This is a genomic window from Serratia sp. BNK-10, from assembly GCF_047456065.1.
In the GTDB taxonomy this organism is placed as follows: Bacteria; Pseudomonadota; Gammaproteobacteria; order Enterobacterales; family Enterobacteriaceae; genus Serratia; species Serratia ureilytica.
The window spans coordinates 5111251-5222032 of record NZ_CP179894.1; the positions used below are offsets into that span (position 1 = coordinate 5111251).

A 110782-nucleotide genomic window follows, 5' to 3' on the forward strand; every position below is an offset into this window, starting at 1 on the left:
TGACCCACAGCCGCGAGCGCTACCGGCGCAGCCTGCGTTATTACGCCGACTATCCCGAGCTGCAGGTGGGCGGGCCGACTTACCATTGGGTGCGTGAGAGCATCCGCGCCGGCCGGCAGATCATCGCGCAGGCCGGGAAAATCACAACGCCGCTGTTGCTTTTGCAGGCCGGTGAAGAACGGGTGGTCGACAACCGTTCGCACCAGGCTTTTTGTCAGGCTCTGTCAGACGCGGGGCGCCCTTGCGAAGGGGGGCTGCCGTGGGTTATCAACGGCGCACGCCATGAGATCCTGTTCGAGCGGGACGCGATGCGCGCCGAAGCACTGAACGCAATCCTGCGCTTCTTTGCTCAACACTTAGGCGGCGCGCTGCCGCCGACAACTCCATCAGAGGTTAGAACATAACGCTATGTATCACGTCGTCGCTTCCGATTTAGATGGCACGCTGCTGTCTCCCGACCATACCCTGTCGCCGTACGCCAAAGAAACGCTGAAGTTGCTGACCCAGCGCGGCGTGCATTTCGTGTTCGCCACCGGCCGCCACCACATCGACGTGGCGCAGATCCGCGACAGCCTGGAAATCAGCGCCTTTATGATCACCTCCAACGGCGCGCGGGTGCACAACACGGCCGGCGAGCTGATCTTCAGCCATAACCTGGACGGGGATATCGCCCGCGATCTGTACGGCATGCTGCACGACGATCCGCAGATCACCACTAACGTCTACCGCAACGACGATTGGTTTACCAACCGCGAAAGCCCGGAGCAGGAAGAGTTCTTCCAGGAGTCGGTGTTCAAATATCAGCTGTTCGAGCCGGGCCTGCTGGAAACCGACGGCGTCTGCAAGGTTTACTTCACCTGTGAAGACCACGAGCGATTGCTGCAGGTGGAAGACGCCATCAACGCCCGCTGGGGCGATCGGGTCAACGTCAGCTTCTCGTTCCCGACCTGCCTGGAAGTGATGGCGGGCGGCGTGTCGAAAGGGCATGCGCTGGAAGAAGTGGCCAAGATCATCGGTTATACGCTGCAAGAGTGCATCGCCTTCGGCGACGGCATGAACGATCTGGAGATGCTGTCGATGGCCGGCAAGGGCTGCATCATGCGCGATGCGCATCAGCGCCTGAAGGATATGCTGCCGGAGCTGGAGGTGATCGGTTCCAATGCCGATAACGCGGTGCCGCACTACCTGCGCAAGATGTTCCTCTGAAATAACCTTTAAATAATCAGGGCGCCTTGCGGCGCCCTTGTTATTACTTGTGCTGGCCCTGCTTCTGCAGGAACTGCACGCCCTTGTCCGGGAAGTCGGTGAACACGCCGTCGACGCCGGCCTGGTTGTAAATCACGTCATACAGCTGGTTTACGTCGGTCACGTACTTCGGCAGCGCATCGGCGCGGATGGTGAACGGGTGCACCGCCAGCTTGCTGGCGTGCGCTTCTTTCACCATGTCGGTCAGCACGATGTGGCCCGGTTTGGATTGATCCGCCACCACCAGCATGTGGTAGTCCGGCCCGATGCCGTCGGCATACTGAGCGATTTTCTTCATCGCGCCCGGTTTGAACATCCAGTCATAGTCGTATTCCACCCACTTGCCGTCGGCTTTCTGCTCGTAGGTTTCCTGCCAGTCGTTGTAGGCGATCAGCTGCACCAGCTTCAGATCCATGCCCAGCTTCGGCTCCAGCTCGTTCTTGATGCGTTTGAGCTCGTTGGCGTCGAAGCACTGCAGGTAGACGTTGTCGTTCTTGCCGGTGTAGCCGTACTGCTTGAGCACCGCCAGCACTTTGCTGGAGATGTCTTTGCCTTCCTGCTTGTGGAACCAAGGCGCTTTGATTTCAGGATAGATGCCGATGTTTTTGCCGGTCGAATGGTTCAGACCCTGTACGAATTCGATCTCTTCCTGGAAGGTGTGGACGCGGAAGTCGGATTTGCCCATCGGGAAGCGGCCAGGGTAGCCCTGTACCTTCTTGCCGTTTTCGATGTCAAAGCCTTCGGTGAACTTCAGCGATTTGATCTCCGCCAGCGTAAAGTCGATGGCGTAATAACGGCCGTCTTTGCGTGCGCGGTTCGGGAAACGTTCGGCGACGTCGGTGACGCGATCGAGGTAATGGTCGTGCAGCACCACCAGCTCGTTGTCCTTGGTCATCACCAGATCTTGCTCGAGGTAATCGGCGCCTTGCGCGTAGGCCATCGCCTTCGCCGGCAGGGTGTGTTCCGGCAGGTAGCCGCTGGCACCGCGGTGGGCGATCACCACTTTGTCCGCCGCCTGCGCGGCGCTGACCATTGAGGTGGCGAGAATGATCCCTGTCAGCAGGGCTTTGACTTGAGTCCGCATTCCGTTTTCTCCGTGTTGTTGGGGGCAGGGTAGTAAAAAGGCCGCAGGGCGGCCTTTAAATCATGCAAAAGTCGTGTGACGGTTAGCCGCGCTTGCCGGCAGCGATTTCCGCGTGGTGTTTCTTCTCGTTCAGCATGGTCAGCAGCAGCAGGATAACCGCCAGCACGCCGCCGCCGATCATCACCATGAAGCCGCCGTCCCAACCGAAGAAGTCTACGGTGTAACCGACGATGGCGCTGGCCGCAACCGAGCCGCCCAGGTAGCCGAACAGGCCGGTGAAGCCCGCGGCGGTGCCGGCGGCTTTCTTCGGCGCCAGCTCCAGCGCGTGCAGGCCGATCAGCATCACCGGACCGTAGATCAGGAAGCCGATGACCAGCATACAGATCATATCCACGGTCGGGTTACCGGCCGGGTTCATCCAGAACACCACGGTGGCGATGGTCACCAGCGTCATGAAGAACACGCCGGTGGCGCCGCGGTTGCCTTTGAACACTTTGTCCGACATCCAGCCGCACAGCAGGGTGCCCGGGATACCGGCGTATTCATACAGGAAGTAGGCCCAGGAAGACTTGTCCAGCGCGAAGTGCTTCACTTCTTTCAGGTAGGTCGGCGACCAGTCCAGAATGCCGTAACGCAGCAGGTAGACGAACACGTTGGCGACCGCGATGTACCACAGCAGCTTGTTCGGCAGGATGTACTGCATGAAGATCTGCTTGGCGGTCAGCTCTTCTTCGTCTTTTTCGCTGTAGTCGTCCGGGTAGTCGTTTTTGTACTCTTCAATCGGCGGCAGGCCGCAGGATTGCGGGGTGTCGCGCATCAGGCCGAAGGCGATCAGGGCCACCAGGATGGCGCCGAAGGCCGGCATGTACAGCGCCGCGTGCCAGTCGTTGAACCAGGCCATGCCCAGCAGGAACAGCAGCGGCGGCAGGCCGCCGCCCACGTTGTGGGCGCAGTTCCAGATGGAGACGATGCCGCCGCGTTCTTTCTGCGACCACCAGTGCACCATGGTGCGGCCGCACGGCGGCCAGCCCATGCCCTGGAACCAGCCGCACAGGAACAGCAGGACGAACATGATGGCGATGCTGGAGGTTGCCCACGGCACGAAGCCCATGAACAACATCACCGCCGCCGCCAGGATCAGGCCGGCAGGCAGGAACACTCGCGGGTTGGAACGGTCGGAGACCGAACCCATGATGAATTTGGAGAAGCCGTAGGCGATGGAGATGCCCGACAGCGCGAAGCCGAGGTCACCGCGGCTGAAGCCTTGTTCGATCAGGTAAGGCATGGCCAGGGTGAAGTTCTTACGCACCAGATAGTAGGCGGCGTAACCGAAGAAGATCCCCAGGAAAATTTGCCAGCGCAGCTTACGGTAGAGCGGGTCTACCTTATCGCTCGGCACACGGGCGATGTGTGCGGCCGGCTTAAAAATACTCAACATGAGCGCCTCCGATGGCTTTATCTGTTATCACATCAATATGACCTTTTACGTTCATTTGATGATTGAGCGGATATCGAATGTGGTGTTTTTGTGTTCCATAACGAGCGCCATTGTCATCAAATACGCCTGGTGTCGCTGTGACGAATGGCGCAATTGTTACACTTTCATGAAACCACGGCGGATTTTGAGCGATTCGTTAACGTTATGAAATAGAAAAACGTCCAAAAATCGTGATTATGATCACATTGATGGTTTTTTGTGGACATTTTTATTTCGTTTCATGTTCGTTATTGTTCCTTATCAAACAAAGACCCCAATAACCGTGGCTCAATAGGCTCATAACTACCGATCCTGAGGGAGCGACATGAGCAGCTATTTTGACGGCGGCGAAACGGATGTGATCATCATCGGCGGCGGCGCCACCGGCGCAGGCATTGCCCGCGACTGTGCGCGGCGCGGCTTGCGATGCATTTTGCTGGAGCGCCACGACATCGCCACCGGTGCCACCGGCCGCAACCACGGTTTGCTGCACAGCGGCGCGCGCTATGCGGTGACCGACGGCGAGTCGGCGCGCGAATGCATAGAAGAGAACCGCATCCTGAAACGCATCGCGCATCACTGTATCGAGCGCACCGACGGGCTGTTCATCACCTTGCCGCAAGACTCGCTGGACTATCAGCAGCAGTTTATCGCCGCCTGTCGCCAGGCCGACATCGACGCCGAAGCGATCGACCCGCAGCTGGCGCTGCGGCTGGAGCCGGCGGCTAACCCGGCGCTGATCGGCGCGGTGCGGGTGCCGGACGGCACCGTCGATCCCTTCCGGCTGACCGCCGCCAATATGCTGGACGCGCGCGAGCACGGCGCGCAGATCCTGACCTACCATCAGGTGGTGGGGTTGCTGCGCAGCGGCGATCGGGTGACGGGCGTGCGCGTTTACGACCATCAGAATCAGCGGCGCTATGAGCTGCACGCGCCGGTGGTGGTCAACGCCGCCGGTATCTGGGGCCAGCAGATCGCCGAATACGCCGATTTGCGCATCCGCATGTTCCCGGCCAAGGGAGCGCTGCTGATCCTCGGCCATCGCATCAACAACATGGTGATCAACCGCTGCCGCAAACCGGCGGACGCCGACATCCTGGTGCCGGGCGACACCATCTCGCTGATCGGCACGACCTCGACCCATATCGACTACGACCAAATTGACAACATGCTGGTGACCCCGCAGGAGGTGGACATTCTGATCCGCGAAGGGGCGCTGTTGGCGCCAACCCTGGCGCAGACCCGCATTTTGCGCGCCTATGCCGGGGTGCGGCCGCTGGTGGCCAGCGACGACGATCCCAGCGGGCGCAACGTCAGCCGCGGCATCGTGCTGCTCGATCACGCCGCCCGCGACGGGCTGGAAGGGTTTATCACCATTACCGGCGGCAAGCTGATGACCTACCGCCTGATGGCGGAGTGGGCCACCGACAAGGTATGCGAAAAGCTCGGCGTAAATAGTCCGTGCACCACCGCGCAGGACGCGCTGCCCGGATCCCGTCAGTCGGCGGAGGAAACGGTACGCAGCGTGGTTTCTCTGCCCGCCAGCATTCGCGGCTCGGCAATTTACCGCCACGGCGATCGCGCCAGCCAGGTGCCGGCGGCCGATCGGCTCGACACCAGCCTGGTGTGCGAATGCGAGGCGGTGACCGCCGGGGAAGTGCGCTATGCGGTCAACTCGCTGACCGTCAATAACCTGGTGGATCTGCGCCGCCGCACCCGCGTCGGCATGGGCACCTGCCAGGGCGAACTCTGCGCCTGCCGCGCCGCCGGGCTGTTGACGCGCTTTAACGTCAGCACGCCGCAGCAATCCATCGCGCAGCTGTCGCAGTTCCTCAACGAACGCTGGAAAGGCGTACGGCCGATCGCCTGGGGCGATGCGCTGCGCGAGAGCGAATTCACCAGCTGGGTTTACCAGGGATTATGCGGGCTTGAAGCCCAGGCTGACCAGGAGCAGGAGGCGGATGATGCGATTTGACGTCGTGGTGATTGGCGGTGGTCTGGCGGGCCTGAGCTGCGCCATTGCCGTGGCCGAACAGGGCAAGCGCTGCGCGGTGGTCAGTTCTGGCCAGAGCGCGCTCTACTTCTCCTCCGGCTCGCTCGATCTGCTGGCGAGATTGCCGGACGGCACGCCGGTCGAGATGCCGCTGGCGGCGTTGCCGCAGCTGGCGCAACAGGCGCCGCAGCATCCGTACGCCCTGATCGGACCCGGCCGGGTGGCGGCGCTGTCCGCCGCCGCGCAGCGGCTGCTGGAACGCTGCGGGTTGAATCTGCAGGGCGAGGGGGTGAACAACCATCTGCGCATCACGCCGCTCGGCACGCGCCGCGCCACCTGGCTCAGCCCGCAAGCGATCCCGACGCTGCCGCTGACCGGCCAACTGCCGTGGCGGCGTATTGCGGTGATCGGCATCGAAGGGTTCCTCGACTTCCAACCGCAGATGGCCGCCGACGCCCTGAGCCGCGAGCTCGGCGTGCAGACGGACGTGGCCTATCTGCACATGCCGGCGCTGGACAGATTGCGCAATAACCCCAGCGAGTTCCGCGCGGTGAACATCGCCCGGGTACTGGATTTGATGGAAAGCCTGCCGCCGATGGCCGAAGAGCTGCGGCGGCTGGCGGGCGAGGCCGAGGCGCTCTTCCTGCCGGCCTGTCTGGGTCTGGAGGACGACGCGTCGCTGGCGGTGCTGCAGGATGCGGTCGGCAAGCCGATCCGACTGCTGCCGACGCTGCCACCTTCGGTGCCCGGCATGCGCTTGCATCAGGCACTGCGGCGGCGTTTCCAGCAGTTGGGCGGCGTTTTCATGCCGGGCGACAGCGTGCTGCGCGCCGAGAGCGAGGCCAGCCGCGTCACCGGTTTGTACACCCGCAACCACGGCGATATTCCGCTGCGGGCGCAGCAGGTGGTGCTGGCCAGCGGCAGCTTCTTCAGCAATGGGCTGGTGGCCGATTTCGACGGGGTGCGTGAGCCGATCTTCGGGCTGGACGTACACAGCCGGGCGGATCGCGCCGACTGGAGCCGACGCGAGCTGTTCGCGCCGCAGCCTTACCTGCAGTTCGGCGTGCGTACCGACGGCAGGTTGCGGGCGATGAAGCAGGGAGTGCCGTTCGACAACCTGTACGCCATCGGCGCGGTCGCCGGCGGCTACGATCCGCTGCAGCAGGGCTGCGGCGCCGGCGTGTCATTGATCGGCGCGCTGCACGTCGCGCAGCAGATCGCCGCGGAGGAGAACGTATGAGCCTGCATCGGGATCACAGCTTTGAAAGCTGCATCAAATGCACCGTCTGCACCACTTACTGCCCGGTCGCCAAAGTGAACCCGCTCTACCCGGGGCCGAAACAGGCGGGGCCGGACGGCGAGCGGCTGCGGCTGAAAGACCCGGCGCTGTACGACGAAGCGCTGAAATACTGCACCAACTGCAAGCGTTGTGAAGTGGCCTGCCCGTCCGACGTCAAAATCGGCGACATCATTCAGCGCGCCCGCGCCGACTTCGCCCAGAGCAAGCCGACGCTGCGCGATGCCATCCTCAGCCATACCGATATCATGGGATCGCTGTCGACGCCGTTTGCGCCGATCGTCAACGCCGCCACCGGGTTGAAACCGGTGCGCAAGCTGCTGGACAAGGCGCTGAAGATCGACCACCGGCGCGAACTGCCGAAATATTCCTTCGGCACCTTCCGCCGCTGGTACCGGCAACAGGCGCAGGCTCAGCAGCGTTACGCCGAGCAGGTGGCATTTTTCCACGGTTGCTTCGTCAACTATAACCACCCGCAGCTGGGCAAGGATTTGGTCCGGGTGTTCAACGCGCTGGATATCGGCGTGCAACTGCTGAAACGCGAGAAATGCTGCGGCGTGCCGCTGATCGCCAACGGGTTTATCGACCAGGCTAAAAAGCAGGCCAGGGTCAATGCCGAAGCGCTGCAGGAAACGGTGCTGGAGCGCGGCATTCCGGTGGTGGCGACCTCATCGAGCTGCACCTTCACCCTGCGTGACGAATACCCTCATCTGCTGGACGTAGACACCACTGCGGTGCGCGATCGGGTGGAGCTGGCGACGCGCTATCTCTATCGCCTGATCAATCAGGGGCGCAGCCTGCCGCTCAAGCGCACGCCGCTGCGGGTGGCTTATCACACGCCTTGCCATATGGAGAAGATGGGCTGGACCGCCTACACCCTGGAGCTGCTGCGGCAGATACCGGGGCTGGAGCTGGTGGTGCTGGATTCGCAGTGCTGCGGCATCGCCGGCACTTACGGGTTCAAATCGGAGAACTACGCCACGTCGCAAGGCATTGGCGCGCCGCTGTTCCGGCAGATAGAAGAGAGCGGAGTGGATCTGGTGGTGACCGACTGCGAGACCTGCAAGTGGCAGATCGAAATGTCCACCAGCAAACGCTGCGAACATCCGATCACCCTGCTGGCGCAGGCGTTGGCATAAAGACTCAGGGGCCGGCGAACCGGCCCCTGCGGGATTACTGCTTCAGCTTCAGGGTGGAGATGATGCCTTCGGCTTCAGTCTGCGCCTGCTGCTGGTTGTCCGCCGGCAGCGTCACCTGAATGGTCAGCATGTTGTTGTTCAGCGAACCGATCAGGACGGAAGAATAGGCTTTCTCGCCGCCGCTGGTGATGATGCTGTCCAGCTGACGCAGTGGCACGCCGTTGACGTCGAGCGCTTTGTTGGTGATCACCTGCAGGTTGGCGTCACGCGCGCGCTGGGTGTTCTCCAGGCGCTTGGCCAGGGTCTCCAGGCTGTCGGCGGTCTTGTCGCCCAAGATGACGATCACTGCGCGCTGGCCGGTGCTGTCTGCGTAAACATGCATGTTGTTGGCCTGGTTGCCCAGCTTGCCGCTCTGATCCGCCATGCCGACCGGCAGGGTGAACGCCAGTTTACCGTCCAGCAGGCTCACCTGCTGCCCGGCCGGCGCGCTGGCCGCCGCGCCGTCTGGCGCTGCCTTGGTGTCTTTGGTGTTGCCGTCGCAGGCCGCGAGGCCAAGCGCCAGCAGGCTGATACCCATCAATTTCGCTACTTTACGCATCGGGCTTCCTTCTTCCTTTCCGGTAGGGATTCACTGTCGTATCGCAACCTATTCCAGGTTGAAATGCAAGGCAGATGTTGTCACAAGTTTTTTTCCAGTAATAGCCGATAATCAGCCACTTCGCCTTTCTTTTCCAGATGAACAATCTGATAGTGATGGGCGAGCAGCATCGTCAGCATGGCGAGGAACCGGTTACGGGTTTTGACCGTCAGTTGGCGATAGCCTTGCGCCCGCGCCCAGCGCTCTTGTTCGGCCAACAAGGCCTGCGCCACGCCGTGGCGACGGAATGCCGGCAGCACGCCGCCCAGCCAGCTGTAAAACACCGTTTCCTGCCGTTGATAACCGAGTTTGAAACCGGCCGGCTGTCCGTCTATCTCGGCGATCAACAGGCTGGCGGGGGCGGCGCCGATACGTTGCTGCAGAACGGCCAGGCTGTGCAGGCCGCCGAATTCGGGGATGCGTTGGTAAAGGCGGTGGATTTCTTCGAGCGTGGCGGTGCGGACGATTGGGGTCATGAGCGGCCTCCAAAGGATAAGGCCGCCCAGAATAACACGACTCAGCCCGGCTGCAGGCTGCCGCTGCGCGCCGCGATGCGTTTGAGCAGCATGTTCAGCAACACGCCGTACATCGGCAGGAAGAACAGCAGGCAGATCATCACCTTGAAGCTGTAATCCACCAGCGCGATCTCCACCCAGTTGTTGGCCATGAAGGGATCGCTGCTCTTATAGAAGGCGATGAAGAAGAACGCCAGCGTATCGCTGATGTTGCCGAGGAACATCGCCGCCGCCGGCGCCACCCACCAGGCGCTGCGTTGACGCAGGCGGTTGAAGACGTGTACGTCGAGGATCTGGCCGAGCACATAGGCCATAAAGCTGGCCACCGCGATGCGCGCCACGAACAGGTTAAAACTGCTCAGCGCGGCGAAGCCCTGCCATTCTCCCTGATAGGTGACGGTGGAGATCACGTAGGAGATGAACAGCGCCGGCACCATCACCGCCAGGATGATGCGCCGCGCCAGCGGCGCGCCGAAGATGCGCACGGTCAGATCGGTCGCCAGGAAGATAAACGGGAAGGTAAAGGCGCCCCAGGTGGTATGGAAGCCGAAAACGCTGATCGGCAGCTGCACCAGGTAGTTGCTGGAGGTAATGATGGCGATATGAAACAGCGAAAGCCAGACCAACGCCGTGAAGCGCTGCTGTGCGGTAAACGAATACATACTTGTAGCCTTTTTAGCAGTGGGGTGAGGGAACCCAGTGTGTCTTGTCAAAACAGCAAAAAACGCTGCGCGGCGGCATGATACGCGTTTGCGCAACCAATGCAATGGTTAAATTTAACGCAAACGTTAACGCATCTTGCGCAGAAAAACTACCGGCGTAAACTAGGCGCTAATGAGATGCGGCGAGCGTTCGCCGATCGTTTTTGAACGAGAAAAATTGCATGACTGACTTATTTGCCCAGGCAGACCAGACGCTCGACGCGCTGGGGCTGCGTTGCCCGGAACCGGTGATGATGGTGCGCAAAACCGTGCGCCATATGGACAACGGTGAAACGCTGCTGATTATCGCCGACGATCCGGCCACTACCCGCGATATCCCGGGGTTCTGCCGCTTTATGGAGCACACGCTGGTGGCGCAGGAGACCGAGCAGGCGCCATACCGTTATCTGTTACGTAAAGGCGTCTAACGGCGGCGCGGCCGAGTTAAAAGTTCCCTCCCCCAAATGACAACGGGCGCGGTATGCCGCGCCCGTGTTTGTTTCAGAGCTTAGGTGCGCTTTCTCAACAGCCGCAGCGCGTTGGCGGTGACCAGCGCGGTGGCGCCGGAGTCCGCCAGCACTGCCAGCCACAGCCCGGTTAACCCCAGCAGGCTGGTGATCAGAAAGACCCCTTTCAATCCCAGCGCGATGGTGATGTTTTGCCGGATATTGGCGTGTGTGGCGCGCGAGATGCGGATCATTTCCGCGACGCCCACCAGCCGGTTGTGGGTCAGGGCGGCGTCGGCGGTCTCCAGCGCCACGTCGGTGCCGCTGCCCATGGCGATGCCGATGTTGGAGGCTTTCATCGCCGGGGCGTCGTTGATGCCGTCGCCGATCATCGCCGTCGGGCGCAGTTCGTTCAGCTCGGTAACCGCAGCGACCTTATCTTCCGGCAACAGACCGGCGCGATAGTCGAGGCCCAGCTCGCCGGCGATCGCAGCGGCGGCGCGCGGGTTGTCCCCGGTCAGCATCACGCCGCGAATACCCAGCGCGTTCAGTTCGGCTATCGCCTGTTTGGCGTCGCTGCGCAGCGTATCGCGCAGCGCCAGCAAGCCGATGGGCGCGCCGTCGGCCAGCACCACCACCGCCGTTTTACCGGCGTTTTCCAGCTTGTCTACCTGGCTCTGCCATTGGGTGGCGAGCAGGCCCGGCGCCAGCTTGCCCGGCGCGCTGATCAGCACGGTCTTGCCGTCCACGATCCCTTCCACACCGACGCCGGCCAGCGCGCGGCGCGCCTGCGCCAGCGGCAGCTCGGCCCCGCTGGCGGCGGCGCGGCTAATGATCGCTTGCGCCAGCGGGTGATGTGAACCGGCCTCTACCGCGGCGGCAAGCTGCAACAGCCGTTGTTCGGTGAGCGCGCCGATGGGCAGCACGTCGGTGACCGTCGGCTTGCCTTCGGTCAGGGTGCCGGTTTTATCGAAGGCGATGGTTTGAATCTGGCCCAGTTGCTCCAGCGCCGCACCGCCTTTAATCAGCGCGCCGCGCCGCGTGGCGGCCGCCAGCCCAGATGTGATGGCCGCCGGCGTCGAGATCACCAGCGCGCATGGACAGCCGATCAGCAGCAGCGTCAGGCCGCGATAGATCCAGGTCTCCCACGGCTGCGAGAACAGCAGCGGCGGCACCAGGATCACCGCGACGGCCAGCAGCATGATGGCCGGGGTGTAGTAGCGGCTGAAGCGATCGAGGAAGCGTTCGATCGGTGCGCGGCGCTCTTCGGCCTCTTCAATCAATTGCAGAATGCGGTCGATGGCGTTTTTGCCGGGCTCTGAGATCACCTTCATCTGTGCCGCCTGATCGACGGACAGGCTGCCGGCGGCCACTTTTTCCCCCTGTTGACGCTCGACCGGCACCGATTCGCCGGTCAGGGCGCTTTCGTCGAAGCTGGCGAACGGATTGAGCAGCTCGGCGTCGGCCGGCAGACGCCCGCCGGGCGCGATTTCAATCACGTCGCCGGGGCGCAGGCTGGCGACCGGCACGCGTTTGCGTTCCGTGCCTTGCAGCAGCAGAGCATCTTCCGGCACCAGCTCCATCAGCGCCTTCACCCCGCGCCGCGCACGGTTGGCGGCGTAGGATTCCAGCAGCTCGCCAACCATAAACAGCAGCAGCACCATCGCCGCCTCGGCGGTGGCGCCAATGAACAGCGCGCCGATGGCCGCCACGCTCATCAGCGTTTCGATGGCGAACGGCGTGCCGGAGCGAATCAGACGCAGCGCCTTGGCGGCGACCGGCGCCAACCCGACCAGCGTGGTGGCGATAAAGGCGATGCGACCCAGCTCCGGGTTAATCCGATCCAGCACCCAGCTGACCACCATCAGGGTGGTTAACAACAGCAGCGGCGCAAATTCGCCGAAGCGCGAGGCTTTTGGCGCGGCATCTTTGGCGGTCTGAGCGCCGAGCAGGGTAAAACCGGCCTGGGCGACCGCGTCCTGGATCCGCAGGCTGATATCGGACTGTGCGTCGACCACCAGTTTTTCGGTGGCGAACAATACGCGTGCGCTGTCAACGCCGGGGAGCGCGGTGACGGCATTTTCGATTTTCTTGGCGCAGCTGGGGCAGTCCATACCGGTGACTTTCCAGCTGAAACGTTGGCTGCCGGAAGGGGGAGCGGCGGCCAGCCTGTCGCTTTCCTCGTCCGGATCGTCGTGGGCGGCGGCGCAGCAGCCGCTCTCGCCATGATCGTGATGGTGATGGGCGTGTTCGGTCTGCGCAGCGGCGTTTTTCGGCTCGCTGCTGCAGCCATGCTGGGTTTTGCTGTGGCTGTGGTTGCAGCCGCATCCGCCTTCGGCGTGGTGATGTTCCTGATGATTATGATTTTGCTGATTGTGCATAACGTCCCCCTTCGGGCAGTTAACCGGGTTTGCTCAGCTGACTCTACACCCTGGAGTCCACTCCAGAGTCAAGCGCCGGATGAGAATTATTGCTAACGGCGTTCGGGCGTTATGGGGGGATTCATTCAATAATGAATAATGCGAATTTCAATCTATTGCTTTTTCTTATTACCTATTTCGAGAAAAAGTCTCGCCGCCGTTAGTTTAAATAAGAAAATAATATTCCTATAGAAACTAAAAAGTCGCCCGGTCTAATAATAAAGAGTTATTTATCTATAACGCGTTAGCGAAATTTATCTTTTGGCGCCTAATTAGCCAGCATGATTCGCTTGTGTCTGCAAGCCGCATTGCTATTGAAGTTTGGTGCCAACTTCTCATCTCTAAGTTTCATTTGTTTTGTAAATAAGCGAAAAAAGTAGCATAACAAACTTTCGTTGCGATAATAAATGGTTGATTATTTTATGTGCAGTTTTGCGGTCCTGCCTATAATTGGAATCGATTACCATTTTTAATGGTGATCTTATTTGCTGATATATATGCATTAATTCTACCAAACACACTGCCGGCAACGGCGCATAAGCCCCTTCCAGCAAGCTTAAGGTTCATTAATCGTGGCTTACGGGGAGGTTATGTTTATCTGTCTGATTGATATCAATCAGGTAATGAGTGGAATCGAACCAATGCAATCTACTAAAAAGGCAATTGAAATTACTGAATCCAACTTCGCGGCCGCCACAACCGGCTACGATGCTGTAGACGACCTGTTGCATTATCATGAGCGGGGCAACGGGATTCAGATTAATGGCAAGGATTCATTTTCTAACGAGCAAGCTGGGCTGTTTATTACCCGTGAGAACCAAACCTGGAACGGTTACAAGGTATTTGGCCAGCCGGTCAAATTAACCTTCTCCTTCCCGGACTATAAGTTCTCTTCCACCAACGTCGCCGGCGACACCGGGCTGAGCAAGTTCAGCGCGGAACAGCAGCAGCAGGCTAAGCTGTCGCTGCAGTCCTGGGCCGACGTCGCCAATATCACCTTTACCGAAGTGGCGGCCGGACAAAAGGCCAACATCACCTTCGGTAACTACAGCCAGGATCGTCCCGGCCACTATGATTACGGCACCCAGGCCTACGCCTTCCTGCCGAACACCATTTGGCAGGGGCAGGATCTGGGGGGCCAGACCTGGTACAACGTCAACCAGTCCAACGTGAAGCATCCGGCGACCGAAGACTACGGCCGCCAGACGTTCACCCATGAGATTGGCCATGCGCTGGGTCTGAGCCACCCGGGCGATTACAACGCCGGTGAAGGCAACCCGACCTATCGCGACGTCACTTATGCGGAAGACACCCGCCAGTTCAGCCTGATGAGCTACTGGAGCGAAACCAACACCGGTGGTGATAACGGCGGTCATTACGCCGCAGCTCCGCTGCTGGATGACATTGCCGCCATTCAACATCTGTATGGCGCCAACCTGTCGACCCGCACCGGCGACACCGTGTACGGTTTTAACTCCAACACCGGTCGTGACTTCCTCAGCACCACCAGCAACGCGCAAAAACTGATCTTTGCGGTGTGGGATGCGGGCGGCAACGATACCTTCGACTTCTCCGGTTATACCGCTAACCAGCGCATCAACCTGAACGAGAAGTCGTTCTCCGACGTGGGCGGCCTGAAAGGCAACGTCTCGATCGCCGCCGGTGTGACCATCGAGAACGCCATTGGCGGTTCCGGCAACGACGTGATCGTCGGCAACGCGGCCAATAACGTGCTGAAAGGCGGCGCGGGTAACGACGTGCTGTTCGGCGGCGGCGGGGCGGATGAGCTGTGGGGCGGTGCCGGTAAAGACATCTTCGTGTTCTCTGCCGCCAGCGATTCCGCGCCGGGCGCTTCAGACTGGATCCGCGACTTCCAGAAAGGGATCGACAAGATTGATCTGTCGTTCTTCAACAAAGAGGCGCAGAGCAGCGATTTCATTCACTTCGTCGATCACTTCAGCGGCGCGGCGGGTGAAGCGCTGCTGAGCTACAACGCGTCCAACAACGTGACCGATTTGTCGGTGAACATCGGTGGTCATCAGGCGCCGGACTTCCTGGTGAAAATCGTCGGTCAGGTAGACGTCGCCACTGACTTTATCGTGTAACGCAGCAACGGAGCGCCCGGCGCAGTCTCGGCCGGGCGTGATGTGGGAGCCGGTATGAAAGGTACTTTAACGCGCGCCGCCCTGGCGGCGGGAGGCATGATGGTGACGAGTGCGGTGATGGCCGGCAGCCTGGCGCTGCCGACCGCGCAGTCGCTGGCGGGGCAATGGCAGGTAGCCGACAGCGAACGGCAATGCCAAATCGAGTTTCTGGCCAATGAGCAAAGCGAGACCAACGGCTACCAACTGGTGGATCGGCAGCGTTGTCTGCAAAGCGTATTTGCGGCCGAGGTGGTGGGCTGGCGCCCGGCGCCGGACGGCATCGCCCTGCTGCAGGCGGATGGCAGCACGCTGGCGTTCTTCTCGCGCGACGGCGATCTGTACCGCAATCAACTGGGTGCGGGTGATGCCCTGACGTTGAAAGCGCTGGCTTGATGAAGAAACGGGTTCGGCGCGCCGAACCCGCGGCAGGTCTCTACAGGTAGAGCGAACGCACGATCAGGAAGTGGCCGGAAAAGTAACAGAAAGCGACGATGGCGTCCGCTGCGCGGAAGGTGAAGCGGTAGCGGTTGATCAGCCAAACCACGTTGGCCAGCAGCAATAGCGAGGTGCCGGTCAGCAGCGAGAAGCCGAAATCGGTGCTGCGCAGGAAATATTGCTCGCCCGCCAGCCAGACCATCAGCAGCGTCATCGCCACGTAGGTGACGATCGGCCAGCGCATCTCTTCCAGCCGAGTCCAAAGGGCGGCCAGCAGCAATGCGCCGATCGCCAGCAGCGCCAGCGGCAGCGGCCAGAACAGACTGAACGTCATCTGGCTGGCGAAACTCAGGGTGTACAGCAAGTGGGACAGGAAAAAGGCGCCGATGGCGTACAGCACCCGCTCGCGCGGCAACAGAAGCAGCGCATCGCCGATCAGCGTTGCCAGCAGGCCGAGTACGATCAGATAACCCGCGGCGCTGAGCACCGGTGCCTGCCAGGCCAACAGCAACAGCAGCAGCAGCGTGACGGGTTTGAACACCCAACGCTGCCAGCGCGGCCCACGGTAAGAGGCGTCGACGAACAGCCAACCGGAAAAGAATACGGCAAGGAACGGCCAACTCATTTATGTCTTCCTTATGTAGGAGGGAGCCGCAACCACCGGCTCCAAACTGTCACCCATGTCACTTCTTCATTTCAGTGTAGGTAGCCTGCCGACGATCGACAATGCTTTCTTGAGAATGCTATGTTTACGCCGATTTGACCGTGAAGGAAATGGGAAACCGATGAGTAAGCCACCGTTATTTTTTGTCGCCGTCATTGCGTTGATCGCCGTGCTGGCCACGCAACGTTACTTCAAACAGCGCCAACAGGAGGCGGAAAACGATCGCGCGCCGATGCGCAGTCTGCAGGTGACGGTGAGCGACAAACGCGTGGTGCCGGTCGCCAAGACCCGTGCGCCGCAGCGCGAGCCGTTGGTCAATGAACCGATGTATTACGAGGTGGTGTTCAGCCCTAACCAGGGCGGTGAAAACATTACGCTGCGGCTGAAGCAATGGCAGTACAACCCGATAGAAAAAGGCGCGCAGGGCACGTTAAACATGCAGGGCACGCGCTTCGTCTCGTTCACCGTTCAGCCGTAGCGGTCACTTTTTCTTGATGGGCGGCTGTTTCTTTTGCCAGGCCAGCAGCTCGAACACGCCAAAGATAAAGATCTTGGCCTCTTGCCAGTAGCTGATCGGCTGATCCTTCGGCTGGGTGGATTTCAACAGCACCAGCTGCAGGCCGTGCATCACCACCATAAAGAACAGCGCCACGTCGATGAAATACTTCAGCGGCTTGGGAAACGGATGGAACAGGTTAGAGAGCAGGAAGCCCCATACGCACAGCATCAGCAGGCGGCCCAGATTAATCAGCATGGTCGGTTTTCTCTTGCGAACGAAGATAAAGGCGATAAGCCACCTGGCCGGCGACCTTCTCCCGGTGCAACTGCCAGCTGGCAGGCACGTCCGCCGCGGCGCTTTCCGCCTCGGCTTCTACATAGATCCAGGCCTCGTCGGCCAGCCAGCCCCGCTGCTCCAGCAACAAGACGGTCTCCGCCAGCAGGCCTTTGCGAAACGGCGGATCGAGGAACACCACGTCGAACGGTTGACCGTCGCCCGCCAGCCAGCTCAGCGCGTTGGTGTTGATAACCACCCCTTTGCCCTGCAGCAGCGCCAGATTTTTTTCCAGCTGCTGCGCCACCGGCCGCTCGAATTCCAACAGCGTGGCGCTGCCGGCATAGCGCGACAGCGCTTCCAGCCCTAATGCGCCGCTGCCGGCGAAGCAGTCCAGGCAGCGCGCGCCCTGAATCACCGGCGCCAGCCAGTTGAACAGGGTTTCGCGTACCCGATCGGTCGTGGGGCGCAGCCCCGGGCTGTTCGGCACCGGGAGCTTACGGCCGCGCCATTGGCCGCCGATGATGCGGATCTGTCCGGCTGCGGCCTGGGGCGGTTTTTTGGCCGCCGCCCGTGGCGAGAGTCTTGTCATAAGCGTTGTTTGATTTCTTTTGCGGCGCGGGGCCGCAGAGGTTAATGAAAAGTTGTCCCTATTCTACCGGTGACGGGCGTCGGGGGGAACGGTAAAACTTTGTTGTCTGATTTCACACCGGAAAGCATGCCGGATGCGTGTTGCTGCGCGAGGGAAAGTGATAGACTCGGCGGATTATTGTCAGCATATATCCTTCAGGTATGTAGGGTAAGCGAGCCTTCGGTACGGAGTAGAGTCATAACATGGCAAAAGATAAGAAACGTGGGTTTTTCTCCTGGCTGGGCTTTGGCCAGAAGGAAAAGGAAGAAGAGCAACAGCAACCTGAGCAGCCGGTAGAGCAGGCGGAAGCTCAGGCCGCGGAGACGCCGGCTGCACCGGCCGCCGCCAAGCTGGACGACAAGCTCCCCGCCCAGGAATCTGAACCTGCCGCCTCCGTCGACACCCCGGGAGAGTGGGATAACGGTCAGGCCGGCGAGCAAATCGCGGAAAATTTGCCGGCGGCGGCTGAACAGCCGGCGGCGCAAGCGCTGGCCGAAGAGATCGTCAGCGTCACCGAACAGGCGGCGGCGCAACAGCAACCGGTCGTTGAACCTGAGCCGGTCGTCGAGCCTGAGCCGGTCGTTGAGCCTGAGCCGGTCGTTGAGCCTGAGCCGGTCGTTGAACCTGAGCCGGTCGTCGAGCCTGAGCCGGTCGTTGAGCCTGAGCCGGTCGTCGAGCCTGAGCCGGTGGTTGAACCCGAGCCGGTCGTCGAGCCTGAGCCGGTCGTTGAACCTGAGCCGGTCGTCGAGCCTGTGTCGGTCGTTGAACCTGAATCCGTGCCGGAAGTGGAAGAAGAACCGCTTGAGCCGGTGGTGCCGGCCGCGGCGCAAGAACAGGAAAGACCGACCAAAGAAGGCTTCTTCGCCCGCCTGAAGCGCAGCCTGCTGAAGACCAAACAAAACCTCGGCTCCGGCTTTATGGGGCTGTTCCGCGGTAAAAAGATCGACGACGATCTGTTCGACGAGCTGGAAGAACAGTTGCTGATCGCTGACGTCGGCGTGGATACCACGCGCAAAATCATCACCTCCCTAACCCAGCACGCCAGCCGCAAGCAGCTGAAAGACGCCGAAGCGCTGTACGGCAAGCTGAAGGAGGAAATGTCCGAAATTCTGGCCAAGGTCGATCAGCCGCTGGATGTCAGCGGGAAAACCCCGTATGTCATCTTGATGGTCGGCGTGAACGGTGTGGGTAAAACCACCACCATCGGCAAGCTGGCGCGTCAATTCCAGGCGGAAGGCAAGTCGGTGATGCTGGCGGCGGGGGATACCTTCCGCGCTGCCGCGGTGGAGCAGCTGCAGGTGTGGGGTGAACGCAACCGCATTCCGGTGGTGGCGCAGCATACCGGCGCGGATTCCGCTTCGGTGATCTTCGATGCGGTGCAGGCCGCCAAGGCGCGCGGCATTGATGTGTTGATCGCCGATACCGCCGGCCGTCTGCAGAACAAATCGCACCTGATGGAAGAGCTGAAGAAGATCGTCCGCGTCATGAAAAAACTGGACGACCAGGCCCCCCATGAGGTTATGCTGACGCTCGATGCCAGCACCGGCCAGAATGCGGTCAGTCAGGCGAAATTATTTAATGAGGCCGTGGGCTTAACCGGCATCACGCTGACTAAACTGGACGGTACCGCCAAGGGCGGGGTGATCTTCGCCATCGCCGATCAGTTCGGTATCCCGATCCGCTATATCGGCGTCGGGGAAGGCATCGAAGATTTGCGGCCCTTTAAGGCTGACGATTTTATTGAGGCACTTTTTGCCCGAGAGGATTAATACGGATGATTCGCTTTGAACAGGTCAGTAAAGCTTATCTGGGCGGACGGCAAGCGCTGCAGGGGGTTGATTTCCATCTGCGCCCGGCGGAGATGGCGTTTCTGACCGGCCATTCCGGCGCGGGGAAAAGTACCCTGCTGAAACTGATTTGCGGTATCGAACGGCCCAGCGCCGGCCACATCTGGTTTGGCGGTCACGACATCAGTCGCTTGAAAAACCGCGAGGTGCCGTTCCTGCGTCGGCAGATCGGCATGATCTTCCAGGATCACCACCTGCTGCTGGATCGCACGGTGTATGACAACGTGGCGATGCCGCTGATCATCGCCGGCGCCAGCACCGAAGATATCCGCCGCCGCGTTTCCGCCGCGCTGGACAAGGTCGGTTTGCTGGATAAAGCGAAAAACTTCCCGATTCAGCTGTCCGGCGGTGAGCAGCAGCGCGTGGGCATCGCCCGTGCGGTGGTGAACAAGCCGGCGGTGCTGCTGGCGGATGAACCGACCGGTAACCTGGATGATGCGCTGTCAGAAGGCATTCTGCGCCTGTTTGAAGAATTCAACCGCGTCGGCGTGACCGTACTGATGGCGACGCACGACACCGGGCTTATCGCCCGCCGCAATTACCGCATCCTGACGCTGAGCCAGGGCCGCATGCAAGGGGGCGCTCACCATGGCCAATAACGCAAAAACCGCCAAGAGCAAGGCGCTGCGCGGCGGCTGGCGCGAGCAGTGGCGTTACGCCTGGATGAACGCCATCAAAGACATGCTGCGTCAGCCGTTGGCGACGCTGCTGACGGTGATGGTGATCGCCATTTCCCTGACGCTGCCGAGCGTGTGCTACATCGTGTGGAAAAACGTCAGCACCGCGGCTAGCCAGTGGTACCCGACGCCGCAGCTGACCGTTTATCTGGATAAATCGCTCGATGACGACGCCGCGCTGAAAGTGCTCGACGCCATCAAGGCGGAAGCCGGCGTGGAGAAGGTCAATTACCTGTCGCGTGAAGAAGCGCGCGGCGAGTTCCGCAACTGGTCGGGCTTTGGCGGCGCGCTGGACATGCTGGAAGAGAACCCGCTGCCGGCGGTGGCGATCGTCACGCCGAAGATGAGCTTCCAGAGTTCGGATACCCTCAACACCCTGCGCGATCGCGTAGCGGCGGTGCAGGGCGTGGAAGAAGTGCGTATGGATGACAGCTGGTTTGCCCGCCTGGCGGCGCTGACCGGGCTGGCGGGTCAGATCGCGGCGATCATCGGCGTGCTGATGATCGTGGCGGTGTTCCTGGTGATCGGCAACAGTGTGCGTCTGAGCATCTTCAGCCGCCGCGACACCATTAACGTGATGAAGCTGATCGGTGCCACCGACGGCTTTATTCTGCGGCCGTTCCTCAACGGCGGGGCGATGCTGGGTTTTGCCGGCGCGCTGCTGTCGCTGGTGTTGTCCGGTGCGCTGGTGTGGCAGCTGGAGTCGGTGGTCGCCGGGGTGGCCAAGGTATTCGGCACCACCTTCACCTTGCACGGGCTGGGCTGGGATGAGGCGCTGCTGCTGCTGATCATCTCCGCGATGATCGGCTGGATCGCCGCCTGGCTGGCGACGGTGCAACATTTACGCCGATTTACACCACAGTAAGATTTTTTTGGTATACTCTTCTCCTGCTGCTTTTGATCGCGTTGCGGGAGAAGAGTGACCTCAAGCGAAGTCAGCACCATCCCTCTCTTCTTAGCGCACAAATTCCCTATCGGCCTGCACCCTCGTCACGTATTGTCAGCAACAATGCTTGCAAAAAAGGGTGAACTTTTAGGGCGGAGTACGGTCAAAAATTGCAGCAAATGTTAAGGTGCCCGGCGTGTGGAACCGCTTTTGCTTCAGCAACTGCCGTAGAATCAATCATTTCCCCGCTGTAATAATCACCTGCATGATTTTGTATTCTCATAGAGAGGGTTTGAATGACCAAAGAAATGCAAACTTTAGCCTTAGTACCCCAAGGTAGCTTGGAAGCCTATATCCGGGCAGCCAACGCCTATCCGATGCTGACGGCAGAGGAAGAGCGGGAGCTGGCTGAACGGCTGCATTATCAGGGCGATCTGGATGCCGCTAAGCAGCTCATCCTGTCTCACCTGCGCTTTGTCGCTCATATTGCCCGCAACTATTCAGGCTATGGTCTGCCGCAGGCGGATCTGATTCAGGAAGGCAACATCGGCCTGATGAAAGCCGTTCGCCGCTTCAACCCGGAAGTCGGCGTGCGTCTGGTTTCCTTTGCGGTGCATTGGATTAAGGCGGAAATCCACGAGTACGTATTGCGCAACTGGCGCATCGTGAAAGTGGCGACCACCAAAGCGCAGCGCAAGCTGTTCTTTAACCTGCGCAAAACCAAACAGCGTTTGGGCTGGTTCAACCAGGACGAAGTGGAACTGGTGGCCCGTGAGCTGGGCGTCACCAGCAAAGACGTGCGCGAGATGGAATCGCGCATGGCGGCGCAGGACATGACGTTCGATCCGACTCCGGACGACGAGGCCCGCGATGGCCAGTCGATGGCGCCGGTGCTGTACCTGCAGGACAAGAGCTCGGACTTCGCCGAAGGCATCGAGGAAGATAACTGGGAAAGCAACGCCGCAGACAAACTGGCCTATGCGCTGGAAGGTCTCGACGAACGCAGCCAGCATATCATCCGCGCCCGTTGGCTGGATGACGACAATAAGTCGACACTGCAGGAGCTGGCCGATCAGTACGGCGTTTCCGCCGAACGCGTGCGCCAGCTGGAAAAGAACGCCATGAAGAAACTGAAAATGGCGATCGAAGCCTGAGTCGATGCGAGATTCGATAAAAAAAGCCCGGCAAGCCGGGCTTTTTAGTGCCTGAAATTCGGCGTTATGGCGCCACGGTGGCGAAGTCCGGCGCCGGGCAGTCGTAGCCGAATTTCGCCGCCCACGGATAACGGGTGCCGGTGTTGATATAGCGCTGATAAAGCGCCCGGCCGGTTTTGGCATCGCGTTTGATAACCCAGCTGGCGGCGTTACACAGCACGGCGGCATAGGCCTGGCTCTTCGGCGGCAGCAGATCGGCCGCCTGTTGCGCCAGCCCCACCGCCTGCCAGCGATAGTGCAGGAAACGGTTGTCTTCCTCCGGTAGCGCCGCCTTGGCGCGCGCCGCTTCGGCGCTGTCGATCCAGCTTTTATGCTTCAGTTCGCGGGTATCGAACGCATCCCCCAGATAGGAATAGCCGGCGCCATAGATGGCGTAATCCGGCGTCATCTCATAGCCGGTGAACTCCAGCCCCTGGGCGCGCAGCAGGTTGGCGGCGCGATAGTAAGCCTGCGCGCGCGCCAGCGGCGCAGCGGATTTGTCCTTGGCGGCCTTCAGCTCGTCGGCGAACTGCTGCGCCGCTTGCCGGTAGTTGGGGATATCGAAGTAGGCCAGCGCCTCCGGCGCTCGCCCGGCGCGCATCAGCCGCCGCGCCAGCAGTTCGCGCAGCTGCACCTCCGGCGTGATCTGCTGGCCGCCGTAATCGTCCGGATTAACCGGCTTGAGCGGCGTCGTCGGCGCCGGGGCGTGCTTATCGACAAAGCCTTTCAACTCATCGACGGTCAGCACCCGTTCCGCCACGTCGGCCACGTCGGCCCAGTAGAGCGCTTTGCCGCGATACAGCAGGTCCATCGCCTGCAGATAGTCGCCTCGGTTCAGCGCCAGGATGGCCTGTTCGCCGGCCACCCGGCACTCGGGCACGATGGTTTCCGCGACGAAGTCGGCGTTGCGCTGTTCACCCCAGCTTTCGTCGGCGGGGAACGCGCTTGCCGCCTTGGCGTAGGCGGCGGTGGCGGCTTTCACGTCACCGTCGCGCAGCGCCATTTTGGCGCGCAGCCACCACGCCAGGCCGCTGTCGCCGGCGTTTTTCAGCAGGCTGGCCGCCATCGGGTACTGCCCCGAACGGTAAGCCAGCGCCGCCAGCCGATCGCTGCCGGCGAAGCCGCTTTTCACTGAGCCGTCCAGCAGCGTCAGGATCTGGTTGATGATTTGCGCGGAGCGGCCGTTGCCGTCGGTATCCGCCATTTGCAGGTTGCCGCTGCGGGCGAACAGTTCAATGGTCACCAGCTGCTGGATCAACGGATCGCCGATAATCTGTTTCAGCGTGTCCAAATGGTCGGGGTTGACCAGGAAGCTGGAGACGTACTGCAGCGACTGCCCGCCGCTCGGATCGCCCTGCGCCGCCTGTTGCGCGTACAGATGGGCGGCGGGGGCGACGTCACCCAGCCACAGGTGGATGCGCGCCTGCTGCCCAAGGCTGCTCAACGCCAACTGATCGGGATCGGCGGCGCCGCTTTTCACCCGGTCGATCACCTGCTGGAATGCCGTCAGCGCCTGTTCAAGCGCGGCTTTTGGCGGGTGCTCGGCGGCGGGGGCCGCTTCACCGGATTCGTTCACCGGCGTCCCGTGGTCAGCCATCAGTACGCGGCCAAGCGAATACTGCGCCCGCAGTCCCCAGTCGCCCTGCTCGGCGGCCGGTAGCTTCAGCACCTGCTGAAAATAGTCTGCGGCGCGCGGATCGTGGCTGGCGAAAGCCACGGCGCCCAGTTGATAGAGACGCGCGGCGTTGGACAACCCCTGCGTATTGACGGCGTCAGCCTCTTCCACCGTTTTGGCGGCGCGCATTTTGCCTATCGCTATCGTTTCCGGCGATTGCGGCATCGGTTTCGGCGGCATCGGCGGCGGCGGGGCTTGCCAGTGCGGCAACTGTTTATCCATCGGCACCAGCCGGCCGGCTTCGAAGGCGAAATTGCCTTCCGGCATATACAGCAGGGTGCCGTTGCGATCGATCAGCAGCCGGTTAGGAAAATCCGGGCCGCAGGCATAGCCGCCCAGCGGCAGTGCGGCGCCGATCAGTATGGCCAGCGGAAGAAGGCGGCGGGTGTTCCGTGCCGCGCGCGAATCAAGGTGTGACAAGGGTGCCTCCTGGCGTCAGTTGTTGGCAGCGCAGCCAGCCCAGTGGCCGGGATTGCCCGGCTCGCAGCTGGTCGCTGCTGATGCGAATAAAGCGTTGCCGTTGCGGTGCGGATTCCAGCCGGTAGTTGCCGACCGCGTCCGCCGCCAGGCAGTCGTCGGCGCGGATGACCACCTCTTGCGGCAGCGGGGCGTCCACCGGCCCGTTGTTGTGAATTATCAGATCATACAGCCCGTTTTGCTGCGGCTGAGGCCTAAATTTTACCTGCCAGTCTACATTCAGCGGCCGCCGTTCGATCACCGCTCGCAGCGTGGCGAGCGACCAGGCGCGCCGATCGTCCGCCAGCGGCAGTCGGAACCAAATCACGCCGCGCAGCCGGGGCGGCGTTTGCTGCGCCAGCGTTTGCAGAAAATCGGCGATCTGCTGCGGCGCGACCGTCAGTTCTCGGCCGTTGCCGGCCACGCGCAGTGAGGATTCGCTCTCCACCTGCGCGCCCTGCACATCAAACCCCAGCAGCGCCATGCCATAGGCCGGCAGCGCGACGCGAAACGGTTTCGGTGTGACGGCGGCGTACTGCCGCACCCAGCGCAGCGCCAGCGGGCCGTCAAACAGCCCCTGCTGCGGTGAGAGCACCGCATGCACTTGCAGAACGGAACTGTCGGCCTGTTGCAGTACGCCGGGCAAGTTGGGCGAGCCGATCCAGGCCGGCAGGGCGGTGATGCCGAGTTGCAAAGCGGCGGGCAGCCGTTGGCGCAGCCGCTGCAGAAAACGTTGGTAATCCGGCAGGCGAGCCGTGGCGGCGTCATGATCGATCTCGACGCCGGTGACGGGCAGCCCGGCCGCCTGCCAGCGCTGGGTGATCGCCAGCAGACGCTGGATAATGGCTTCTTGGTCCAGCTGCGGCAGCTGGCCGTCGAGGCGCGCTACCAGCCAGAGCGGGCGGCCGTCCCGCTTCAGCAGGCTGAGATCGGCCGGGATTTCCCGCCAGCCTTCACGCGGATGCACCTGCAACGCCAGCACCCGCAGCCCGGCGAACAGATCGCGGCTGCGCGCCAGCGCATCGGCGTGCTGCGGCGTCCAAACCCGCTGCCAGACATAAACCTGCTGATCCCAGCCTGAGGCCAGGCGCAGCGCCTGCTGGCGCCCGGCGAACCAAGCCGCCAACCCCAGCGCAATCAAGACCAGCGCCGCCAGCCGGCGTTTCATTTTTGCCAGAGATCGCCCTGCGGCGCGAAGCCGCAGGCGCGCATGAAGTTATCGACTTCCCCACGTTCGCGCGGCGCCAGACCGGCGGTCGACAGCTGCCAATGGGCGACCTGCGGCAGCTGACGCTGTGCATCTTGCACCAGGTAAAGACCGACGCCGCGGCGGCGCGTCACTTCGCGTACCAGCAGATCCTGCAGTTCGGCGCGGTCGTCCTGCAGCGCAATTTTCACCGCGCCCAGCAGACGCTCGTTGAAGCGGGCGGCGAACAGCGCCTTGCCGCCGCTCAGCCAGCTCTGCCACTGTTCCGGCTGCTGGTGCGGCCAAATTTTACCGAGGTCGATAAGGTCTTGCGGGGACAGCGCGGTCAGGCGCTCGATGGTCAGTTTCATGCAGAATTTCCGCGCAGCTAAATGATGCCGACAGTGTAATAGATCTTGTGCAGAGCGTTGTGTAAGTTTTTCTGTACGATTAATGTGCAATATGTTTTTTGCACGGGGCATTTTCCGAGTAAATAGTTAGTAAACGGATTGTTAACCAGCACAACGCGCTACGCCTCAAGGTAAACAGCGCAGATTTAATTCGAATTTTATCCTGTTTACACCGCTTGTTTCTGCCGGATGAAGTTGATTTGCAGCAGAAAATTCCTGTTTAATGGTATGAAAAATAAAGTCTTATTAGAAAATAATGCCAACAAAGAGCCTAAATCATTATTACTTATAACAAAAGCGGTCAATAACGATCGGGCGCAGGCAAACACAACAGGTACGTTCACAACGACAGATGGGGATTTGCGGATGAAATTAACAACAGGTAAGGCACTGCTGGCGGGTTGTATTGCGATGGCCATGAGCCAGGCGGCCATGGCGAAAGACATCAAGGTGGCGATCGTCGGGGCAATGTCCGGCCCGGTCGCGCAGTATGGCGACATGGAATTTACCGGCGCGCGCCAGGCGATTGCCGACATTAATGCCAAGGGCGGCATCAAGGGCGACAAGCTGGTCGGCGTGGAATACGACGACGCCTGCGACCCGAAACAGGCGGTTGCGGTCGCCAACAAGGTGATCAACGACGGCATTCGCTACGTGATCGGCCACCTGTGCTCCTCATCCACCCAGCCGGCGTCCGATATCTATGAAGACGAAGGCGTGATCATGATTACCCCGGCGGCCACCAACGCCGATCTGACCACCCGCGGCTACAAGATGATCCTGCGCACCACCGGCCTGGATTCGGATCAGGGCCCGACCGCCGCCAAATACATCCTCAGCGACATCAAGCCGAAGCGCATCGCCGTGGTGCACGACAAGCAACAATACGGCGAAGGCCTGGCGCGCTCGGTGCGCGACAGCCTGAAAAAACAGGGCACCGAAGTGGCGATGTTCGAAGGCATCACCGCCGGCGACAAAGACTTCTCCACCCTGGTGGCGCGCCTGAAGAAAGAGAATATCGACTTCGTGTACTTCGGCGGTTACTACCCGGAAATGGGCCAGATCCTGCGTCAGGCCAAACAGGCCGGGTTGACTACCCGCTTCATGGGGCCGGAAGGCGTGGGCAACTCCTCACTGTCCAACATCGCCGGCGCCGCTTCGGAAGGCATGCTGGTGACGCTGCCGAAACGCTACGATCAGGTGCCTGCCAACCAGCCGATCGTCGATGCGTTGAAAGCCAAGAAGCTGGATCCGACCGGCCCGTTCGTCTGGACCACCTATGCCGCGCTGCAGTCGCTGACCACCGGCATGGAGCGCAGCGGCAGCCAGGAGCCGGCGGACATCGTCAAGGATCTGAAAACCGGCAAGCCGGTGGAGACCGTGATGGGGCCGCTGACCTGGGATGACAAGGGCGATCTGAAAGGCTTCGAGTTCGGCGTGTTCGAATGGCATGCCAACGGCACGTCCACACCGATCAAATAAGCCATAATGATTAGGGTGGGGCGCAGTTTGCTGCGCCCAGCGGGTCGGCTTGCCGGCCCCGTCTCCCTTTACCCGCCGGTTCTCCGCCGGCGGGTTTCGCAGCCAAGGGTTCAGAGTATGTCAGAGCAGCTCCTCTATTTTCTGCAGCAGATGTTCAACGGCTTAACGTTGGGCAGCACCTATGCATTGATCGCCATCGGTTACACCATGGTTTACGGCATCATCGGCATGATCAACTTCGCCCACGGCGAGGTGTACATGATCGGCAGCTATGTCTCCTTTATCGTTATCGCCGCCCTGATGATGCTCGGCATCGACGTCGGCTGGCTGCTGATCGGCGCCGCGTTCCTGGTCTCGATCGTCATCGCCAGCGCCTACGGCTGGAGCATCGAGCGGGTGGCCTACAAGCCGGTGCGCAACTCCAAGCGCCTGATTGCGCTGATCTCGGCCATCGGCATGTCGATATTCCTGCAAAACTACGTCAGCCTGACGCAGGGCTCACGCGATCTGGCGCTGCCCAGCCTGGTCACCGGCCAGTGGGTGCTGGGGGAAAGCAACGGCTTCGCCGCCACCATCAGCACCATGCAGCTGACCATCTGGCTCGTGACCTTCCTGGCGATGCTGGCGCTGACGCTGTTTATCCGCTATTCGCGCATGGGCCGTGCCTGCCGCGCCTGTGCGGAAGATCTGAAGATGGCCAGCCTGCTGGGCATCAACACGGACCGGGTGATCTCGCTGACCTTCGTCATCGGTGCGGTGATGGCGGCGGTGGCCGGGGTGTTGCTCGGCCAGTTCTACGGCGTCATCAACCCTTACATCGGGTTTATGGCCGGTATGAAAGCCTTCACCGCCGCGGTTCTGGGCGGCATCGGCAGCATTCCGGGCGCGATGATCGGCGGCCTGGTGCTGGGCGTGGCGGAAGCGCTGACCTCCGCCTACCTGAGCACCGAATACAAAGACGTGGTGTCGTTCGCGCTGCTGATCGTGGTGCTGCTGATCATGCCGACCGGCATCCTCGGGCGTCCGGAGGTTGAGAAAGTATGAAACTCAATCTGCTCAATGCGCTGATCGCCACGTCGGTGCTGTTCGTGATGGCGTCGTTCCTGATGGGCATGCAGCTCAGCCTGGACGGCACCAAACTGGTGGTGCACGGCGCGGCGGAAGTGCGCTGGATGTGGATCGGCATCGGCTGCGTCATCGTCTTTTTCTTCCAGCTGTTGCGCCCGCTGCTGCAGCAGGGCCTGAAAAAGGTCTCCGGCCCGGCGTTCGTGCTGCCTAGCTTCGACGGCACCACGCTGCGGCAAAAGCTGCTGGCGGCTCTGCTGCTCGTCGCGGCGGTCGCCTGGCCGTTCCTGGTGTCGCGCGGCACGGTGGATATCGCCACCCTGACGCTGATCTACGTGATGCTGGGCCTCGGCCTCAACGTGGTGGTGGGCCTGTCCGGTCTGCTGGTGCTCGGCTACGGCGGTTTCTACGCCATCGGCGCCTACACCTATGCGCTGCTGAATCATTATTACGGCCTCGGCTTTTGGGAGAGCCTGCCGCTGGCGGGGATCGTCACCGCCGCCTTCGGCTTCCTGCTCGGTTTCCCGGTGCTGCGGCTGCGCGGCGACTATCTGGCGATCGTGACGCTCGGCTTCGGTGAGATCGTGCGCATCCTGCTGCTGAACAATACCGAGATCACCGGCGGGCCGAACGGCATCAGCCAGATCCCGAAACCGACCTTCTTCGGCCTGGAGTTTAACCGCAGTGTGCGCGACGGCGGCTGGGATACCTTCCATAACGTCTTCGGCCTGAAATACGATCCGAGCGATCGCATCGTATTTCTGTACCTGGTGGCGTTGCTGCTGGTGGTGCTGACGCTGTTCGTCATCAACCGCCTGCTGCGCATGCCGCTCGGGCGCGCCTGGGAAGCGCTGCGCGAAGACGAGATCGCCTGCCGCTCGCTGGGCCTCAGCCCGACGCGCATCAAGCTGACCGCCTTTACCATCAGCGCCGCATTCGCCGGGTTTGCCGGCACGCTGTTCGCCGCGCGCCAGGGGTTCGTCAGCCCGGAATCCTTCACTTTCGTCGAGTCGGCCTTCGTGTTGGCGATCGTCGTACTGGGGGGCATGGGATCGCAGTTCGCGGTCATTCTGGCGGCGATCCTGTTGGTGGTGTCGCGCGAGCTGATGCGCGATCTGAATGAATACAGCATGCTGCTGCTGGGGGCGCTGATGGTGCTGATGATGATTTGGCGGCCGCAGGGGCTGTTGCCGATGAAGCGGCCGCAGCTGAAGCTGCAGGCGGCGGACATTCACGCGGGCAAGGGGGAACAGGCATGAGCGTTCAACCTTTACTGCAGGTGGAAGGCCTGTCGATGCGTTTTGGCGGGCTGCTGGCGGTCAACAATGTCGCGTTGACGCTCAATGAAGGCGAAATCGTGTCGCTGATCGGCCCCAACGGCGCCGGTAAAACCACGGTGTTTAACTGCCTGACCGGTTTCTACCGCCCGAGCGGCGGCACCATCAAATTGCGCGATCGCCATCTGGAAGGGCTGGCGGGGCAGGCCATCGCCCGTATGGGCGTAGTGCGCACCTTCCAGCATGTGCGGCTGTTCCGTGAAATGACGGTGATTGAGAACCTGTTGGTGGCGCAGCATCAGCACCTGAAAAGCGGCGTGTTCGCCGGGCTGCTGAAAACCCCGGCCTTCCGCCGTGCCGAAGCCGAGGCGCTGGCGCGCGCAGCGGAGTGGCTGGAGCGCGTCGGCCTGCTATCGATGGCCAACCGTTCGGCGGGCAACCTGGCCTACGGGCAGCAGCGGCGGCTGGAGATCGCCCGCTGCATGGTGACCCGGCCGGAGCTGCTGATGCTGGACGAACCGGCCGCCGGTCTGAACCCGAAAGAGACCGACGAGCTGGATCATCTGATCGTCGAGCTGCGCGATCGGCATAAGGTCTCGGTGTTGCTGATCGAGCACGACATGAAGCTGGTGATGGGCATCTCCGATCGCATTTACGTGGTGAATCAGGGCACGCCGCTGGCGCAGGGCACACCGGCGGAGATCCGCAACAACCCGGACGTGATCCGGGCTTATTTGGGCGAATAATAATATGTTGTCATTCAATCAGGTATCCGCCCATTACGGCAAAATTCAGGCGCTGCATCAGGTCAGTCTCACGATTAGTCAGGGCGAAATCGTGACGTTAATCGGCGCCAACGGCGCCGGTAAAACCACGCTGCTCGGCACCCTGTGCGGCGAACCGCGCGCCAGCGAAGGCAGCATCGTCTTCCAGGGGCAGGACATCACCCAGTGGCAAACCTCGCGCATCATGCGCGAAGCGGTGGCGATCGTGCCGGAAGGGCGGCGCGTCTTCTCGCGCATGACGGTGGAAGAAAATCTGGCGATGGGCGGCTTCTTCGCCGATCGTCACCAATATCAGCAGCGCATCGAACGGGTGTTCACGCTGTTCCCGCGCCTGCTGGAGCGCCGAAGCCAGCGTGCCGGCACCATGTCCGGCGGCGAACAGCAGATGTTGGCCATCGGCCGCGCGCTGATGAGCCAGCCGAAGCTGCTGCTGCTCGACGAACCTTCGCTTGGGCTGGCGCCCATCATCATCCAGCAGATTTTCGACATCATTCAGCAGCTGCGGGAAGAGGGCATGACCATCTTTCTGGTGGAGCAAAACGCCAATCAGGCGCTGAAATTGGCGGACCGCGGTTATGTGCTGGAAAACGGCCGCGTGGTGTTGGAAGATACGGGGGCTGCATTGTTAGCCAACGAAGCAGTGAGGTCGGCGTATCTGGGCGGTTAATCCGCCCCCCTACGAATTAAAATAATCAGGTACGAGAAGAAGAAATGAAGACAGAAGGGTTACTCGCGCAGCGTATCGTTAACGTAAAAAGTTCGGCCATCCGTGAATTGCTTAAGCACAGCAAGATGGAACACGTCATTTCGCTGGCGGGCGGCATCCCCTCTGATGCGCTGTTCGATTTCGAAGGATTGAGCATCGCCACCCAGCAGGCGATCACCGAACAGCCGAAAAGCGCATTCCAGTACGGCCTGACCGAGGGCAGCCCGCTGCTGCGTGAGCGCATTTGCGCGCTGTGCGCCGAGCGCGGCGTCACCGCGCGCGCAGAAGAGGTGATGGTCACCGCCGGCTCTCAGCAGGCCCTGGATTTGGTGATGCGCGCCATCGTCAACCCGGGCGACGTGTTCGTGGTGGAGCGCCCGACCTACCTGGCGGCGCTGCAAACGCTGGAACTGGCGGAGGCCAACATCATGTCGGTCTCGTCCGACAGCGACGGCATGGTGGTGGAAGAGCTGGCCGAGCTGCTGAAAACCCAGCGCATCAAGGGCGTGTACGTGGTGCCGAACTTCGGCAACCCCAGCGGCATCACTCTCAGCGCCGAGCGCCGCGAACTGCTGGTGAAGCTGGCCGCCGAACATAACTTCCTGATCATCGAAGACGATCCGTACGGCGAGCTGCGTTTCACCGAAGAGCGCCACCCGACGCTGCATCAGGTGTCGCAGCAGGTGCTGGGCAACACCGACCACATCATCTATACCTCGACCTTTTCCAAGATCCTGGCGCCGGGTCTGCGCCTGGGCTGGGCGATCCTGCCGCCGTTCCTGCTGCATAAAGTGGCGATCATCAAACAGGCGGCGGATCTGCACGCCAGCGCCCTGTCGCAGAGCATCGTCGAATGCTACCTTGGCCTGGATCGCCTGCCGGCGCAGATCGACAAGATCCGCGCCGCCTACAAACACAAGGGCGAGATCCTGGCCGGTTTGGTGGAGCAGGAGCTGGGCGACTACATCACCTTCGATAAACCGAAGGGCGGTATGTTCCTGTGGGCGCGTTTCCGCCAGCCGTTCAACGCCACCGCATGGCTGAACACCACGCTGCAGCAGGGCGTGGTGTTCGTGCCGGGGGAATACTTCTTCTCCGACAACCCGGATCGTTCGACCTTCCGCCTGTCGTTCGCCACCGCCACCGAGCAGCAGATGCAAGAAGCGGTCGCGCGCCTGCGCCGTTCGCTGTAATCCTCGCGGCGGCGGAGCCCATGCCCGCCGCCGACATCAAACCGCCATCTTCACTTCACCTTGCCGTCATGTGGCTGTCATCTAACGGTTATTTTTCTGTCATCCGCGCATGGCATGTTAGCTTCCGAACAAAAAACTGATTCTTTTCGCTCACGCGCTTTTACACCAGCTTTTTCAGGAGTTAGGCATGCTCACCTACGCTATTCGCAAAACCACGCTGTGCGTCGCATTGACCCTGGCGGTCAGCGCACAGGCGCTGGCGGCGACAGAAATTCCGTTCTGGCATTCGATGGAAGGCGAACTGGGTAAAGAAGTGGACTCTCTGGCGGATCGCTTCAACCAGTCGCACAGCGACGTCAAGATTGTGCCGGTTTATAAAGGCAACTACGAACAGAGCCTGGCGGCGGGCATCGCCGCTTACCGCTCCGGGAAGGCGCCGGCGATCCTGCAGGTTTACGAGGTGGGCACCGCCACCATGATGGCCAGCAAAGCCATCAAACCGGTCTATGAAGTGTTTAAAGGGGCCGGCATCAACTTCGACGAGTCGGTGTTCGTGCCGACGGTGGCCGGCTATTACACCGACAACAAGAGCGGCCATCTGCTGTCGCAGCCGTTCAACAGCTCCACGCCGGTGCTGTACTACAACAAAGACGCCTTCAAAAAGGCCGGCCTGAACCCGGATCAACCGCCGAAAACCTGGCAGGAACTGGCGGCGGATACCGCCAAACTGCGCGAAGCCGGCATGAAGTGCGGTTACGCCAGCGGCTGGCAGGGCTGGATCCAACTGGAGAACTTCAGCGCCTGGCACGGCGTGCCGTTCGCCAGTGAAAACAACGGCTTTGGCGGCACCAGCGCCAAGCTGGAGTTCAACCAACCGCTGCAGGTCAAACATATTGCGCTGCTCGAAGCGATGAACAAGAAGGGCGACTTCACCTATTTCGGCCGCAAAGACGAATCCACCGAGAAGTTTTATAACGGCGACTGCGCCATCACCACCGCCTCATCCGGTTCGTTGGCGGACATCAAGCACTACGCCAAATTCAACTACGGCGTCGGCATGATGCCGTACGACGCCGACGCGAAAAATGCGCCGCAAAACGCCATCATCGGCGGGGCCAGCCTGTGGGTGATGAACGGCAAAGACGCCGCCACCTACAAGGGCGTGGCCGAATTCCTGCAGTACCTGGCGCAGCCGGAAATCGCCGCCGAATGGCACCAGAAGACCGGCTATCTGCCGATCACCACCGCGGCTTACGATCTGACCAAGCAGCAGGGCTTCTACGACAAGAACCCGGGTGCCGACGTCGCCACTCGCCAGATGCTGAACAAGCCGCCGTTGCCGTTCACCAAGGGCCTGCGCCTGGGCAACATGCCGCAGATCCGCAGCGTGGTGGATGAGGAACTGGAAGGCGTGTGGACCGGCAAGAAAACGCCTCAGCAGGCGTTGGACGCCGCCGTGCAGCGCGGTGACGTGCTGCTGCGCCGTTTCGAAGCATCGACCAAGTAATCCCGCGTCGCGGGCCCGTCTGATCGGGCTCGCGTCTTCACGCCGATCCTTCCGTACCCGATTAATGGTTTAACTGCTATGTCATCTTCCCGTTCCGGTTTCGGCTGCAGCTGGTTGCCCTATGCGCTGGTGCTGCCGCAGCTGCTGATTACCGCCGTCTTCTTTTTATGGCCCGCCGGCGAAGCGCTGTGGTATTCGGTGCAGAGCCTCGATCCGTTCGGCCTGTCCAGCCAGTTTGTCGGGCTGGATAACTTTAAACAGCTGTTCCAGGATCCTTACTATCTCGACTCGTTCTACACCACGCTGATCTTCAGCTTCCTGGTGGCGGGCATCGGGCTGGCGGTTTCGCTGTTCTTCGCTGCGCTGGTGGACTACGTGCTGCGCGGCAGCCGCCTCTATCGCACGCTGATGATCCTGCCCTACGCGGTGGCGCCGGCGGTGGCGGCGGTGCTGTGGATCTTTCTGTTCAACCCCGGTCTGGGGTTGATCACCCATTTCCTCAATGGTCTGGGCTATAACTGGAACCATGCGCAAAACAGCGGCCAGGCGATGTTCCTGGTGGTGCTGGCCTCGGTATGGCAGCAGATAAGCTATAACTTCCTGTTTTTCCTCGCGGCGCTGCAGTCGATCCCGCGTTCGCTGGTGGAAGCGGCGGCCATCGACGGCGCCGGCCCGGTGCGGCGTTTCTTCCATCTGGTGCTGCCGCTGATCGCGCCGGTGAGCTTCTTCCTGCTGGTGGTCAATCTGGTGTACGCCTTCTTCGATACTTTCCCGGTGATCGACGCCGCCACCGGCGGCGGGCCGGTGCAGTCCACCACCACGTTGATCTACAAGATCTACCGCGAAGGCTTCGCAGGGTTGGATCTCTCCAGTTCCGCCGCGCAGTCGGTGATCCTGATGTTGCTGGTGATCGGCCTGACGGTGATCCAGTTCCGCTTCGTTGAACGTAAGGTGCGCTACCAATGATTGAGAATCGACGCGGGCTGGATGTCTTCAGCCATGTGATGCTGATTATCGGCGTGCTGGTGGTGCTGTTCCCGCTGTACGTGGCCTTTGTCGCCGCCACGCTGGACGACAAGCAGGTGTTTCAGGTGCCGATGACGCTGGTGCCCGGCGGGCACCTGTGGGAGAACATCCGCAATATCTGGCAGGGCGGAGTGGGCAACCTCAAGGTGCCGTTCTCGCTGCTGCTGCTCAACAGCGTGATCATGGCGCTGGCGATCACCTGCGGCAAGATCGCGGTGTCGGTGCTGTCGGCTTACGCCATCGTGTATTTCCGTTTCCCGCTGCGCAGCCTGTTTTTTTGGCTGATTTTCCTCACCCTGATGCTGCCGGTGGAAGTGCGTATTTTCCCAACGGTGGAGGTGATCTCCAACCTCAACCTGCTGGACAGCTATACCGGCCTGACGCTGCCGCTGATGGCCTCGGCCACCGCCACCTTCCTGCTGCGCCAGTTCTTCATGACGTTGCCGGATGAGCTGCTGGAGGCGGCGCGCATCGACGGCGCCGGGCCGATGCGTTTCTTCTGGGACATCGTGCTGCCGCTGTCGAAAACCAATCTGGCGGCGCTGTTCGTCATCACCTTTATTTACGGCTGGAACCAATATCTGTGGCCGATCCTGATCACCAGCGACGCTTCGATGGGCACCGCGGTGGCGGGCATCAAGAGCATGATCTCCACTTCCGGCGCGCCGACCCAGTGGAACCAGGTGATGGCGGCGATGATTCTGACTTTATTGCCACCGCTGGCGGTGGTGCTTCTGATGCAGCGCTGGTTTGTGCGCGGTCTGGTTGATAGCGAGAAATAACGACGATGGCAGGATTAAAACTACAGGCGGTCACCAAGTCTTACGACGGTAAAACGCCGGTGATCAAACAGATCGACCTCGACGTGGCGGACGGTGAATTCATCGTGATGGTCGGCCCGTCCGGCTGCGGCAAATCCACGCTGCTGCGCATGGTGGCCGGGCTGGAGCGCACCACCAGCGGCGATATTTATATCGATACCCGGCGCGTGACCGATCTGGAGCCCAAGGATCGCGGCATCGCGATGGTGTTCCAGAACTACGCGCTCTATCCGCACATGAGCGTGTACGACAACATGGCCTACGGCCTCAAGATCCGCGGTTTCGGCAAGGATCATATCCGCCAGCGGGTGGAGGAGGCGGCGCGCATTCTGGAGCTGGAGCCGCTGCTCAAGCGCAAGCCGCGCGAACTTTCCGGCGGCCAGCGCCAGCGGGTGGCGATGGGGCGCGCCATCGTGCGCGAACCGGCGGTGTTCCTGTTCGATGAGCCGCTGTCCAACCTGGACGCCAAGCTGCGGGTTCAGATGCGCCTGGAGCTGCAGCAGCTGCACCGACGCCTGAAAACCACCAGCCTGTACGTGACCCACGACCAGGTGGAGGCGATGACGCTGGCGCAGCGGGTGATCGTGATGAACAAGGGCGTGGCGGAGCAGATCGGCACCCCGAGCGAGGTATATCAGCGGCCGGCTTCGCTGTTCGTCGCCGGCTTTATCGGCTCGCCGGCGATGAACCTGCTGCCCGGCACCCTGAGCGCCGACGGCGGCCAGCTGCTGCTGGCGGACGGCATGGCGCTGCCGTTGCCGGCGGCCAAGCCGCAGTGGGCGGGACGGCAGTTGACGCTGGGCATTCGGCCGGAGCATATTCAGCTGGTGGCGCAAGGCCAGGGCGTGCCGCTGCAGCTGCAGACGCTGGAACTGCTGGGAGCCGATAATCTGGCGCACGGCCAGTGGGGCGGTCACGGGGTGATCGCGCGGCTGTCGCATGAAACCTTGCCGGCGGCGGGCAGTACGCTATATTTGCAGCTGCCTGCTCAGGCGCTGCACTTCTTTGACACCCACAGCGGATTACGGATGGATTGATGACGAGACCCTGGCCTTACCCACATATTGTCGCCCACCGCGGCGGCGGTTCTCTGGCGCCGGAAAACACCCTGGCGGCGATCGACGTCGGCGCGCGCCACGGCCACAAGATGATCGAGTTCGACGCCAAACTGGCGCAGGACGGACAAATTTTCCTGCTGCATGACGATACGCTGGATCGCACCAGCAACGGCTGGGGCGTGGCGGGCGAACTGCCGTGGGATAAACTGGTGCAGCTGGACGCCGGCAACTGGTACAGCTCGGCCTTCAAGGGCGAGCGGCTGCCGCTGCTGTCGGAGGTGGCGGAACGCTGCCGGGAACACGGCCTGATGGCCAATATCGAGATCAAACCGACCACCGGCAGCGACGATGAAACCGGGCGGGTGGTGGCGCTGGCGGCGCGGTTGCTGTGGCAAGGGCAGACCGACCCGCTGCTCTCCTCCTTCTCGGTGGAAGCGTTGGCGGCGGCGCAACGCACCGTGCCGGACTTGCCGCGCGGCCTGCTGCTGGAGGCCTGGGACGACAACTGGCGCGAGCTGACGGAGCGTCTGGACTGCGTCTCGCTGCATATCGACCACAAAGCGCTGACCGCCGAGCGGGTGAAAGCGTTGAAAGACGCCGGTCTACGCATTCTGGTGTATACCGTCAACCAACCGGATCGCGCGCGTCTGCTGCTCGACTGGGGCGTTGACTGCATTTGCACCGACCGGATAGATTTGATTGGCCCGGATTTTTAATCCGGCGCCGATGAATCCCGCGACGACAAGCCTTGCCGCCGCGCCACCGGAAGGAATGCGATGCCAGGCTTTATGATGTCACTGTGGCACCAGATCGTGCTGTCTTTACCGCTGTTCGTCCTGATCGCGTTGGGTTATGGGCTGATTCGCTGGGGGAAATGGCCTTCCAGCATCACCGATGGCCTGACGCGCTTCGTGTTTTCCCTCGCTTTGCCCGCCATGCTGTTTCGCATGATGTGCGATTTCTCGCAGCGCCCGGCGGTCGACGCCCGGCTGCTGATCGCGTTCTTCGGCAGTTGCCTGCTGGTGTTCGTGCTCGGCCGCCTGGTCGCCCGGCACCTCTTCCGGCTGGATGGGGTCGCTGGTTCGGTGTTTGCGCTGGGCGGTATTTTCTCCAATAACGTGATGCTCGGTTTACCGATCGCCAGCGTGATGCTGGGGCAGGCGGCGATCCCGTCGGTAGCGCTGGTGCTGGTGTTCAACGGCCTGATCCTGTGGACGCTGGTGACGGTGTCGATCGAATGGGCGCGCAACGGCTCGCCGACGCTGAGCGGCTTTGCCAAAACCGCCCGCAGCGTGCTGACCAACCCGTTGATCGTCGGCATCCTGTCCGGCACCCTGTTCAGCCTGACCGGCCTGCCGCTGCCGGCCTTCGTCGATCGGCCGGTCAGCATGCTCGGCCAGGTGGCGGCACCGCTGTCGCTGGTGGTGCTCGGCATGGGCCTGGCGGAGTATCGCATCAGCGAAGGCTGGCAGCTGAGCAGCGCCATCTGCGTGCTGAAGTTGCTGGTGCAGCCGTTGGTGATTTGGCTGCTGGCCTGGATGATGGATCTGCCGCCGATGGAGACCCGCGTGGTGGTGCTGTTGGGCTCAATGGCTGTGGGGGTGAACGTCTACCTGATGTCGCGCCAGTTCAATACGCTCACCGGCCCGGCCGCCACCAGCCTGGTGATGTCCACCGTGCTGGCGGCGATCACCACGCCGCTGATCCTCACCGTTATGGGCGTGCGGGCGTAGCCGGCATCGGCGCCTGCGGCACCGCCGGCGCGGTGCGATTGAACGGATCGCGCGGCTGGTTGCCGTTAGGCAGCAGTTGCCCGCCGTTCGGCGCGGTTTGCAACAGCTGTTGCCGTTGATTGTCGAACTGTCGCTGCTGCTGGAGGCGGCGTTGATCCATCTGCCGGTTGTTCAACAAGCGCTGTTGTTGCGCCTGCTGGCTGTTTTGGTTGAGTAACTGCTGCTGTGAGCGCAGGTCGGTTACGCCGTTGGCCGCCGCCGCCAACCCAGGCAGCAACAGTAGAGCGAACAGAATGTGAGAAGTTTTCATGATGGTTACCTCGCCTTTTTATTAAGCCTAACTCAGCGGTGAAATTTTGCCGGTAGTTTGTATTTTGTTCAGATGTAAACCGCCTTTCATCCCCTTATGCGTCCATCTTCCGTTACAATCGCGGTTTATGAATTGCTAGGATGAACCCATCGTGCTGCTCTTGGTTATCACCACCATTCTGTGGGCGTTCTCTTTCAGCCTGATCGGCGAATATTTGGCGGGCCATGTCGACAGCTGGTTCTCGGTGCTGATGCGCATCGGGCTGGCGGCGCTGGTGTTCCTGCCGTTCCTGCGCTGGCGCAACATCAAACTCAAGGTGATCCTGCTGTATATGCTGGTGGGTGCCTTCCAGCTGGGCATCATGTACCTCATCAGCTTCCGCGCCTATCTCTATCTGACGGTGCCGGAGTTCCTGTTGTTCACCGTGCTGACGCCATTGTACATCACGCTGATCTACGACTTGCTGAGCGGCCGGCGCCTGCGCTGGGGCTACGCCTTCAGCGCGCTGCTGGCGGTGCTGGGCGCGGCCATCATTCGCTATCACCAACTGAGCGAACACTTCTGGTGGGGGCTGTTGCTGGTGCAGGCGGCGAACATCAGCTTCGCCATCGGCATGGTCGGCTATAAGCGCCTGATGGAAGTGCACCCCTTGCCGCAGCACACCGCCTTTTCCTGGTTCTACCTGGGGGCGGCGGCGGTGGCGGTGGTGGCCTGGTTCCTGTGGGGCAACCCGCAGCAGCTGCCAACCACCAATCTGCAGTGGGGCGTGCTGATCTGGCTGGGCGTGGTGGCGTCGGGGCTGGGCTATTTCATGTGGAACTACGGCGCGACGCAGGTCGATGCCGGCACGCTCGGCATCATGAACAACATGCATGTGCCGGCCGGCTTGTTGGTCAACCTGGCCATTTGGCAGCAGCAGCCGCACTGGCCGAGCTTTATCCTCGGTGGGGCGGTGATCGTCGCTTCACTGTGGGTGCACCGCCGCTGGGTGGCGCCGAAACAGCTCGGCTAAACGGGGGCAGGCAGTTTATACGCCGGCCGCCAACGCTTTGGCGCCGGTCGCGCCAGGGCGTGCGGCGTCGCGCACGAACGGAAGATGATCGCAGGCGTGCTGGCGGGCCGAGCGGATAAAGGCTTCGGTCACCGCCTGGCGCTGTTCACCGTCGCGCACGGCGGCGTACAGGCGGCTCCACAGGCCGTCACCCAGGGTTTTGGTCACCACCAGCCCCTGCCGTTCGAAACTTTCCACCACCCAATGCGGCAGCGCCGCAATCCCCATCCGCGCCGAGACCATCTGGATCAGCAGCAGCGTGTTATCGACGTTCTTCAACGCCGGGTTGACGCCCGCCGGCTGCAGGAAATGCCGCCAGATATCCAGCCGCTGGCGCTGCACCGGGTAAATCAACAGCGTTTCATCGCTCAAGTCTTCCGGCTCGATGTGCAGCTTGCCGGCGAGCGGATGATCCGGCGCCAGCACCAGACGCACCTCAAAATCGAACATCGGCGAATAGTGCAGGCCGCTGCGCGGCAGGATATCCGACGTCATCACCAGATCCAGCTCGCCTTGTTGCAGGGCCGGCTGCGGATCGAAAGTGACGCCGGAGGTGAAGTCCATCACCACCTGCGGGAAACGCTGGCGGAAGTTGTCCAGCGCCGGCGTCAACCACTGAATGCAGCTGTGGCATTCGATGGCGATGCGCAGCGTGGTTTGATGCGGCTCGTGGCAGGCCTGCAGCGCCTGCTGGATCTGCGGCAGCACCTGTTCCGCCAGCTGCAGCAGGATCTCGCCCTGGGCGGTGAAGCGTAGGGGCTGGCTCTTGCGCACGAACAGCTTGAAGCCCAGACGTTGCTCAAGATCGCTGAACTGGTGCGACAGGGCAGACTGCGTCTGATGAAGTTGGGCCGCCGCCCCCGCCAACGAACCGCTGTTGCGCAGAGCCTGCAGCGTCCGTAAATGTTTCAGTTCGATCATGAGAGTCCTTCACATTGACAGTGAATAAATTGCGCTTGTGGTTAATACAGTACCTGCTGATTATGGATGTGTAAACATCTGGACGGCTAAATGGGGAATATGACGATGGCAATTTTGAATCACACACTGGGTTTTCCTCGCGTTGGGCTACGACGTGAGCTGAAAAAAGCTCAGGAAAGCTACTGGGCCGGCAACTCAACGCAGGAAGAGCTGTTGGCGGTTGGCCGCGAGCTGCGCGCTCGTCATTGGCAGCAGCAACGGCAGGCCGGGGTGGATTTGGTGCCGGTCGGCGATTTCGCCTGGTACGATCATGTGTTGACCACCAGCCTGCTGCTGGGCAACGTGCCGGCGCGCCATCAGAATGCGGATGGCTCTATTGATCTGGACACGCTGTTCCGCATCGGCCGTGGCCGCGCACCGACCGGCGAGCCGGCGGCCGCGGCGGAAATGACCAAATGGTTTAACACCAACTATCACTACATGGTGCCCGAATTCCAGCAAGGCCAGCAGTTCAAGCTGGGCTGGACCCAACTGCTGGACGAAGTGGACGAAGCGCTGGCGCTGGGGCATCACATCAAGCCGGTGTTGCTTGGCCCAGTGACTTATCTGTGGTTGGGTAAAGTGAAGGGCGAGCCGTTCGACCGCCTGTCGCTGCTGAAAGAGATCCTGCCGGTTTACCAGCAGGTGCTGGCGGAGCTGGCGAAGCGCGGCGTCGAGTGGGTGCAAATCGACGAACCTGCGCTGGTGCTGGAGCTGCCGCAAGCCTGGCTGGACGCCTTCAAACCGGCGTATGACGCGTTGCAGGGGCAGGTTAAGTTGCTGTTGACCACGTATTTCGACAGCGTCGGCCACAACCTCGACACCATTCGCACGCTGCCGGTGCAGGGGCTGCACGTCGATCTGGTCGCCGGCCATGACGATATCGCCGCGCTGAGCGCCGCATTGCCGCAAGACTGGCTGCTGTCGCTGGGCGTGATCAACGGCCGCAACGTTTGGCGCGCCGATCTGAGCCGCTGGTTCGAACGTCTGCAGCCGCTGGTGGGACAGCGCCCGCTGTGGATCGGCACCTCCTGTTCACTGCTGCACAGCCCGATCGATCTGAGCGTGGAAAGCCGTCTGGACGAAGAAGTGAAAAGCTGGTTCGCCTTCGCCCTGCAAAAATGCGCCGAGCTGGCGCTGTTGAGCTCGGCGCTGAACGCGCCTGACGCGACGAAACAGGCCGAGCTGGACGCCTACAGCGCGCCGATCCGCGCCCGTCGCCAGTCGAACCGCGTGCATAACCCACAGGTTGAGCGCCGTCTGGCCGCGATCACCGCGCAGGACTGCGAACGCCGCAGCGCGTACGCCGAGCGCGCCAGGGCGCAGCGCGAGCGTTTCAAGCTGCCGGCCTGGCCGACGACGACCATCGGTTCGTTTCCACAGACCACCGAAATCCGCGGCCTGCGTCTGGACTTCAAACAGGGCCGTTTGGACGGCAGCAACTACCGCACCAGCATCGGTGAGCACATCAAACAGGCGATCGTCGAGCAGGAGCGCCTCGGGTTGGACGTACTGGTGCACGGTGAAGCCGAGCGCAACGACATGGTGGAATATTTCGGTGAGAACCTCGACGGCTTCGTGTTTACCCAGAATGGTTGGGTGCAGAGCTACGGTTCCCGCTGCGTGAAGCCGCCGGTGATCATCGGTGACGTCAGCCGCCCGGAAGCCATTACCGTCGAATGGGCCAAATTCGCCCAGTCGTTGACCGACAAGCCGGTGAAAGGCATGTTGACCGGGCCTGTGACCATCCTGTGCTGGTCGTTCCCGCGTGAAGACGTGACCCGCGAAGTGATCGCCAAGCAGATTGCGCTGGCGCTGCGCGACGAGGTGGAAGATTTGGAAAAAGCCGGCATCGGCATCATTCAGATCGACGAACCTGCGCTGCGCGAAGGGCTGCCGCTGCGACAATCCGACTGGGCCGCCTACCTGAACTGGGCGGTGGACGCCTTCAAATTGAACGCCGCCGTGGCGCAGGATGACACCCAGATCCACACCCACATGTGTTACTGCGAGTTCAACGACATCATGGACTCCATCGCCGCGCTGGACGCCGACGTGATCACCATCGAGACCTCGCGTTCCGATATGGATCTGCTGGAAGCCTTCAAAGAGTTCGAATACCCGAACGAAATCGGGCCGGGCGTCTACGATATCCACTCGCCGAACGTGCCGAGCGTGGAATGGATCGAAGCGCTGCTGCGTAAAGCGGCGCAGAACATCCCGGCGGAACGCCTGTGGGTCAACCCCGATTGCGGCCTGAAAACTCGCGGTTGGCCGGAAACCCGGCAGTCGCTGGCCAACATGGTATTGGCGGCGCAGCGCCTGCGCGAGCACGCGTGATGCCGTGCGGCGGGTAAACCGCCGCAGATAGATTTACTGGTGTGATGATTGGGCGCTTCGGCGCCCTTTTTTATGCGAGGAGGATTACTTGACGCCGTGCTGGGCGAACCACGCCAGCATGCGCTGCCAGCCGTCTTCCGCCGCTTCGGCGTTGTAGCTGGGGCGATAGTCGGCGTTGAATGCGTGCCCGACGCCAGGATACACCACGATTTCGGCATCGGCGTTGGCGGCGCGGATCGCCTGACGCATGTTTTCCACCGTATCCAGCGGAATGCCGCTGTCCTGCCCGCCATACAGCCCCAGCACCGGCGTTGACAAGTGCGTGGCGACATCGACCGGATGCTTCGGCGAATTCAGCGTTTTTTCACCCACCAGTTTGCCGTACCAGGCGACGGCCGCTTTTAACTGCGGGTTGTGCGCCGCGTACAGCCAGGTAATGCGGCCGCCCCAGCAAAAACCGGTGATCGCCAGCTTGCCGGCGTCGCCGCCGTGGCGGATAGCCCAGTGCGCGGCGTGATCCAGATCCGACAGCACCTGACGATCCGGCACCTTGGTCACCAGCTGCTGGAACAGCTCGCCGATATCGGTGTAGTCGTTGGCGTCGCCCTGGCGGAAATAGAGCTCGGGGGCAATCGCCAGATAGCCCTGTTTGGCCAGACGACGGCACAGATCCTGAATATGTTCATGGACGCCGAAGATTTCCTGCACCACCAGCACGATGGGGAAGGGGCCGTTGTGGTCGGCGGGTTTGGCGACGTAGGCCGGCAGCGCGTCTCCCTGGGAAGGAATAGTCGTTTGCCCGGCGTGAATGCCCTGTTCATCGGTGATAATCGCGGAGGCGGCTACCGGCGCGGCGGCCGGGGCGAATCCTCCCTGAGCCTGTTCTAATGTCATCACATGTTCGGTTTTCATTGCGGTCTCCGTGCAATAGAAAAAAGCGCTGAGATTAACTATAGGAAAGATTACCCATTATTGGCGCTGCGTGGCGCACTTTCGGACAAGTCGATAAAAAACGGCTAATTATCTGGCTTTACGGCATTTTTAAGCGCTTTTTATCATGTTATTACGCGTTTTGGCCCGCGTAAGTGCCATAAGGTGCGTTAGAGGGCTTTTTTGTCCCTAAGCAACCGATAAGATGGGGGTATTTCGAATTGATGAGCTAAATAGTTTCAGCCGGCAATCAACGGGCAGGGAGCGGCAAGGTTTGTCGGCTAGACTGAGGTTTAGCGGTGCGTTCTGGATGCCTTATAGTGCTTTTTTTGTGATAAAAATCACAAAAAATATGTAGCATGTAATTTGTTTCTCTTTTCATAGTGACTATCGTCACGAAATTAAGCGGCGATTTTCAGTAGAGTGCTTTTTTGTTCCTCCCAATAAACATGATCCATGAGGAGTCTCGTATGTCTCAGTCTGATGTTTTTCATCTCGGCCTCACCAAGAACGATTTACAAGGGGCCCAGCTTGCCATCGTGCCGGGCGATCCGCAGCGCGTAGAGAAAATTGCCAAGCTGATGGAAAATCCGGTGCATCTGGCCTCCCATCGTGAATTCACTACCTGGCGCGCAGAGCTGGACGGCAAGGCGGTGATCGTCTGCTCCACCGGCATCGGCGGCCCGTCTACCTCTATCGCGGTGGAAGAGTTGGCGCAGCTGGGCATCCGCACCTTCCTGCGCATCGGCACCACCGGCGCCATTCAGGCGAACATCAACGTCGGCGACGTGCTGGTGACTACGGCAGCGGTACGCCTCGACGGCGCCAGCCTGCACTTTGCGCCGATGGAGTTCCCGGCGGTCGCGGACTTCGCCTGCACCACCGCGCTGGTGGAAGCGGCCAAAGCCAGCGGCGCCACCACCCACATTGGCGTGACGGCTTCTTCCGATACCTTCTATCCGGGCCAGGAACGTTACGATACCTACTCTGGCCGCGTGGTCAGCCGTTTCAAAGGCTCGATGGAAGAATGGCAGGCGATGGGCGTGATGAACTATGAAATGGAATCCGCCACGCTGCTGACCATGTGCGCCAGCCAGGGCCTGCGCGCTGGCATGGTGGCCGGGGTGATCGTTAACCGCACCCAGCAAGAGATTCCGAACGCCGAGACCATGAAAAACACCGAAAGCAAAGCGGTGCAGATCGTGGTGGACGCCGCCCGCCGTCTGCTGTAATCGCCTTACCCCCAGCGGGCCGCCGACGCGGTCCGTTTTTCCATTCGCGGCTAATCTGTTACGGTGATACTCCTCAGCGCTGCGCCGATGGCTGCCGCGCGTTGTCAGAACAAAAACAACGAGGACGTTTATGACCGCCCAGATCCTGCTTCATCCTTCGCTTGCGCCGCTCGACGGCGGCATTAACTTCCGTGACTTCGGCGGCAACGGCGTGGCCGACGGGCGCCGCATCAAACGCGGCCTGCTGTTCCGCTCCGGATCTCTCGAGCGGCTGACGGAAAACGACTGCACTTTCCTCGCTGGAGTGCCGGTGCGTTCGGTGCTGGACTACCGCGATGCCGACGAAGTGCAGGCCAAACCGGATATTCTGTGGAATGGCGCTGACTATCACCACGTGCCGGCCAACCCGCTGAGCAGCGAAGTCAACGCCAACCTGGAAAAGCTCACCAACGAAACGCTGGCCGCTTTCGACGCCCGGGCGTTCATGCTGGAGCTGTATCGCCGCCTGCCGTTCGGCAATGCGGCCTATCAGCGGTTGGCGCAGCTGTTGAGCAACCCCGGCGGCGGCGCGATCGTGCAACACTGCGCGGTCGGCAAGGATCGCACCGGGGTCGGTTCGGCGCTGGTGCTGTTCGCGCTGGGGGCCGACGAAGCGACGGTGCTGGAAGACTATCTGCTGACCGAAACCACGCTGGCCGCTTTCCGCGAGCAGATGCTGGATCAGCTGTCTATCAAGTTGAATGCGGCGGCGCTCGAGCAATTCGCCTACGTGCTCAGCGCGCGCGAGGAGTTCCTGATGACGGCGCTGGGCTGCATCCGCCAACAATACGGCTCCACCGACCGCTGGCTGGAAGCGGAATACGGCCTGGGCGCGGCCCAGCGCGAAGCGCTGCGGGCGTTCTACCTCGAGTAAATTACCGCGTGTTTAGCCGGGGTTTAACTCGCCCCGGCTTATCCTAGGCGGCGAACCATCGCGTATCAGGAGCCCCGCATTGAGCCTCAATGACGTTATCAACTGGGTCAGCGACGTCGTGCGTCAGCACGAAGGCTGGGCCATTCCCATCATCTTCTTCCTGGCGTTCGGCGAGTCGCTGGCGTTTTTGTCGCTGCTGCTGCCGGCCACGGTGATCCTGCTGGCGCTGGGCGCGCTGATCGGCGAAAGCGGCATCGCCTTTTGGCCGATTTGGGCCGCCGCCGCCGCCGGGGCGTTTTTCGGCGACTGGCTCTCGTACTGGATCGGCTACCACTATCAGGATCGGGTGGCCCATATGTGGCCGCTGTCGCGCAATCCGCAGCTGCTGGCGCGCGGCCACGCCTTCTTTGAGCGCTGGGGCGTGCTGGGCATTTTCATTGGCCGCTTCTTCGGCCCGCTGCGCGCCGTGGTGCCGCTGGTGGGGGGCATTTGCGGCATGCCGCAGCGCTACTTCCAGTTGGCCAACGTCACGTCGGCGATGATCTGGGCGTTCGGCATTCTGGCGCCGGGGGCGTTCGGCATCAAGTGGCTCAGCCAGTGGCTGGGCTGATTTCTCGCTAAATTGCGCAGCGCCGCGCAATATTGTGCGCGGCGGGCAAAATCAGGCTGGACATCCATACAGCCTCCCCTTAACGTGACGGGCAATGGGCGTGCGAAACGCCGGAACGGCAAGGTGCAACAGGAGGCAGGGTGGATACCAGTCTGATTTATGGGATTGGCGGCGTCGCGATCGGCATGCTGTTGGGGTGGCTGATCGCCAGTCTGCGAGTGCAGCAGACGAACGCGCAACATGAAACCGAACTGCGGTTGCTGGAGCAAGCGTTGCAGCAGGCGCAGCAGGAGACGGCCGTGCGGCAGGAGGCCCTGCAGCGCCACGAACAGCAGTCGCGCCAGAACGAGCTGGAGCTGCGCAACCTGCACAGCCAGCTGGCGGCCGGGCATGAAAAACTGCAACAGCTCAACCATTGGCGCAACGAATGCGAGCTGCTCAACCAAGAGCTGCGCGCCCAGCGCGAGGTGAACAGCGCGCAGGAGGCCGAGCTGCGCGAAGTCACCATCCGTCTGGAAGAGACGCGCATGGCGGCGGAGGAGAAGCAGCGTCTGCTGATCAACAGCGAACAGCGCCTCACCACCCAGTTTGAAAACCTCGCCAACCGCATTTTTGAACACAGCGGCCGCAAGGTGGACGAGCAAAATAAGCAAAGTTTGGATCGGTTACTGCTGCCGCTGCGCGAACAACTGGACGGTTTCCGCCGGCAGGTGCAGGACAGCTTTGGCCAGGAGGCGCGTGAGCGCCATACGCTGACGCACGAGATACGCAATCTGCAGCAGTTGAATGCGCAAATGGCGCGCGAGGCCATCAACCTCACCAAGGCGCTGAAAGGCGACAACAAGACCCAGGGCAACTGGGGTGAAGTGGTGCTGAGCCGGGTGCTGGAGGCCTCCGGCCTGCGCGAAGGGCACGAGTATGAAACGCAGGTCAACGTGCGGGTAGATCATCAGAGTCGCATGCAGCCCGATGTGATCGTGCGCCTGCCGCAGGGCAAGGATGTCGTGATCGACGCCAAGATGTCGCTGATCGCCTACGAGCGCTATTTCAACGGTGAAGACGAGGCGGAGCGCGAAGCGGCGCTGAGCGAACATATCGCTTCGCTGCGCGGCCACATTCGCATGCTGGGCCGCAAGGACTACCAGCAGCTGCCGGGGCTGCGTTCGCTGGACTATGTGCTGATGTTCATTCCGGTCGAGCCGGCCTTCCTGCTGGCTATCGATCGCGAGCCGGAGCTGATCAGCGAAGCGCTCAAGCACAACATCATGCTGGTCAGCCCGACCACGTTGCTGGTGGCGCTGCGTACCATCACCAACCTGTGGCGCTATGAGCATCAGAGCCAGAATGCCCAGCGCATCGCCGAGCGCGCGGCGAAACTGTATGACAAGATGCGGCTGTTCGTGGACGATATGTCTGCGCTGGGACAGAGCCTGGACAAGGCGCAGGGCAGTTATCGTCAGGCGATGAACAAACTGAGCGAAGGCCGTGGTAATCTTATCGGCCAAATTGAAGGTTTCCGCGCGCTGGGGGTTGAGGTCAAGCGGCCGATAAACCCGCTGCTGGCGCAGCAAGCCGGCGCGCAACACGATGAAGCGGAAGAGGCGAACGACGACGAGGTCGCCGCGCTGCCGCAGACGAACGACGATGATGATACCACCGGGGAACCGGGCTTCGTTTCGCACGGCTGAGGCCGTGGCGAGGTGGGGTATTCCTCGGGCTTCTGGTACACTCATCCACACAAAATTGACTGAATAGCAGGCAGGACAATGGCAGATCAATCGCAGGAAACCACCGATTTCGGTTTTCGCACCGTCGCTAGAGACGAAAAACAGGCCATGGTGGCGGACGTTTTTCATTCGGTAGCGGCAAAGTATGACGTGATGAACGACCTGATGTCGTTCGGCATCCACCGTATCTGGAAGCGTTTCACCATTGACTGCAGCGGCGTGCGCCGCGGGCAGCGCGTGCTGGATCTGGCCGGTGGTACCGGCGACCTGGCCGCCAAGTTCTCCCGCATGGTTGGCGAGCAGGGGCAGGTGGTGCTGGCGGACATCAACGATTCGATGCTGAAGATGGGGCGCGAGAAGCTGCGCGATCGCGGCATCGTCGGCAACATCAATTACGTGCAGGCCAACGCCGAGGCGCTGCCGTTCCCGGATAACTACTTCGATTGCATCACCATCTCCTTTGGCCTGCGCAACGTCACCGACAAAGACAAAGCGCTGCGTTCGATGTTCCGCGTGCTGAAGCCGGGCGGCCGCCTGTTGGTGCTGGAGTTCTCCAAACCGCTGCTGGCGCCGCTGAGCAAAGCTTACGACGCATACTCTTTCCACGTGCTGCCGAAGATCGGCGAGCTGGTAGTGAAAGATCCGGACAGCTATCGCTATCTGGCGGAATCGATCCGTATGCACCCCGATCAGGAAACCCTGAAGGGCATGATGGGCAACGCCGGTTTTGAAAACGTCACCTATTTCAACCTGACCGGTGGGATTGTCGCCCTGCATCGCGGCTTCAAGTTCTGAGAGGGAGATGCCGATGCTGTTTACCCCTCTGCTGACCGGTGCGCTGGAAACCTCGCTGAATAACCTGCTGTTTCGCGATCGCAGCATGAAAGCCGCTCGCCAACGCCTGGTGGGCAAGGTGCTGCGCATCGAACTGGAAGAGTTGGCTTCACCGCTGGTGCTGGTGTTCAGCGAACTGCGCGTGGATGTGCTGGGGCAGTCTGAAGACAGCGCCGATTGCACGGTGCGCAGCCGCATTCCCTCCTTACTGAAGCTGCGCGATCGCCAGCAGTTGCCGGTGCTGATGCGCAGCGGCGAATTGACGGTGGAAGGGGATATTCAGGTGGTGCAACAGCTGGTTGGCCTGCTCGATCTGGCGGAGTGGGATCCGGCGGAATGGCTGGCGCCCTATATCGGCGATATCGCCGCTCAAGGCATTACGCAGGCGCTGGGCAAAGGTGCTTCGTTACTCAAGGCCGGATTGATGCGTCGGCAGCAAGACATGGCTGAGGCGCTGACGGAAGAGTGGCGTCTGGCGCCGGGGCCGCTGGAAGTGGTGTGGTTCAATGAAGAAGTGGATGCGCTCGCCCGCAGCGCGGAAGCGCTGATTGCCCGCATGGATAAGTTGGAGGGCAAGCGATGACCCCAGGCGAACTGCGTCGTTTGTATTTTATCGTCCGCGTTTTTCTCAGCTATGGGCTGGACGAGCTGATCCCGACAATGCGTTTGACGCTGCCGCTGCGCTTCGGCCGCCGGCTGCTGTTCTGGATGCCTAATCGGCACAAGGACAAACCGCTGGGCGAACGTCTGCGGCTGGCGCTGCAGGAATTGGGGCCGGTCTGGATCAAGTTCGGCCAGATGATGTCGACCCGCCGCGATCTGTTCCCGCCGCACATTGCCGATCAGCTGACGCTGCTGCAGGATCGGGTGGCGCCTTTCGACGGTGCGCTGGCGCGCAAGCATATCGAGCTGGCGATGGGCGGCCCGCTGGAAACCTGGTTCGACGACTTCGAGCAGCAGCCGCTGGCGTCCGCCTCGATCGCGCAGGTGCATACCGCGCGGCTGAAAACCACCGGCCAGGAAGTGGTGCTGAAGGTGATCCGGCCGGATATCGGGCCGATTATCAAAGCCGACGTGCGCTTGATGTACCGGCTGGCAGGCTGGGTGCCGAAGCTGTTGCCGGACGGCCGCCGCCTGCGTCCGCGCGAAGTGGTGCGCGAGTACGAAAAAACCCTGCTGGACGAATTGAACCTGCTGCGCGAAGCGGCCAACGCCATTCAGCTGCGTCGCAATTTCGACGGCAGCCCGATGCTGTACGTGCCGGAAGTCTACTCCGACTACTGCCGCGAAAGCGTGTTGGTGATGGAGCGTATCTACGGCATTCCGGTCTCGGACATCGCCACGCTGGAGCAGCAGGGCACCAACATGAAACTGTTGGCGGAACGCGGCGTTCAGGTGTTCTTTACCCAGGTATTCCGCGACAGCTTCTTCCATGCGGACATGCATCCCGGTAATATTTTCGTCAGCTACGAACATCCGGAAGATCCTTGCTACATCGGCATCGACTGCGGCATCGTCGGTTCGTTGAACAAGGATGACAAACGCTATCTGGCGGAAAACTTCATCGCCTTTTTCAACCGCGATTACCGCAAGGTGGCGGAACTGCACGTCGACTCCGGCTGGGTGCCGCGCGACACCAACGTGGAAGACTTCGAATTCGCCATCCGTACCGTGTGCGAACCGATTTTCGAGAAGCCGCTGGCGGAGATCTCCTTCGGCAACGTGCTGCTGAACCTGTTCAACACCGCGCGCCGCTTCAATATGGAAGTGCAGCCGCAGCTGGTGTTATTGCAGAAGACCTTGCTGTATGTTGAAGGGCTGGGGCGTCAGCTTTACCCGCAGTTGGATCTGTGGACCACCGCCAAGCCATTCCTCGAGAGTTGGCTGCGCGATCAGGTCGGCATTCCCGCCGTGGTGCGCGCGCTAAAAGAGAAAGCGCCGTTCTGGGCGGAGAAACTGCCCGAGCTGCCCGAACTGTTTTACGACAGCCTGCAGCAGCATAAACTGTTGCAACAAAGCGTTGATAAGCTGACCAACCAGATGCAGGCTCAGCGGGTTCGTCAGGGGCAGTCACGTTATTTGTTCGGCGTTGGCGCTACACTGTTGGTAAGCGGCACGCTGTTGTTGCTGGGGCAAATCGAGGTGTTCCCTGCCTGGATGATGGCCGCCGGCATCGTATGCTGGGTGATTGGCTGGAAGCGAACCACCTGAATTAATTCGTTACTCTGGTAAAGTCGGCTCTATAATGCGGGCTGGCTTTAAAAGACCCCTTAAAATTAGAGGTAATTAAAATGGGCGGTATTAGTATTACGCAATTGTTGATCATCGCAGTGATCGTGGTGCTGCTGTTCGGTACCAAAAAACTGCGCACGCTGGGTTCCGATCTCGGCGCCTCGATCAAGGGCTTCAAAAAAGCGATCGGCGACGATACGCCGTCGACCCCCAACACGGCAGAAAAAAGCAGCCTGGATGACGCTGATTTCTCGGCCAAGCCTATTACCGATAAGCAGCCGGAAGTGAAACCGGAAGAGTCGAAGAACAAAGAGCAGGTATAAACCGTGTTTGACATTGGGTTTAGTGAGCTGCTGCTGGTGCTGGTGATCGGCCTGGTTGTTCTGGGGCCGGAACGCTTGCCGGTTGCGGTCAGAACGGTATCGGGCTGGATCCGCGCGCTGCGCTCGCTGGCGGCCTCGGTGCAGCACGAACTGTCTCAGGAGCTGAAGCTGCAGGAGCTGCAGGACAGCCTGAAGAAAGCCGAACAGGCCGGCCTGCAGAACCTGACGCCGGAGTTGAAGGCGTCGATGGATGAGCTGAAAGACGCGGCGGAATCCTTGAAACGCACCTACCGGGGCGAGAAAGAAGAGCTGGCGAACACCATCCATAACCCGCAGGCCATCGATCCGGAAGCCTTGCACGACGGCGTGACGCCGGCGGAAGCGGCAACCAGCGCCAGCGCGCCCGCCGCCGTGCCAAAACCGGCAGTGGAACCTGAAGCCGTCGTGGCTGCGCCAGTGGCGGTGCAACCGGCTAAAGCGCCGGTGGAAACCGCGCCTGCTCCTGCCGAACCTGTTGCGGATAAAACCCCAGCGTCTCACCAACCTAGTGGCGATCGTTAATACATGGCTGTTGAAGATACCCAACCCCTTATCAGTCATCTGATAGAGCTGCGCAAGCGGCTGTTGAACTCGATTATTTGCGTACTGGCGGTGTTCGTGGTGCTGGTGTTTTTCGCCAACGACATCTACCAGCTGGTTTCTGCGCCGCTGCTCAAGCAGTTGCCGGCCGGCGCGAGCATGATCGCCACCGACGTGGCGTCACCGTTTTTCACCCCGATCAAGCTAACCATGATCGTTTCGGTGTTCGTCTCCGCGCCGATGATCCTGTATCAGGTATGGGCGTTCATCGCGCCTGCGCTGTACAAGCATGAACGCCGCCTGATGATGCCGTTGCTGGTGTCCAGCAGCCTGTTGTTTTACCTCGGCATGGCTTTCGCCTACTTCATCGTGTTCCCGCTGGCCTTCGGCTTCTTCGCCAAGACCGCGCCGATGGGGGTGACCATTGCGACCGACATTAAAAACTACCTCGATTTCGTCATGGCGCTGTTTATGGCGTTTGGCGTCGCCTTCGAAGTGCCGGTCGCCATCATTCTGCTGTGCTGGAGCGGCGTCACTTCGCCGGAAGACCTGAAGAAGAAACGGCCGTATGTGTTGGTCGGCGCGTTTGTGGTCGGCATGTTGTTGACGCCGCCGGACGTGTTCTCGCAAACCCTGCTGGCGATACCGATGTATCTGCTGTTTGAAGTGGGGGTATTCTTCGCTCGCTTCTATACCGGCAAACGCCGTCCGCAGGCGGAAGACGACGACGAGGGTGACGAACCCCCAGCGCCCTGATCCACATTGATTGCGAAGCCGCCCATAGGGCGGCTTTTGCTTTGGAAAAAACCATGTTTGATATCGGCGTTAACCTCACCAGCAGCCAATTCGCCAAAGACCGCGAGACCGTGGTGGAGCGCGCCCGCGCGGCGGGCGTTACCGGGATGTTGATTACCGGCACCGATCTGCCTGAGAGCCGCGAGGCCGCCAAACTGGCGCAGCTGCATGCGGGCTATTGCTGGTCCACCGCCGGTGTGCATCCGCATAACGCCGGCAGCTGGGATGAACGCAGCGCCGAGCAGATTTATGCCCTGGCCGCCGGCCCAGAAGTGGTGGCGATCGGTGAATGCGGTCTGGATTTCAACCGCAACTTCTCGACGCCGGAGCAGCAGGAAGCGGCGTTCAGCGCGCAACTGGCGCTGGCGGCGGAGTTGGCGCTGCCGGTGTTTCTTCACTGTCGCGACGCACACGCACGTTTTGCCGAGCTACTGACGCCGTGGTTGGATAAACTGCCCGCGGCCGTGGTGCACTGCTTCACCGGCACCGCCGAAGAATTAGCAAGCTGCCTGTCGCTGGGCCTGTCGATCGGGATTACCGGTTGGGTATGCGACGAGCGGCGCGGTCTGGAATTGCGCGCCCTGCTGCCGCAGATCCCGGCCGAGCGTCTGCTGCTGGAAACTGACGCCCCTTATCTGTTGCCCCGGGATTTACAGCCTAAACCCGCATCTCGCCGCAACGAACCCTGTTTCCTGCCCCACATCGTGCATCAGGTCGCCGTCTGGCGGCAGGAAGAGCCGCAATGGCTGGGGCAAAAAACCGATGAGAACGCCCGCCGGCTATTCCGGCTGGTTTGAGCTAGGAGAAAACTATGAGCTATGCATTTCCGGGCACCTTTCCTGGTCGCCGTATGCGCCGCGTGCGCCGTCATGACTTCAGCCGCCGTCTGGTCGCCGAAAACCAACTGACGGTCAATGACCTGATTTATCCGGTGTTCGTCATGGAAGGCAGCAACCGTCAGGAAGAAGTGGCCTCGATGCCGGGCGTATCGCGCATGACGATCGATCTGCTGGTCAAGGAAGCGGAAACCATCGCCAAACTCGGCGTGCCGGTGATCTCCCTGTTCCCGGTGATTGAACCGGGCTTGAAGTCGCTGCATGCGGAAGAAGCCTACAACCCGGAAGGGCTGGTGCAGCGCACGGTGCGCGCGCTGAAAGACGCGGTGCCTGAGTTGGGCATTCTGACCGACGTAGCGCTCGATCCCTACACCACCCACGGTCAGGACGGGGTGATCGATGAGCAGGGCTACGTGATTAACGACGTGACCAAAGACATTCTGGTGCGTCAGGCGCTGTCTCATGCCGAAGCGGGCGCGGAAATCGTGGCGCCGAGCGACATGATGGACGGCCGTATCGGGGCGATCCGCGATCGTCTGGAACTGCAGGGCCTGGTGAACACCCAGATCATGGCCTACTCCGCCAAGTACGCTTCCTGCTATTACGGTCCGTTCCGCGATGCGCTGGGTTCCAGCGGCAACCTGAAAGGCGGCAACAAAAAGACCTATCAGATGGATCCGGCCAACAGCGATGAAGCGCTGCAAGAGATTGCGCAGGATCTGCAGGAAGGCGCGGACATGGTGATGGTGAAACCGGGCATGCCTTATCTGGATGTGGTGCGCCGGGTGAAGGATACCTTCGGCGTGCCGACTTTCGCTTATCAGGTGTCCGGTGAGTACGCCATGCACATGGCGGCGATTCAGAACGGCTGGCTGCAGGAGCAGCCTGCGGTGATGGAGTCGTTGATGTGCTTTAAACGCGCCGGCGCCGACGGCGTGCTGACCTACTTCGCCAAGCGTGTCGCCCAATGGCTGCATGAAGAAGCGCTGCGCCGCTAAGCGCGATACCGTAAAAAAGGCGCCTGAGGGCGCCTTTTTGCATTACATTTTCTGGAATTGCCGATTGTCGATGCTTTGACTGACCTGTTTGTTGATCAGGTTGAGCAACAGCATCGAGCGGGCCTCGCCGTCCGGCTCGGTGTAGATCGCCTGCAGCCCTTCGAATACGCCATCGACGATCAGAACGGTATCGCCCGGCTGCGGGGTTTCCGGATCGACATAGGTCTCGCTGGTGTGCGTGCGCAGCTCATCGATCACCTTGCTCGGGATGACGCTCGGCAGCGCGCCGAAACGCACGAAGTGGCTGACGCCGCGGGTGGCGCTGATGGTGGTGGTGTGAATGCGCTCCGGGTCGAATTCCACAAACAGATAATTGGGAAACAGGGGTTCGCTGACCGCGATGCGCTTGCCACGCACGATTTTTTCCAGCGTGATGATCGGGCTGAGGCAGTTTACCTGCTGCCGCTCCAGATGTTCCTGCGCTCGCAACAGCTGACCGCGTTTGCAATAAAGTAGATACCAGGATTCCATAATTTCACATGCCTTTCTGCCAGCCGGTAAGCATATCAAAAGCTATTCCGGATACATAGTGATGCAAGTTTCAGCATGTAACATCGCCTATCTTTCTGAATCTACGGCTATTAGCGAGGGGTCACACACTTATCGATACGGCGCTGGTATAACAGAGGGCTAAAAATTTGTTACCGTCACAGTATGGCAAGGCGTTGCGCCGCCGGCTGTGACGCTATTCATCGTTTTTGACCGAGGGGAGAAAAATGGAGCTGTTTCTGTTGAGCAACGGCAAGCTGTCTGGCGAAGCCGAGCTGCTGGGGTACGCCAAAAGCCAACTGCTGGCGATGATTGCGCGCCGCGGCATCAAATCCGCCGTCTTTATCCCTTACGCGCTGATCCGTTACGACTACGATCGGCGCGCGCAGGAGCTGGCGCAAACATTGGGCATTGAAGTCACCAGCATTCACCACGCCGCTTCACCGGCGGCGGCGATCGCGCAGGCCGAATGCATTTTGGTCAGCGGCGGCAACACCTGGTTGCTGAACCAGATGTTGCACGAACAAAGCCTGATCGTGCCTATCCAGCGCGCGGTGCGCGAGCGTGAAGTGCCCTACGTCGGCTGGAGCGCAGGTTGCAACGTGGCGACGCCGAGCATTCGCACCACCAATGACATGCCGGTGCGCTGCAGCGTGGTGTTGCCGGCGCTGGGGTTGTTCCCGGTGCAGATTAACCCGCATTACATCGATGCGCACATCAGCGGCCACATGGGCGAAACCCGTGACGAGCGTCTCGCGGAGTTCTGCGCGATCAACCCGAGCGAATCGGTAGTGGCGTTGCGTGAAGGCAGTCTGTTGCACGTTGAAGGCAATGCGCTGCGTTATTTCAGCGCCAACGGGCAGGGCTTTAAGGTGTTCCGCCACGGCGAAGAGACGCGCGAGTATCAGGATACGCGCGCACTGGCTGCGCTGGTGCCGTTCAACTGCGGCTGAGAGCCACCCGACAGCGGGCGGCGTTAACAAAATTGCAGCAACAACCTTGAAGAGGGCTTATAATGCCCTCCCCACTGGCCGCTATAATGATCAGCATGAAATACCGTGACTTACGCGATTTCCTCTCGTTGCTGGAGAAGAGAGGGGAACTAAAACGCATCAGCCAGCCGATCGATCCTTACCTGGAAATGACGGAAATTGCCGATCGCACCCTGCGGGCGGGCGGCCCGGCACTGCTGTTTGAAAACCCGAAAGGGTACGACATGCCGGTGCTGTGCAACCTGTTCGGCACCGCCAATCGCGTGGCGATGGGCATGGGGCAGGAAGACATCAGCGCGCTGCGCGAAGTCGGCAAACTGCTGGCTTTCCTCAAAGAGCCGGAGCCGCCGAAAGGTTTCCGCGATCTGTTCGACAAAATACCGAAGTTCAAGCAGGTGCTGAACATGCCGACCAAGGTGCTGGGATCCGCGCCTTGTCAGGAGCAGGTATGGCAGGGCGATGATGTCGATCTGGGCCGCATTCCGGTGATGCACTGCTGGCCGGAAGACGCCGCGCCGCTGATCACCTGGGGGCTGACGGTGACCCGCGGCCCGCATAAGGAACGGCAAAACCTCGGTATCTATCGTCAGCAGGTGCTGGACAAGAATAAAGTGATTATGCGCTGGCTGTCGCACCGCGGCGGCGCGCTGGATTACCAGGAGTGGTGCCAGGCGCACCCCGGCGAGCGTTTCCCGGTTGCGGTGGCGCTGGGCGCCGACCCCGCCACTATCCTCGGCGCGGTGACGCCGGTGCCGGATACCCTGTCTGAATACGCCTTTGCCGGGCTGCTGCGCGGCAATAAAACCGAAGTGGTCAAGTGCCTTTCCAACGATCTGGAAGTGCCCGCCAGTGCCGAAATCGTGCTGGAAGGCTATATCGAGCCGGGTGAAATGGCGCCGGAAGGCCCCTACGGTGACCACACCGGTTACTACAATGAAATCGACCAGTTCCCGGTATTCACCGTCACGCACATCACCCAGCGTCGCAACGCGATTTACCACTCGACCTACACCGGTCGGCCGCCGGATGAACCGGCGATCCTGGGCGTGGCGCTGAATGAAGTGTTCGTGCCGATCCTGCAAAAACAGTTCCCGGAAATCGTTGATTTTTATCTGCCGCCGGAAGGGTGCTCGTATCGCCTGGCGGTGGTGACCATGAAAAAACAGTACGCCGGCCACGCGAAACGCGTGATGATGGGCGTCTGGTCGTTCCTGCGGCAGTTTATGTACACCAAATTTGTTATCGTCTGTGACGATGACGTCAATGCGCGCGACTGGAATGACGTGATTTGGGCGATCACCACACGAATGGATCCGGCAAGGGATACGGTTCTGGTGGAGAATACGCCGATCGACTATCTGGACTTCGCCTCGCCGGTTTCCGGACTGGGTTCGAAGATGGGGCTGGACGCCACCAACAAATGGCCGGGTGAAACCGATCGCGAATGGGGCCGTCCGATTCAGATGGATGAAAAGGTACGTGCGCGCGTCGACGAAATCTGGGATGAGCTCGCAATTTTCAGTGACAGGGAACCGACGTTATAGCGTCAGGCCCTGTTCTCAGCTTTGCATTGATGACCCGACAGAGGGAACGCATGACAATATTGAGCTGTAAAGTGACCTCGGTAGAGGCCATTACCGATACGGTTTATCGGGTACGTCTGGTGCCCGAGCAGCCGTTTTCTTTCAAGGCAGGGCAATATCTGATGGTGGTGATGGACGAGCGCGACAAACGTCCGTTCTCGCTGGCATCAACCCCGACGCAGCAAGATTACATCGAGCTGCATATCGGTGCTTCGGAGCTGAATCTGTACGCCATGGCGGTGATGGATCGCATTCTGAAAGAGCAGGCGATCACCGTCGATATGCCGCACGGCGACGCCTGGCTGCGGGAAGAGGGCAGCCGTCCGCTGGTGCTGATCGCCGGCGGCACCGGCTTCTCCTATGCGCGCTCAATCCTGTTGACCGCGTTGGAGCAGCAGCCCGATCGCGATATTTCCATCTACTGGGGCGGGCGTGAGCTGAAGCACCTGTACGATCTGAGCGAGCTGGAAGCGCTGTCGGTGCAACACCCGAACCTGAAGGTGATCCCGGTGGTCGAGCAGCCGGAGGCGGAATGGCGTGGCCGCAGCGGCACCGTGCTCAGCGCGGTGTTGCAGGATTTCGGCACGTTGGCGGAGCATGACATCTACATCGCCGGGCGTTTCGAGATGGCGAAAATCGCCCGCGAGCGTTTCTGCGCCGAGCGCGGCGCGCAGGAAGCGCATATGTTTGGCGACGCGTTTTCGTTTATCTGACAGAGGCGATGCGCAGTGAACGGGGTGGCCGAGGGGCGCCCCGTTTTTATTTGGGCGTCGGCAAATTTCAGGCATAAAAAACCCGCCCCTGACAGGCGGGAAGAACGGCAACTAAACTTGGCGGGATGCCGCGATTTGAAGTGGTGACGCGGTCATCCCAAGATAGACACAGCTAAACGCGTTCAAACACGGTGGCGATACCCTGGCCCAGGCCGATGCACATGGTCGCCAGGCCGAACTGCGCGTCGCGACGTTCCATGTTGTTCAACAAGGTGGTCGAGATGCGGGAGCCGGAACAGCCCAGCGGGTGGCCGAGCGCGATGGCGCCGCCGTTCAGGTTAATCTTGTCGTCGATGCTGTCCATCAGCCCCAGATCCTTGATGCACGGCAGCGACTGGGCGGCGAACGCTTCGTTCAGCTCGAACAGATCGATGTCCTGCACGCTCAGACCGGCGCGTTTCAGCGCCAGCTTGCTGGCCGGCACCGGGCCGTAGCCCATGATGGAAGGATCGCAGCCGACGACCGCCATCGAGCGGATGCGGGCGCGGGCTTTCAAACCGAGCGCTTTGGCGCGTGATTCGCTCATCAGCAGCATGGCGGAAGCGCCGTCCGACAGGGCGGAAGAACTGCCGGCGGTGACGGTGCCGTTGACCGGATCGAACGCCGGACGCAGGGCCGACAGGCTTTCGACGGTGGTTTCCGGGCGGATGACTTCATCAAAATCGTAACGAGTCAGCACGCCGTCGGCGTCATGGCCGTTGGTCGGAATGATCTCGTTTTTGAAGTAACCCGCCAGCGTCGCCGCATGTGCGCGTTGGTGGGAGCGCGCGGCGAACTCATCCTGCATCTGGCGGCTGATGTTGTGCATCTTGGCCAGCATTTCAGCGGTCAGCCCCATCATCCCGGCGGCCTTGGCTACGCTGCGGCTCAGGCCCGGATGGAAATCCACGCCGTGGTTCATCGGCACGTGGCCCATGTGTTCCACGCCGCCGATCAGGCTGATGTGCGCGTCGCCAACCATGATGGCGCGCGCCGCGTCGTGCAGCGCCTGCATCGAAGAGCCGCACAGGCGGTTGACGGTCACCGCCGGCACACGGTGCGGGATCTCGGCCAGCAACGCGGCGTTGCGGGCGATGTTGAAGCCTTGTTCCAGCGTCTGCTGCACGCAGCCCCAGTAAATGTCATCGATCTCGTCGGCGTTCAGCGCCGGGTTGCGGCTCAGCACTTCACGCATCAGATGAGCGGAGAGATCTTCGGCGCGCACCTGGCGGAAGGCGCCGCCCTTGGAGCGGCCCATCGGCGTGCGTACGGCATCAACAATAACTACGTTTTCCATCTTTATGACCTCATGCCGGTTGGCGGGTTGCGACGTCGGACAGCGGTGTCGCCACCGGGTAGTAGCTTTCATTGCGTTCGGCCTTGGCGCGCAGACCGGCCGGCACCTGATACAGGGCGCCGAGGTGTGCGTAACGCTGGGCCAGCTCAACGTAGTTGGCGGTGCCGAGCGTATCCAGGTAGCGGAACGCGCCGCCGTGGAACGGAGGGAAACCGATGCCGTAGACCAACGCCATATCGGCTTCGGCCGGGCTGGCGACGATCTTCTCTTCCAGGCAACGCACCACTTCGTTGATCATCGGGATCATCATGCGCGCAACGATCTCTTCGTCGCTGATGGTCTGGCGCGGTTGGCTCACTTCTGCCAGCAGCGCATCGGTCTGCTCGTCGTTGTCCTTGCGCGGCTTACCTTTGTTGTCCTGGCTGTAGCGGTAGAAGCCCAGCTGGTTTTTCTGACCGAAGCGCTGGTTGTCGAACATCACGTCAATGGCGTCGCGATAGTCTTTGCTCATGCGCTCCGGGAAGCCGGCCGCCATTACCGCTTGTGCGTGGTGTGCGGTGTCGATGCCCACCACGTCGAGCAGGTAGGCCGGGCCCATCGGCCAACCAAACTGTTTTTCCATCACTTTATCGATCTGACGGAAGTCGGCGCCGTCGCGCAGCAGCAGGCTGAAGCCGGCGAAGTATGGGAACAGCACGCGGTTGACGAAGAAGCCCGGGCAGTCGTTCACCACGATCGGCGTTTTGCCCATGCGGCTGGCGTAGGCCACCACTTTGGCGATGGTCTCGTCGCTGGTTTGTTCGCCGCGGATGATTTCGACCAGCGGCATACGGTGTACCGGGTTAAAGAAGTGCATGCCGCAGAAGTTTTGCGGACGCTTCAACGATTTTGCCAGATGATTAATCGGAATGGTCGAGGTGTTCGACGCCAGAACGGTGTCTTCGCCGATCAGGTTTTCCACTTCCGACAGCACGGCGGCTTTGACCTTCGGGTTCTCCACGACCGCTTCGACGATCACCTGCGCGCGCTCGATGCCGGCGTAGTCCAGCGTCGGCTGAATGGTCGACAGCACCTGCGCCATTTTCAGGCCATCCAGCTTGCCGCGTTCCAACTGCTTATTGAGCAGCTTGGCCGCTTCGTTCATGCCCAACGTCAGCGATTTGTCGCTGATGTCCTTCATGATCACCGGCACGCCTTTCAACGCCGATTGGTAAGCGATGCCGCCGCCCATGATGCCGGCGCCCAACACCGCCGCCTGTTTCGGCGCGTCCACATTCTTGGCCAGCTTTTTCGCCTGACCCTTCACGAACTGATCGTTAAGGAAGATGCCGACCAGCGCACGCGCTTCGTTGGAGCGCGCCAACGGCACGAAGCTGGCGGTTTCCAGTTTCAGCGCTTCATCGCGGCCCAGCTTGGCGGCGGCTTCAATGGTTTTCACCGCGGTCATCGGCGCCGGGTAATGTTTGCCGGCGGTCTGCAGCACCATGCCTTTGGCGGTGGTGAAGCTCATTGCCGCCTCGATCGGGCTGAGCTTCAGCGGCTCCAGCTTCGGTTGACGCGCGGCGCGCCAGTTCAGCTTGCCGTCGATCGCCTGTTGCAGCATGTTGAGCGCGGCTTCGGCCAGTTTTTCCGGCGCCACTACCGCATCGACCAGGCCGACTTTCAAGGCGTCTTTGGCGCTGACGTCTTTGCCGGCGGCGATGATTTCCAGCGCACTGTCGTTACCCAGCAGGCGCGGCAGGCGGACGGAGCCGCCGAAGCCCGGCATGATGCCCAATTTGGTTTCAGGCAGGCCGATGCGCGCGTCCGGTGAGGCGACGCGGAAATCGGTCGCCAAAATGCATTCGCAACCGCCGCCGAGCGCATAGCCGTTAATGGCCGAAATGGTCGGCACCGGCAAATCTTCCAGCCGGTTAAAGACGTTGTTGGCGAATACCAGCCACTCCTGCAGCTTTTCAGCCGGCGCGGCGAACAGAGAAAGGAATTCGGTGATATCGGCGCCGACGATAAATGCGGCTTTGGTGGAGCGCAGCAGCAGCCCCTTGAGCTCTGGCTGGTTTTCCAGCACGGTGAGCGCTTCGCCCAGGCTGGCGACGGTGCGGGTGTCCAGCTTGTTGACCGAGCCCGGTGCGTTGAACACCAGCTCGGCGATGCCGTTATCGAGCCAGTGCAGTTGTAATGTTTCGCCTTGGTAGAGCATGTCTATCTCCTGAATCAGCGTATGATCTGGTATGACCAGATGAAGAGGAGTGTGGTTTTTATGTTAACAATATGCAAATGAGAGATTGCATTTTTGCTGGTCTGATCACATGTCGCCAAGTTAGTTTTTTGATTTGAAACGAAGTTATATTTTATGTGCTATCGGCATTTGCCGGAGCTTGTCGGCCCTCATACACTTGCTCGCAGCGAATGAACATTCAGACGAGGTTACGCATGACTAAGGCGGCTTGTGTTAAACGCAGCGGCTTATGGAGCATTCCCGCCAGAACCATGACGCTGGCGTGTCTGTTGGTGTTTATGGCGCAAATGGCGACGACCGTGTACTTGCCTTCGCTGCCGACGGTGATGCGGGAGCTGGCGATGAGCCGGCGCGCTACCGAGCTGTCCATTTCAATCTTCGTCATCGGCGCCGCCTTGCCGGTGCTGTTCTGGGGCGCGGCCGCCGATCGCTTTGGCCGCCGCGTGCCCCTGACGCTGTCTTTATTTCTTTTCATTGGCTGCAGCGGGCTGTTGGCGCTGTGCAGCAACGGCGCCCAATTGCTGACGCTGCGTGCGCTGCAGGGCGTGGGTGCCGGCGGTGCGGCGATCATCGCGCGCATCATCGTGCGGGATAACTGGAGCGGGGACGAACTGGCGCGGCGTCTGTCGGTGCTCTCCATCGCCTTTATCACCGCGCTGGGCGGCGGTCAGTTTATCGGTGGCCTGCTGAGCCAATATGCGCACTGGCAGATGGGCTTCGTCCTGATGGGCGCCACCGGTTTGATCATTCTGGTGCTGATGGCGACGCTGCCGCTGGAGGCGGGACGGGCAGGGGGCGTGCGCCCGGCGATGGCGGCAACCTACTTTGCCATCCTGCGGCGGCCTGGGTTCTTTTGGCCGGCCTGCGTCGGCGGGCTGGGGTTTGCCACCACGGTGACACTGCAGGAAGTGAGTCCGTTCGTCATGCAGCAGGAGTTTGGTCTCAACGTCACGGCGTTCGGCGCCCTGGGGCTGGTGATCGGCGTCGCCTACTTCAGCGGGGCGCTGACGGTGAACCGTACGGTGGCGCGTCTCGGCGGGAAAAAACTGATGCAGGCCGGCAGCGGCATCGTGGCGCTGGCGACGGCGGCGATCCTGCTGCTGTGGTGGAGCGGCGTTCTGGCCGGCCTTTCCGGCATGGCGCTGTTCATCGCGCTGTATTGCCTGACCATTTTTGGCCAGGCGGTGCTGTTTCCCAACAGCATGGCGATGGCGGTCAGCGATGCCAAAGAGTACGGCGCTTATGCGATGGCGCTGTGTGGCTTTCTGCAGCAGTGTCTGGCGGGCGTCGCCGCGGCCGGCGCGGTGTTGTTGGAACACCATGGCCTGTGGGCGCTGGCGATAGCGCTGCTCGGTTTGGGCGGCTGGTTAATGGTTAAGCTGCGGATGTAACGGCATTTGCAGGGAATTGCGAGCTGCTCCGCATGCCCAACGCGATGAGGTTGGTGCGTCGGAGCGCTGTGTTAAGATGGCTTCTTTCGTGCTAAGGCATAAGGGTACTGTGATGGAAACGCTGGCTTCTTTGTATAACGACCACCTGGCAGAACTGCAAAAACGCGCGCGTGAAGTGCTGGAGCGCAACAAGTTGGATGCGCTGCTGATTCACTCCGGGGAACTGCAAAAGGTATTTTTGGACGACCATAGCTACCCGTTCAAAGTGAACGCGCATTTCAAAGCCTGGGTGCCGGTGACGTCGGTGCCGAACTGCTGGTTGTGGATAGATGGCGTCAACAAGCCGAAGCTGTGGTTCTACTCCCCGGTTGACTACTGGCACAGCGTAGAGCCGCTGCCGAACAGTTTCTGGACCAAGTCCCTCGAATTGATGCCGCTGGCCAACGCCGATGCGATCGCGCAGCAGCTGCCGCCGCAGCGTGAGCGCGTCGGCTATATCGGTTATGCCCAACAGCGCGCCCGCGATCTCGGCATCCCTTCGGAAAACATCAACCCGAAAGCGGTGCTGAACTACCTGGATTTCCACCGTTCGATTAAAACCGGCTATGAGCTGGCCTGCATGCGCGAAGCGCAGAAGACGGCGGTAACCGGCCATCGTGCCGCGCATGAGGCCTTCCTCTCCGGCATGAGCGAGTTCGACATCAATCTGGCCTACCTGACGGCTACCGGCCACCGCGATACCGATGTGCCTTACGACAACATCGTGGCGTTGAACGAGCACGCTTCGGTGCTGCACTACACCAAGCTGGATCATCAGCCGCCGGCCGAGTCCCTGAGTTTTCTGATCGACGCCGGCGCGGAATATAACGGCTACGCCGCCGATCTGACGCGTACCTATGCGGCGCAAAGCGGCAGCGAGTTCGCTCATCTGGTGAAAGATCTCAATAGTGAACAGCTAGCGCTGATCGACACCATTAAAACCGGCGTGCGTTACACCGACTATCATGTGCAGATGCATCAGCGCATCGCCAAGCTGCTCAAGAATCACAAACTGGTGAATGGCCTCAGCGAAGAGGCGATGGTCGAAACGGGTATCACCACGCCGTTCCTGCCGCACGGGTTGGGCCATCCGTTGGGCCTGCAGGTGCACGACGCCGCCGGTTTTATGCAGGATGAGCAAGGCACCCATCTGGCGGCGCCGTCCAAGTACCCGTTCCTGCGTTGCACCCGCGTGTTGCAGCCGGGCATGGTGTTGACCATCGAACCGGGTCTGTACTTCATCGAGTCTCTGTTGGCGCCGTGGCGCAGCGGCGAGTTCAAGCAGCACTTCGCCTGGGATCGCATCGATGCGCTGAAACCGTATGGCGGTATTCGCATCGAAGACAACATCGTGATCCATGAAAAGCGCATCGAGAACATGACGCGCGATCTGAACCTGGCTTGATGCGGCCGTACCCGATACCGGCGGAAGCAACCTGCTTTACCGAAGAGATAAAGAAGAGCCGTTTCATCACCCTGCTGGCGCCGACCGGCGGGGTGGAGGCGGCAAAGGCGTTTATTCAGCAGGTGCGGGATGAGCACCCGGCGGCGCGGCACCACTGTTGGGCTTTCGTCGCCGGTAGCCCCGATGATTCGCAGCAGTTGGGGTTCTCCGACGATGGAGAACCGTCGGGCACCGCCGGCAAACCTATCCTCGCGCAGCTGATGGGCAGCGGTATCGGTGAAGTGACCGCCGTAGTCGTTCGGTACTACGGCGGTGTCAAGCTGGGCACCGGCGGGCTGGTGAAAGCTTATGGCAACGGTGTTCAACAGGCATTGAAGCAGCTGGCGCTGGCGCAAAAGGTGCCCGAAGCCGAATATATCTTGCAGTGCGACTATGCGCAGTTGGCGCTGGTGGAGAACTTGTTGCAGCAAACCGCAGGTCGGATCCTGCAGGGTGAATACGGCGCCGCCGTCGTGCTGCATTTGGCGCTGCCGGCGACTGAGGTCGAGCTGTTTGGGAATAAATTGCGTGATCTCAGCCGCGGTAATTTGCAATTAACCCCCATTTCGCAATAATCCTCCCAATTGAATTGCTAAGGATCGTGCTGAAATGCATTTTCGCGCCATAACCCGTATCGTTGGTCTGCTGGTCATCCTGTTCTCCGGGACGATGTTTATTCCCGGCCTGGTGGCATTGATTTATCGCGATGGGGCGGGGCGAGCGTTCAGCCAAACGTTCTTCGTGGCGTTGACCATCGGGCTGATGCTGTGGTGGCCGAACCGTAAGCAGAAACACGAGCTGAAGCCGCGTGAAGGTTTCCTGATCGTTGTGCTGTTCTGGACCGTGCTGGGCAGCGTGGGGGCATTGCCGTTCCTGTTTTCGGAACGTCCTAATTTGTCGCTGACCGACGCCTTCTTTGAATCCTTCTCGGGATTGACGACTACCGGCGCAACGACGCTGGTGGGGCTGGACTCGTTGCCTAAGGCCATCCTGTTCTATCGCCAAATGCTGCAATGGATGGGCGGGATGGGGATCATCGTGTTGGCGGTGGCGATACTGCCGATACTCGGCGTCGGGGGCATGCAGCTGTATCGGGCGGAAATGCCCGGGCCGCTGAAAGATAACAAGATGCGTCCGCGTATTGCCGAAACCGCCAAAACCCTGTGGCTAATCTATGTGTTGCTGACCGTCGCCTGTGCGCTGGCGCTCTGGGGGGCCGGGATGTCGGTGTTCGACGCCATCGGCCACAGTTTCTCGACCATCGCCATTGGCGGGTTTTCTACCCACGATGCCAGTATCGGTTATTACGCCAGCCCGACCATCAACACCATCATTGCCGTGTTCCTGCTGATTTCCGGCTGTAACTACGGTCTGCACTTCGCTTTGCTAAGCGGCCGCAGTCTGAAGGTCTATGGGCGCGATCCTGAATTCCGCATGTTTATCTTCGTTCAACTGACGCTGGTGGTGGTGTGCACGTTGGTGCTCTGGGGACATGGCGTCTATAAGAGCGGTATGGAAACGCTCAATCAGGCGTTCTTCCAGGTGGTATCGATGGCGACCACGGCCGGTTTTACGACCGACAGCATCGCCAAGTGGCCGCTGTTCCTGCCGATGCTGTTGCTGTGTTCGGCATTCATCGGCGGTTGCGCCGGTTCGACCGGCGGCGGCCTGAAGGTGATCCGTATTCTGCTGTTGTACCTGCAGGGCTCGCGCGAGTTGAAAAGGCTGGTGCACCCCAACGCGGTCTATACCATCAAATTGGGCAATCGCGCACTGCCGGAACGTATTCTGGAAGCGGTGTGGGGATTCTTCTCCGCCTATGCGCTGGTGTTTATCGTCAGCATGCTGGCGATCATTGCGACCGGCGTTGATGATTTCTCCGCGTTTGCCGCAGTGACGGCAACGCTGAATAACCTTGGTCCTGGTCTGGGCGTGGTGGCGGACAACTTCACCACGATGCCGGCGGCGGCCAAGTGGATCCTGGTGGTGACGATGCTGTTCGGGCGCCTGGAAGTGTTTACATTGCTGGTGCTGTTCACGCCAACCTTCTGGCGTGAGTGAGCCTGTTATAAGGAGTACGCCATGAAGGCATTGATACTTTATTCGAGCCGTGACGGGCAAACACGTGCTATCGCTTCTTATATAGCAAGCAAATTGCAGGATACGCTGCGCTGTGAGGTTATCGATCTGTTGCAGGCGGAACAGATCGACCTTAGCCAGTATCAGCAGGTGATGATCGGCGCTTCTATTCGCTACGGGCACTTTAACCCGGTGCTGGATAAATTCGTTAAACGTCATGCCGAGCAGTTGAATCGGATGCCGAGCGCATTCTTTGCCGTCAATCTGACCGCGCGCAAACCGGAAAAGCGTTCGCCGCAAACCAACGCCTATACCCGCAAGTTCCTGTTGGCGTCGCCGTGGCAGCCAAAACAGTGCGCGGTGTTTGCCGGGGCATTGCGTTATCCACGTTATCGCTGGTTCGATCGCATCATGATTCAATTTATTATGCGTATGACCGGTGGAGAAACGGATACCAGTAAGGAAGTTGAGTACACAGATTGGCAGCAAGTCGATCGTTTCGCCCAGGAATTTAGCCAGATTCAGTACGAAAAGTGACAAAAATGCGGGTTTGGCCAGCGTTTTGCCGAAAAAATCCGCGCTTGAAAAGTTTTTTGCATTTAGGGGTTGCGGCCTGCCGAGAACTCCCTATAATGCGCCTCCACTGACCGGGAACAACGACTGACAAGTCGCCGGGTCAGCGAGAGGAAAGCGAAATAAACGCTTGACTCTCCGGGTGAAAAGCGTAATATACGCCACCTCGAGTTAGCAAGCGAAAGCGCCTAACTCACTGCTCTTTAACAATTTATCAGACAATCTGTGTGGGCACTCCACAAGACGATATCCAGCATCTTCGGATGCAAAAAATATCAAGTCTTGAAGAGTGACTAACTGAAGTAAAATTCATGCAGTAAATCTTTGAGCATCGCTTCTCGAGTGGAAGCAAATCAAGCTTTTAATTGAAGAGTTTGATCATGGCTCAGATTGAACGCTGGCGGCAGGCTTAACACATGCAAGTCGAGCGGTAGCACAGGGGAGCTTGCTCCCTGGGTGACGAGCGGCGGACGGGTGAGTAATGTCTGGGAAACTGCCTGATGGAGGGGGATAACTACTGGAAACGGTAGCTAATACCGCATAACGTCGCAAGACCAAAGAGGGGGACCTTCAGGCCTCTTGCCATCAGATGTGCCCAGATGGGATTAGCTAGTAGGTGGGGTAATGGCTCACCTAGGCGACGATCCCTAGCTGGTCTGAGAGGATGACCAGCCACACTGGAACTGAGACACGGTCCAGACTCCTACGGGAGGCAGCAGTGGGGAATATTGCACAATGGGCGCAAGCCTGATGCAGCCATGCCGCGTGTGTGAAGAAGGCCTTCGGGTTGTAAAGCACTTTCAGCGAGGAGGAAGGTGGTGAGCTTAATACGTTCATCAATTGACGTTACTCGCAGAAGAAGCACCGGCTAACTCCGTGCCAGCAGCCGCGGTAATACGGAGGGTGCAAGCGTTAATCGGAATTACTGGGCGTAAAGCGCACGCAGGCGGTTTGTTAAGTCAGATGTGAAATCCCCGGGCTCAACCTGGGAACTGCATTTGAAACTGGCAAGCTAGAGTCTCGTAGAGGGGGGTAGAATTCCAGGTGTAGCGGTGAAATGCGTAGAGATCTGGAGGAATACCGGTGGCGAAGGCGGCCCCCTGGACGAAGACTGACGCTCAGGTGCGAAAGCGTGGGGAGCAAACAGGATTAGATACCCTGGTAGTCCACGCTGTAAACGATGTCGATTTGGAGGTTGTGCCCTTGAGGCGTGGCTTCCGGAGCTAACGCGTTAAATCGACCGCCTGGGGAGTACGGCCGCAAGGTTAAAACTCAAATGAATTGACGGGGGCCCGCACAAGCGGTGGAGCATGTGGTTTAATTCGATGCAACGCGAAGAACCTTACCTACTCTTGACATCCAGAGAACTTAGCAGAGATGCTTTGGTGCCTTCGGGAACTCTGAGACAGGTGCTGCATGGCTGTCGTCAGCTCGTGTTGTGAAATGTTGGGTTAAGTCCCGCAACGAGCGCAACCCTTATCCTTTGTTGCCAGCGGTTCGGCCGGGAACTCAAAGGAGACTGCCAGTGATAAACTGGAGGAAGGTGGGGATGACGTCAAGTCATCATGGCCCTTACGAGTAGGGCTACACACGTGCTACAATGGCGTATACAAAGAGAAGCGACCTCGCGAGAGCAAGCGGACCTCATAAAGTACGTCGTAGTCCGGATTGGAGTCTGCAACTCGACTCCATGAAGTCGGAATCGCTAGTAATCGTAGATCAGAATGCTACGGTGAATACGTTCCCGGGCCTTGTACACACCGCCCGTCACACCATGGGAGTGGGTTGCAAAAGAAGTAGGTAGCTTAACCTTCGGGAGGGCGCTTACCACTTTGTGATTCATGACTGGGGTGAAGTCGTAACAAGGTAACCGTAGGGGAACCTGCGGTTGGATCACCTCCTTACCTAAAGATATTAGTTCGCGTGGCGTGCTCACACAGATTGTCTGATGAAAAAGTAACGAGCAAAAGCGTCATAAAAGTACGGTGTCGTGTCCCCTTCGTCTAGAGGCCTAGGACACCGCCCTTTCACGGCGGTAACAGGGGTTCGAATCCCCTAGGGGACGCCAAGCTTCCGACCCACCCGGTGAAAGCGGCGGTCTCAAGTATCTGACGATACACCATATCTTAAAGATGACTTCCGAGTCATGTTTAAGATATTGCTCTTTAACAATCTGGAACAAGCTGAAAATTGAAACATGACGGCTGAAATTTATCCCTCCGTAGATGTACTGGGATAAAGAGTAACCTGTCATAGAGTCTCTCAAATGTTTGCAGCGCGAACGATGGAAACATCTTCGGGTTGTGAGGTTAAGTGACTAAGCGTACACGGTGGATGCCTAGGCAGTCAGAGGCGATGAAGGGCGTGCTAATCTGCGAAAAGCGTCGGTAAGGTGATATGAACCGTTACAACCGGCGATACCCGAATGGGGAAACCCAGTGTGTTTCGACACACTATCATGTCATGAATACATAGTGGCATGAGGCGAACCGGGGGAACTGAAACATCTAAGTACCCCGAGGAAAAGAAATCAACCGAGATTCCCCCAGTAGCGGCGAGCGAACGGGGAGGAGCCCAGAACCTGAATCGGCTTGTGTGTTAGTGGAAGCGTCTGGAAAGTCGCGCAGCAAAGGGTGATAGCCCCGTACACTAAAATGCACAGGTCGTGAGTTCGATGAGTAGGGCGGGACACGTGACATCCTGTCTGAATATGGGGGGACCATCCTCCAAGGCTAAATACTCCTGACTGACCGATAGTGAACCAGTACCGTGAGGGAAAGGCGAAAAGAACCCCGGCGAGGGGAGTGAAATAGAACCTGAAACCGTGTACGTACAAGCAGTGGGAGCACCTTCGTGGTGTGACTGCGTACCTTTTGTATAATGGGTCAGCGACTTATATTTTGTAGCAAGGTTAACCGTATAGGGGAGCCGTAGGGAAACCGAGTCTTAACTGGGCGATTAGTTGCAAGGTATAGACCCGAAACCCGGTGATCTAGCCATGGGCAGGTTGAAGGTTGGGTAACACTAACTGGAGGACCGAACCGACTAATGTTGAAAAATTAGCGGATGACTTGTGGCTGGGGGTGAAAGGCCAATCAAACCGGGAGATAGCTGGTTCTCCCCGAAAGCTATTTAGGTAGCGCCTCGTGAACTCATCTTCGGGGGTAGAGCACTGTTTCGGCTAGGGGGCCATCCCGGCTTACCAAACCGATGCAAACTCCGAATACCGAAGAATGTTATCACGGGAGACACACGGCGGGTGCTAACGTCCGTCGTGAAGAGGGAAACAACCCAGACCGCCAGCTAAGGTCCCAAAGTCATGGTTAAGTGGGAAACGATGTGGGAAGGCATAGACAGCCAGGATGTTGGCTTAGAAGCAGCCATCATTTAAAGAAAGCGTAATAGCTCACTGGTCGAGTCGGCCTGCGCGGAAGATGTAACGGGGCTAAACCATGCACCGAAGCTGCGGCAGCGACGCTTAGGCGTTGTTGGGTAGGGGAGCGTTCTGTAAGCCGTTGAAGGTGGCCTGTGAGGGTTGCTGGAGGTATCAGAAGTGCGAATGCTGACATAAGTAACGATAAAGCGGGTGAAAAGCCCGCTCGCCGGAAGACCAAGGGTTCCTGTCCAACGTTAATCGGGGCAGGGTGAGTCGACCCCTAAGGCGAGGCTGAAAAGCGTAGTCGATGGGAAACAGGTTAATATTCCTGTACTTGGTGTTACTGCGAAGGGGGGACGGAGAAGGCTAGGCTGGCCGGGCGACGGTTGTCCCGGTTTAAGCGTGTAGGGGGTGTGACCTGGTAAATCCGGTTGCATACTAACCCTGAGGCGTGATGACGATGCACTACGGTGCAGAAGTAGTTGATGCCCTGCTTCCAGGAAAATCCTCTAAGCTCCAGGTAACATTAAATCGTACCCCAAACCGACACAGGTGGTCAGGTAGAGAATACCAAGGCGCTTGAGAGAACTCGGGTGAAGGAACTAGGCAAAATGGTGCCGTAACTTCGGGAGAAGGCACGCTGGCATGTAGGTGAAGTCCCTTGCGGATGGAGCTGAAGCCAGTCGAAGATACCAGCTGGCTGCAACTGTTTAATAAAAACACAGCACTGTGCAAACACGAAAGTGGACGTATACGGTGTGACGCCTGCCCGGTGCTGGAAGGTTAATTGATGGGGTCAGCCGCAAGGCGAAGCTCTTGATCGAAGCCCCAGTAAACGGCGGCCGTAACTATAACGGTCCTAAGGTAGCGAAATTCCTTGTCGGGTAAGTTCCGACCTGCACGAATGGCGTAATGATGGCCAGGCTGTCTCCACCCGAGACTCAGTGAAATTGAACTCGCTGTGAAGATGCAGTGTACCCGCGGCAAGACGGAAAGACCCCGTGAACCTTTACTATAGCTTGACACTGAACATTGAGCCTTGATGTGTAGGATAGGTGGGAGGCTTTGAAGCGTGGACGCCAGTCTGCGTGGAGCCATCCTTGAAATACCACCCTTTAATGTTTGATGTTCTAACTCGGCCCCGTGATCCGGGGTGAGGACAGTGTCTGGTGGGTAGTTTGACTGGGGCGGTCTCCTCCCAAAGAGTAACGGAGGAGCACGAAGGTTAGCTAATCACGGTCGGACATCGTGAGGTTAGTGCAAAGGCATAAGCTAGCTTGACTGCGAGAGTGACGGCTCGAGCAGGTACGAAAGTAGGTCTTAGTGATCCGGTGGTTCTGAATGGAAGGGCCATCGCTCAACGGATAAAAGGTACTCCGGGGATAACAGGCTGATACCGCCCAAGAGTTCATATCGACGGCGGTGTTTGGCACCTCGATGTCGGCTCATCACATCCTGGGGCTGAAGTAGGTCCCAAGGGTATGGCTGTTCGCCATTTAAAGTGGTACGCGAGCTGGGTTTAGAACGTCGTGAGACAGTTCGGTCCCTATCTGCCGTGGGCGTTGGAAGATTGAGAGGGGTTGCTCCTAGTACGAGAGGACCGGAGTGAACGCACCACTGGTGTTCGGGTTGTCATGCCAATGGCATTGCCCGGTAGCTAAGTGCGGAAAAGATAAGCGCTGAAAGCATCTAAGCGCGAAACTTGCCTCAAGATGAGTCTTCCCTGGGCCTTCAAGGCCCCTGAAGGAACGTTTAAGACTAAGACGTTGATAGGCTGGGTGTGTAAGTGCAGCGATGCATTGAGCTAACCAGTACTAATGATCCGTGAGGCTTAACCTTACAACACCGAAGGTGTTTTTAGAGAGACAAAATCGTCAGGAACGATTTTGAACAACGCAGAGCGTTGGCCCCGAAGGGGTGAGTATCAGGATGATACGAATAATTTTCAGCGACGTTCCAAGATTGGTTCTGATGGCTTCATGGAAGTGAAGCGGTTGGAATGAAACAGAATTTGCCTGGCGGCAATAGCGCGGTGGTCCCACCTGACCCCATGCCGAACTCAGAAGTGAAACGCCGTAGCGCCGATGGTAGTGTGGGGTCTCCCCATGCGAGAGTAGGACACTGCCAGGCATCAAATAAAGCCGAAAGCCCTGAACTGACGTTCAGGGCTTTTTGCTATGCGTAAAATAAATCCCCTGATCGTATCTATTGCTTAGAAAAATACCTATTACAGCGGACGTGGCTTATTTACATAAGCACGTATAATGCTTTTGAGCAGGAGAATAACCAGATCAATATATAATTGATAGATTCAGATTATTATTTAAATAATAAAAATGCCTATTTATGAACATGTTGATAAGAATTATCCTGTTATATCAAAGATAAATCCTAATTCTTCAGTGCATTACTCGATAAATTTCACGTTAATTAAAACAAATATTAGCCAGACGCTTCGAATCGAGTAGACTAAGCAAAAGATTATTTCCGCATGGGTACTGAACGTTATGTCTACTGAAAGCGCGTCTTTAAAAAACCACAATACTTTTGCGCTCCCGGTCAACGCAGCGCACCTGGTCATCGCCGATAGAATTGAGTTGATGCTCAAAGTCTGGCAACAAACGCGCAAGCGTCAGGAGCCGCTGCTGATTCTCGGTGAAGGTAGCAACGTACTGTTCCTGGAAGACTTTTCGGGTACGGTCATGGTTAACCAACTGAAGGGCATCGATGTTCGAGAAGATAACGATGCCTGGTATCTCCATGTCAGCGCCGGTGAGAATTGGCACGATCTGGTGCAATATACGCTGCAGGCCGGGATCTGCGGGTTGGAGAACCTGGCGTTGATTCCTGGATTGGCCGGCTCCGCGCCTATCCAGAATATCGGTGCCTATGGCGTCGAATTGAAAGATGTCTGTGAGTATGTCGACCTGCTGGACTTCTCTACGGGTGCCATCGATCGCATTTCGGCAGCCGATTGTGGTTTCGGCTATCGGGAAAGCATTTTCAAACATCGCTTCCAAACTGGGCATGCCATTGTCGGGCTGGGTCTGCGTCTGAGCAAGCAGTGGCAACCCAAGTTGAGCTATGGCGATCTGGCCAAGCTGGATCCCGCCACGGTGACGCCACTTCAGGTATTCGAGTCCGTATGTGCCATGCGCCGCAGCAAGCTGCCGGACCCGCGCGAAACCGGTAATGCCGGCAGTTTCTTCAAGAATCCGCTGGTTAACGCGGGGAAAGCCGCAGAACTCATCACACAATATCCCGGCATGCCGCATTATCCGCAGCAGGATGGTCAGGTGAAGCTGGCCGCTGGCTGGCTGATCGATCAGTGCGAACTGAAGGGGTATCGCATCGGTGGCGCAGCCGTACACCGCCAGCAGGCGCTGGTGCTGGTGAATATCGATAATGCGCATAGTCAGGATGTGGTGGCTCTGGCGCGCCATGTCCGTAAGACTGTGGCCGATAAATTTGGCGTATGGCTGGAACCTGAGGTGCGTTTCATTGGCGCAACTGGCGAATTGAACGCTGTGGTGGTGCTGTCATGAGAGATATCAAGGTCCCGTTAAAACTGATCGCGCTATTGGCCGACGGTGAATTCCATTCCGGGGAACAGCTCGGTGAGTCATTGGGCATGAGCCGCGCCGCGATCAATAAGCATATTCAAACCGTTCGCGAGTGGGGGCTGGATGTCTTTACTGTACCGGGGAAAGGATACAGCTTGCCTGCTCCCATGCAGCTATTGGAGGCGGAACGCATTCTTAGAGGGCTGGACGACAAGCGAGTTACCGTGCTGCCAGTCGTAGACTCTACCAATCAATATTTACTGGATCGTATCGAAACGCTGCAATCTGGCGATGCCTGCATCGCTGAGTACCAACTGGCCGGCCGCGGTCGTCGTGGGCGTCAGTGGATTTCGCCGTTTGGCGCCAATTTATACCTGTCGATGTTTTGGCGATTGGAACAGGGGCCGGCTGCGGCGATGGGGCTGAGCCTGGTGATCGGCATGGTGATGGCGGAGGTCTTGCAGCGTCTTGGCGCTAAAGATGTGCGAGTCAAATGGCCCAACGATCTTTACCTGAACGATCGTAAATTGGCAGGGATCTTGGTCGAGTTGACGGGTAAAACCGGCGACGCGGCTCAGTTGGTCATCGGCGCCGGCATTAATTTGGCGATGCGGGATACCAATGCGAGTGGGATCAATCAAGGTTGGATCAACCTGCAAGAAGCCGGTATTAACATCGATCGTAATGAGCTGACCGCCACTCTGCTTAATGAATTGCGGCAGTCCTTAAAACAATTCGAGATAGATGGGCTGGCACCATTCATTGGCCGTTGGCGCACGCTGGATAATTTTATCGACAGACCGGTCAAACTGCTGATTGGCGAGCGACAGATTGTGGGTATCGCCCGGGGTATCGACGCACAAGGTGCACTCCTGCTGGAACAAGAAGGGGAAATCAAACCCTTTATCGGCGGAGAGATATCGCTGCGCAGCGCGGAATAGTGAGAAAAGACAAGGGGACGGCAGCGTCCCCTTGATCGTTCGGTAGGCTTATTTTCTTAAACGCACGCTTTCAACGGCATGGTTGGCGCTTTTGGTCATAATCAGGCTCGCGCGTTCGCGGGTAGGCAGTATGTTCTGCTGCAAATTCAATCCATTGATTTCATTCCATAATTGCGTGGCAATATTAATCGCCTCCGGTTCCGGCAATTTTGAGTAATTATGGAAATAAGAATCAGGATTGGAAAATGCGCCCTGACGGAATTTCAGGAAACGGTTGATATACCAGCTTTGCAATAGCGTCTCCGGCGCATCGACATATATAGAGAAGTCGACGAAGTCGGAAACGAATACGCGATGCGGATCGTGAGGATAATCCATACCGCTTTGCAATACGTTAAGCCCTTCCAGGATAAGAATGTCCGGCTGTTCGATGACTTTATTACCTTCGGGCACAACGTCATAGATCAAATGGGAATAAACCGGGGCGGTGACGCGTTTGGCGCCGGATTTCACTTCCGACACGAACTTCACCAGGCTATGCATATCGTAGGACTGCGGGAAGCCTTTTTTCTTCATCAAACCGCGTTCGTTCAGCACCTTGTTTGGATGCAAGAAGCCGTCGGTCGTGATCAGCTCAACGCTGCGGTGTTCCGGCCAGCGGCTCAGCAGCGCCTGCAACAGACGTGCGGTCGTGCTCTTGCCGACGGCTACGCTGCCGGCGATGCCGATGACATAGGGAATCTTTTGCCCGTCGGTGCCGAGGAATTGTTCCAGTACCGCCTGCCGGCGCAGGTTGGAACTGATATAGAAGTTCAACAGTCGTGACAGCGGCAGATAAATCTGCGCAACTTCTTCCAACGAGAGATCTTCGTTAATCCCTTTCAGTTTAACGATCTCTTCTTCCGACAACGTCAGCGGCACCGAATCTCGCAACGCAGCCCACTGGGTACGATCGAACTGTAGGTAAGGCGTTGCTAAAGATTGATCTCTTTTTATCATAAGCCAAATTCTGCCTGTTAACGCAGGTTGGGAAAGGCGCCGGACGCCAACTCCAGAGAATAAACAAGCTGCATATTATAGACAGCTTCGTTTTTGGCGTAGACTTTTTTCGCAAAAGTTGTCGATAGGCAGCAGTTTATGTCAATTGTGCGAAGCGGCGCGCAGTTGATAAAGCGGGGTTGCAAGGCAGTATCATGGCGTCAGGATACCGCCTGAAGGTTAGCTGGCGATAGCGCGTGAAGACGGGGTCACGGTGAACAGACATTTGTAATAAATGACGGTTGAGTGGTAATAGCCATCGGGTCCGGCCGCATAGTCAGGCATTTCACCCAGGCAGCGATAGCCCAGACTGCGATAAAGTGCTTCTGCCGCCGAACCGGCCTGTGTATCCAGATACAGTAGCCCGCGCTGCTGTTGCAGTGCCGCTTGCTCCAACGTCTTCATTAGCGCCAGGCCTACGCCGTTACGACGAGCGCGGCTATGAACCAGCAGTTTCACTACCTCCGCACGATTACGGCCATTCGGTTTTTGGCAGAGCTCGAGTTGAACGGTGCCAACGACGCCGCGTTCGTCGCGGGCAATCCACAATAGCAGCTCGCCCTTGGCCAAGGCCGGACGCAGGCTGTGGAAGTAACTCTCGGCGTCTTCATGCGGGATTAAGGTGTCGTAGCCCACTGAAGCGCCGTGGGTGACCGCATCGGTCAACAGGCGAGCCAATTCATCGCGATAAATCGGGAGCGTAGCGGCGTTGATAGGCACTATTTTCATCGGTCATTCCTCCAGATATGGGGGTAATGAAGATAAGCAATAACTGCGCCAGAGCGATAAAAGGCATAGCCACGGCGAAAGGGCGAGGAATAAGTGTAGTTCACGCCACGAACCAGGGCAGCCATCCTCTTTTTGGTGCATCGATCCCGCTCACGGTTTACCGCCGTGGGTTACGTGTTTTGAGAAGCCCGACACGGAGAAAGGGGCGTTCAAAGCTTGCAAAAAGTGGATAAAATTGTAGAGAATGATTGCCGCAAGTGATGAATGTTTGCACGCCACAGGCTGCGAATTGCATGACAGCATGCAAAATTGACTGATTTATGAGCGAAAGTGCGCGTAAAGCAATTTTTTTGTTGCATAGGTCGCCCGCTCTACCTAGAATGCGCTGCACTTGATGCCGGCTTAGCTCAGTAGGTAGAGCAACTGACTTGTAATCAGTAGGTCACCAGTTCGATTCCGGTAGCCGGCACCATTCAAGTCACAAGTAGTTAAAATCTGGTGGGGTTCCCGAGCGGCCAAAGGGAGCAGACTGTAAATCTGCCGTCACAGACTTCGAAGGTTCGAATCCTTCCCCCACCACCAAATCTTGCCTTCGGCGATTAACTGAGATGCGATAAACACCGCAACGGTTGATGGCGGGAGGAGAGGGCGAAAGCCTTCGGCAAGGTTCGAGTTGTGCAGCGCGAGGCGCAGCCGGCCCGAAGGATACGAGCCGAGTGATGAACAATCCTGCTCTATCCCCAAAATTCTACAGAAAAATCAGGTAGCCGAGTTCCAGGATGCGGGCATCGTATAATGGCTATTACCTCAGCCTTCCAAGCTGATGATGTGGGTTCGATTCCCACTGCCCGCTCCAAGATGTGCTGATATAGCTCAGTTGGTAGAGCGCACCCTTGGTAAGGGTGAGGTCGGCAGTTCGAATCTGCCTATCAGCACCACTTCTTAATTTCTCGCCCCCTGATTTTCTTTCTGTTCTGGATTCAACGAGCAAATGCTTGGTTGATGTGGTGATACCACCGATTTATCCGTGTCTTAGAGGGACAATCGATGTCTAAAGAAAAGTTTGAACGTACAAAACCGCACGTTAACGTCGGTACTATCGGCCACGTTGACCACGGTAAAACTACCCTGACTGCAGCGATCACTACCGTTCTGGCTAAAACCTACGGCGGTTCTGCACGTGCTTTCGACCAGATCGATAACGCACCAGAAGAAAAAGCTCGTGGTATCACCATCAACACCTCTCACGTTGAGTATGACACCCCGACTCGCCACTACGCGCACGTTGACTGCCCAGGGCACGCCGACTACGTGAAAAACATGATCACCGGTGCTGCTCAGATGGACGGCGCGATCCTGGTAGTTGCTGCGACTGACGGCCCAATGCCTCAGACCCGTGAGCACATCCTGCTGGGTCGTCAGGTTGGCGTTCCTTTCATCATCGTATTCATGAACAAATGCGACATGGTTGATGATGAAGAGCTGCTGGAACTGGTAGAAATGGAAGTTCGCGAACTGCTGTCCGCGTACGACTTCCCAGGCGACGACCTGCCAGTGATCCGCGGTTCCGCGCTGAAAGCGCTGGAAGGCGAAGCAGAGTGGGAAGCGAAAATCATCGAACTGGCCGAAGCCCTGGACAGCTACATCCCAGAGCCAGAGCGTGCTATCGACAAGCCGTTCCTGCTGCCAATCGAAGACGTATTCTCCATCTCCGGTCGTGGTACCGTTGTTACCGGTCGTGTTGAGCGCGGTATCATCAAAGTTGGCGAAGAAGTTGAAATCGTTGGTATCAAAGACACCGTTAAGTCTACCTGTACTGGCGTTGAAATGTTCCGCAAACTGCTGGACGAAGGCCGCGCTGGTGAGAACGTAGGTGTTCTGCTGCGTGGTATCAAACGTGAAGAAATCGAACGTGGTCAGGTACTGGCTAAACCAGGCTCCATCAAGCCGCACACCCAGTTCGAATCTGAAGTGTACATCCTGAGCAAAGATGAAGGTGGTCGTCACACGCCATTCTTCAAAGGCTACCGTCCACAGTTCTACTTCCGTACTACTGACGTGACCGGTACCATCGAACTGCCAGAAGGCGTAGAGATGGTAATGCCAGGCGACAACGTGAACATGGTTGTAACCCTGATTCACCCAATCGCGATGGACGACGGTCTGCGTTTCGCAATCCGTGAAGGCGGCCGTACTGTAGGCGCTGGTGTTGTTGCTAAAGTTATCGCTTAATCGCTGATAAAGTTTGACGCGACACGCGGTAAAAGGGCATCATTTGATGCCCTTTTTCTACGCTGTGAACTAGAACCTATCTCATCAGCGATTTTGCAGTCATAATCATTGGTGAGATGGGCTCTTAAACCGTATTGACTGAATACGTCATGGCGTAAAACACCGGGATATCGCTAGTGCGGTATCCGATCGGTTTGGTTTGCCTCGCAATGCGAGGCAAAGTTGTTTGTTCTGAATCATCATTGTGACAGGTTGGTTTATGAGTGCGAATACCGAGGCTCAAGGGAGCGGACGCGGCCTGGAAGCGGCAAAGTGGCTGATCGTCGCCGTTCTGTTGGTTGTGGCTATTGTCGGTAACTATTACTACCGTGATTTAAGCCTGCCATTGCGCGCGCTGGCAGTTGTGCTGATCATCGCCGTTGCAGGTGCAGTGGCTCTGATGACCACCAAAGGCAAAGCTACCGTTGCGTTTGCCCGCGAAGCGCGTACCGAAGTACGTAAAGTGATTTGGCCAACTCGTCAGGAAACGCTACACACCACGTTGATCGTTGCCGCGGTAACCGCCGTGATGTCACTGATTCTGTGGGGGCTGGATGGTATTCTGGTCCGTCTGGTGTCGTTTATTACTGGCCTGAGGTTCTAAAATGTCTGAAGCTCCAAAAAAACGTTGGTACGTCGTTCAGGCGTTTTCCGGTTTTGAAGGTCGCGTAGCGCAATCGCTGCGTGAACACATCAAACTGCACGATATGGAAGAGCTGTTCGGCGAAGTGATGGTGCCTACGGAAGAAGTGGTTGAAATCCGTGGTGGCCAGCGTCGCAAGAGCGAGCGTAAATTCTTCCCTGGCTACGTGCTGGTGCAGATGGTGATGAATGACGCCAGCTGGCACCTGGTGCGCAGCGTACCGCGTGTCATGGGGTTCATCGGCGGTACGTCTGACCGTCCTGCGCCGATCAGCGATAAAGAAGTTGATGCGATCATGAATCGCCTGCAGCAGGTCGGTGACAAACCGCGTCCGAAAACGCTGTTCGAACCGGGCGAGCTGGTGCGCGTCAACGACGGCCCGTTTGCCGATTTCAACGGCGTGGTCGAAGAAGTCGATTACGAGAAGAGCCGCCTGAAAGTTTCCGTTTCCATCTTCGGCCGTGCAACGCCGGTGGAACTGGACTTCAGCCAGGTTGAAAAAGGCTGATCGAATAATCAGCAATAAGCGGTCCGTTGCCGCTTGTCAAAGGCGCGAAATTGAACTACAATTTCGCGCCTTTTGTTTTTAGATGCCTTGCCTGATGTTTGTCCGGCGAGGTTAAACACGGGGAGCCTCTCACGAGGCGATACTACCCAAACCGAGGAAATTTAAATGGCTAAGAAAGTACAAGCCTACGTTAAGCTGCAAGTTGCAGCTGGTATGGCTAACCCGAGCCCACCAGTGGGTCCAGCTCTGGGTCAGCAGGGCGTTAACATCATGGAATTCTGTAAGGCATTCAACGCTAAAACTGACAGCGTTGAGAAAGGTCTGCCGATTCCGGTTGTTATCACCGTTTATTCTGATCGCTCCTTCACTTTCGTTACCAAAACCCCGCCAGCAGCAGTTCTGCTGAAAAAAGCGGCTGGTATCAAGTCTGGTTCCGGTAAGCCGAACAAAGACAAAGTAGGTAAAGTGACCCGTGCTCAGGTACGTGAAATCGCAGAAACCAAAGCTGCGGACATGACTGGTTCTGACGTTGAAGCGATGACTCGCTCCATCGAAGGTACCGCTCGTTCCATGGGCCTGGTAGTGGAGGATTAAGAGATGGCTAAGCTGACCAAGCGCATGCGCGTGATCCGTGACAAAGTTGATGCTACTAAACAGTATGACATCACTGAAGCTGTTGCTCTGCTGAAAGAGCTGGCCACCGCTAAATTCGTAGAAAGCGTTGACGTTGCCGTTAACCTCGGTATCGACGCTCGTAAATCTGACCAAAACGTTCGTGGCGCTACCGTTCTGCCACACGGCACCGGTCGTTCCGTTCGCGTTGCCGTATTTACCCAAGGCGCTAACGCTGAAGCAGCGAAAGCTGCCGGCGCAGAGCTGGTAGGTATGGACGATCTGGCTGAGCAGATCAAGAAAGGCGAAATGAACTTCGACGTTGTTATTGCTTCCCCGGATGCAATGCGCGTTGTAGGTCAACTGGGCCAGATCCTGGGGCCACGCGGCCTGATGCCAAACCCGAAAGTGGGTACCGTTACTCCGAACGTTGCTGAAGCAGTGAAAAACGCTAAAGCAGGTCAGGTTCGCTACCGTAACGACAAAAACGGCATCATCCATACCACTATCGGTAAGGTTGATTTCGACGCAGACAAACTGAAAGAAAACCTGGAAGCCCTGCTGGTTGCGCTGAAAAAAGCAAAACCTTCTCAGGCGAAAGGCATGTACATCAAGAAAGTTAGCCTCTCCACCACCATGGGTGCTGGCGTTGCTATCGATCAAAGCGGTCTGTCTGCCGCAGCGAACTAATCGCACTTGCGATTATCGCTTTGACTTGGGGCCGAGATTTGTCTAGAATCTTATGCCCCAAGGTTTTGCTATTGGCTATGCCGTAGGCAAAACAAAGATTTTTCGGTTGGAGCCTGGCCTATCCAGGCCTCCGTCCAAGACCGCAGGTGTATCGCAAGATACTTAATCCTTCCTGCGTAGACGGTGACAGAGCCTAAGAAAATTTTTCTTTTTTATAAAAGAATGTCTTTGCTGGATTCTGCTCACCGTGTTAAGCCGCTCGGCGTGGCGTTTTACAAAGCGCCGAGTGAAGTGAGTTCCGGGGGATTTTCCCCGGCTAATCCAGGAGCAAAAAGCTAATGGCATTAAATCTTCAAGACAAACAAGCGATTGTTGCTGAAGTCAGCGAAGTAGCCAAAGGCGCGCTGTCTGCGGTTGTTGCGGATTCCCGCGGCGTTACCGTAGATAAAATGACTGAACTGCGTAAAGCAGGTCGTGAAGCTGGCGTTTACATGCGTGTTGTTCGCAACACCCTGATGCGTCGCGTAGTTGAAGGCACTCCATTCGAATGCCTGAAAGACACGTTTGTCGGTCCAACCTTGATTGCATTCTCTCACGAACACCCGGGCGCTGCTGCTCGTCTGTTCAAAGAGTTCGCGAAAGCGAATGCAAAATTCGAGGTTAAAGCTGCGGCCTTTGAAGGTGAGCTGATCCCAGCGGCGCAAATCGACCGCCTGGCGACGCTGCCAACTTACGAAGAAGCGATCGCACGCCTGATGGCAACCATGAAAGAAGCCGCTGCCGGCAAACTGGTTCGCACTCTGGCTGCAGTACGCGATCAGAAAGAAGCGGCGTAAGCCACTCTTTCTTAGCCTTTGCTAACGTATTTAAACTATTTCTGAATTTTAGGAACAATTGTTATGTCTATCACTAAAGACCAAATCCTGGAAGCAGTTGCCGCTATGTCCGTAATGGACGTTGTTGAACTGGTTTCCGCTATGGAAGAAAAATTCGGCGTTTCTGCTGCTGCTGCTGTAGCTGTAGCTGCTGGCCCAGCTGAAGCTGCTGAAGAGAAAACTGAATTCGACGTTATCCTGAAAGCTGCAGGCGCTAACAAAGTTGCTGTTATCAAAGCAGTACGTGGCGCTACCGGCCTGGGTCTGAAAGAAGCTAAAGACCTGGTTGAATCTGCTCCAGCCGCTCTGAAAGAAGGCGTGAGCAAAGATGACGCAGAAGCTCTGAAAAAATCTCTGGAAGAAGCTGGCGCAGAAGTTGAAGTTAAATAAGCCAACCCTTCCGGTTGCAGCCTAGTCTTTTAGGCTGATGGCTGGTGACTTTTTAGTCACCAGCCTTTTTGCGCTGTAGGGCGCCAGTAGCGTTTCACACTGTTTGGCTGCTGGTTTCGCCTCCCAATGTTTGTTTCTATCGACGACTTAATATACCGCGGTCTTTGCACTACCAGGAGTTCTGGGGGAAGGCGCGATGAAATGGTTTAAGCGTGATAGCAAGAGATATTGCGGAAAGTGTTCCCGCTTTCCGGTCGACAAAACGGTGTTGCATGAACTGTCCCTAATCGGACGGACAGATTGGGTCACTGATCAGCGAGCTGAGGAACCCTATGGTTTACTCCTATACCGAGAAAAAACGTATTCGTAAGGATTTTGGTAAACGTCCACAAGTGCTGGACATACCATATCTCCTTTCTATCCAGCTTGACTCGTTCCAGAAGTTTATCGAGCAAGATCCAGAAGGGCAGTACGGCCTTGAAGCCGCATTCCGTTCTGTTTTCCCTATCCAGAGCTACAGTGGCAATTCGGAGCTGCAATACGTTAGCTACCGTCTTGGTGAGCCGGTCTTCGACGTCAAAGAGTGCCAGATCCGTGGTGTGACGTTCTCTGCACCGCTGCGCGTAAAACTGCGCCTGGTTATCTATGAGCGCGAAGCGCCTGAAGGTACGGTCAAAGACATCAAGGAACAAGAAGTCTACATGGGCGAAATTCCGCTCATGACCGAAAACGGCACCTTTGTGATCAACGGTACTGAGAGGGTTATCGTATCTCAGTTGCACCGTAGTCCTGGCGTATTCTTCGACAGCGATAAGGGTAAAACCCACTCCTCGGGTAAAGTGCTGTACAACGCACGCATCATCCCTTACCGCGGTTCATGGTTGGACTTCGAGTTCGATCCGAAAGACAACCTGTTCGTGCGTATTGACCGTCGCCGCAAACTGCCTGCGACCATCATTCTGCGCGCGCTGAACTACACCACTGAACAGATCCTCGACCTGTTCTTTGACAAGATCGTCTTCGAAATCCGCGACAACAAGCTGCAGATGGAGCTGGTGCCAGAGCGCCTGCGTGGTGAGACCGCTTCGTTCGATATCGAAGCCAACGGCAAGATCTACGTAGAGAAAGGCCGTCGCATCACCGCTCGTCATATCCGTCAGCTGGAAAAAGACGACATTCAGAGCATTGAAGTACCGGTAGAGTACATCGCGGGCAAAGTGGTCGCGAAAGACTATATCGATACCAATACCGGCGAACTGATCTGCGCAGCCAACATGGAGCTGTCGCTGGATCTGCTGGCCAAGCTGAGCCAGTCCGGCCACAAGCGCATCGAAACGCTGTTCACCAACGATCTGGACCACGGCGCGTACATCTCTGAAACGCTGCGTGTCGATCCGACCAACGATCGTCTGAGCTCGCTGGTAGAAATCTACCGCATGATGCGTCCTGGTGAGCCGCCAACGCGCGAAGCTGCCGAAAGCCTGTTCGAGAACCTGTTCTTCTCCGAAGACCGCTACGATCTGTCCGCGGTTGGCCGTATGAAGTTCAACCGTTCTCTGCTGCGCGACGAGATCGAAGGTTCGGGCATCCTGAGCAAAGACGACATCATCGAAGTGATGAAGAAGCTCATCGATATCCGTAACGGCAAGGGCGAAGTGGACGATATCGACCACTTGGGCAACCGTCGTATCCGCTCCGTCGGCGAAATGGCCGAGAACCAGTTCCGCGTAGGTCTGGTGCGTGTTGAGCGTGCGGTGAAAGAGCGTCTGTCTCTGGGCGATCTGGATACCCTGATGCCTCAGGACATGATCAACGCCAAACCGATTTCGGCGGCGGTGAAAGAGTTCTTCGGCTCCAGCCAGCTGTCCCAGTTCATGGACCAGAACAACCCGCTGTCCGAGATCACGCACAAGCGTCGTATCTCCGCACTGGGCCCGGGCGGTCTGACCCGTGAGCGCGCCGGCTTTGAAGTTCGAGACGTACACCCGACCCACTACGGCCGCGTGTGCCCAATCGAAACGCCGGAAGGTCCAAACATCGGTCTGATCAACTCCCTGTCCGTGTACGCACAGACTAACGAGTATGGCTTCCTGGAAACCCCGTACCGCCGCGTGCGTGATGGCGTGGTGACCGATGAAATCAACTACCTGTCTGCTATTGAAGAAGGCAACTTCGTTATCGCCCAGGCGAACTCCAACCTGGATGAAGAAGGCCGCTTCGTAGAAGACCTGGTCACCTGCCGCAGCAAAGGCGAATCAAGCCTGTTCAGCCGCGACCAGGTTGACTACATGGACGTATCCACCCAACAGGTTGTTTCCGTTGGTGCTTCACTGATTCCATTCCTGGAACACGATGACGCCAACCGTGCATTGATGGGTGCGAACATGCAACGTCAGGCCGTACCAACCCTGCGCGCCGATAAGCCGCTGGTCGGTACCGGTATGGAACGCGCTGTAGCGGTTGACTCCGGCGTAACCGCCGTTGCCAAACGCGGCGGTGTGATCCAGTACGTGGATGCTTCCCGTATCGTTATCAAAGTTAACGAAGACGAGATGTACCCGGGCGAAGCAGGTATCGATATTTACAACCTGACCAAGTACACCCGTTCTAACCAGAACACCTGCATCAACCAGATGCCGTGTGTGAATCTGGGTGAGCCAATCGAGCGCGGCGACGTGCTGGCGGATGGCCCATCGACAGACCTGGGCGAACTGGCGCTGGGCCAGAACATGCGCGTAGCGTTCATGCCTTGGAACGGCTACAACTTCGAAGACTCCATCTTGGTCTCCGAGCGCGTGGTGCAGGAAGATCGCTTCACCACCATCCACATCCAGGAACTGGCGTGCGTGTCTCGCGACACCAAGCTGGGGCCTGAAGAGATCACCGCCGACATCCCTAACGTGGGTGAAGCGGCGCTCTCCAAGCTGGATGAGTCCGGTATCGTGTATATCGGTGCTGAAGTGACCGGCGGCGACATCCTGGTCGGTAAGGTAACGCCTAAAGGCGAAACCCAGCTGACGCCGGAAGAGAAACTGCTGCGTGCGATCTTCGGTGAGAAAGCGTCTGATGTTAAAGACTCTTCTCTGCGTGTGCCGAACGGCGTTTCCGGTACGGTTATCGACGTGCAGGTCTTCACCCGCGATGGCGTGGAAAAAGACAAGCGCGCGTTGGAAATCGAAGAGATGCAGCTGAAGCAGGCGAAGAAAGACCTGACTGAAGAACTGCAGATCCTGGAAGCCGGCCTGTTTGCGCGTATCCACGCGGTACTGGTTGCCGGTGGCATCGAAGCCGACAAGCTGAGCAAGCTGCCGCGCGATCGCTGGCTGGAACTGGGCCTGACCGACGAAGAGAAGCAAAACCAGCTGGAGCAGCTGGCTGAGCAGTACGACGAACTGAAATCCGACTTCGAGAAGAAGCTGGAAGCCAAGCGTCGTAAGATCACTCAGGGCGACGATCTGGCGCCGGGCGTACTGAAAATCGTCAAGGTTTATCTGGCCGTTAAACGTCAGATCCAACCGGGTGACAAGATGGCGGGCCGCCACGGTAACAAGGGTGTTATCTCCAAGATCAACCCGATCGAAGATATGCCTTACGATGAAAACGGCACGCCGGTAGACATCGTACTGAACCCGCTGGGCGTACCATCACGTATGAACATCGGTCAGATCCTGGAAACCCACCTGGGTATGGCTGCGAAAGGCATCGGTGAGAAGATCAACCAGATGCTGAAGCAGCAGCAGGAAGTGGCCAAGCTGCGTGAGTTCATCCAGAAGGCCTACGATCTGGGCGACGATGTTTGCCAGAAAGTTGACCTGAACACCTTCAGCGACGACGAAGTGCTGCGTCTGGCAGAGAACCTGAAAAAAGGTATGCCGATCGCAACGCCGGTGTTTGACGGTGCGAAAGAGACTGAAATCAAGAAGCTGCTGGAAATGGGCGGTATCCCGACCTCCGGTCAGATCACGCTGTTCGATGGCCGTACCGGTGAGCAATTCGAGCGCCAGGTTACTGTCGGCTATATGTACATGCTGAAACTGAACCACTTGGTTGACGATAAAATGCACGCCCGTTCAACCGGTTCTTACAGCTTGGTTACTCAGCAGCCTCTGGGTGGTAAAGCGCAGTTCGGTGGTCAACGCTTCGGTGAGATGGAAGTGTGGGCACTGGAAGCATACGGCGCGGCTTATACCCTGCAGGAAATGCTCACCGTTAAGTCGGATGACGTTAACGGCCGTACCAAGATGTACAAAAACATCGTGGATGGCGATCACCGGATGGAGCCAGGCATGCCGGAATCCTTCAACGTACTGTTGAAAGAAATCCGCTCGCTCGGCATCAACATCGAACTGGAAGACGAGTAATCGTCATTCCGGCTCAGGCTCCCCGCCTAAGGGAGCCTGAGGGTGGTTGTTCAGGTCACACGGGTACCTACTGCGGTTGTGGGTGCCCAACAGGTTTAACTCCGACAGGAGCCAATCCGTGAAAGACTTATTGAAGTTTCTGAAAGCGCAAACTAAGACCGAAGAGTTTGATGCGATCAAGATTGCTCTGGCCTCGCCAGACATGATCCGTTCGTGGTCGTTCGGTGAAGTTAAGAAGCCGGAAACCATTAACTACCGTACGTTCAAACCAGAGCGTGACGGCCTTTTCTGCGCCCGTATCTTCGGGCCGGTAAAAGATTACGAGTGCCTGTGCGGTAAGTACAAGCGCTTGAAACACCGCGGCGTGATCTGTGAGAAGTGCGGCGTTGAAGTGACCCAGACCAAAGTGCGTCGTGAGCGCATGGGCCACATCGAGCTGGCTTCCCCGACTGCGCACATCTGGTTCCTGAAATCGCTGCCATCCCGCATCGGTTTGCTGCTGGATATGCCGCTGCGTGACATCGAACGCGTACTGTACTTCGAATCCTATGTGGTGGTCGAAGGCGGTATGACCAACCTCGAGCGTCGTCAGATCCTGACTGAAGAGCAGTATCTGGACGCGCTGGAAGAGTTCGGTGACGAATTCGACGCCAAGATGGGTGCGGAAGCCATTCAGGCCCTGTTGAAAAACATGGATCTGGAAGCCGAGTGCGAGCAGCTGCGTGAAGAGCTGAACGAAACCAACTCCGAAACCAAGCGCAAGAAGCTAACCAAGCGTATCAAGCTGCTGGAAGCGTTCGTACAGTCCGGTAACAAGCCGGAGTGGATGATCCTGACCGTGCTGCCGGTACTGCCGCCGGATCTGCGCCCGCTGGTTCCGCTGGATGGCGGTCGTTTCGCGACGTCGGATCTGAACGATCTGTATCGCCGCGTGATCAACCGTAACAACCGTCTGAAACGCCTGTTGGATCTGGCTGCGCCGGACATCATCGTGCGCAACGAAAAGCGTATGCTGCAAGAAGCGGTAGACGCCCTGCTGGATAACGGCCGTCGCGGTCGTGCGATCACCGGTTCCAACAAACGCCCTCTGAAATCTTTGGCCGACATGATCAAAGGTAAGCAGGGTCGTTTCCGTCAGAACCTGCTCGGTAAACGCGTTGACTACTCAGGCCGTTCCGTTATCACCGTAGGTCCATACCTGCGTCTGCATCAGTGCGGTCTGCCTAAGAAGATGGCGTTGGAGCTGTTCAAACCGTTCATCTACGGCAAATTGGAGCTGCGTGGCCTGGCCACCACCATCAAAGCCGCCAAGAAAATGGTTGAGCGTGAAGAAGCCGTCGTTTGGGATATCCTGGACGAAGTGATTCGCGAACACCCGGTACTGCTGAACCGTGCACCAACCCTGCACCGTTTGGGTATCCAGGCGTTTGAACCGGTTCTGATCGAAGGTAAAGCGATCCAGCTGCACCCGCTGGTTTGTGCGGCATATAACGCCGACTTCGATGGTGACCAGATGGCCGTTCACGTACCGCTGACGCTGGAAGCCCAGCTGGAAGCGCGTGCGCTGATGATGTCCACCAACAACATCCTGTCCCCAGCGAACGGCGAGCCAATCATCGTTCCTTCTCAGGACGTTGTACTGGGTCTGTACTACATGACCCGCGACTGTGTTAACGCCAAAGGCGAAGGCATGGTGCTGAACGGTTCCAAAGAAGCTGAGCGTGTTTACCGCGCCGGCCTGGCGTCGCTGCATGCGCGCGTTAAAGTGCGTATCACCGAAGACGTCAAGAACGCCGAAGGCGAGTGGACCTCTCAGACCAGCATCATCGATACCACCATCGGCCGCGCCATCCTGTGGATGATCGTCCCGAAAGGTCTGCCGTACGCGATCGTTAACCAGCCTTTGGGCAAGAAAGCGATCTCCAAGATGCTGAACACCTGTTACCGCATCCTGGGCCTGAAGCCGACCGTTATCTTTGCTGACCAGATCATGTACACCGGCTTTGCTTACGCAGCCCGTTCCGGCGCTTCCGTAGGTATCGACGACATGGTTATCCCGGCCAAGAAGGCGGAGATCATCGAAGAAGCGGAAACCGAAGTTGCCGAGATCCAGGAGCAGTTCCAGTCTGGTCTGGTGACCGCCGGCGAACGCTACAACAAAGTGATCGATATCTGGGCTGCCGCGAACGAACGCGTTGCGAAAGCGATGATGGAAAACCTGTCGGTAGAAGACGTGGTTAACCGTGACGGCGAAGTGGAACAGCAAGTTTCCTTCAACAGCATCTTTATGATGGCCGACTCCGGTGCGCGTGGTTCCGCCGCTCAGATTCGTCAGCTGGCCGGTATGCGTGGTCTGATGGCGAAGCCGGACGGCTCCATCATCGAAACGCCAATCACCGCGAACTTCCGTGAAGGTCTGAACGTACTCCAGTACTTCATCTCCACTCACGGTGCTCGTAAAGGTCTGGCGGATACCGCACTGAAAACCGCGAACTCCGGTTATCTGACCCGTCGTCTGGTTGACGTGGCGCAGGACCTGGTGGTGACCGAAGACGACTGTGGCACCCACGATGGCATCCTGATGACTCCGGTTATCGAAGGTGGCGACGTGAAAGAGCCGCTGCGTGAACGCGTTCTGGGCCGTGTGACGGCAGAAGACGTCCTCAAGCCGGGTACGGCGGACATTCTGGTGCCGCGCAACACCCTGCTGAACGAGAAGGCGTGTGACCTGTTGGAAGAGAACTCTGTCGACAGCGTTAAAGTTCGTTCCGTGGTGAGCTGTGAAACCGACTTCGGTGTGTGTGCAAACTGCTACGGTCGCGACCTGGCACGTGGCCACATCATCAACAAAGGTGAAGCCATCGGCGTTATCGCGGCACAGTCCATCGGTGAGCCGGGTACACAGCTGACGATGCGTACGTTCCACATCGGTGGTGCGGCATCTCGTGCGGCTGCTGAATCCAGCATTCAGGTGAAAAACAAGGGTAGCATCAAGCTGAGCAACGCGAAGTTCGTTATGAACGCCGCAGGCAAGCTGGTGATCACCTCGCGTAACACCGAACTGAAACTGATCGACGAATTCGGCCGTACCAAAGAAAGCTACAAGGTGCCTTACGGCGCCGTGATGGGCAAAGGCGACGGTGAAGAAGTTAACGGCGGCGAAACCGTTGCTAACTGGGATCCGCATACCATGCCGGTCATCAGTGAAGTCAGCGGCTTCATTCGCTTCGCCGACATGGTCGACGGCCAGACGATTACTCGTCAGACCGACGAACTGACCGGTTTGTCTTCTCTGGTTGTCCTGGACAGCGCAGAGCGTACCGGTAGCGGTAAAGACCTGCGTCCGGCACTGAAAATCGTTGACGCTAAGGGCGAAGACGTATTGATCCCAGGTACTGATATGCCTGCTCAATACTTCCTGCCGGGCAAAGCGATCGTTCAGCTGGAAGACGGCATTCAGATCGGTGCGGGTGATACCCTGGCGCGTATTCCTCAGGAATCCGGCGGTACCAAGGATATTACTGGTGGTCTGCCGCGCGTTGCCGACCTGTTCGAAGCGCGTCGTCCGAAAGAGCCGGCAATCCTGGCTGAAATCAGCGGGATTATCTCGTTCGGTAAAGAGACCAAAGGCAAACGTCGCCTGGTGATCTCTCCGCTGGACGGCAGCGACGCTTACGAAGAGATGATTCCGAAATGGCGTCAGCTCAACGTGTTCGAAGGCGAAGTGGTGGAACGTGGCGACGTCGTCTCCGACGGCCCAGAGTCTCCGCACGACATTCTGCGTCTGCGTGGCGTGCATGCGGTTACCCGCTACATCACCAACGAAGTGCAGGAAGTTTACCGTCTGCAAGGCGTTAAGATTAACGATAAGCACATCGAAGTTATCGTTCGTCAGATGCTGCGTAAAGGCACTATCGTTAGCGCTGGTGGCTCCGAGTTCCTGGAAGGCGAGCAGGCTGAAGTGTCTCGCGTCAAGATTGCCAACCGTCAGCTGGAAGCTGAAGGTAAGATCCCGGCAACCTTCTCGCGCGATCTGCTGGGTATCACCAAGGCTTCCTTGGCGACCGAGTCCTTCATCTCCGCCGCATCGTTCCAGGAAACGACGCGCGTTCTGACCGAAGCTGCCGTAGCCGGCAAGCGCGACGAACTGCGTGGCCTGAAAGAGAACGTCATCGTGGGCCGTCTGATCCCAGCCGGTACCGGTTACGCTTATCATCAGGATCGCATGCGTCGTCGTGCTCAGGGCGAAGCGCCGGTTGTTCCGCAAGTCAGCGCGGAAGAAGCGACCGCGAACCTGGCCGAACTGCTCAACGCAGGTCTGGGCGGCAGCGACGACGAGTAATCGTCATCCGCGCCGTGGGCCCGCTACGCCGGGCCCATCGCCAGATAAACCGCTCCCTCGGGGGCGGTTTTTTTTCGCCTCGCGCCGGGTTATGACAAACTTTGCTACTATGGTTACAGCAGAAATTGACCGGCGCTTTTTACCTGACAACCAAGGACAGTACGAAACATGGACAGCCTCATTACCTTCGAAAAACTGACGGCGAAACACCTGCCTTACCTGTATGAGATCCGCTTTTCCGTCGAAGAGAACCTGCTGCATCCGCATCAGATCCAGTATCTGCAGCGCAAGCAGGCGCTGGAAGACATCAACCAGGGCGGTGGCTGGATCTGCAAGTATGGCGAGGACTATGCCGGCGTTGGATTCGGGTTGTTCATCCCCGAACCGTTGATCGGCGGACTGTTCGTGAAGCCGGAATACCAATCAATGGGAATGGGTTCTGCCTTGCTGGCGCGCGTCACTGCCTGGATGTTTGAGCACGGCGCCGAAGCCATTCACTTAACCACCGATCCCGGCTCTAAAGCCGAAGGTTTTTATCAACATCACGGTTGGGATGTGATCGGGCGGGATGAGTTCGGTCAGGCGGAGCTGGTGAAACGCAAAGAGGGTGAATAATGAAAATCAAAGGATTGATGGCGTTACTGCTGCTTTCGCTGTTCAGCGCACCGCTGTACGCGGCCGTTGACTCTTTTTACCTGAAGCCGGCGGACGGCGAGAAGATCAAGGTCACCCGACAGATGCTGGAGGCGATGCCGTCGCACACGATTAAAACCTCGACCAATTTTACCCCGGAAGAGGCGTTCACCGGCGTTGAGTTTTCGGAGCTGGTGAAAGCGTACCATCTGCAAGGGAAATCGGTGCGCGCCTTCGCGTGGGACGACTATTCCTATTCGATGCCGATTGACGAGATGATTAAATATCGCGTGATTGTCGCCTATCTGCGCGGCGGTAAGCCGATCGACGTGGGGGAGCTGGGGCCATTCGCTATTATCTATCCGCGCGATCAATACCCCGAGCTGAATAACCTGGACGTGAACGCGAAAACCGTCTGGCAAGTCAAACGGCTGGAGATTAAATGAGATGAGCAAGAAACTGATCGGTACTCTTATCGCGTTGGTTGCCATCTTCTCCTTATTAATTTTGCTGATTGCCATTAACTTCGGTGGCGTAAAAGAGCGCTATAAGCAGATCGAACCCAATCTGGATAACTACTCGGTGGCCGAGATCCTGTTTCTGGCGTTTGAAAGAACCAAAACTGCGCTGCTGCTCAGTGAAAACGACGACTACGACGCTTTCCTGATCAAAAAGAAAATATTTTACTCGAAGATCCAAATCCTGGAGAGCCGCTCCACCTTCAGCGACTCTTTCTATTACGACGACGAATTTATCAAGAACGTCGCTCTGCTGAAGCAACAGTACCGAACGCTGGGCGATCTTTCCGTCGGTTTGCTGGCAGGGCGGAAAAGCAAGGCAGATATCCTCGCTTATATGGATGACATCGAGGGTACGTTGGTCGATATTCAGGAGATTATTTATCGGATACAAATTAAAAACTTCACCGAGGTTAAAGGCATCATCCAGGATAATTCGAGAAAAGCCGAGATGTTCGCCGTCTTATCGCTGATTTTGGTGTTCCTGATGATGTTCCTGGTGGTGAGAAATGCCTTCTCGTTAAAAGAGATCATCAAGAACAAGAACATCTTTATCTCATCCATCTACCATGAAATCGCCGGTTCGACGCAGGCCATCGTCATCGCCGCGGATATCATGGAGCACGAGCTGGCGCAGGAAGAGCTCAAAAAGGAGGCCCGCCTGATCTCCTACCACGGCAACAAGATCGCCGAACAAACGCGCGAGGTGATGGATTATTCGCGGTTTGAAATGGGGGAGGTTAACGTCAATATTTCCACCTTTCGGCTGCATGAGGTGGTGGACGATGCCATGACCAGTATCAGCGCTGGGCGCGGTAATCGTATCGTGGTGCGTCGTTCATCCTATGTTGGTTTGATTTGCTCCGACAAATACAAGCTCTACCGAATATTGGCCAATCTGCTCAGCAACGCGGACAAATTTACCCACCACGGCGCGATCATCCTCAACGTGAAGGTGTGCCATGGCAATCTGTATTTATGGGTAAAAGACAACGGCATCGGATTTAACGTTAATAATCTGGAACGGTTGTACAAGGCGTTCAATCAGGGAGTAGAAAGGGAAACGCGGCAGGGACTGGGGCTGGGGCTGACCATTATCAAGAATTATGTGACGACGCTGAAAGGCGCCATCAGAGTCAAATCCACCGAAGGCGTTGGTTCATCGTTTTTCATCCGCATTCCGGTCAAACTAATTAAAGAATAAATTCGACAGCAGCAGTGAGGAGATAATCAGCGGTTTGGTCGGTTTTTCCACCAGGTGCACGTCATAGTGCAGGATCATATCGCCGATATTCTTCTCATAGTGATTCAGCTGGCCGGTCAGAATGATGATGCGCGCGTGCGGATCGAGGGTGTCCTTTATTTTCTTCACGACGCGTTCTGAGGTTTCGCCGAAGTCCAACAGCCAGTCCAGAATAAACGCCTCAAAGGACTGTTGCTCAAGTGCGGCCAGCATGGCATCCGCCGTTTGAAAGGTCTCGGTCTCAATGCCGTAGCGGCAGGCGATTTTCTTCAACAGCTCGAGGATATCGCTGTCGTTGTCCAGGATCGCGATGCGCGGCGCCGGCAGAAAGTCTATCTTGTTGACTCTGTACAGCGGTACGTCGGCCTGCGTATCCCGGCTGGTATTGATGATGAAAAGGTCATCTTTTTTGTAGGCGTAGGTTTCGTCGTCGTCCAGCTGTGTCACCGGGTGTTCGTCGACTTCAACCTTACAGCGTTTGTGAATGCTGTTCATGATAAAAACGCCGTTATGCGTTCTTTGGCCGGCGAATGGCTCGTTGAAGTACTGAAACACCTTTCTGACTTCGTCGAGGGTGATGCCCCTTTTACCATCCAGCTTCTGCTTGGCGCTGTTGTACTGAAGGTTCAGTATGTTGGCCATCGTGGAGGCATGTTTTCTGTCGCCAACCCCTTTAAGAGTGAGCAACGCGCTGATTGCATCGATGTAATTTGGCGTTTTCTTCATGACAACCTTGGCTTTTTTGATGTTGACCGCGAGCGTGGCAAATCTGCGCGAGGACCCGTGCTGGATTATAGATGATGCCCCGGAGGTTGCGGTGATATCAGTTTGATTTTCCTTGGCAAACTCAGAATACACTCGATATCAAATAAAAAAACACTCAAAAGACATTCACATTTAATCGTTTGTATGGTTAATTAGCGCACATACTGTGTGATTCGCGTCCTGGGGGGGTTGCCAGTCTCACAAAATAAACCGCCTGCTCTTGTCTGTAAGCAGGGAGCAGGCGGCAAAAAACGCGACGGCCAACACCAGGGCCATTGGCAGTACTGAAGATGACCGGCACTTTTTCGAAAATGGCTCGCTGTCATGTTCGGGCCTGCTGATATTGTCGAACGCTTTCTACCACCACCTCGGGCGTAACCACGCCTTCCTGCCCCAAAATCACTGCTTGCGAAGTACCCTGCGCGACGATTCGTTCGCCGATGCTGAACGTATGCGTCGCATAGAAGTAGCGTTCGTCCCAATGGGTAATTGTCATGCTGACCCGATAGCGTTGGAACGGCCGCAGCGCTTTTTTATAGTCCATCGTATGTTGACTGACGATCGGTGACCAGCGTCGTTTGAGCATTAGCGCCAGCAGGCCGGTGCGAATAAACAGATCGACCCGGTTCAGGTCGCATACCGTCATATAGCGGCCATTGTTCATGTGCAAGTTGATATCGATGTCATTCAGCCAGACGCGGGTCGCCAGTTGGTTGGTCAGCGCATCCATCGACATGCGCGGTTTCCACAGTGAAGAGAGCAAGATCCAGATCAAACGCAGGTAGAGGTTCATGGTCAGTATTCCGCCGGATTGTCAGATCAGTAAGGTGGTCAGATTTTAACTGTGGTCAAACCAGTTTGTTTTGTCAAAACGCATGACGCCATTTTGCGTGATGGCAGGGGCCCGAGGGAGCCCGGAGTCGCGCAAGAGCGTCTGTGCGCGATCCGGGGTTGGATAAGGCGGGGCCATCGAGAGGGAGACGGCCCCGGCCGGCGCCGGGTTTGGCGGTCGGCAACGTCACTATAATCGGCGGGCCTGCCGGCGCCAGCGCCACCGTTCGGCATTGCGCGGCCGCTCCAGCGTTTTCTTCGCACGGCGGTAAACGTTGCCGCTTATTGCGCGCTGCGTCCCAGATAATCGTCCCAGTCTTTCCACACCGGCTGCAGCCCGGCGTTGCTGATGGCCTCGGCGACCTGCTGCGGCGTGCGGCCGTCGTGCGGCTCGAACTGTTCCAGCTCAGGCGGTACGTCGTCGGCATAGCCGCCGGGTTGCGTCTTGGATCCCGCGCTGACGCTATTGATCGCCACCGGGATCATATGATCGCGGAAGTACGGCGACTCCCGGGTAGACAGCGACAGCTCAACGTCCGGCGCGAACAGCCGGAAGGCGCAGATCAGCTGCACCAGCTGAGGCTCACTCATGATAGACGCGGGCTCAATGCCGCCGGCGCAGGGGCGCAGGCGTGGGAACGAGATCGAGTAGCGGCTCTGCCAATAGGTTTGCTGCAGGTAGAACAGGTGTTCCGCCAGCAGATAACAGTCGGTTCGCCAGCTGTGGGACAGGCCGATTAACGCGCCGAGGCCGATCTTGTCGATCCCGGCGCGCCCCAGGCGATCCGGCGTGGCCAGGCGCCAATGGAAATCCTGCTTCTGGCCGCGCAGGTGGTGCTGCAGATAGGTGGCCGGATGGTAGGTTTCCTGGTACACCAGCACGCCGTCCAGGCCCAGCGTTTTCAGTTCGGCGTATTCCTCCTGCGCCAGCGGCTGCACTTCCATCATCAGCGAGCTGAAGTGGCGGCGGATCGCCGGAATGTGCTGGCGGAAATAGTCCATGCCGACCTTGGTCTGATGTTCGCCGGTGACCAGCAACAGATGTTCGAACCCCAGCGCCTTGATGGCTTCGCACTCGCGCGCAATCTCCGCCGCATCCAGCGTTTTGCGCTTGATGCGGTTGCTCATCGAAAAGCCGCAGTAGGTGCAGTCGTTGGCGCACAGGTTGGACAGGTACAGCGGCACATAGAAGCTGACGACGTTGCCGAACCGCTGACGGGTCAGCAACTGCGCGCGTTGCGCCAACGGTTCCAGATACGGCGCGGCCGCGGGGGAGATCAGCGCCATAAAGTCGTCGCGCGTCAGCTTGTCGGCGTTCAATGCGCGTTCCACGTCGCGCGCCGTTTTGCCGTTGATGCGCAGCGTAATGTCGTCCCAGTCCAGCTGTTGCCAGCGGCTACTGAAATCGTCGGTCATCACTGCGCCTCCTCTGGCTGGCTGAGAAAAGCGGTCAGCGGGCTGGACGCGACCGCGCCGCGCTGGCTGGAGCCTAATCCGGCGCTGCGTGCCAGCTCGCCGGCCTCCAGCGCCAGGCGAAATGCCCGCGCCATCTGCACCGGATCGCGCGCCACGGCGATGGCGGTATTCACCAGCACCGCGTCGGCGCCCAGCTCCATCGCTTCCAGCGCGTGGCTTGGCGCGCCGATGCCGGCGTCTACCACCACCGGCACCCTAGCTTGCTCGATGATGATTTCGAGGAAGTCACGGGTGCGCAGCCCGCGGTTGGAGCCGATAGGGGCGCCGAGCGGCATCACCGCTGCGCATCCCACTTCTTCCAGCCGTTTGCACAGCACCGGATCGGCGCCGCAGTAGGGCAGCACCACAAAACCGTCTTTCACCAGCGTTTCCGCCGCCTTCAGCGTTTCTATCGGATCCGGCAGCAGGTATTTCACATCGGGATGGATCTCCAGCTTCACCCAGTGGGTGCCGAGCGCTTCGCGCGCCAGTCGGGCGGCGAACACCGCTTCGGCGGCCGTTTTGGCGCCGGAGGTATTGGGCAACAGCCTGACGCCCAACTGTTGCAGCGGCGCCAAAATGGCGTCGTTGCCGCCGCGCAGATCGACGCGCTTCATGGCCATGGTCACCAGCTGTGAGCCGGAGGCCGCCAGCGCCTCCAACATCAGCGCCGGGGTGGCGAACTTGCCGGTGCCGGTGAACAGGCGCGAGGTAAAAGTGGTATCGGCGATTTTCAGCATGTCAGCCTCCGGCGATCGCTTGAAACAGCAAAATGTCGTCACCGTCCTGCACCTGATGGTCGGCCCAGTCGGCGCGTGGGATAATGGTTTGGTTGATCGCCAGCGCGGTGCCCGGCTGGTGGCGTTCCAGCTGGATCAGCAGGGCGGCGACGCTGAGCGGCTGCGCCAGCTCCAGCGGTTGGTCGTTCAGACGGATCTTCATGCGGCGCCTCCGCAGACCGGGCAGGCGCGGGCCCGGCTCAGCTGCAGCGTGCTCCAGCTTTGCTGCTTGCCGTCGAACAGCCGCAGCTTGCCGCTGAGGGAGGAAGGCATGCCGGCCAGCATCTTGATGGCCTCCAGCGCTTGCAGAGTGCCGATCACGCCCACCACCGGGCCGAGCACCCCGGCGGTGCGGCAGTTGCGCTGCGGTTCTTCCTGCTCCGGGTACAGGCAGGCGTAGCAGCCGTGCGCATAGGGCGGCTCGAGCACCAGCAACTGGCCGCTGAAACCCACTGCGCTGCCGCTGATCAGCGGCTTGGCGGCGGCGATGCAGGCGGCGTTGACCTCATGGCGGGTCGCCATGTTGTCGCAGCAGTCCAGCACCAGATCGGCGCGGGCGACCGCGTCGCGCAGCGCTTGCCCTTGCAGCCGCTGCGCCAGCGGGATGGACTCCACCAACGGGTTCAACGCCTGCAGATGGCGTTGCGCCAGCGCCGCTTTGCCGGTGGCGGTATCGGCGCTGCGGTACAGGATTTGCCGCTGCAGGTTGGTGACGTGCAGCGTGTCGTCGTCGGCCAGCAGCAGCGTGCCGACCCCGGCGGCGGCCAGATACAGCGAAGCCGGGGACCCCAGCCCCCCCAGGCCGACGATCAGCACCGTGGCGCGCTTGAGTTTTTCCTGACCTTCCGGGCCGACATCCTCCAGCAGCAGCTGGCGGCTGTAGCGCAGGAACTCCCGATCGTTAAGCATCGTTCGGCTCCTTACCTTCGATCAGCCGCAGCAGTTCGGCCGTCGCCGCGCGCCAGTCCGGCGCCTGGGTGATGGCGCTGACCACCGCCACGCTGCCGACGCCGCACGCCAGCACCGCCGGTACGCGATCGATACTGATCCCGCCGATCGCCACCGTCGGGTAATCCGCCAAACCGGCGATGTGGCGTTTTAACTCCGCCAGCCCCTGCGGCGCCGAAGGCATGTCTTTGGTTTGGGTGGGGAAGATGTGCCCCAGCGCGATGTAGGAGGGTTTCACCGCCAGCGCGCGCGCCAGCTCGGCATCGTCATGGGTGGAAACGCCGAGCCGCAGCCCGGCGCGGTGAATAGCCGCCAGATCGGTGGTATCGAGATCTTCCTGGCCCAGATGCACGCCGTAGGCGCCGTGCCTGATCGCCAGCCGCCAGTAATCGTTGATGAACAGCCGCGCCTGATAACGCCGACCCAGCGTGATGGCGGCGGCGATATCCTCTTCGACCTGCTCGTCCGGCAGATCCTTGATGCGCAGCTGGATCGTGGTAACGCCGGCCTCCAGCAGGCGAGCGATCCACGCCACGCTGTCGACGACCGGGTAAAGCCCCAGTTTGTGGGGCGTCGCCGGGAAGGGCGTCGTGATATCAGTCATTGCTCGTCTCCTCCTGCAGGTTGCCGGCGCTGTGATACAGCTCGCTGCCGCGGGCGCGGAACTCGGCGGACATTTTCTCCATGCCGGTCAGCTGCACCTCGATCGGTTTGGCGGCCTCTTGGGCGGCGGCGTAGTCGCGCACCTCTTGTGAAATCTTCATCGAGCAGAATTTCGGTCCGCACATCGAGCAGAAGTGAGCGATCTTGCCGGACTCCTGCGGCAGGGTTTCGTCGTGATAAGCGCGCGCGGTGGCCGGATCGAGCGCCAGATTGAACTGATCTTCCCAGCGGAACTCGAAACGCGCCTTGGACATGGCGTTATCGCGAATTTGCGCGCCCGGATGGCCTTTGGCCAGATCGGCGGCGTGGGCGGCGATCTTGTAGGTGATCAGGCCCTGTTTGACGTCCTCTTTATTCGGCAGGCCGAGGTGCTCTTTCGGCGTGACGTAACACAGCATGGCGCAGCCGAACCAGCCAATCATCGCCGCGCCGATGCCGGAGGTGAAATGGTCATAGCCCGGGGCGATATCGGTGGTCAGCGGGCCAAGGGTGTAGAACGGTGCTTCGTGGCAATGTTCCAGCTCTTCGGTCATGTTGCGGCGGATCATCTGCATCGGCACGTGGCCCGGGCCTTCAATCATCACCTGTACGTCGTATTCCCAGGCGATTTTGGTCAGCTCGCCCAGCGTATGCAGCTCGGCGAACTGGGCCTCGTCGTTGGCGTCCTGAATCGAGCCGGGGCGCAGGCCGTCGCCGAGCGACAGTGAAACGTCGTAGGCGGCGCAGATCTCGCAGATTTCACGGAAGTGCTGATAGAGGAAGTTTTCCTGATGGTGCGACAGACACCATTTGGCCATGATCGAGCCGCCGCGCGACACGATGCCGGTCAGGCGTTTGGCGGTCATCGGCACGTAGCGCAGCAGCACGCCGGCGTGGATGGTGAAGTAATCGACCCCTTGTTCAGCCTGTTCCAGCAGCGTATCGCGGAACATCTCCCAGGTGAGGTTTTCCGCCACGCCGTTGACCTTCTCCAGCGCCTGGTAGATTGGCACGGTGCCGATGGGCACCGGGCTGTTGCGCAGGATCCACTCGCGGGTTTCGTGAATGTAGCGGCCGGTGGAGAGATCCATCACGGTGTCTGCGCCCCAGCGGGTGGCCCACACCAGCTTCTCCACCTCTTCTTCGATCGACGACGTGACCGCCGAGTTGCCGATATTGGCGTTCACCTTCACCAGGAAATTGCGGCCGATGATCATCGGCTCCGCCTCCGGGTGATTGATGTTGGCGGGGATGATGGCGCGGCCGGCGGCCACTTCCTGGCGCACGAACTCCGGCGTGATGTTGTCCGGCAGGTTGGCGCCCCAGCCCTGGCCCGGATGCTGGTGGCGCAGCACCTCGCCGCGAATGCGTTCGCGCCCCATGTTTTCACGGATGGCGATGAACTCCATCTCCGGGGTGACGATGCCGGCGCGGGCATAGTGCAGTTGGGTCACGCACTTGTCCGGCAACGCCTTGCGCGGCAGCGGCAGATGTTCGAAGCGCAGGTGATCCAGCCCCTCGTCCGCCAGACGCTGTTGGGTGAAGCCGGAACTGGCGCCGCTCAGGGTCGCGGTATCGCCGCGCGCGTCGATCCAGCCGGCGCGCAGCTTGGCCAGGCCGGCGTGCACATCGAGCTCGGCCTGTGGATCGCCGTACGGGCCCGCGGTGTCATATACCGGGATCGCCTCGTTCTGTTCATACTGCGGGCTATCTTTGCTGCCGCCGACCAGGGTCGGGCTGAGCTGAATTTCGCGCATCGGCACCTGGATATCGCGGCGCGAGCCCTGCAGGTAGATGCGGCGTGAGTTTGGGAAAGCCATGCCTTGCAGCGTGTCGATAAACTGCTGGGCGGCTTCGCGTTGCGCTTTACGGGCGCGCGGTGGATTAACGTTAGACATAGCAAGTTCCTACCAGTGTGTTGGGTTGGGAAAGTTGCTTGTCTGGAGCTCGGAGGGAGTAATGATGGTGGCCGATAAGGCTGGGCGCCCGCAAGGGGAAGGCCGTGCCTGTGGCGATAGATTACTCTTGTTCCCTTCGCGGGTATTAACCCGATCAGGTTCCGCGGATCCCGAATTAACGGTCTCAGCCTGGCTGATTCGATGAACAAATCAGGCGCTAGGCACTCCGACAAGATGCCCCCCAGTATAGGAGGGATAAGAAAAAAAACTATAAAATTTTAACGCGCCGGATCCAGCGCCTGGTCCGGCAGCGGTTGCTGCGCGGCCTCCGCTTCCAACAGGATCAGCTTATCTTCCAGCGCAAAGCGCGCCGCCAGCGTTTCGCCGATATCCGACAAGGCCTGATGGAATTCCAGACAGACCTCCTGATCGATATCCACTTCGGTATAGCGATCGTGGAACGCCATGATCTGTTCGGTATTGGCCCATAGCTTGGGGTAGATGTTCACCGCCAGCGACATTTTCGGACTGGCTGCGCCTTCCACTTGTTTGATAATTCTGTCATAGATATGAAAATGCCCTGCTGAGAGGTAATCCACCAGGTTATGGCAAAAGTTCTCCAGCGCTTTTTCATTCAGCGGCGTATGCTTTTCTTTATTCGGTTTGAGGCCTACCAGCGTGCAGTAGGCGACCAGCAACTGCTTGCGGGCCTGAAGCCATTGATCAACTAATTCATTACTACCGCCAACGCGCTGAGTCAGCCTTTCCAAACGGTTGAGCATGTTTGACTCCGTGTAAGTAACAAAAGTAACCGGTAAGTTATTAAAATGTAACAAAGCCGATTTGTAGAGTGCCAGTGAAGCTGAGGTTGTGCAACAACGATATGGAACTTGCATTAACGGGCAATGAAAACGGCTGGTGGATCGTCAGCCATGAAAGCAAACTTTGGTTACCGAACGGTGAATTGCCGTCGGGGACGGCCGCCGCCCTCGGGCTGCAGGGCCACATGGCGCGCGTCATCGGTGAGTGGGAGGGCGCGCCGGTCTGGCTGGTGCGCCAGGCGATGCCGCGGGAGATGGGATCGGTGCGTCAGCTGTTGGATCAGGATCGCGGTCTGTTCCAGCTTGCCGGGCGCGGCGTGCAGCTGGCGGATTTCTACCGCTCCCATCGCTATTGCGGCTACTGCGGCCATGAGATGCATCTCAGCCGCACCGAAAGCGCCTGCCTCTGCGGCCACTGCAAAGAACGGTACTACCCGCAGATTGCGCCCTGCGTGATCGTCGCCATTCGGCGCGACGATCAGATCCTGCTGGCGCAGCACGTGCGCCATCGCGGCGGTATCCACACGGTGCTGGCCGGTTTCGTCGAAGTGGGCGAAACGCTGGAGCAGGCGGTGGCGCGCGAAGTGATGGAAGAGAGCAATATCGAAATCAAGAACCTGCGCTACGTCACTTCACAACCCTGGCCGTTCCCACACTCGCTGATGATGGCCTTTATGGCCGATTACCATCAGGGCGACCTTCGTCACGATCCCAAGGAGCTGCTTAACGCAGGCTGGTATCGCTACGACCAACTGCCGCTGTTGCCGCCGCCCGGTACCGTGGCGCGCCGGTTGATTGAGGACACCGTGGCGCTGTGCCGGGAAGAATAATGTACAATGGCCGGCAGATTATTAAGGGAGCCCCATAAATGACTGAGTTGAAGAACGATCGCTACCTGCGCGCGCTGTTGCGCCAGCCGGTGGATGTGACCCCCGTATGGATGATGCGCCAGGCCGGTCGTTATTTGCCGGAGTACAAGGCGACCCGCGCCCAGGCCGGTGATTTCATGTCGCTGTGCAAGAACGCGGAGCTGGCCTGTGAGGTTACGCTGCAGCCGCTGCGCCGCTATGCGCTGGACGCCGCCATTCTGTTCTCCGACATTCTCACCATTCCCGACGCCATGGGGCTTGGCCTGTACTTTGAAGCCGGCGAAGGCCCGCGTTTCAGCTCACCTATCACCTGCCGTGCCGACGTCGACAAACTGCCGGCGTTCGATCCGGAAGTGGAGCTGGGCTATGTGATGAACGCGGTGCGCACCATCCGCCGCGAGCTGAAGGGCGAAGTGCCGCTGATCGGCTTCTCCGGCAGCCCGTGGACGCTGGCTACCTATATGGTTGAAGGCGGGAGCAGCAAGGCCTTCACCAAGCTGAAAAAAATGATGTATGCCGAACCGGCCACGCTGCACCTGTTGCTGGACAAGCTGGCGGACAGCGTGATCCTGTACCTCAACGCCCAAATCAAGGCCGGCGCGCAGTCGGTGATGGTGTTCGACACCTGGGGCGGGGTGCTGACCGGGCGCGATTACCGCGAGTTCTCGTTGCACTACATGCACAAGATCGTCGATGGCCTGCTGCGTGAAAATGACGGCCGCCGCGTGCCGGTGACGCTGTTTACCAAAGGCGGCGGGCAGTGGCTGGAGGCGATGGCCGCCACCGGCTGCGATGCGCTGGGGCTGGACTGGACCACCGATATCGCCGACGCGCGTCGTCGCGTGGGCGACACAGTGGCGCTGCAGGGCAATATGGATCCGTCGATGCTCTATGCTTCTCCGGCGCGCATCGCGGAAGAGGTGGAGACCATTCTGGCCGGTTTTGGCCACGGCAACGGTCATGTGTTCAACCTGGGCCACGGCATCCATCAGGATGTGCCGCCTGAGCACGCTGGCGCCTTCGTCGAGGCGGTGCACGCGCAGTCGGCGAAATACCACCGTTAAGGATTCGATGTGACCGATATGCAGGCCCTGCGCGCCGAACAGCTGCGGCGCGCTGCTGAAATCATTCGCTACGACGATCTGCCGGCCGAACCGCCGGCCTTCATCGCCGGCGCTGACGTGGGCTTCGAGCAGGAGGGGGCGGTGACGCGTGCCGCCATCGCCATACTGCGCTATCCGTCGCTGGAGCTGGTGGAATATCAGGTGGCGCGCATCGCCACCGTCATGCCTTATATCCCGGGCTTCCTGTCGTTTCGCGAATATCCGGCGCTGTTGGCCGCCTGGGCACAACTGCGGCAAAAGCCGGGGCTGATCTTCGTCGATGGGCATGGTATTTCACATCCGCGGCGCCTCGGCGTCGCCAGCCATTTCGGCCTGCTGGTCGATGTACCGACCATCGGCGTGGCCAAGAAGCGCCTGTGCGGCAAATTCGCGCCGCTGGAGGCCGCCGTCGGCGCGCTGGCGCCGTTGGAAGATAAGGGGGAACAGCTGGGCTGGGTATGGCGCAGCAAGGCGCGCTGCAACCCGCTATTCATCTCTACCGGTCACCGCGTGGGCGCCGACAGCGCGCTGGTGTGGGTGCAGCGCTGTATGGCGGGCTACCGTTTGCCGGAGCCGACCCGCTGGGCCGACGCCATCGCTTCGCGCCGTCCGGCGTTTCAGCGTTGGTTGCAGCAGCATCCGGAGGTGTCGCCATGAGCGATTTCGGGTACACTGCGCCGCAGATAACGCGTAAGAGAGTAAAGCATGCTACGTAACCCGATTCATTTACGTCTGGAACGGCACGAGGCTTGGCAACATTTGACCTTTATGGCCAGTTTGTGCGAGCGTATGTACCCGAATTACCAGATGTTCTGCAAACAGACCGAGTTCGGCGATCCGGCGATTTATCGCCGCATTCTGGATTTGGTGTGGGAAACGCTGGTGGTGAAGGACGCCAAGGTCAACTTCGACAGCCAGCTCGAGAAGTTGGAAGAGGCGATTCCGTCGGCGGAAGATTACGATCTTTACGGCGTTTACCCGGCAATTGATGCCTGTATCGCATTAGGGGAACTGATCCATTCGCGGCTCGGCGGGGAGACGCTGGAGCACGCCATCGCCATCAGCGAAACATCGATTCGCACCGTGGCGATGTTGGAAATGACTCAAGCCGGTAGGGAAATGACCGACGAAGAGTTGGGAAGTTTGCCTGCGGTAGAGGAAGAATGGGACATTCAATGGGAAATTTTCCGCCTGTTGGACGCCTGTGAAGAGCGCGATATAGACCTGATCAAGGGGCTGCGATCCGACCTGCGAGAGGCCGGTGTCAGCAACATCGGGATAAATTTAGCGCAATAAGGCAACAAAACGTGATTTAACGCCTGATTTGTCATGCCTTAAGGCTTCACATCCGCACCCTGTCTGGTCTACATTTGGGGGGCGTAAAAAAAGTGGCTATCGGTGCGTGTATGCAGGAGAGTGCTGTCAATCGGCATATCCGTCGCACTCGATGCTTTGCAAACGATAAACACACTGTAAGGATAACTTATGAACAAGACTCAACTGATTGATGTAATCGCGGACAAGGCTGACCTTTCCAAAGCACAAGCTAAACTGGCTCTGGAATCCACCCTGGCTGCTATTACTGAGTCTCTGAAAGAAGGTGATGCAGTACAATTGGTTGGCTTCGGTACTTTCAAAGTAAACCATCGTAGCGAGCGCACTGGCCGCAACCCACAGACTGGCAAAGAAATCAAAATCGCAGCAGCCAACGTGCCTGCGTTCGTTTCTGGCAAAGCACTGAAAGACGCTGTTAAATAAGACCGCGCCTCGGTGAAAAGATTAAACAGAGGGGCGATGGCGCCCCTTTTGTTTACTCGTCGGGTGCTCATGGCCGCCGGCATCGCCCTCGGTCTGAGCGCCTGCAGTTTCCATTCCGATATTCCCAGCTTTACCGCCAGCGGCTTTGTGGCCGATCAAGGCGTGATACGCCTGTGGCGTAAAGACGATGAGCAACATCGCCCGCAGGTGCTGGTCAGCGTCTATAGTCCCTACCGCGGACCGGGTACCATCACCACGCTGTACACCTATCAGGGCGACGTGCTGCGCCAAATCAAACGCAACGACGCCGACGGCGATCGAGATTCCATTCAACTGCGCTTTGCCGACGACGGCACGGTGAGCTTTATGCAGCGCCAGCTGGCGACACGCCGCGAACCGCTGACCCGCGATGAAATCGCCCTGTATCAATATCAGGCGCGACGTATCCTCGAAGTCAGCAATGCGCTGCGCGCCGGCAAGGTTAAATTGCTGCAGGGGCGTTGGTTGCAGGGCGAAGTGCAAACCTGCGACGGGCAGCGCTTAAAACCCGGGTTGGATGCTTCCGCCATCGCCTGGATCGAAAAACGCGCCCGCAGCAGCAGCCGGCCGGTGAGCGTCGCCTGGTTGGAAGCGCCGGAAGGCAGCGAGCTGCTGCTGGTGGCGAACGACGACTTCTGCAGCTGGGAACCGAAAGAAGACCAGCTATAAAAAAGGCCCCGCGCTGCGGAGCCTCTTGTCATGACCTTATCAGGTCAAATCACTTGCCGCGCGCAATCGCGCGATAACCGATATCTTTGCGGCAGAAGCTGCCCGGCCACTGGATGCCTTCCGCCAGCTGATAGGCGCGTTGTTGCGCCTGCGCCACGGTGTCGCCCAGCGCCGTCACGCACAGAACGCGACCGCCGCTGGTGACGACGTCATTGCCCTGCAGGCGCGTGCCGGCATGGAAGACCTTACCGTCGGCGCTTTCCTGTTGCGGCAGCCCCTGGATCACCTCGCCGTTGCGATAATCACCCGGATAACCGCCGGCCGCCAGCACCACGCCGAGCGCGGGGCGCTCGTCCCAGTCGGAGGTTTTCTCGTTCAGGCGGCCTTCGGCTCCCGCCAGGCACAGTTCCACCAGATCGGAACGCAGGCGCAGCATGATCGGCTGGGTTTCCGGATCGCCGAAACGACAGTTGAATTCGATCACCTTCGGCTGGCCGTCGGCGGCGATCATCAGGCCGGCGTAAAGGAAGCCGACGTAGGTGTTGCCTTCCGCCGCCATGCCGCGCACCGTCGGCCAGATCACCTGGTCCATGGCGCGCCGGTGGATTTCGTCGGTCACGACCGGTGCGGGAGAATAGGCGCCCATGCCGCCGGTGTTCGGGCCGGTGTCGCCGTCGCCGACGCGCTTGTGATCCTGGCTGGTGGCCATCGGCACCACGTTCTCGCCGTCGACCATCACGATGAAGCTGGCCTCTTCACCGTCAAGGAACTCTTCCACCACGATGCGATGGCCGGCGTCGCCGAAGGCGTTGCCGGCCAACATGTCGCGCACCGCCTCTTCCGCTTCCTGCAGCGTCATCGCGACGATCACGCCTTTACCGGCCGCCAGGCCATCGGCCTTGATGACGATCGGCGCGCCTTTGCGGCGCACATAGGCCAGCGCCGGCTCCACCTCGGTGAAGTTTTCATATTCGGCGGTCGGGATGCGGTGGCGCGCCAGGAAATCCTTAGTGAAAGCTTTGGAGCCTTCGAGCTGCGCGGCGGCCTGTGATGGGCCGAAGATTTTCAGACCGGCGGCCTGGAAGGCATCGACCACGCCGATCACCAGCGGGGCTTCCGGCCCGACGATGGTCAAACCGATGTCATGGCTCTGGGCGAACGCGACCAGGGCGGGGATGTCGGTGGCGGCGATCGCCACGTTTTCCAGATTGGCTTCCAGCGCGGTGCCGGCATTACCCGGCGCAACATAGACTTTATCCGCCAGCGGAGACTGGGCGGCTTTCCAGGCCAGCGCGTGTTCGCGCCCGCCGTTGCCGATAATCAAAATGTTCATCAGAAGCTCCACGAATGGCGTGCGCCGGAGCGCACGCGGCAAAAGGAATTAATGGCGGAAGTGACGCATGTCGGTGAAGATCATCGCAATGCCGTGTTCGTTGGCGGCGGCGATCACTTCGTCGTCGCGGATCGAACCGCCCGGCTGGATCACGCAGGTGATGCCAACCGCCGCTGCGGCGTCGATGCCGTCGCGGAACGGGAAGAAGGCGTCGGAGGCCATGGCGGAGCCTTTCACTTCCAGCCCTTCGTCGCCCGCTTTGATGCCGGCGATCTTGGCGGAGTAAACGCGGCTCATCTGGCCGGCGCCTATGCCGATGGTCATGTTGTCACGCGCATAAACGATGGCGTTGGATTTCACGAACTTGGCCACTTTCCAGCAGAACAGCGCGTCACGCAGTTCCTGTTCGGTCGGCTGGCGCTCGGATACCACGCGCAGATCGGCGGCGGTCACCATGCCGAGATCGCGATCCTGTACCAGCAGCCCGCCGTTGACGCGCTTGAAGTCCAGCCCCGCCACGCGTTGCTGCCACTGGCCGCAGGCCAGCACGCGCACGTTCTGTTTGGCGGCCAGCAGGGAGCGCGCTTCCTGAGTGACGTTTGGCGCGATGATCACTTCCACGAACTGGCGGCTGATGATCGCCTGCGCGGTGGCGGCGTCCAGCTCGCGGTTAAAGGCGATGATGCCGCCGAAGGCGGAAGTCGGGTCGGTTTGGTAAGCGCGCTCATAGGCGGCGAGGATGTCGTCGCCGATCGCCACGCCGCAAGGGTTGGCGTGCTTGACGATCACGCAGGCCGGTTCGGCAAACTCTTTCACGCATTCCAGCGCGGCGTCGGTATCGGCGATGTTGTTATAGGACAGCGCTTTGCCCTGCAGCTGCTCGGCGGTCGCGACGGACGCTTCCTTTACCTCTTCTTCTATATAGAAGGCGGCCTGCTGGTGGCTGTTCTCACCGTAACGCATATCCTGCTTCTTGATGTAGTTGAGGTTCAGGGTACGAGGGAATCGGCCGGACGGCTGTTCGGTCTCGCCGTGGTACGCCGGCACCAGCGCGCCGAAGTAGTTGGCGATCATGCTGTCGTAGGCGGCGGTGTGTTCGAAAGCCTTGATGGCGAGATCGAAGCGGGTGGCATAGCGCAGCGAGCCGTCGTTGTTGTCCATCTCGGTAATGATGGCGGCGTAGTCGCTGCTCTTCACCACGATGGCGACGTCTTTATGGTTCTTGGCGGCGGAGCGCACCATGGTCGGGCCGCCGATATCGATATTTTCGACCGCGTCTTCCAGAGAGCAATCCGGGCGCGCTACGGTTTGGGCGAACGGGTACAGATTGACGACCACCATGTCGATAGGCTGGATGTCATGCTGATTCATGACCGCGTCGTCCTGGCCGCGGCGGCCGAGGATACCGCCGTGAACTTTCGGGTGCAGGGTCTTAACTCGTCCGTCCATCATCTCCGGGAAGCCGGTGTAGTCGGAAACTTCGGTAACGGGCAGACCGGCGTCTGCCAGCAGGCGGGCGGTGCCGCCGGTGGAGAGCAGTTCAACGCCGCGCTGGGAAAGCGCTTCGGCGAATTCAACGATACCGGCTTTGTCAGACACGCTGAGCAGAGCCCGGCGGATTGGACGAGGTTGTTGCATGGTTTTATCCCTTGGCTTTGAGTCGCAATTAAAGAGCGTTACGTGAATGTCCACCTCGTTCTCTGTATAAAGCGCGGTTTTCTGCCTTATAAAGGGAGGGACAGGCACAAATTCAGGTAACGCCCCCGTAAAAAGGGGGATCGTTTCGTCGCGGGGAATTGTAGCGAAAACGTTTGCGTGGCGCTCGTAAATTTTCCGTACAAATCGCATCTGTGGATAACACTGTGTGCAAGTGGGTATAAAGCGGGGTTTTGCTGTGGAATGCAGCTAACGATCGTTTTTGCTGAAAATACCTGTTGCGGCCTGCGAG

The 110782-nt window shown here is 59.0% G+C and carries 98 protein-coding genes, 5 tRNA genes, 3 rRNA genes, 1 other RNA gene and 1 riboswitch (1 of these 108 cut by a window edge); of the genes, 76 read left to right on the top strand and 31 right to left on the bottom strand.

All coding sequences use genetic code 11. The annotated features are described in order from the left end of the window. Together pldB and yigL are read left to right on the top strand one after the other, a co-directional pair. On the top strand, positions 1–404 hold the final stretch of the coding sequence (gene pldB, locus ACMGG9_RS24475; protein ID WP_033645012.1) for a lysophospholipase L2. 640 nt of this gene lie to the left of the window's left edge; 404 of the gene's 1044 nt are visible here — the last part of the coding sequence; its start codon lies off the left edge, out of view; it ends in the stop codon at positions 402–404. 4 nt (positions 405–408) lie between these two features. Then, positions 409–1206: a sugar/pyridoxal phosphate phosphatase YigL gene (gene yigL, locus ACMGG9_RS24480; protein ID WP_033652427.1), complete on the top strand. Its 798-nt coding sequence runs from the start codon at positions 409–411 to the stop codon at positions 1204–1206. A gap of 43 nt (positions 1207–1249) precedes the next feature. Here yigL and glpQ read toward each other — a convergent pair whose 3' ends face one another. Next, positions 1250–2329 (bottom strand): glycerophosphodiester phosphodiesterase, encoded by a 1080-nt coding sequence (glpQ, locus tag ACMGG9_RS24485; RefSeq protein WP_025304882.1) that lies wholly within the window; start codon positions 2327–2329, stop codon positions 1250–1252. 82 nt (positions 2330–2411) lie between these two features. Then, positions 2412–3767 (bottom strand): glycerol-3-phosphate transporter, encoded by a 1356-nt coding sequence (gene glpT / locus ACMGG9_RS24490; protein ID WP_033645009.1) that lies wholly within the window; start codon positions 3765–3767, stop codon positions 2412–2414. Positions 3768–4131: 364 nt separating this feature from the next. Between glpT and glpA the strand changes: the two genes are divergently transcribed. The 3 genes from glpA to glpC are packed head-to-tail and all read left to right on the top strand — an operon-like array spanning position 4132 to position 8235. Further along, positions 4132–5781, top strand: a complete 1650-nt coding sequence (glpA, locus tag ACMGG9_RS24495; RefSeq protein WP_033645008.1) for an anaerobic glycerol-3-phosphate dehydrogenase subunit A — start codon at positions 4132–4134, stop codon at positions 5779–5781. Further along, a complete protein-coding gene (glpB, locus tag ACMGG9_RS24500) occupies positions 5771–7039 on the top strand; it encodes a glycerol-3-phosphate dehydrogenase subunit GlpB (protein ID WP_089195354.1) in 1269 nt (422 codons plus the stop codon). The genes glpA and glpB overlap by 11 nt, the downstream gene beginning before the upstream one ends. Then, positions 7036–8235 (top strand): anaerobic glycerol-3-phosphate dehydrogenase subunit GlpC, encoded by a 1200-nt coding sequence (glpC, locus tag ACMGG9_RS24505; RefSeq protein WP_414161788.1) that lies wholly within the window; start codon positions 7036–7038, stop codon positions 8233–8235. The genes glpB and glpC overlap by 4 nt, the downstream gene beginning before the upstream one ends. A gap of 34 nt (positions 8236–8269) precedes the next feature. On the opposite strand, the gene ACMGG9_RS24510 is transcribed toward glpC, so the two are convergent. From ACMGG9_RS24510 to ACMGG9_RS24520, 3 genes are all read right to left on the bottom strand, one after another. Beyond that, a complete protein-coding gene (locus ACMGG9_RS24510) occupies positions 8270–8833 on the bottom strand; it encodes a DcrB family lipoprotein (protein WP_025304887.1) in 564 nt (187 codons plus the stop codon). Positions 8834–8913: 80 nt separating this feature from the next. Further along, complete coding sequence (locus ACMGG9_RS24515; protein WP_129993499.1) at positions 8914–9348, bottom strand: GNAT family N-acetyltransferase; 435 nt, start codon at positions 9346–9348, stop codon at positions 8914–8916. A 41-nt stretch (positions 9349–9389) separates the two neighbouring features. Next, positions 9390–10049, bottom strand: a complete 660-nt coding sequence (locus tag ACMGG9_RS24520; RefSeq protein WP_033652423.1) for a 7-cyano-7-deazaguanine/7-aminomethyl-7-deazaguanine transporter — start codon at positions 10047–10049, stop codon at positions 9390–9392. A 221-nt stretch (positions 10050–10270) separates the two neighbouring features. On the opposite strand from ACMGG9_RS24520, the gene tusA reads away from it, so the two are divergent. Further along, positions 10271–10516, top strand: coding sequence for a sulfurtransferase TusA (tusA, locus tag ACMGG9_RS24525; RefSeq protein WP_025304890.1), 246 nt, complete (start codon positions 10271–10273; stop codon positions 10514–10516). Between the two features lie 80 nt (positions 10517–10596). Here the strand turns inward: tusA and ACMGG9_RS24530 are convergent, their stop codons facing one another. Then, complete coding sequence (locus tag ACMGG9_RS24530; RefSeq protein WP_414161789.1) at positions 10597–12915, bottom strand: zinc/cadmium/mercury/lead-transporting ATPase; 2319 nt, start codon at positions 12913–12915, stop codon at positions 10597–10599. A 680-nt stretch (positions 12916–13595) separates the two neighbouring features. Here ACMGG9_RS24530 and ACMGG9_RS24535 point away from each other — a divergent pair. Next, entirely contained in the window at positions 13596–15059 is a 1464-nt protein-coding gene (locus ACMGG9_RS24535; protein ID WP_033652421.1) for a serralysin family metalloprotease, read from the top strand. A gap of 54 nt (positions 15060–15113) precedes the next feature. Then, on the top strand, positions 15114–15491 hold the full coding sequence (locus ACMGG9_RS24540; protein WP_025304893.1) for an AprI/Inh family metalloprotease inhibitor: 378 nt from the start codon (positions 15114–15116) through the stop codon (positions 15489–15491). 40 nt (positions 15492–15531) lie between these two features. Here ACMGG9_RS24540 and ACMGG9_RS24545 read toward each other — a convergent pair whose 3' ends face one another. After that, a complete protein-coding gene (locus tag ACMGG9_RS24545; protein WP_089192360.1) occupies positions 15532–16158 on the bottom strand; it encodes a lysoplasmalogenase in 627 nt (208 codons plus the stop codon). Between the two features lie 160 nt (positions 16159–16318). Between ACMGG9_RS24545 and ACMGG9_RS24550 the strand changes: the two genes are divergently transcribed. Continuing rightward, positions 16319–16675, top strand: a complete 357-nt coding sequence (locus ACMGG9_RS24550; protein ID WP_414161790.1) for a DUF2500 domain-containing protein — start codon at positions 16319–16321, stop codon at positions 16673–16675. 3 nt (positions 16676–16678) lie between these two features. Here ACMGG9_RS24550 and ACMGG9_RS24555 read toward each other — a convergent pair whose 3' ends face one another. Further along, positions 16679–16951 carry a DUF1145 family protein gene (locus ACMGG9_RS24555; protein WP_004934327.1) on the bottom strand — a complete coding sequence of 91 codons (273 nt, stop codon included), beginning with the start codon at positions 16949–16951 and terminating at the stop codon, positions 16679–16681. Beyond that, positions 16941–17561 carry a 16S rRNA (guanine(966)-N(2))-methyltransferase gene (gene rsmD, locus ACMGG9_RS24560; RefSeq protein ID WP_042783457.1) on the bottom strand — a complete coding sequence of 207 codons (621 nt, stop codon included), beginning with the start codon at positions 17559–17561 and terminating at the stop codon, positions 16941–16943. The genes ACMGG9_RS24555 and rsmD overlap by 11 nt, the downstream gene beginning before the upstream one ends. Before the next feature lie 242 nt (positions 17562–17803). Between rsmD and ftsY the strand changes: the two genes are divergently transcribed. From ftsY to rpoH, 4 genes are all read left to right on the top strand, one after another. Continuing rightward, positions 17804–19369 carry a signal recognition particle-docking protein FtsY gene (gene ftsY / locus ACMGG9_RS24565; RefSeq protein ID WP_414161791.1) on the top strand — a complete coding sequence of 522 codons (1566 nt, stop codon included), beginning with the start codon at positions 17804–17806 and terminating at the stop codon, positions 19367–19369. A gap of 5 nt (positions 19370–19374) precedes the next feature. Beyond that, entirely contained in the window at positions 19375–20046 is a 672-nt protein-coding gene (gene ftsE / locus ACMGG9_RS24570) for a cell division ATP-binding protein FtsE (protein ID WP_004934337.1), read from the top strand. Further along, positions 20036–20989, top strand: a complete 954-nt coding sequence (gene ftsX, locus ACMGG9_RS24575) for a permease-like cell division protein FtsX (RefSeq protein ID WP_033636680.1) — start codon at positions 20036–20038, stop codon at positions 20987–20989. The genes ftsE and ftsX overlap by 11 nt, the downstream gene beginning before the upstream one ends. A 317-nt stretch (positions 20990–21306) precedes the next feature. Continuing rightward, a complete protein-coding gene (gene rpoH / locus ACMGG9_RS24580; RefSeq protein WP_004934345.1) occupies positions 21307–22164 on the top strand; it encodes an RNA polymerase sigma factor RpoH in 858 nt (285 codons plus the stop codon). Between the two features lie 64 nt (positions 22165–22228). Here rpoH and ACMGG9_RS24585 read toward each other — a convergent pair whose 3' ends face one another. The 3 genes from ACMGG9_RS24585 to panM are packed head-to-tail and all read right to left on the bottom strand — an operon-like array spanning position 22229 to position 25891. Then, positions 22229–24298: a hypothetical protein gene (locus ACMGG9_RS24585; protein ID WP_414161792.1), complete on the bottom strand. Its 2070-nt coding sequence runs from the start codon at positions 24296–24298 to the stop codon at positions 22229–22231. Beyond that, positions 24285–25502: a DUF3142 domain-containing protein gene (locus tag ACMGG9_RS24590; protein ID WP_414161793.1), complete on the bottom strand. Its 1218-nt coding sequence runs from the start codon at positions 25500–25502 to the stop codon at positions 24285–24287. The genes ACMGG9_RS24585 and ACMGG9_RS24590 overlap by 14 nt, the downstream gene beginning before the upstream one ends. Next, complete coding sequence (gene panM / locus ACMGG9_RS24595; RefSeq protein ID WP_004934355.1) at positions 25499–25891, bottom strand: aspartate 1-decarboxylase autocleavage activator PanM; 393 nt, start codon at positions 25889–25891, stop codon at positions 25499–25501. Before panM ends, ACMGG9_RS24590 begins: the two co-directional genes overlap by 4 nt. A gap of 405 nt (positions 25892–26296) precedes the next feature. Here panM and ACMGG9_RS24600 point away from each other — a divergent pair, with 405 nt between their 5' ends. The 12 genes from ACMGG9_RS24600 to ACMGG9_RS24655 all read left to right on the top strand — a co-directional run bounded on the left by ACMGG9_RS24600 (position 26297) and on the right by ACMGG9_RS24655 (position 38583). After that, positions 26297–27412 carry a branched-chain amino acid ABC transporter substrate-binding protein gene (locus tag ACMGG9_RS24600; protein WP_025304902.1) on the top strand — a complete coding sequence of 372 codons (1116 nt, stop codon included), beginning with the start codon at positions 26297–26299 and terminating at the stop codon, positions 27410–27412. Positions 27413–27529: 117 nt separating this feature from the next. After that, positions 27530–28456: a high-affinity branched-chain amino acid ABC transporter permease LivH gene (gene livH / locus ACMGG9_RS24605; protein ID WP_015376290.1), complete on the top strand. Its 927-nt coding sequence runs from the start codon at positions 27530–27532 to the stop codon at positions 28454–28456. Beyond that, the gene (locus tag ACMGG9_RS24610; protein ID WP_414161794.1) at positions 28453–29736 is read left to right on the top strand and encodes a high-affinity branched-chain amino acid ABC transporter permease LivM; all 1284 of its coding nucleotides are present in this window, start codon (positions 28453–28455) and stop codon (positions 29734–29736) included. Before livH ends, ACMGG9_RS24610 begins: the two co-directional genes overlap by 4 nt. Further along, on the top strand, positions 29733–30500 hold the full coding sequence (gene livG, locus ACMGG9_RS24615; protein WP_004934389.1) for a high-affinity branched-chain amino acid ABC transporter ATP-binding protein LivG: 768 nt from the start codon (positions 29733–29735) through the stop codon (positions 30498–30500). The genes ACMGG9_RS24610 and livG overlap by 4 nt, the downstream gene beginning before the upstream one ends. A gap of 4 nt (positions 30501–30504) precedes the next feature. After that, positions 30505–31206, top strand: coding sequence for a high-affinity branched-chain amino acid ABC transporter ATP-binding protein LivF (livF, locus tag ACMGG9_RS24620; protein ID WP_015376292.1), 702 nt, complete (start codon positions 30505–30507; stop codon positions 31204–31206). A 44-nt stretch (positions 31207–31250) separates the two neighbouring features. Beyond that, complete coding sequence (locus tag ACMGG9_RS24625; protein WP_197788916.1) at positions 31251–32438, top strand: PLP-dependent aminotransferase family protein; 1188 nt, start codon at positions 31251–31253, stop codon at positions 32436–32438. A 187-nt stretch (positions 32439–32625) separates the two neighbouring features. Then, positions 32626–33945: a sn-glycerol-3-phosphate ABC transporter substrate-binding protein UgpB gene (gene ugpB / locus ACMGG9_RS24630; protein ID WP_117187645.1), complete on the top strand. Its 1320-nt coding sequence runs from the start codon at positions 32626–32628 to the stop codon at positions 33943–33945. Between the two features lie 78 nt (positions 33946–34023). Further along, entirely contained in the window at positions 34024–34911 is an 888-nt protein-coding gene (gene ugpA, locus ACMGG9_RS24635; protein WP_060660065.1) for a sn-glycerol-3-phosphate ABC transporter permease UgpA, read from the top strand. Next, positions 34908–35753 (top strand): sn-glycerol-3-phosphate ABC transporter permease UgpE, encoded by an 846-nt coding sequence (ugpE, locus tag ACMGG9_RS24640; RefSeq protein WP_033638989.1) that lies wholly within the window; start codon positions 34908–34910, stop codon positions 35751–35753. The genes ugpA and ugpE overlap by 4 nt, the downstream gene beginning before the upstream one ends. A gap of 5 nt (positions 35754–35758) precedes the next feature. Then, positions 35759–36829 (top strand): sn-glycerol-3-phosphate import ATP-binding protein UgpC, encoded by a 1071-nt coding sequence (locus tag ACMGG9_RS24645; protein WP_038874163.1) that lies wholly within the window; start codon positions 35759–35761, stop codon positions 36827–36829. Then, positions 36829–37566 (top strand): glycerophosphodiester phosphodiesterase, encoded by a 738-nt coding sequence (ugpQ, locus tag ACMGG9_RS24650; protein ID WP_033644980.1) that lies wholly within the window; start codon positions 36829–36831, stop codon positions 37564–37566. Before ACMGG9_RS24645 ends, ugpQ begins: the two co-directional genes overlap by 1 nt. Before the next feature lie 60 nt (positions 37567–37626). Next, positions 37627–38583: an AEC family transporter gene (locus tag ACMGG9_RS24655; protein WP_047573112.1), complete on the top strand. Its 957-nt coding sequence runs from the start codon at positions 37627–37629 to the stop codon at positions 38581–38583. On the opposite strand, the gene ACMGG9_RS24660 is transcribed toward ACMGG9_RS24655, so the two are convergent. Beyond that, complete coding sequence (locus ACMGG9_RS24660) at positions 38564–38893, bottom strand: hypothetical protein (protein ID WP_033652650.1); 330 nt, start codon at positions 38891–38893, stop codon at positions 38564–38566. The two genes, ACMGG9_RS24655 and ACMGG9_RS24660, sit on opposite strands and share 20 nt — an antisense overlap. A 151-nt stretch (positions 38894–39044) precedes the next feature. Here ACMGG9_RS24660 and ACMGG9_RS24665 point away from each other — a divergent pair, with 151 nt between their 5' ends. Further along, the gene (locus tag ACMGG9_RS24665; protein WP_033652651.1) at positions 39045–39905 is read left to right on the top strand and encodes a carboxylate/amino acid/amine transporter; all 861 of its coding nucleotides are present in this window, start codon (positions 39045–39047) and stop codon (positions 39903–39905) included. Positions 39906–39920: 15 nt separating this feature from the next. On the opposite strand, the gene metR is transcribed toward ACMGG9_RS24665, so the two are convergent. Further along, the gene (gene metR, locus ACMGG9_RS24670; RefSeq protein WP_147838377.1) at positions 39921–40865 is read right to left on the bottom strand and encodes an HTH-type transcriptional regulator MetR; all 945 of its coding nucleotides are present in this window, start codon (positions 40863–40865) and stop codon (positions 39921–39923) included. Between the two features lie 90 nt (positions 40866–40955). Here metR and metE point away from each other — a divergent pair, with 90 nt between their 5' ends. Beyond that, positions 40956–43244 carry a 5-methyltetrahydropteroyltriglutamate--homocysteine S-methyltransferase gene (gene metE, locus ACMGG9_RS24675; RefSeq protein ID WP_083223815.1) on the top strand — a complete coding sequence of 763 codons (2289 nt, stop codon included), beginning with the start codon at positions 40956–40958 and terminating at the stop codon, positions 43242–43244. Positions 43245–43328: 84 nt separating this feature from the next. On the opposite strand, the gene ACMGG9_RS24680 is transcribed toward metE, so the two are convergent. Continuing rightward, a complete protein-coding gene (locus ACMGG9_RS24680) occupies positions 43329–44156 on the bottom strand; it encodes a dienelactone hydrolase family protein (protein ID WP_033652652.1) in 828 nt (275 codons plus the stop codon). 488 nt (positions 44157–44644) lie between these two features. On the opposite strand from ACMGG9_RS24680, the gene udp reads away from it, so the two are divergent. From udp to hemB, 12 genes are all read left to right on the top strand, one after another. Next, positions 44645–45406 (top strand): uridine phosphorylase, encoded by a 762-nt coding sequence (udp, locus tag ACMGG9_RS24685; RefSeq protein WP_004934432.1) that lies wholly within the window; start codon positions 44645–44647, stop codon positions 45404–45406. A 130-nt stretch (positions 45407–45536) separates the two neighbouring features. Continuing rightward, positions 45537–46319, top strand: coding sequence for a tyrosine-protein phosphatase (locus ACMGG9_RS24690; RefSeq protein ID WP_047573105.1), 783 nt, complete (start codon positions 45537–45539; stop codon positions 46317–46319). Positions 46320–46398: 79 nt separating this feature from the next. Further along, positions 46399–46929 carry a DedA family protein gene (locus ACMGG9_RS24695; protein WP_004934438.1) on the top strand — a complete coding sequence of 177 codons (531 nt, stop codon included), beginning with the start codon at positions 46399–46401 and terminating at the stop codon, positions 46927–46929. 140 nt (positions 46930–47069) lie between these two features. Then, complete coding sequence (gene rmuC / locus ACMGG9_RS24700; protein WP_033652654.1) at positions 47070–48617, top strand: DNA recombination protein RmuC; 1548 nt, start codon at positions 47070–47072, stop codon at positions 48615–48617. Between the two features lie 78 nt (positions 48618–48695). Further along, complete coding sequence (gene ubiE, locus ACMGG9_RS24705) at positions 48696–49451, top strand: bifunctional demethylmenaquinone methyltransferase/2-methoxy-6-polyprenyl-1,4-benzoquinol methylase UbiE (protein WP_004934443.1); 756 nt, start codon at positions 48696–48698, stop codon at positions 49449–49451. A gap of 13 nt (positions 49452–49464) precedes the next feature. Next, positions 49465–50073, top strand: a complete 609-nt coding sequence (ubiJ, locus tag ACMGG9_RS24710; RefSeq protein WP_414161795.1) for a ubiquinone biosynthesis protein UbiJ — start codon at positions 49465–49467, stop codon at positions 50071–50073. Then, the gene (gene ubiB, locus ACMGG9_RS24715; protein ID WP_033644971.1) at positions 50070–51701 is read left to right on the top strand and encodes a ubiquinone biosynthesis regulatory protein kinase UbiB; all 1632 of its coding nucleotides are present in this window, start codon (positions 50070–50072) and stop codon (positions 51699–51701) included. The genes ubiJ and ubiB overlap by 4 nt, the downstream gene beginning before the upstream one ends. Before the next feature lie 80 nt (positions 51702–51781). Next, complete coding sequence (gene tatA / locus ACMGG9_RS24720) at positions 51782–52045, top strand: Sec-independent protein translocase subunit TatA (RefSeq protein ID WP_004934452.1); 264 nt, start codon at positions 51782–51784, stop codon at positions 52043–52045. Positions 52046–52048: 3 nt separating this feature from the next. Beyond that, entirely contained in the window at positions 52049–52606 is a 558-nt protein-coding gene (gene tatB / locus ACMGG9_RS24725) for a Sec-independent protein translocase protein TatB (RefSeq protein ID WP_414161796.1), read from the top strand. A gap of 3 nt (positions 52607–52609) precedes the next feature. After that, entirely contained in the window at positions 52610–53380 is a 771-nt protein-coding gene (gene tatC / locus ACMGG9_RS24730) for a Sec-independent protein translocase subunit TatC (protein WP_033644968.1), read from the top strand. Positions 53381–53433: 53 nt separating this feature from the next. Next, complete coding sequence (gene tatD / locus ACMGG9_RS24735; RefSeq protein ID WP_197809887.1) at positions 53434–54216, top strand: 3'-5' ssDNA/RNA exonuclease TatD; 783 nt, start codon at positions 53434–53436, stop codon at positions 54214–54216. A gap of 14 nt (positions 54217–54230) precedes the next feature. Continuing rightward, on the top strand, positions 54231–55253 hold the full coding sequence (gene hemB / locus ACMGG9_RS24740; RefSeq protein WP_042783470.1) for a porphobilinogen synthase: 1023 nt from the start codon (positions 54231–54233) through the stop codon (positions 55251–55253). A 42-nt stretch (positions 55254–55295) separates the two neighbouring features. On the opposite strand, the gene rfaH is transcribed toward hemB, so the two are convergent. Then, entirely contained in the window at positions 55296–55784 is a 489-nt protein-coding gene (gene rfaH / locus ACMGG9_RS24745) for a transcription/translation regulatory transformer protein RfaH (protein ID WP_033644965.1), read from the bottom strand. Between the two features lie 245 nt (positions 55785–56029). On the opposite strand from rfaH, the gene pepE reads away from it, so the two are divergent. The 3 genes from pepE to fre all read left to right on the top strand — a co-directional run bounded on the left by pepE (position 56030) and on the right by fre (position 59090). Further along, complete coding sequence (gene pepE / locus ACMGG9_RS24750) at positions 56030–56755, top strand: dipeptidase PepE (protein WP_033644964.1); 726 nt, start codon at positions 56030–56032, stop codon at positions 56753–56755. Positions 56756–56817: 62 nt separating this feature from the next. Continuing rightward, positions 56818–58338, top strand: coding sequence for a 4-hydroxy-3-polyprenylbenzoate decarboxylase (gene ubiD / locus ACMGG9_RS24755; protein ID WP_414161797.1), 1521 nt, complete (start codon positions 56818–56820; stop codon positions 58336–58338). A 50-nt stretch (positions 58339–58388) separates the two neighbouring features. After that, on the top strand, positions 58389–59090 hold the full coding sequence (fre, locus tag ACMGG9_RS24760) for an NAD(P)H-flavin reductase (RefSeq protein ID WP_033644962.1): 702 nt from the start codon (positions 58389–58391) through the stop codon (positions 59088–59090). A 172-nt stretch (positions 59091–59262) separates the two neighbouring features. Here the strand turns inward: fre and fadA are convergent, their stop codons facing one another. Both fadA and fadB read right to left on the bottom strand, forming a co-directional pair. Continuing rightward, a complete protein-coding gene (gene fadA / locus ACMGG9_RS24765; protein WP_033644961.1) occupies positions 59263–60426 on the bottom strand; it encodes an acetyl-CoA C-acyltransferase FadA in 1164 nt (387 codons plus the stop codon). Positions 60427–60436: 10 nt separating this feature from the next. Beyond that, entirely contained in the window at positions 60437–62626 is a 2190-nt protein-coding gene (fadB, locus tag ACMGG9_RS24770; RefSeq protein WP_033644960.1) for a fatty acid oxidation complex subunit alpha FadB, read from the bottom strand. 233 nt (positions 62627–62859) lie between these two features. Between fadB and ACMGG9_RS24775 the strand changes: the two genes are divergently transcribed. The 11 genes from ACMGG9_RS24775 to birA all read left to right on the top strand — a co-directional run bounded on the left by ACMGG9_RS24775 (position 62860) and on the right by birA (position 76071). Then, the gene (locus ACMGG9_RS24775; RefSeq protein WP_042783472.1) at positions 62860–64056 is read left to right on the top strand and encodes an MFS transporter; all 1197 of its coding nucleotides are present in this window, start codon (positions 62860–62862) and stop codon (positions 64054–64056) included. 112 nt (positions 64057–64168) lie between these two features. Then, the gene (gene pepQ / locus ACMGG9_RS24780; protein ID WP_033644957.1) at positions 64169–65500 is read left to right on the top strand and encodes a Xaa-Pro dipeptidase; all 1332 of its coding nucleotides are present in this window, start codon (positions 64169–64171) and stop codon (positions 65498–65500) included. Further along, entirely contained in the window at positions 65500–66114 is a 615-nt protein-coding gene (locus ACMGG9_RS24785; protein ID WP_033652658.1) for an IMPACT family protein, read from the top strand. The genes pepQ and ACMGG9_RS24785 overlap by 1 nt, the downstream gene beginning before the upstream one ends. Before the next feature lie 34 nt (positions 66115–66148). Then, positions 66149–67600: a Trk system potassium transporter TrkH gene (trkH, locus tag ACMGG9_RS24790; protein ID WP_004934492.1), complete on the top strand. Its 1452-nt coding sequence runs from the start codon at positions 66149–66151 to the stop codon at positions 67598–67600. A gap of 21 nt (positions 67601–67621) precedes the next feature. Further along, positions 67622–68155: a menaquinone-dependent protoporphyrinogen IX dehydrogenase gene (gene hemG / locus ACMGG9_RS24795; protein WP_033652659.1), complete on the top strand. Its 534-nt coding sequence runs from the start codon at positions 67622–67624 to the stop codon at positions 68153–68155. A 398-nt stretch (positions 68156–68553) separates the two neighbouring features. Continuing rightward, positions 68554–70095, top strand: a 16S ribosomal RNA gene (locus tag ACMGG9_RS24800). 88 nt (positions 70096–70183) lie between these two features. Then, a tRNA-Glu gene (locus ACMGG9_RS24805) sits at positions 70184–70259 on the top strand. 239 nt (positions 70260–70498) lie between these two features. Next, positions 70499–73406, top strand: a 23S ribosomal RNA gene (locus ACMGG9_RS24810). Positions 73407–73581: 175 nt separating this feature from the next. Next, positions 73582–73697, top strand: a 5S ribosomal RNA gene (rrf, locus tag ACMGG9_RS24815). The 16S, 23S and 5S rRNA genes sit together here with 1 tRNA gene alongside, the layout of an rRNA operon. Before the next feature lie 377 nt (positions 73698–74074). After that, positions 74075–75112, top strand: coding sequence for a UDP-N-acetylmuramate dehydrogenase (gene murB, locus ACMGG9_RS24820; RefSeq protein WP_033652743.1), 1038 nt, complete (start codon positions 74075–74077; stop codon positions 75110–75112). Beyond that, positions 75109–76071 carry a bifunctional biotin--[acetyl-CoA-carboxylase] ligase/biotin operon repressor BirA gene (gene birA, locus ACMGG9_RS24825; RefSeq protein ID WP_033652744.1) on the top strand — a complete coding sequence of 321 codons (963 nt, stop codon included), beginning with the start codon at positions 75109–75111 and terminating at the stop codon, positions 76069–76071. The genes murB and birA overlap by 4 nt, the downstream gene beginning before the upstream one ends. Positions 76072–76119: 48 nt before the next feature. On the opposite strand, the gene coaA is transcribed toward birA, so the two are convergent. Together coaA and ACMGG9_RS24835 are read right to left on the bottom strand one after the other, a co-directional pair. Continuing rightward, positions 76120–77070: a type I pantothenate kinase gene (gene coaA, locus ACMGG9_RS24830; protein ID WP_025304936.1), complete on the bottom strand. Its 951-nt coding sequence runs from the start codon at positions 77068–77070 to the stop codon at positions 76120–76122. Between the two features lie 219 nt (positions 77071–77289). After that, entirely contained in the window at positions 77290–77838 is a 549-nt protein-coding gene (locus ACMGG9_RS24835) for an N-acetyltransferase family protein (RefSeq protein WP_414161798.1), read from the bottom strand. Between the two features lie 396 nt (positions 77839–78234). On the opposite strand from ACMGG9_RS24835, the gene ACMGG9_RS24840 reads away from it, so the two are divergent. The 17 genes from ACMGG9_RS24840 to ACMGG9_RS24920 all read left to right on the top strand — a co-directional run bounded on the left by ACMGG9_RS24840 (position 78235) and on the right by ACMGG9_RS24920 (position 94885). Beyond that, positions 78235–78310 (top strand) — tRNA-Thr (locus tag ACMGG9_RS24840). Between the two features lie 25 nt (positions 78311–78335). Then, positions 78336–78420, top strand: a tRNA-Tyr gene (locus ACMGG9_RS24845). A 46-nt stretch (positions 78421–78466) separates the two neighbouring features. After that, a non-coding RNA gene (locus ACMGG9_RS24850) (RtT sRNA) lies at positions 78467–78582 on the top strand. A 37-nt stretch (positions 78583–78619) separates the two neighbouring features. Continuing rightward, positions 78620–78694: transfer RNA gene (locus ACMGG9_RS24855), tRNA-Gly, on the top strand. A gap of 6 nt (positions 78695–78700) precedes the next feature. Then, a tRNA-Thr gene (locus ACMGG9_RS24860) sits at positions 78701–78776 on the top strand. A gap of 109 nt (positions 78777–78885) precedes the next feature. Then, positions 78886–80070: an elongation factor Tu gene (gene tuf / locus ACMGG9_RS24865; RefSeq protein WP_015376315.1), complete on the top strand. Its 1185-nt coding sequence runs from the start codon at positions 78886–78888 to the stop codon at positions 80068–80070. Between the two features lie 259 nt (positions 80071–80329). Beyond that, positions 80330–80713 (top strand): preprotein translocase subunit SecE, encoded by a 384-nt coding sequence (gene secE / locus ACMGG9_RS24870; protein ID WP_004929916.1) that lies wholly within the window; start codon positions 80330–80332, stop codon positions 80711–80713. Between the two features lies 1 nt (position 80714). After that, a complete protein-coding gene (gene nusG, locus ACMGG9_RS24875; RefSeq protein ID WP_004929914.1) occupies positions 80715–81260 on the top strand; it encodes a transcription termination/antitermination protein NusG in 546 nt (181 codons plus the stop codon). 165 nt (positions 81261–81425) lie between these two features. Next, positions 81426–81854 (top strand): 50S ribosomal protein L11, encoded by a 429-nt coding sequence (gene rplK, locus ACMGG9_RS24880; RefSeq protein ID WP_015376316.1) that lies wholly within the window; start codon positions 81426–81428, stop codon positions 81852–81854. Between the two features lie 3 nt (positions 81855–81857). Then, positions 81858–82562, top strand: a complete 705-nt coding sequence (gene rplA, locus ACMGG9_RS24885; protein WP_004929908.1) for a 50S ribosomal protein L1 — start codon at positions 81858–81860, stop codon at positions 82560–82562. 338 nt (positions 82563–82900) lie between these two features. Next, entirely contained in the window at positions 82901–83398 is a 498-nt protein-coding gene (rplJ, locus tag ACMGG9_RS24890) for a 50S ribosomal protein L10 (RefSeq protein WP_004929905.1), read from the top strand. 63 nt (positions 83399–83461) lie between these two features. Continuing rightward, positions 83462–83827, top strand: coding sequence for a 50S ribosomal protein L7/L12 (gene rplL, locus ACMGG9_RS24895; RefSeq protein ID WP_004929903.1), 366 nt, complete (start codon positions 83462–83464; stop codon positions 83825–83827). Between the two features lie 332 nt (positions 83828–84159). Next, complete coding sequence (gene rpoB / locus ACMGG9_RS24900) at positions 84160–88188, top strand: DNA-directed RNA polymerase subunit beta (RefSeq protein WP_004929900.1); 4029 nt, start codon at positions 84160–84162, stop codon at positions 88186–88188. A gap of 118 nt (positions 88189–88306) precedes the next feature. Beyond that, positions 88307–92530: a DNA-directed RNA polymerase subunit beta' gene (rpoC, locus tag ACMGG9_RS24905; protein ID WP_033644357.1), complete on the top strand. Its 4224-nt coding sequence runs from the start codon at positions 88307–88309 to the stop codon at positions 92528–92530. A 168-nt stretch (positions 92531–92698) separates the two neighbouring features. Beyond that, positions 92699–93145 (top strand): GNAT family N-acetyltransferase, encoded by a 447-nt coding sequence (locus ACMGG9_RS24910; RefSeq protein ID WP_033652702.1) that lies wholly within the window; start codon positions 92699–92701, stop codon positions 93143–93145. Then, positions 93145–93609, top strand: coding sequence for an oxidoreductase (locus ACMGG9_RS24915; RefSeq protein WP_147881180.1), 465 nt, complete (start codon positions 93145–93147; stop codon positions 93607–93609). Before ACMGG9_RS24910 ends, ACMGG9_RS24915 begins: the two co-directional genes overlap by 1 nt. Position 93610: 1 nt before the next feature. After that, a complete protein-coding gene (locus tag ACMGG9_RS24920) occupies positions 93611–94885 on the top strand; it encodes a sensor histidine kinase (protein WP_033644360.1) in 1275 nt (424 codons plus the stop codon). Here the strand turns inward: ACMGG9_RS24920 and ACMGG9_RS24925 are convergent. The 9 genes from ACMGG9_RS24925 to ACMGG9_RS24965 form a co-directional block, all read right to left on the bottom strand. Next, positions 94871–95566, bottom strand: a complete 696-nt coding sequence (locus tag ACMGG9_RS24925) for a response regulator (RefSeq protein WP_033644361.1) — start codon at positions 95564–95566, stop codon at positions 94871–94873. The genes ACMGG9_RS24920 and ACMGG9_RS24925 overlap by 15 nt on opposite strands. Before the next feature lie 445 nt (positions 95567–96011). Then, on the bottom strand, positions 96012–96482 hold the full coding sequence (locus ACMGG9_RS24930; protein ID WP_197802337.1) for a thioesterase family protein: 471 nt from the start codon (positions 96480–96482) through the stop codon (positions 96012–96014). A gap of 320 nt (positions 96483–96802) precedes the next feature. Next, positions 96803–97936, bottom strand: coding sequence for a 2-iminoacetate synthase ThiH (gene thiH, locus ACMGG9_RS24935; RefSeq protein ID WP_033644362.1), 1134 nt, complete (start codon positions 97934–97936; stop codon positions 96803–96805). Next, a complete protein-coding gene (locus ACMGG9_RS24940) occupies positions 97936–98715 on the bottom strand; it encodes a thiazole synthase (protein WP_368927628.1) in 780 nt (259 codons plus the stop codon). The genes thiH and ACMGG9_RS24940 overlap by 1 nt, the downstream gene beginning before the upstream one ends. 1 nt (position 98716) lies before the next feature. Next, on the bottom strand, positions 98717–98917 hold the full coding sequence (gene thiS / locus ACMGG9_RS24945; protein ID WP_123893153.1) for a sulfur carrier protein ThiS: 201 nt from the start codon (positions 98915–98917) through the stop codon (positions 98717–98719). After that, positions 98914–99663 carry a HesA/MoeB/ThiF family protein gene (locus ACMGG9_RS24950; protein WP_033652707.1) on the bottom strand — a complete coding sequence of 250 codons (750 nt, stop codon included), beginning with the start codon at positions 99661–99663 and terminating at the stop codon, positions 98914–98916. Before ACMGG9_RS24950 ends, thiS begins: the two co-directional genes overlap by 4 nt. Continuing rightward, positions 99656–100306, bottom strand: coding sequence for a thiamine phosphate synthase (gene thiE, locus ACMGG9_RS24955; RefSeq protein WP_072626854.1), 651 nt, complete (start codon positions 100304–100306; stop codon positions 99656–99658). Before thiE ends, ACMGG9_RS24950 begins: the two co-directional genes overlap by 8 nt. Next, complete coding sequence (gene thiC / locus ACMGG9_RS24960; RefSeq protein WP_033652709.1) at positions 100299–102242, bottom strand: phosphomethylpyrimidine synthase ThiC; 1944 nt, start codon at positions 102240–102242, stop codon at positions 100299–100301. The genes thiE and thiC overlap by 8 nt, the downstream gene beginning before the upstream one ends. Before the next feature lie 114 nt (positions 102243–102356). Next, positions 102357–102481: riboswitch (TPP riboswitch) on the bottom strand. Positions 102482–102520: 39 nt separating this feature from the next. Continuing rightward, positions 102521–103024, bottom strand: a complete 504-nt coding sequence (locus tag ACMGG9_RS24965) for an Rsd/AlgQ family anti-sigma factor (protein WP_019456431.1) — start codon at positions 103022–103024, stop codon at positions 102521–102523. Positions 103025–103125: 101 nt separating this feature from the next. Between ACMGG9_RS24965 and nudC the strand changes: the two genes are divergently transcribed. The 6 genes from nudC (at position 103126) to ACMGG9_RS24995 (ending at position 107501) form a co-directional block, all read left to right on the top strand. Beyond that, positions 103126–103893: an NAD(+) diphosphatase gene (gene nudC, locus ACMGG9_RS24970; RefSeq protein WP_033652716.1), complete on the top strand. Its 768-nt coding sequence runs from the start codon at positions 103126–103128 to the stop codon at positions 103891–103893. Between the two features lie 38 nt (positions 103894–103931). Then, a complete protein-coding gene (gene hemE / locus ACMGG9_RS24975) occupies positions 103932–104996 on the top strand; it encodes a uroporphyrinogen decarboxylase (RefSeq protein ID WP_033652710.1) in 1065 nt (354 codons plus the stop codon). Positions 104997–105005: 9 nt separating this feature from the next. Continuing rightward, positions 105006–105692 carry a deoxyribonuclease V gene (gene nfi, locus ACMGG9_RS24980; protein ID WP_047024910.1) on the top strand — a complete coding sequence of 229 codons (687 nt, stop codon included), beginning with the start codon at positions 105006–105008 and terminating at the stop codon, positions 105690–105692. A 48-nt stretch (positions 105693–105740) separates the two neighbouring features. Beyond that, complete coding sequence (locus tag ACMGG9_RS24985) at positions 105741–106331, top strand: YjaG family protein (RefSeq protein ID WP_033644369.1); 591 nt, start codon at positions 105741–105743, stop codon at positions 106329–106331. 189 nt (positions 106332–106520) lie between these two features. Beyond that, entirely contained in the window at positions 106521–106793 is a 273-nt protein-coding gene (gene hupA / locus ACMGG9_RS24990; RefSeq protein ID WP_004929874.1) for a nucleoid-associated protein HU-alpha, read from the top strand. A gap of 36 nt (positions 106794–106829) precedes the next feature. After that, complete coding sequence (locus ACMGG9_RS24995; RefSeq protein WP_080273415.1) at positions 106830–107501, top strand: DUF1481 domain-containing protein; 672 nt, start codon at positions 106830–106832, stop codon at positions 107499–107501. Between the two features lie 49 nt (positions 107502–107550). On the opposite strand, the gene purD is transcribed toward ACMGG9_RS24995, so the two are convergent. Together purD and purH are read right to left on the bottom strand one after the other, a co-directional pair. After that, entirely contained in the window at positions 107551–108834 is a 1284-nt protein-coding gene (gene purD, locus ACMGG9_RS25000) for a phosphoribosylamine--glycine ligase (RefSeq protein WP_414161799.1), read from the bottom strand. Positions 108835–108882: 48 nt separating this feature from the next. Further along, positions 108883–110472 (bottom strand): bifunctional phosphoribosylaminoimidazolecarboxamide formyltransferase/IMP cyclohydrolase, encoded by a 1590-nt coding sequence (purH, locus tag ACMGG9_RS25005; protein ID WP_108680059.1) that lies wholly within the window; start codon positions 110470–110472, stop codon positions 108883–108885. Between the last annotated feature and the right edge of the window lie 310 nt (positions 110473–110782).

Bases quoted from the DNA above. Each gene is read 5' to 3' on its own strand.
- ACMGG9_RS24550 (WP_414161790.1), top strand. From the start codon at position 16,319: ATGAGTAAGCCACCGTTATTTTTTGTCGCCGTCATTGCGTTGATCGCC.
- tuf (WP_015376315.1), top strand. From the start codon at position 78,886: ATGTCTAAAGAAAAGTTTGAACGTACAAAACCGCACGTTAACGTCGGT.
- ACMGG9_RS24545 (WP_089192360.1), bottom strand. From the start codon at position 16,158: ATGAGTTGGCCGTTCCTTGCCGTATTCTTTTCCGGTTGGCTGTTCGTC.
- rplL (WP_004929903.1), top strand. From the start codon at position 83,462: ATGTCTATCACTAAAGACCAAATCCTGGAAGCAGTTGCCGCTATGTCC.
- ACMGG9_RS24775 (WP_042783472.1), top strand. From the start codon at position 62,860: ATGACTAAGGCGGCTTGTGTTAAACGCAGCGGCTTATGGAGCATTCCC.
- ACMGG9_RS24555 (WP_004934327.1), bottom strand. From the start codon at position 16,951: ATGCTGATTAATCTGGGCCGCCTGCTGATGCTGTGCGTATGGGGCTTC.
- livH (WP_015376290.1), top strand. From the start codon at position 27,530: ATGTCAGAGCAGCTCCTCTATTTTCTGCAGCAGATGTTCAACGGCTTA.
- trkH (WP_004934492.1), top strand. From the start codon at position 66,149: ATGCATTTTCGCGCCATAACCCGTATCGTTGGTCTGCTGGTCATCCTG.
- ACMGG9_RS24530 (WP_414161789.1), bottom strand. From the start codon at position 12,915: ATGCACAATCAGCAAAATCATAATCATCAGGAACATCACCACGCCGAA.
- ACMGG9_RS24915 (WP_147881180.1), top strand. From the start codon at position 93,145: ATGAAAATCAAAGGATTGATGGCGTTACTGCTGCTTTCGCTGTTCAGC.
- tatD (WP_197809887.1), top strand. From the start codon at position 53,434: ATGTTTGATATCGGCGTTAACCTCACCAGCAGCCAATTCGCCAAAGAC.
- ACMGG9_RS24625 (WP_197788916.1), top strand. From the start codon at position 31,251: ATGAAGACAGAAGGGTTACTCGCGCAGCGTATCGTTAACGTAAAAAGT.
- ACMGG9_RS24690 (WP_047573105.1), top strand. From the start codon at position 45,537: ATGACCGCCCAGATCCTGCTTCATCCTTCGCTTGCGCCGCTCGACGGC.
- ACMGG9_RS24785 (WP_033652658.1), top strand. From the start codon at position 65,500: ATGCGGCCGTACCCGATACCGGCGGAAGCAACCTGCTTTACCGAAGAG.
- thiS (WP_123893153.1), bottom strand. From the start codon at position 98,917: ATGAAGATCCGTCTGAACGACCAACCGCTGGAGCTGGCGCAGCCGCTC.
- glpQ (WP_025304882.1), bottom strand. From the start codon at position 2,329: ATGCGGACTCAAGTCAAAGCCCTGCTGACAGGGATCATTCTCGCCACC.
- ACMGG9_RS24590 (WP_414161793.1), bottom strand. From the start codon at position 25,502: ATGAAACGCCGGCTGGCGGCGCTGGTCTTGATTGCGCTGGGGTTGGCG.
- ftsE (WP_004934337.1), top strand. From the start codon at position 19,375: ATGATTCGCTTTGAACAGGTCAGTAAAGCTTATCTGGGCGGACGGCAA.
- ftsY (WP_414161791.1), top strand. From the start codon at position 17,804: ATGGCAAAAGATAAGAAACGTGGGTTTTTCTCCTGGCTGGGCTTTGGC.
- coaA (WP_025304936.1), bottom strand. From the start codon at position 77,070: ATGATAAAAAGAGATCAATCTTTAGCAACGCCTTACCTACAGTTCGAT.
- ACMGG9_RS24680 (WP_033652652.1), bottom strand. From the start codon at position 44,156: ATGAAAACCGAACATGTGATGACATTAGAACAGGCTCAGGGAGGATTC.
- rpoH (WP_004934345.1), top strand. From the start codon at position 21,307: ATGACCAAAGAAATGCAAACTTTAGCCTTAGTACCCCAAGGTAGCTTG.
- rsmD (WP_042783457.1), bottom strand. From the start codon at position 17,561: ATGACAAGACTCTCGCCACGGGCGGCGGCCAAAAAACCGCCCCAGGCC.
- ACMGG9_RS24610 (WP_414161794.1), top strand. From the start codon at position 28,453: ATGAAACTCAATCTGCTCAATGCGCTGATCGCCACGTCGGTGCTGTTC.
- fre (WP_033644962.1), top strand. From the start codon at position 58,389: ATGACAATATTGAGCTGTAAAGTGACCTCGGTAGAGGCCATTACCGAT.
- ACMGG9_RS24510 (WP_025304887.1), bottom strand. From the start codon at position 8,833: ATGCGTAAAGTAGCGAAATTGATGGGTATCAGCCTGCTGGCGCTTGGC.
- ACMGG9_RS24835 (WP_414161798.1), bottom strand. From the start codon at position 77,838: ATGAAAATAGTGCCTATCAACGCCGCTACGCTCCCGATTTATCGCGAT.
- ubiD (WP_414161797.1), top strand. From the start codon at position 56,818: ATGCCCTCCCCACTGGCCGCTATAATGATCAGCATGAAATACCGTGAC.
- thiC (WP_033652709.1), bottom strand. From the start codon at position 102,242: ATGTCTAACGTTAATCCACCGCGCGCCCGTAAAGCGCAACGCGAAGCC.
- ACMGG9_RS24965 (WP_019456431.1), bottom strand. From the start codon at position 103,024: ATGCTCAACCGTTTGGAAAGGCTGACTCAGCGCGTTGGCGGTAGTAAT.
- ACMGG9_RS24660 (WP_033652650.1), bottom strand. From the start codon at position 38,893: ATGAAAACTTCTCACATTCTGTTCGCTCTACTGTTGCTGCCTGGGTTG.
- metR (WP_147838377.1), bottom strand. From the start codon at position 40,865: ATGATCGAACTGAAACATTTACGGACGCTGCAGGCTCTGCGCAACAGC.
- nusG (WP_004929914.1), top strand. From the start codon at position 80,715: ATGTCTGAAGCTCCAAAAAAACGTTGGTACGTCGTTCAGGCGTTTTCC.
- murB (WP_033652743.1), top strand. From the start codon at position 74,075: ATGTCTACTGAAAGCGCGTCTTTAAAAAACCACAATACTTTTGCGCTC.
- glpB (WP_089195354.1), top strand. From the start codon at position 5,771: ATGCGATTTGACGTCGTGGTGATTGGCGGTGGTCTGGCGGGCCTGAGC.
- rfaH (WP_033644965.1), bottom strand. From the start codon at position 55,784: ATGGAATCCTGGTATCTACTTTATTGCAAACGCGGTCAGCTGTTGCGA.
- rplK (WP_015376316.1), top strand. From the start codon at position 81,426: ATGGCTAAGAAAGTACAAGCCTACGTTAAGCTGCAAGTTGCAGCTGGT.
- rplA (WP_004929908.1), top strand. From the start codon at position 81,858: ATGGCTAAGCTGACCAAGCGCATGCGCGTGATCCGTGACAAAGTTGAT.
- purH (WP_108680059.1), bottom strand. From the start codon at position 110,472: ATGCAACAACCTCGTCCAATCCGCCGGGCTCTGCTCAGCGTGTCTGAC.
- livG (WP_004934389.1), top strand. From the start codon at position 29,733: ATGAGCGTTCAACCTTTACTGCAGGTGGAAGGCCTGTCGATGCGTTTT.
- pepQ (WP_033644957.1), top strand. From the start codon at position 64,169: ATGGAAACGCTGGCTTCTTTGTATAACGACCACCTGGCAGAACTGCAA.
- rplJ (WP_004929905.1), top strand. From the start codon at position 82,901: ATGGCATTAAATCTTCAAGACAAACAAGCGATTGTTGCTGAAGTCAGC.
- ACMGG9_RS24910 (WP_033652702.1), top strand. From the start codon at position 92,699: ATGGACAGCCTCATTACCTTCGAAAAACTGACGGCGAAACACCTGCCT.
- fadB (WP_033644960.1), bottom strand. From the start codon at position 62,626: ATGCTCTACCAAGGCGAAACATTACAACTGCACTGGCTCGATAACGGC.
- ACMGG9_RS24930 (WP_197802337.1), bottom strand. From the start codon at position 96,482: ATGAACCTCTACCTGCGTTTGATCTGGATCTTGCTCTCTTCACTGTGG.
- tatA (WP_004934452.1), top strand. From the start codon at position 51,782: ATGGGCGGTATTAGTATTACGCAATTGTTGATCATCGCAGTGATCGTG.
- thiE (WP_072626854.1), bottom strand. From the start codon at position 100,306: ATGACTGATATCACGACGCCCTTCCCGGCGACGCCCCACAAACTGGGG.
- hemG (WP_033652659.1), top strand. From the start codon at position 67,622: ATGAAGGCATTGATACTTTATTCGAGCCGTGACGGGCAAACACGTGCT.
- livF (WP_015376292.1), top strand. From the start codon at position 30,505: ATGTTGTCATTCAATCAGGTATCCGCCCATTACGGCAAAATTCAGGCG.
- nudC (WP_033652716.1), top strand. From the start codon at position 103,126: ATGGAACTTGCATTAACGGGCAATGAAAACGGCTGGTGGATCGTCAGC.
- ACMGG9_RS24655 (WP_047573112.1), top strand. From the start codon at position 37,627: ATGCCAGGCTTTATGATGTCACTGTGGCACCAGATCGTGCTGTCTTTA.
- panM (WP_004934355.1), bottom strand. From the start codon at position 25,891: ATGAAACTGACCATCGAGCGCCTGACCGCGCTGTCCCCGCAAGACCTT.
- ACMGG9_RS24645 (WP_038874163.1), top strand. From the start codon at position 35,759: ATGGCAGGATTAAAACTACAGGCGGTCACCAAGTCTTACGACGGTAAA.
- thiH (WP_033644362.1), bottom strand. From the start codon at position 97,936: ATGACCGACGATTTCAGTAGCCGCTGGCAACAGCTGGACTGGGACGAC.
- ugpA (WP_060660065.1), top strand. From the start codon at position 34,024: ATGTCATCTTCCCGTTCCGGTTTCGGCTGCAGCTGGTTGCCCTATGCG.
- fadA (WP_033644961.1), bottom strand. From the start codon at position 60,426: ATGGAAAACGTAGTTATTGTTGATGCCGTACGCACGCCGATGGGCCGC.
- ACMGG9_RS24940 (WP_368927628.1), bottom strand. From the start codon at position 98,715: ATGCTGAAAATCGCCGATACCACTTTTACCTCGCGCCTGTTCACCGGC.
- ugpB (WP_117187645.1), top strand. From the start codon at position 32,626: ATGCTCACCTACGCTATTCGCAAAACCACGCTGTGCGTCGCATTGACC.
- ACMGG9_RS24535 (WP_033652421.1), top strand. From the start codon at position 13,596: ATGCAATCTACTAAAAAGGCAATTGAAATTACTGAATCCAACTTCGCG.
- ACMGG9_RS24600 (WP_025304902.1), top strand. From the start codon at position 26,297: ATGAAATTAACAACAGGTAAGGCACTGCTGGCGGGTTGTATTGCGATG.
- ubiB (WP_033644971.1), top strand. From the start codon at position 50,070: ATGACCCCAGGCGAACTGCGTCGTTTGTATTTTATCGTCCGCGTTTTT.
- ACMGG9_RS24540 (WP_025304893.1), top strand. From the start codon at position 15,114: ATGAAAGGTACTTTAACGCGCGCCGCCCTGGCGGCGGGAGGCATGATG.
- ACMGG9_RS24995 (WP_080273415.1), top strand. From the start codon at position 106,830: ATGGCGCCCCTTTTGTTTACTCGTCGGGTGCTCATGGCCGCCGGCATC.
- hemB (WP_042783470.1), top strand. From the start codon at position 54,231: ATGAGCTATGCATTTCCGGGCACCTTTCCTGGTCGCCGTATGCGCCGC.
- ACMGG9_RS24925 (WP_033644361.1), bottom strand. From the start codon at position 95,566: ATGGCCAACATACTGAACCTTCAGTACAACAGCGCCAAGCAGAAGCTG.
- tusA (WP_025304890.1), top strand. From the start codon at position 10,271: ATGACTGACTTATTTGCCCAGGCAGACCAGACGCTCGACGCGCTGGGG.
- ftsX (WP_033636680.1), top strand. From the start codon at position 20,036: ATGGCCAATAACGCAAAAACCGCCAAGAGCAAGGCGCTGCGCGGCGGC.
- ACMGG9_RS24950 (WP_033652707.1), bottom strand. From the start codon at position 99,663: ATGCTTAACGATCGGGAGTTCCTGCGCTACAGCCGCCAGCTGCTGCTG.
- ACMGG9_RS24985 (WP_033644369.1), top strand. From the start codon at position 105,741: ATGCTACGTAACCCGATTCATTTACGTCTGGAACGGCACGAGGCTTGG.
- secE (WP_004929916.1), top strand. From the start codon at position 80,330: ATGAGTGCGAATACCGAGGCTCAAGGGAGCGGACGCGGCCTGGAAGCG.
- birA (WP_033652744.1), top strand. From the start codon at position 75,109: ATGAGAGATATCAAGGTCCCGTTAAAACTGATCGCGCTATTGGCCGAC.
- glpA (WP_033645008.1), top strand. From the start codon at position 4,132: ATGAGCAGCTATTTTGACGGCGGCGAAACGGATGTGATCATCATCGGC.
- rpoB (WP_004929900.1), top strand. From the start codon at position 84,160: ATGGTTTACTCCTATACCGAGAAAAAACGTATTCGTAAGGATTTTGGT.
- hupA (WP_004929874.1), top strand. From the start codon at position 106,521: ATGAACAAGACTCAACTGATTGATGTAATCGCGGACAAGGCTGACCTT.
- purD (WP_414161799.1), bottom strand. From the start codon at position 108,834: ATGAACATTTTGATTATCGGCAACGGCGGGCGCGAACACGCGCTGGCC.
- tatC (WP_033644968.1), top strand. From the start codon at position 52,610: ATGGCTGTTGAAGATACCCAACCCCTTATCAGTCATCTGATAGAGCTG.
- glpT (WP_033645009.1), bottom strand. From the start codon at position 3,767: ATGTTGAGTATTTTTAAGCCGGCCGCACACATCGCCCGTGTGCCGAGC.
- pepE (WP_033644964.1), top strand. From the start codon at position 56,030: ATGGAGCTGTTTCTGTTGAGCAACGGCAAGCTGTCTGGCGAAGCCGAG.
- ACMGG9_RS24920 (WP_033644360.1), top strand. From the start codon at position 93,611: ATGAGCAAGAAACTGATCGGTACTCTTATCGCGTTGGTTGCCATCTTC.
- ugpQ (WP_033644980.1), top strand. From the start codon at position 36,829: ATGACGAGACCCTGGCCTTACCCACATATTGTCGCCCACCGCGGCGGC.
- ACMGG9_RS24520 (WP_033652423.1), bottom strand. From the start codon at position 10,049: ATGTATTCGTTTACCGCACAGCAGCGCTTCACGGCGTTGGTCTGGCTT.
- ubiJ (WP_414161795.1), top strand. From the start codon at position 49,465: ATGCTGTTTACCCCTCTGCTGACCGGTGCGCTGGAAACCTCGCTGAAT.
- metE (WP_083223815.1), top strand. From the start codon at position 40,956: ATGGGGAATATGACGATGGCAATTTTGAATCACACACTGGGTTTTCCT.
- yigL (WP_033652427.1), top strand. From the start codon at position 409: ATGTATCACGTCGTCGCTTCCGATTTAGATGGCACGCTGCTGTCTCCC.
- ugpE (WP_033638989.1), top strand. From the start codon at position 34,908: ATGATTGAGAATCGACGCGGGCTGGATGTCTTCAGCCATGTGATGCTG.
- udp (WP_004934432.1), top strand. From the start codon at position 44,645: ATGTCTCAGTCTGATGTTTTTCATCTCGGCCTCACCAAGAACGATTTA.
- glpC (WP_414161788.1), top strand. From the start codon at position 7,036: ATGAGCCTGCATCGGGATCACAGCTTTGAAAGCTGCATCAAATGCACC.
- ubiE (WP_004934443.1), top strand. From the start codon at position 48,696: ATGGCAGATCAATCGCAGGAAACCACCGATTTCGGTTTTCGCACCGTC.
- hemE (WP_033652710.1), top strand. From the start codon at position 103,932: ATGACTGAGTTGAAGAACGATCGCTACCTGCGCGCGCTGTTGCGCCAG.
- ACMGG9_RS24515 (WP_129993499.1), bottom strand. From the start codon at position 9,348: ATGACCCCAATCGTCCGCACCGCCACGCTCGAAGAAATCCACCGCCTT.